The 115,343-nt window shown below is 65.0% G+C and carries 101 protein-coding genes, 1 tRNA gene and 2 riboswitches (1 of these 104 only partly in view); of the genes, 55 read left to right on the forward strand and 47 right to left on the reverse strand.

Annotation, left to right across the window (positions count from 1 at the left end):
• Positions 1–113 precede the first annotated feature (113 nt).
• Positions 114–297: riboswitch (FMN riboswitch) on the forward strand.
• Positions 298–444: 147 nt separating this feature from the next.
• Positions 445–1,164 (forward strand): 3,4-dihydroxy-2-butanone-4-phosphate synthase, encoded by a 720-nt coding sequence (gene ribB, locus OKW45_RS15560; RefSeq protein WP_429469675.1) that lies wholly within the window; start codon positions 445–447, stop codon positions 1,162–1,164.
• Between the two features lie 44 nt (positions 1,165–1,208).
• Here the strand turns inward: ribB and OKW45_RS15565 are convergent, their stop codons facing one another.
• From OKW45_RS15565 to glpD, 3 genes are all read right to left on the reverse strand, one after another.
• Complete coding sequence (locus OKW45_RS15565) at positions 1,209–1,895, reverse strand: HAD family hydrolase (RefSeq protein WP_429469677.1); 687 nt, start codon at positions 1,893–1,895, stop codon at positions 1,209–1,211.
• 121 nt (positions 1,896–2,016) lie between these two features.
• Positions 2,017–3,516, reverse strand: a complete 1,500-nt coding sequence (gene glpK, locus OKW45_RS15570; protein WP_018421757.1) for a glycerol kinase GlpK — start codon at positions 3,514–3,516, stop codon at positions 2,017–2,019.
• 297 nt (positions 3,517–3,813) lie between these two features.
• Positions 3,814–5,343, reverse strand: a complete 1,530-nt coding sequence (gene glpD / locus OKW45_RS15575; RefSeq protein ID WP_429469679.1) for a glycerol-3-phosphate dehydrogenase — start codon at positions 5,341–5,343, stop codon at positions 3,814–3,816.
• A gap of 199 nt (positions 5,344–5,542) precedes the next feature.
• Between glpD and OKW45_RS15580 the strand changes: the two genes are divergently transcribed.
• Entirely contained in the window at positions 5,543–5,917 is a 375-nt protein-coding gene (locus OKW45_RS15580) for a hypothetical protein (RefSeq protein ID WP_429469681.1), read from the forward strand.
• Positions 5,918–5,974: 57 nt separating this feature from the next.
• On the opposite strand, the gene OKW45_RS15585 is transcribed toward OKW45_RS15580, so the two are convergent.
• The 3 genes from OKW45_RS15585 to OKW45_RS15595 form a co-directional block, all read right to left on the reverse strand.
• Complete coding sequence (locus tag OKW45_RS15585; protein WP_429469683.1) at positions 5,975–6,628, reverse strand: TetR/AcrR family transcriptional regulator; 654 nt, start codon at positions 6,626–6,628, stop codon at positions 5,975–5,977.
• A gap of 193 nt (positions 6,629–6,821) precedes the next feature.
• Positions 6,822–7,019, reverse strand: coding sequence for a hypothetical protein (locus OKW45_RS15590; RefSeq protein ID WP_018421753.1), 198 nt, complete (start codon positions 7,017–7,019; stop codon positions 6,822–6,824).
• 308 nt (positions 7,020–7,327) lie between these two features.
• Positions 7,328–8,107: a DeoR/GlpR family DNA-binding transcription regulator gene (locus OKW45_RS15595; RefSeq protein WP_026226032.1), complete on the reverse strand. Its 780-nt coding sequence runs from the start codon at positions 8,105–8,107 to the stop codon at positions 7,328–7,330.
• 327 nt (positions 8,108–8,434) lie between these two features.
• On the opposite strand from OKW45_RS15595, the gene OKW45_RS15600 reads away from it, so the two are divergent.
• The 4 genes from OKW45_RS15600 (at position 8,435) to OKW45_RS15615 (ending at position 13,470) form a co-directional block, all read left to right on the forward strand.
• Positions 8,435–10,075 (forward strand): gamma-glutamyltransferase family protein, encoded by a 1,641-nt coding sequence (locus OKW45_RS15600; protein WP_429469685.1) that lies wholly within the window; start codon positions 8,435–8,437, stop codon positions 10,073–10,075.
• A 185-nt stretch (positions 10,076–10,260) separates the two neighbouring features.
• The gene (locus tag OKW45_RS15605; protein ID WP_429469687.1) at positions 10,261–11,631 is read left to right on the forward strand and encodes an MFS transporter; all 1,371 of its coding nucleotides are present in this window, start codon (positions 10,261–10,263) and stop codon (positions 11,629–11,631) included.
• Positions 11,632–11,970: 339 nt separating this feature from the next.
• A complete protein-coding gene (locus tag OKW45_RS15610) occupies positions 11,971–12,798 on the forward strand; it encodes a ferritin-like domain-containing protein (RefSeq protein WP_429469689.1) in 828 nt (275 codons plus the stop codon).
• A gap of 138 nt (positions 12,799–12,936) precedes the next feature.
• The gene (locus OKW45_RS15615; RefSeq protein WP_184022967.1) at positions 12,937–13,470 is read left to right on the forward strand and encodes a hypothetical protein; all 534 of its coding nucleotides are present in this window, start codon (positions 12,937–12,939) and stop codon (positions 13,468–13,470) included.
• Between the two features lie 59 nt (positions 13,471–13,529).
• Here the strand turns inward: OKW45_RS15615 and OKW45_RS15620 are convergent, their stop codons facing one another.
• The 4 genes from OKW45_RS15620 to OKW45_RS15635 all read right to left on the reverse strand — a co-directional run bounded on the left by OKW45_RS15620 (position 13,530) and on the right by OKW45_RS15635 (position 18,144).
• Complete coding sequence (locus OKW45_RS15620; protein WP_429469691.1) at positions 13,530–15,110, reverse strand: DEAD/DEAH box helicase; 1,581 nt, start codon at positions 15,108–15,110, stop codon at positions 13,530–13,532.
• A 226-nt stretch (positions 15,111–15,336) separates the two neighbouring features.
• A complete protein-coding gene (gene trhA, locus OKW45_RS15625; RefSeq protein WP_035471054.1) occupies positions 15,337–15,957 on the reverse strand; it encodes a PAQR family membrane homeostasis protein TrhA in 621 nt (206 codons plus the stop codon).
• Between the two features lie 132 nt (positions 15,958–16,089).
• Entirely contained in the window at positions 16,090–17,391 is a 1,302-nt protein-coding gene (locus OKW45_RS15630) for a c-type cytochrome (protein ID WP_429469693.1), read from the reverse strand.
• Between the two features lie 21 nt (positions 17,392–17,412).
• A complete protein-coding gene (locus tag OKW45_RS15635; protein WP_035471052.1) occupies positions 17,413–18,144 on the reverse strand; it encodes a c-type cytochrome in 732 nt (243 codons plus the stop codon).
• A 395-nt stretch (positions 18,145–18,539) separates the two neighbouring features.
• Here OKW45_RS15635 and copC point away from each other — a divergent pair, with 395 nt between their 5' ends.
• Together copC and OKW45_RS15645 are read left to right on the forward strand one after the other, a co-directional pair.
• Positions 18,540–18,917, forward strand: a complete 378-nt coding sequence (copC, locus tag OKW45_RS15640) for a copper homeostasis periplasmic binding protein CopC (RefSeq protein ID WP_429469695.1) — start codon at positions 18,540–18,542, stop codon at positions 18,915–18,917.
• A complete protein-coding gene (locus OKW45_RS15645; protein WP_429469697.1) occupies positions 18,914–19,843 on the forward strand; it encodes a CopD family protein in 930 nt (309 codons plus the stop codon). The genes copC and OKW45_RS15645 overlap by 4 nt, the downstream gene beginning before the upstream one ends.
• Before the next feature lie 135 nt (positions 19,844–19,978).
• Here the strand turns inward: OKW45_RS15645 and OKW45_RS15650 are convergent, their stop codons facing one another.
• Complete coding sequence (locus tag OKW45_RS15650; RefSeq protein ID WP_429469699.1) at positions 19,979–20,281, reverse strand: hypothetical protein; 303 nt, start codon at positions 20,279–20,281, stop codon at positions 19,979–19,981.
• A 247-nt stretch (positions 20,282–20,528) separates the two neighbouring features.
• Positions 20,529–21,677, reverse strand: coding sequence for a galactonate dehydratase (gene dgoD, locus OKW45_RS15655; protein ID WP_018421739.1), 1,149 nt, complete (start codon positions 21,675–21,677; stop codon positions 20,529–20,531).
• A gap of 161 nt (positions 21,678–21,838) precedes the next feature.
• On the opposite strand from dgoD, the gene OKW45_RS15660 reads away from it, so the two are divergent.
• Positions 21,839–22,573 carry a FadR/GntR family transcriptional regulator gene (locus OKW45_RS15660; protein WP_429412217.1) on the forward strand — a complete coding sequence of 245 codons (735 nt, stop codon included), beginning with the start codon at positions 21,839–21,841 and terminating at the stop codon, positions 22,571–22,573.
• A gap of 11 nt (positions 22,574–22,584) precedes the next feature.
• Here OKW45_RS15660 and OKW45_RS15665 read toward each other — a convergent pair whose 3' ends face one another.
• Positions 22,585–24,123 (reverse strand): DHA2 family efflux MFS transporter permease subunit, encoded by a 1,539-nt coding sequence (locus tag OKW45_RS15665; protein ID WP_429469701.1) that lies wholly within the window; start codon positions 24,121–24,123, stop codon positions 22,585–22,587.
• Between the two features lie 136 nt (positions 24,124–24,259).
• Here OKW45_RS15665 and OKW45_RS15670 point away from each other — a divergent pair, with 136 nt between their 5' ends.
• A complete protein-coding gene (locus OKW45_RS15670; protein ID WP_429469703.1) occupies positions 24,260–24,703 on the forward strand; it encodes a MarR family winged helix-turn-helix transcriptional regulator in 444 nt (147 codons plus the stop codon).
• 76 nt (positions 24,704–24,779) lie between these two features.
• On the opposite strand, the gene OKW45_RS15675 is transcribed toward OKW45_RS15670, so the two are convergent.
• The 8 genes from OKW45_RS15675 to OKW45_RS15710 form a co-directional block, all read right to left on the reverse strand.
• Positions 24,780–25,118 (reverse strand): hypothetical protein, encoded by a 339-nt coding sequence (locus OKW45_RS15675; protein ID WP_018421734.1) that lies wholly within the window; start codon positions 25,116–25,118, stop codon positions 24,780–24,782.
• 205 nt (positions 25,119–25,323) lie between these two features.
• Positions 25,324–27,156, reverse strand: coding sequence for an allophanate hydrolase (gene atzF / locus OKW45_RS15680; RefSeq protein ID WP_429469705.1), 1,833 nt, complete (start codon positions 27,154–27,156; stop codon positions 25,324–25,326).
• Positions 27,157–27,173: 17 nt separating this feature from the next.
• Complete coding sequence (gene uca / locus OKW45_RS15685) at positions 27,174–30,773, reverse strand: urea carboxylase (protein ID WP_429469707.1); 3,600 nt, start codon at positions 30,771–30,773, stop codon at positions 27,174–27,176.
• 173 nt (positions 30,774–30,946) lie between these two features.
• Complete coding sequence (locus OKW45_RS15690; RefSeq protein ID WP_429469709.1) at positions 30,947–31,588, reverse strand: urea amidolyase associated protein UAAP2; 642 nt, start codon at positions 31,586–31,588, stop codon at positions 30,947–30,949.
• Positions 31,589–31,603: 15 nt separating this feature from the next.
• Positions 31,604–32,320: an urea amidolyase associated protein UAAP1 gene (locus OKW45_RS15695; RefSeq protein WP_429469711.1), complete on the reverse strand. Its 717-nt coding sequence runs from the start codon at positions 32,318–32,320 to the stop codon at positions 31,604–31,606.
• 13 nt (positions 32,321–32,333) lie between these two features.
• Positions 32,334–33,125, reverse strand: coding sequence for an ABC transporter ATP-binding protein (locus OKW45_RS15700; protein WP_018421728.1), 792 nt, complete (start codon positions 33,123–33,125; stop codon positions 32,334–32,336).
• Positions 33,122–33,934: an ABC transporter permease gene (locus OKW45_RS15705; RefSeq protein ID WP_018421727.1), complete on the reverse strand. Its 813-nt coding sequence runs from the start codon at positions 33,932–33,934 to the stop codon at positions 33,122–33,124. The genes OKW45_RS15700 and OKW45_RS15705 overlap by 4 nt, the downstream gene beginning before the upstream one ends.
• A 75-nt stretch (positions 33,935–34,009) precedes the next feature.
• Positions 34,010–35,080, reverse strand: coding sequence for a putative urea ABC transporter substrate-binding protein (locus OKW45_RS15710; protein ID WP_018421726.1), 1,071 nt, complete (start codon positions 35,078–35,080; stop codon positions 34,010–34,012).
• Positions 35,081–35,137: 57 nt separating this feature from the next.
• Positions 35,138–35,237: riboswitch (guanidine-I (ykkC/yxkD leader) on the reverse strand.
• A 298-nt stretch (positions 35,238–35,535) separates the two neighbouring features.
• Between OKW45_RS15710 and OKW45_RS15715 the strand changes: the two genes are divergently transcribed.
• Positions 35,536–36,747 (forward strand): MFS transporter, encoded by a 1,212-nt coding sequence (locus OKW45_RS15715; RefSeq protein ID WP_429469713.1) that lies wholly within the window; start codon positions 35,536–35,538, stop codon positions 36,745–36,747.
• Between the two features lie 90 nt (positions 36,748–36,837).
• Here OKW45_RS15715 and OKW45_RS15720 read toward each other — a convergent pair.
• The 4 genes from OKW45_RS15720 to OKW45_RS15735 form a co-directional block, all read right to left on the reverse strand.
• Positions 36,838–36,914: transfer RNA gene (locus OKW45_RS15720), tRNA-Met, on the reverse strand.
• Between the two features lie 86 nt (positions 36,915–37,000).
• On the reverse strand, positions 37,001–38,659 hold the full coding sequence (locus OKW45_RS15725) for an MFS transporter (protein ID WP_429469715.1): 1,659 nt from the start codon (positions 38,657–38,659) through the stop codon (positions 37,001–37,003).
• Positions 38,660–38,866: 207 nt separating this feature from the next.
• Positions 38,867–40,426 carry a sensor histidine kinase gene (locus tag OKW45_RS15730; RefSeq protein ID WP_018421723.1) on the reverse strand — a complete coding sequence of 520 codons (1,560 nt, stop codon included), beginning with the start codon at positions 40,424–40,426 and terminating at the stop codon, positions 38,867–38,869.
• Between the two features lie 9 nt (positions 40,427–40,435).
• Positions 40,436–41,233, reverse strand: a complete 798-nt coding sequence (locus tag OKW45_RS15735; protein WP_429469717.1) for a response regulator — start codon at positions 41,231–41,233, stop codon at positions 40,436–40,438.
• Between the two features lie 253 nt (positions 41,234–41,486).
• On the opposite strand from OKW45_RS15735, the gene recA reads away from it, so the two are divergent.
• From recA to OKW45_RS15775, 8 genes are all read left to right on the forward strand, one after another.
• Complete coding sequence (gene recA, locus OKW45_RS15740; RefSeq protein WP_018421721.1) at positions 41,487–42,563, forward strand: recombinase RecA; 1,077 nt, start codon at positions 41,487–41,489, stop codon at positions 42,561–42,563.
• Positions 42,564–42,570: 7 nt separating this feature from the next.
• Entirely contained in the window at positions 42,571–43,338 is a 768-nt protein-coding gene (gene recX, locus OKW45_RS15745; protein ID WP_429469719.1) for a recombination regulator RecX, read from the forward strand.
• Between the two features lie 130 nt (positions 43,339–43,468).
• A complete protein-coding gene (locus OKW45_RS15750) occupies positions 43,469–44,143 on the forward strand; it encodes a DUF2889 domain-containing protein (protein WP_429469721.1) in 675 nt (224 codons plus the stop codon).
• A gap of 55 nt (positions 44,144–44,198) precedes the next feature.
• Positions 44,199–45,368 (forward strand): ADP-forming succinate--CoA ligase subunit beta, encoded by a 1,170-nt coding sequence (sucC, locus tag OKW45_RS15755; RefSeq protein ID WP_013090442.1) that lies wholly within the window; start codon positions 44,199–44,201, stop codon positions 45,366–45,368.
• 130 nt (positions 45,369–45,498) lie between these two features.
• On the forward strand, positions 45,499–46,380 hold the full coding sequence (sucD, locus tag OKW45_RS15760) for a succinate--CoA ligase subunit alpha (protein WP_013090441.1): 882 nt from the start codon (positions 45,499–45,501) through the stop codon (positions 46,378–46,380).
• A 166-nt stretch (positions 46,381–46,546) separates the two neighbouring features.
• Entirely contained in the window at positions 46,547–47,251 is a 705-nt protein-coding gene (locus tag OKW45_RS15765; RefSeq protein ID WP_026226026.1) for a TerC family protein, read from the forward strand.
• A gap of 157 nt (positions 47,252–47,408) precedes the next feature.
• On the forward strand, positions 47,409–48,032 hold the full coding sequence (locus OKW45_RS15770; RefSeq protein WP_018421716.1) for a pilin: 624 nt from the start codon (positions 47,409–47,411) through the stop codon (positions 48,030–48,032).
• 162 nt (positions 48,033–48,194) lie between these two features.
• The gene (locus tag OKW45_RS15775; protein WP_429469723.1) at positions 48,195–49,979 is read left to right on the forward strand and encodes a PglL family O-oligosaccharyltransferase; all 1,785 of its coding nucleotides are present in this window, start codon (positions 48,195–48,197) and stop codon (positions 49,977–49,979) included.
• A gap of 54 nt (positions 49,980–50,033) precedes the next feature.
• Here OKW45_RS15775 and OKW45_RS15780 read toward each other — a convergent pair whose 3' ends face one another.
• Both OKW45_RS15780 and moaC read right to left on the reverse strand, forming a co-directional pair.
• The gene (locus tag OKW45_RS15780; RefSeq protein ID WP_429469725.1) at positions 50,034–50,384 is read right to left on the reverse strand and encodes a nucleotide pyrophosphohydrolase; all 351 of its coding nucleotides are present in this window, start codon (positions 50,382–50,384) and stop codon (positions 50,034–50,036) included.
• A 31-nt stretch (positions 50,385–50,415) separates the two neighbouring features.
• Positions 50,416–50,895: a cyclic pyranopterin monophosphate synthase MoaC gene (gene moaC / locus OKW45_RS15785; protein WP_018421713.1), complete on the reverse strand. Its 480-nt coding sequence runs from the start codon at positions 50,893–50,895 to the stop codon at positions 50,416–50,418.
• A 186-nt stretch (positions 50,896–51,081) separates the two neighbouring features.
• Here moaC and OKW45_RS15790 point away from each other — a divergent pair, with 186 nt between their 5' ends.
• Positions 51,082–52,815: a M48 family metalloprotease gene (locus tag OKW45_RS15790; RefSeq protein WP_429469727.1), complete on the forward strand. Its 1,734-nt coding sequence runs from the start codon at positions 51,082–51,084 to the stop codon at positions 52,813–52,815.
• A gap of 30 nt (positions 52,816–52,845) precedes the next feature.
• On the opposite strand, the gene OKW45_RS15795 is transcribed toward OKW45_RS15790, so the two are convergent.
• The 6 genes from OKW45_RS15795 to OKW45_RS15820 form a co-directional block, all read right to left on the reverse strand.
• On the reverse strand, positions 52,846–53,421 hold the full coding sequence (locus OKW45_RS15795) for a DUF2946 family protein (protein WP_429469729.1): 576 nt from the start codon (positions 53,419–53,421) through the stop codon (positions 52,846–52,848).
• Positions 53,414–54,466: a hydrolase gene (locus tag OKW45_RS15800; RefSeq protein ID WP_429469731.1), complete on the reverse strand. Its 1,053-nt coding sequence runs from the start codon at positions 54,464–54,466 to the stop codon at positions 53,414–53,416. Before OKW45_RS15800 ends, OKW45_RS15795 begins: the two co-directional genes overlap by 8 nt.
• A 52-nt stretch (positions 54,467–54,518) precedes the next feature.
• Positions 54,519–54,965 carry a nuclear transport factor 2 family protein gene (locus OKW45_RS15805; RefSeq protein ID WP_018421709.1) on the reverse strand — a complete coding sequence of 149 codons (447 nt, stop codon included), beginning with the start codon at positions 54,963–54,965 and terminating at the stop codon, positions 54,519–54,521.
• A 167-nt stretch (positions 54,966–55,132) separates the two neighbouring features.
• Positions 55,133–56,158, reverse strand: coding sequence for a lipopolysaccharide heptosyltransferase II (gene waaF / locus OKW45_RS15810; protein ID WP_429469733.1), 1,026 nt, complete (start codon positions 56,156–56,158; stop codon positions 55,133–55,135).
• 201 nt (positions 56,159–56,359) lie between these two features.
• Positions 56,360–56,554, reverse strand: a complete 195-nt coding sequence (locus OKW45_RS15815; RefSeq protein WP_008920434.1) for a zinc-finger domain-containing protein — start codon at positions 56,552–56,554, stop codon at positions 56,360–56,362.
• 74 nt (positions 56,555–56,628) lie between these two features.
• The gene (locus OKW45_RS15820; RefSeq protein ID WP_429469735.1) at positions 56,629–57,552 is read right to left on the reverse strand and encodes a branched-chain amino acid transaminase; all 924 of its coding nucleotides are present in this window, start codon (positions 57,550–57,552) and stop codon (positions 56,629–56,631) included.
• A gap of 226 nt (positions 57,553–57,778) precedes the next feature.
• Here OKW45_RS15820 and OKW45_RS15825 point away from each other — a divergent pair, with 226 nt between their 5' ends.
• The 9 genes from OKW45_RS15825 (at position 57,779) to OKW45_RS15865 (ending at position 67,466) form a co-directional block, all read left to right on the forward strand.
• Positions 57,779–58,534, forward strand: coding sequence for an AzlC family ABC transporter permease (locus OKW45_RS15825; protein WP_018421705.1), 756 nt, complete (start codon positions 57,779–57,781; stop codon positions 58,532–58,534).
• Positions 58,531–58,854 (forward strand): AzlD domain-containing protein, encoded by a 324-nt coding sequence (locus OKW45_RS15830; protein WP_018421704.1) that lies wholly within the window; start codon positions 58,531–58,533, stop codon positions 58,852–58,854. Before OKW45_RS15825 ends, OKW45_RS15830 begins: the two co-directional genes overlap by 4 nt.
• A gap of 277 nt (positions 58,855–59,131) precedes the next feature.
• The gene (locus OKW45_RS15835; RefSeq protein WP_429469737.1) at positions 59,132–60,325 is read left to right on the forward strand and encodes a phosphoglycerate kinase; all 1,194 of its coding nucleotides are present in this window, start codon (positions 59,132–59,134) and stop codon (positions 60,323–60,325) included.
• 487 nt (positions 60,326–60,812) lie between these two features.
• Positions 60,813–62,249, forward strand: a complete 1,437-nt coding sequence (pyk, locus tag OKW45_RS15840; RefSeq protein ID WP_018421702.1) for a pyruvate kinase — start codon at positions 60,813–60,815, stop codon at positions 62,247–62,249.
• A gap of 187 nt (positions 62,250–62,436) precedes the next feature.
• Entirely contained in the window at positions 62,437–63,501 is a 1,065-nt protein-coding gene (fba, locus tag OKW45_RS15845) for a class II fructose-bisphosphate aldolase (protein WP_429469739.1), read from the forward strand.
• Between the two features lie 133 nt (positions 63,502–63,634).
• A complete protein-coding gene (locus tag OKW45_RS15850) occupies positions 63,635–64,525 on the forward strand; it encodes a phosphoribosylaminoimidazolesuccinocarboxamide synthase (RefSeq protein ID WP_184006461.1) in 891 nt (296 codons plus the stop codon).
• A gap of 57 nt (positions 64,526–64,582) precedes the next feature.
• The gene (gene purE, locus OKW45_RS15855; protein ID WP_018421699.1) at positions 64,583–65,101 is read left to right on the forward strand and encodes a 5-(carboxyamino)imidazole ribonucleotide mutase; all 519 of its coding nucleotides are present in this window, start codon (positions 64,583–64,585) and stop codon (positions 65,099–65,101) included.
• A 105-nt stretch (positions 65,102–65,206) separates the two neighbouring features.
• Positions 65,207–66,403: a 5-(carboxyamino)imidazole ribonucleotide synthase gene (locus OKW45_RS15860; RefSeq protein ID WP_026226020.1), complete on the forward strand. Its 1,197-nt coding sequence runs from the start codon at positions 65,207–65,209 to the stop codon at positions 66,401–66,403.
• Between the two features lie 10 nt (positions 66,404–66,413).
• On the forward strand, positions 66,414–67,466 hold the full coding sequence (locus OKW45_RS15865; protein WP_429469742.1) for an L-threonylcarbamoyladenylate synthase: 1,053 nt from the start codon (positions 66,414–66,416) through the stop codon (positions 67,464–67,466).
• Positions 67,467–67,627: 161 nt separating this feature from the next.
• Here OKW45_RS15865 and OKW45_RS15870 read toward each other — a convergent pair whose 3' ends face one another.
• The 3 genes from OKW45_RS15870 to dacB form a co-directional block, all read right to left on the reverse strand.
• The gene (locus OKW45_RS15870; RefSeq protein ID WP_429469744.1) at positions 67,628–68,833 is read right to left on the reverse strand and encodes an SGNH/GDSL hydrolase family protein; all 1,206 of its coding nucleotides are present in this window, start codon (positions 68,831–68,833) and stop codon (positions 67,628–67,630) included.
• 95 nt (positions 68,834–68,928) lie between these two features.
• Positions 68,929–69,846 carry a sterol desaturase family protein gene (locus OKW45_RS15875; protein ID WP_429469746.1) on the reverse strand — a complete coding sequence of 306 codons (918 nt, stop codon included), beginning with the start codon at positions 69,844–69,846 and terminating at the stop codon, positions 68,929–68,931.
• Positions 69,847–70,034: 188 nt separating this feature from the next.
• Positions 70,035–71,675, reverse strand: a complete 1,641-nt coding sequence (dacB, locus tag OKW45_RS15880; protein ID WP_429469748.1) for a D-alanyl-D-alanine carboxypeptidase/D-alanyl-D-alanine endopeptidase — start codon at positions 71,673–71,675, stop codon at positions 70,035–70,037.
• A 264-nt stretch (positions 71,676–71,939) separates the two neighbouring features.
• Here dacB and OKW45_RS15885 point away from each other — a divergent pair, with 264 nt between their 5' ends.
• From OKW45_RS15885 to OKW45_RS15910, 6 genes are all read left to right on the forward strand, one after another.
• Complete coding sequence (locus OKW45_RS15885) at positions 71,940–72,602, forward strand: response regulator (protein WP_018421692.1); 663 nt, start codon at positions 71,940–71,942, stop codon at positions 72,600–72,602.
• A 4-nt stretch (positions 72,603–72,606) separates the two neighbouring features.
• Positions 72,607–73,905 carry an ATP-binding protein gene (locus OKW45_RS15890; RefSeq protein WP_429469750.1) on the forward strand — a complete coding sequence of 433 codons (1,299 nt, stop codon included), beginning with the start codon at positions 72,607–72,609 and terminating at the stop codon, positions 73,903–73,905.
• Positions 73,906–74,073: 168 nt separating this feature from the next.
• Positions 74,074–75,591: a DegQ family serine endoprotease gene (locus OKW45_RS15895; protein ID WP_018421690.1), complete on the forward strand. Its 1,518-nt coding sequence runs from the start codon at positions 74,074–74,076 to the stop codon at positions 75,589–75,591.
• A 278-nt stretch (positions 75,592–75,869) separates the two neighbouring features.
• Positions 75,870–76,364, forward strand: a complete 495-nt coding sequence (locus tag OKW45_RS15900) for a carboxypeptidase regulatory-like domain-containing protein (RefSeq protein WP_429469752.1) — start codon at positions 75,870–75,872, stop codon at positions 76,362–76,364.
• Between the two features lie 147 nt (positions 76,365–76,511).
• Positions 76,512–76,892: a DUF427 domain-containing protein gene (locus tag OKW45_RS15905; protein WP_018421688.1), complete on the forward strand. Its 381-nt coding sequence runs from the start codon at positions 76,512–76,514 to the stop codon at positions 76,890–76,892.
• 34 nt (positions 76,893–76,926) lie between these two features.
• The gene (locus tag OKW45_RS15910; RefSeq protein ID WP_429469754.1) at positions 76,927–77,649 is read left to right on the forward strand and encodes an SRPBCC family protein; all 723 of its coding nucleotides are present in this window, start codon (positions 76,927–76,929) and stop codon (positions 77,647–77,649) included.
• 108 nt (positions 77,650–77,757) lie between these two features.
• Here the strand turns inward: OKW45_RS15910 and OKW45_RS15915 are convergent, their stop codons facing one another.
• Positions 77,758–78,753: a helix-turn-helix domain-containing protein gene (locus OKW45_RS15915; protein ID WP_429469756.1), complete on the reverse strand. Its 996-nt coding sequence runs from the start codon at positions 78,751–78,753 to the stop codon at positions 77,758–77,760.
• Between the two features lie 170 nt (positions 78,754–78,923).
• Between OKW45_RS15915 and OKW45_RS15920 the strand changes: the two genes are divergently transcribed.
• Positions 78,924–79,562, forward strand: a complete 639-nt coding sequence (locus OKW45_RS15920) for an isochorismatase family protein (RefSeq protein ID WP_429469758.1) — start codon at positions 78,924–78,926, stop codon at positions 79,560–79,562.
• Positions 79,563–79,654: 92 nt separating this feature from the next.
• Here the strand turns inward: OKW45_RS15920 and OKW45_RS15925 are convergent, their stop codons facing one another.
• Entirely contained in the window at positions 79,655–80,296 is a 642-nt protein-coding gene (locus OKW45_RS15925; RefSeq protein ID WP_018421684.1) for a TetR family transcriptional regulator, read from the reverse strand.
• A 428-nt stretch (positions 80,297–80,724) separates the two neighbouring features.
• Between OKW45_RS15925 and OKW45_RS15930 the strand changes: the two genes are divergently transcribed.
• The 3 genes from OKW45_RS15930 to OKW45_RS15940 are packed head-to-tail and all read left to right on the forward strand — an operon-like array spanning position 80,725 to position 86,713.
• Positions 80,725–81,948, forward strand: a complete 1,224-nt coding sequence (locus tag OKW45_RS15930) for an efflux RND transporter periplasmic adaptor subunit (protein WP_026226019.1) — start codon at positions 80,725–80,727, stop codon at positions 81,946–81,948.
• Between the two features lie 18 nt (positions 81,949–81,966).
• On the forward strand, positions 81,967–85,197 hold the full coding sequence (locus OKW45_RS15935) for an efflux RND transporter permease subunit (RefSeq protein WP_429469760.1): 3,231 nt from the start codon (positions 81,967–81,969) through the stop codon (positions 85,195–85,197).
• A gap of 1 nt (position 85,198) precedes the next feature.
• Entirely contained in the window at positions 85,199–86,713 is a 1,515-nt protein-coding gene (locus OKW45_RS15940; RefSeq protein WP_429469762.1) for an efflux transporter outer membrane subunit, read from the forward strand.
• Between the two features lie 115 nt (positions 86,714–86,828).
• On the opposite strand, the gene OKW45_RS15945 is transcribed toward OKW45_RS15940, so the two are convergent.
• Positions 86,829–88,238 (reverse strand): nucleobase:cation symporter-2 family protein, encoded by a 1,410-nt coding sequence (locus OKW45_RS15945; RefSeq protein WP_429469764.1) that lies wholly within the window; start codon positions 88,236–88,238, stop codon positions 86,829–86,831.
• A 465-nt stretch (positions 88,239–88,703) separates the two neighbouring features.
• Here OKW45_RS15945 and OKW45_RS15950 point away from each other — a divergent pair, with 465 nt between their 5' ends.
• The 3 genes from OKW45_RS15950 to fghA all read left to right on the forward strand — a co-directional run bounded on the left by OKW45_RS15950 (position 88,704) and on the right by fghA (position 92,292).
• Complete coding sequence (locus OKW45_RS15950; RefSeq protein ID WP_429469766.1) at positions 88,704–90,170, forward strand: xylulokinase; 1,467 nt, start codon at positions 88,704–88,706, stop codon at positions 90,168–90,170.
• 148 nt (positions 90,171–90,318) lie between these two features.
• Complete coding sequence (locus OKW45_RS15955) at positions 90,319–91,425, forward strand: S-(hydroxymethyl)glutathione dehydrogenase/class III alcohol dehydrogenase (RefSeq protein ID WP_429469768.1); 1,107 nt, start codon at positions 90,319–90,321, stop codon at positions 91,423–91,425.
• Positions 91,426–91,440: 15 nt separating this feature from the next.
• Positions 91,441–92,292, forward strand: a complete 852-nt coding sequence (gene fghA / locus OKW45_RS15960; RefSeq protein WP_018421676.1) for an S-formylglutathione hydrolase — start codon at positions 91,441–91,443, stop codon at positions 92,290–92,292.
• Positions 92,293–92,373: 81 nt separating this feature from the next.
• Here fghA and OKW45_RS15965 read toward each other — a convergent pair whose 3' ends face one another.
• From OKW45_RS15965 to OKW45_RS15980, 4 genes are all read right to left on the reverse strand, one after another.
• On the reverse strand, positions 92,374–93,156 hold the full coding sequence (locus OKW45_RS15965) for a metal ABC transporter permease (RefSeq protein ID WP_429469770.1): 783 nt from the start codon (positions 93,154–93,156) through the stop codon (positions 92,374–92,376).
• The gene (locus tag OKW45_RS15970; protein WP_018421674.1) at positions 93,149–94,099 is read right to left on the reverse strand and encodes an ABC transporter ATP-binding protein; all 951 of its coding nucleotides are present in this window, start codon (positions 94,097–94,099) and stop codon (positions 93,149–93,151) included. The genes OKW45_RS15965 and OKW45_RS15970 overlap by 8 nt, the downstream gene beginning before the upstream one ends.
• On the reverse strand, positions 94,096–95,082 hold the full coding sequence (locus OKW45_RS15975; protein WP_429469772.1) for a metal ABC transporter solute-binding protein: 987 nt from the start codon (positions 95,080–95,082) through the stop codon (positions 94,096–94,098). Before OKW45_RS15975 ends, OKW45_RS15970 begins: the two co-directional genes overlap by 4 nt.
• Positions 95,083–95,183: 101 nt before the next feature.
• Positions 95,184–95,681 carry a Fur family transcriptional regulator gene (locus OKW45_RS15980; protein WP_429469774.1) on the reverse strand — a complete coding sequence of 166 codons (498 nt, stop codon included), beginning with the start codon at positions 95,679–95,681 and terminating at the stop codon, positions 95,184–95,186.
• Positions 95,682–95,979: 298 nt separating this feature from the next.
• Here OKW45_RS15980 and OKW45_RS15985 point away from each other — a divergent pair, with 298 nt between their 5' ends.
• The 6 genes from OKW45_RS15985 (at position 95,980) to OKW45_RS16010 (ending at position 102,050) form a co-directional block, all read left to right on the forward strand.
• Positions 95,980–96,759, forward strand: a complete 780-nt coding sequence (locus OKW45_RS15985) for an L-iditol 2-dehydrogenase (RefSeq protein WP_035471049.1) — start codon at positions 95,980–95,982, stop codon at positions 96,757–96,759.
• A 97-nt stretch (positions 96,760–96,856) separates the two neighbouring features.
• Positions 96,857–98,179, forward strand: a complete 1,323-nt coding sequence (locus OKW45_RS15990; protein WP_018421670.1) for an ABC transporter substrate-binding protein — start codon at positions 96,857–96,859, stop codon at positions 98,177–98,179.
• Between the two features lie 168 nt (positions 98,180–98,347).
• Positions 98,348–99,283, forward strand: a complete 936-nt coding sequence (locus OKW45_RS15995; protein ID WP_429469776.1) for a carbohydrate ABC transporter permease — start codon at positions 98,348–98,350, stop codon at positions 99,281–99,283.
• Positions 99,280–100,155, forward strand: coding sequence for a carbohydrate ABC transporter permease (locus OKW45_RS16000; RefSeq protein ID WP_018421668.1), 876 nt, complete (start codon positions 99,280–99,282; stop codon positions 100,153–100,155). Before OKW45_RS15995 ends, OKW45_RS16000 begins: the two co-directional genes overlap by 4 nt.
• On the forward strand, positions 100,152–100,853 hold the full coding sequence (locus OKW45_RS16005; protein ID WP_429469778.1) for an HAD family hydrolase: 702 nt from the start codon (positions 100,152–100,154) through the stop codon (positions 100,851–100,853). The genes OKW45_RS16000 and OKW45_RS16005 overlap by 4 nt, the downstream gene beginning before the upstream one ends.
• An 87-nt stretch (positions 100,854–100,940) precedes the next feature.
• Positions 100,941–102,050 carry an ABC transporter ATP-binding protein gene (locus OKW45_RS16010; protein WP_018421666.1) on the forward strand — a complete coding sequence of 370 codons (1,110 nt, stop codon included), beginning with the start codon at positions 100,941–100,943 and terminating at the stop codon, positions 102,048–102,050.
• A 275-nt stretch (positions 102,051–102,325) separates the two neighbouring features.
• Here OKW45_RS16010 and OKW45_RS16015 read toward each other — a convergent pair whose 3' ends face one another.
• The 3 genes from OKW45_RS16015 to dalD form a co-directional block, all read right to left on the reverse strand.
• Positions 102,326–103,273, reverse strand: coding sequence for a sugar-binding transcriptional regulator (locus OKW45_RS16015; protein ID WP_018421665.1), 948 nt, complete (start codon positions 103,271–103,273; stop codon positions 102,326–102,328).
• Positions 103,274–103,350: 77 nt separating this feature from the next.
• Positions 103,351–104,832 carry a xylulokinase gene (xylB, locus tag OKW45_RS16020; protein WP_429469780.1) on the reverse strand — a complete coding sequence of 494 codons (1,482 nt, stop codon included), beginning with the start codon at positions 104,830–104,832 and terminating at the stop codon, positions 103,351–103,353.
• A 67-nt stretch (positions 104,833–104,899) separates the two neighbouring features.
• Positions 104,900–106,321 (reverse strand): D-arabinitol 4-dehydrogenase, encoded by a 1,422-nt coding sequence (gene dalD, locus OKW45_RS16025; RefSeq protein WP_429469782.1) that lies wholly within the window; start codon positions 106,319–106,321, stop codon positions 104,900–104,902.
• Positions 106,322–106,698: 377 nt separating this feature from the next.
• Between dalD and OKW45_RS16030 the strand changes: the two genes are divergently transcribed.
• From OKW45_RS16030 to OKW45_RS16060, 7 genes are all read left to right on the forward strand, one after another.
• Positions 106,699–107,676, forward strand: a complete 978-nt coding sequence (locus OKW45_RS16030) for an AraC family transcriptional regulator (RefSeq protein WP_018421661.1) — start codon at positions 106,699–106,701, stop codon at positions 107,674–107,676.
• A gap of 144 nt (positions 107,677–107,820) precedes the next feature.
• Positions 107,821–108,741 carry a substrate-binding domain-containing protein gene (locus OKW45_RS16035; protein WP_018421660.1) on the forward strand — a complete coding sequence of 307 codons (921 nt, stop codon included), beginning with the start codon at positions 107,821–107,823 and terminating at the stop codon, positions 108,739–108,741.
• A 62-nt stretch (positions 108,742–108,803) separates the two neighbouring features.
• Positions 108,804–110,324, forward strand: coding sequence for a sugar ABC transporter ATP-binding protein (locus OKW45_RS16040; RefSeq protein WP_429469784.1), 1,521 nt, complete (start codon positions 108,804–108,806; stop codon positions 110,322–110,324).
• Positions 110,311–111,318, forward strand: coding sequence for an ABC transporter permease (locus OKW45_RS16045; RefSeq protein ID WP_429469786.1), 1,008 nt, complete (start codon positions 110,311–110,313; stop codon positions 111,316–111,318). Before OKW45_RS16040 ends, OKW45_RS16045 begins: the two co-directional genes overlap by 14 nt.
• A 39-nt stretch (positions 111,319–111,357) precedes the next feature.
• The gene (locus OKW45_RS16050) at positions 111,358–112,443 is read left to right on the forward strand and encodes an alcohol dehydrogenase catalytic domain-containing protein (RefSeq protein WP_429469788.1); all 1,086 of its coding nucleotides are present in this window, start codon (positions 111,358–111,360) and stop codon (positions 112,441–112,443) included.
• A gap of 31 nt (positions 112,444–112,474) precedes the next feature.
• Positions 112,475–114,019, forward strand: a complete 1,545-nt coding sequence (locus OKW45_RS16055) for an FGGY-family carbohydrate kinase (protein ID WP_429469790.1) — start codon at positions 112,475–112,477, stop codon at positions 114,017–114,019.
• Complete coding sequence (locus OKW45_RS16060) at positions 114,016–114,753, forward strand: SDR family oxidoreductase (protein ID WP_429469792.1); 738 nt, start codon at positions 114,016–114,018, stop codon at positions 114,751–114,753. Before OKW45_RS16055 ends, OKW45_RS16060 begins: the two co-directional genes overlap by 4 nt.
• A 144-nt stretch (positions 114,754–114,897) precedes the next feature.
• Here the strand turns inward: OKW45_RS16060 and kynA are convergent, their stop codons facing one another.
• Positions 114,898–115,343: the 3' end of a tryptophan 2,3-dioxygenase gene (gene kynA / locus OKW45_RS16065; RefSeq protein WP_018421654.1), read on the reverse strand. It continues 481 nt past the right edge of the window; the window shows 446 of its 927 coding nt (coding positions 482–927); its start codon lies beyond the right edge, outside the window — the gene reads right to left on this strand; it ends in the stop codon at positions 114,898–114,900.

The following is a 115,343-nucleotide window of genomic DNA, read 5'->3' on the forward strand; positions in this document are numbered from 1 at the left end:
CGCGGGTCAGGGCGTCGATGCAGGTCCAATGCAGTGAGTAGGGTCTTTGTTCGTCGCGCTGCAGCGCTCGCGCGACTGTTGTATGCTTCGCCCGCCGGTCGAACCGGCAATCAGTGCGTCTTCAGGGCGGGGTGAAATTCCCCACCGGCGGTAGGCCGGCAGCGCGACAGCGTGAGCCGGCAAGCCCGCGAGCGCCCGCATCGCTTAGCCTTCGGAATAGCGGAGACAGCGGCGGGGTCAGCAGATCTGGTCAGAAGCCAGAGCCGACGGTCATAGTCCGGATGGAAGAAGATGTGCAGACAGTCATGTGCGTTCCGCGACGCCGCCTGTAGCCGGGTGGCGTATCAGCGTCCGCTTTCGCGCGGCGCCTGGGCGGCGCGTGTCAGTCTGTTTGCAATGCCCTGAAACGTTTCTCGCCCAACTTTTGCGATGAGCGTTTCAACCATGTCCTTTGCTACTTTTCCCGCTCCGTCGACGATTGCAGACGATGCCTTCGCCGATCTCCCGCTGCTGGCCACCGAAGCCGTTCCGCCGCGTATCGCCGCCGCCTTGCAGGCGCTGCGCGAGGGCCGCGCCGTGGTGCTGCAGGACGACCACGACCGCGAGAACGAAGCCGATCTGATCGTCGCGGCCGAGCGCCTGTCGGTCGAAACGATGGCGCTGCTGATCCGGGAATGCAGCGGCATCGTCTGCCTGTGCCTGCCCGACGACAAGATCCGCGCGCTCGAACTGCCGCCGATGGCCGTCGACAACGAAAGCCGTCACGGCACCGCGTTCACGGTATCGATCGAAGCGCGCGAAGGCGTCAGCACCGGCGTGTCCGCGCAGGATCGCGTGACCACGATCCGCGCCGCGATCGCCGATACGGCCAAACCCGCCGACATCGTGCGCCCCGGCCACGTGTTCCCGCTGCGCGCGATGCCGGGCGGCGTGCTGGCGCGGCGCGGCCACACCGAAGGCACCGTCGATCTGGCGATTCTCGCGGGCCTGAAGCCGGCCGGCGTGCTGTGCGAACTGATGAACGCCGACGGCACGATGACGCGCGGCGCGGACGTCGAGCGCTTCGCCGCGCAACATGATCTGCCGATGCTGACGATCGCCGAGCTGGTCGAGTTTCGCGAGTCGCTCGCGCAGGTGCGCGAGGGCGCGACGGCCGAGGCTTGACGGGCCATCCATCGAGCGGCGCGCGACGCCATGACGCAAAACCGCTACGACTGCACGTCGCCGAATTCGCCGCACACGCCCGCCTCGATGAGCGCCGGCAGTTCATCCATATGCCTGGTGATTCGCGTGATACCCATCGCGCGCAGCGCATCCGCGTAGCCGTCCGGAATATGGCTCGCGCCGACGAACGCGATCGTCTTCATGCCGGCCGCGCGCGCCGCGGTCAACCCCGCGATGCTGTCCTCGACGACGAGGCAACGCGCCGGCTCGACGCCAAGCGTCGTGGCCGCGAACAGATAGACGTCCGGATACGGCTTCGGCCGCGCGACCTGCTCGGCGCTGAACACGCGCTCGCCGAAAATCTGCTGCAGACCCGCGCGCCGTAGCGATGCGGCGACGCGCGACATACGGCTGTTCGACACGACCGCTGCCGGCAGCGTCACTCGTTGCAGCGCGTCGCGCACGCCGTGGATCGGACCGAGCGACGCGGCGAGCGCGAGCTCGACATGGTGCTCGATCGTGTCGAGGAAGTTCACAGGCAGCGTGATGTCGAACCGCGTTTCGAGGCCGGCGAGAAAGCGCGAGGTTTGCTGTCCGAACGCGGTTTTGACGACGGGGGCGAAATCGATGCCGGGGAAGGTGGCCGTCAGCGTGTCGAACATCACGCGATCGGCGATGACTTCACTGTCGACGAGCACGCCGTCGCAGTCACAGATGAGGTGGTCGATCATGCCTGAAAAACGGTAAGCGCAAAGCGCGCGGGCGGCGGGTTGCGGGCCCGCGCGCCGGGACGAAAAGCGTCATCATACGTGCTTTCGGACCACGTCCTTTTGGGGTTCTGCGCCCGCGGCCTTACGGCGTATCGGCCCAGGCCTTCGCCGCGCGGATCGCGCGCTGCCAGCCATCGAGGCAGGTCCTGACCTCCGCATGCGGTAGCGCCGGCGTGAAGCGGTGCTCGAGCTTCCACTGGCTTTTCAACTCGTCGATGTCCTTCCAGTAGCCCACCGCAAGACCGGCCAGATAGGCGGCGCCGAGTGCAGTCGTCTCGGACACCTGGGGGCGCACCGTGTCGACGCCGAGGATGTCGGCCTGGAACTGCATCAGCAGATTGTTCGCGCAGGCGCCGCCATCCACGCGCAACTCGCCGATGCGAATGCCCGAGTCGGCTTCCATCGCCTTCAGCACATCGAGCGATTGATAGGCGATCGAATCGAGCGCCGCGCGCGCGATATGCGCGGAGGTCGTGCCGCGCGTGACGCCGAACAGCGTGCCGCGCGCATGCGGATTCCAGTGCGGCGCGCCGAGGCCGGCGAAGGCGGGCACGAGATACACGCCGTCGCAATGCGGCACGCCGCGCGCGAGCGTTTCGATTTCCGCCGCGTTCCTGATGATGCCGAGGCCGTCGCGCAGCCACTGCACCACGGCGCCGCCAATGAAGATGCTGCCTTCGAGCGCGTAGTCGATACGCTCGCCGATCTGCCAGGCGATCGTCGTGACGAGATTGTTCTTCGATTCGATCGGTTTGGCGCCCGTGTTCATCACGAGGAAGCAGCCGGTGCCGTAGGTGTTCTTGACCATGCCGGACTCGGTGCACATCTGGCCGAACAGCGCGGCGTGCTGATCGCCGGCGATGCCCGCGAGTGGAATCTTCGACGCGAACACGGTGGTCACCGTCGGTCCATACACCTCCGACGACGGCCGTACTTCCGGCAGCATGCTGCGCGGAATGTCGAGCGCGGCGAGCAGTTCGTCGTCCCACTTCAGGGTGTGGATGTTGAACAGCATCGTGCGCGATGCATTGGTCACGTCGGTGACGTGCAGCGCGCCCTTCGTGAAATTCCACATCAGCCAGCTGTCGACGGTGCCGAACGCGAGCCGGCCCTGACGCGCTTTTTCGCGCGCGCCTTCGACGTTGTCGAGAATCCAGCGGATTTTGGTCGCCGAGAAATACGAGTCGATCGGCAAGCCGGTCTTCGCGCGCACGCTCGCTTCGAGACCCTGCGCTTTCAGGTCGTCGCAGAAGTCGGCGGTGCGGCGGTCCTGCCAGACGATCGCGTTGTAGATCGGGTGGCCGGTTTCGCGATCCCACACGATCGTGGTTTCGCGCTGGTTCGTGATGCCGATCGCCGCGATCGACGTGCCGTTCATGCCGGCTCGCGTGACCGCTTCGGCGGCGACGCCGGCCTGCGTCGACCAGATTTCCTGCGGATCGTGCTCGACCCAGCCCGGGTGCGGGTAGATCTGCTGGAATTCCTTTTGTGCGGTCGACACGACGTTGCCGCGCCGGTCGAACAGCATCGCGCGCGAGCTGGTGGTGCCTTGGTCAAGCGCGAGAACGTACTGATCCAGCATTGTCTCTTCTCCATGCATGTTACGGATCGCCGGATTGCTGGCCGGCGATGCGAGCGGCGTGTTGTTGTGAGCGGGCCGCCATAGTGTGAGGGCGCGTGCCGGTGTCGTCCAGCCGAAGCTGCGGTGGGGCCGGCCCCGGGACGCGCGGATGGCGTGCGCCGTTTCTACGGGCTCGGGACGCGCGGATGGCGTGCGCCGTTTCTACGGGCTCGCGCCGTTTGGTTCACCCGGCATTGGCGCCGCGTTGTGTTTGCCGCCGCTTTTGTTGGGGAATGCCAGTTTGCCCGGCCGGCCCGCCTACGCGCTCTGCCGGGCCGGTTCGTGCGCGAACCACGCGTCGATATCGCGCGTAACCTCATCGAGCGTGCCCGGCTCGACGTGCAGGCCGAGCTTCGAGCGCCGCCACAGCACGTCCTGCGCGGTGCGCGCCCATTCGGTATCGCGCAGATAAACCAGCTCGGCTTCGTGCAGTCCCGGCGCGAACTCGCGACCGAGCTCGGCGCGCGAGCGCGCGAGGCCGATCACGCGATTCGCGCGCGTGCCATACGCGCGCGCGAGCCGATGCGCGAGCGACGCCGGCAGCCACGCATGCTCGCGCGAGAACTCACCGAGGAAGCGATTGAAGTTCGCCTGTGCGATGTCGCCGCCCGGCAGCGGCGCGTCGACGGTCCACGCGGACCCGCCGTGGCGCAGCGCGTCGGTGAGCGTATCGACGGCCTGCTCGGCGAGCTTGCGAAACGTCGTGATCTTGCCGCCGAACACCGACAGCAGCGGCGCCTGTTCCGCGGGCGCGTCGAGTTCGAGCGAGTAGTCGCGCGTGACCGCCGACGGATTGTCCGCGTTCTCGTCCTCCAGCAGCGGGCGTACGCCCGAATAGCTCCAGCGCACGTCGGCCGGCGAGATCTTCTGCCTGAAGTAGCGGTTGATCGAATCGCACAGATACTGCGTTTCGTTGGCGTCGATCGCGACTTGCGACGGGTCGCCGCGATATTCGAGGTCGGTGGTGCCGATCAGCGTGTAGTCGTGCTCGTAGGGAATCGCGAAGATGATCCGCTTATCGGCGTTCTGGAAGATGTACGCATGGTCGTGCTCGAACAGGCGCCGCGTGACGATGTGGCTCCCCTTGACGAGCCGCACGCTATGCGACGATGGCCGGCCGAGCGCGCCCTTCAGCAATTCGCCGACCCACGGGCCCGCCGCGTTCGCGATCGCGGCGGCGCGCACGTCGAGCGTCGTGCCGTCCGCGCGTTGCAGTTGCGCGCGCCACTCGCCGCCGGCGCGCTCTGCGTTGACCAGCTTCGTGCGCGTGAGGACCGTCGCGCCGCGCTCGTGCGCGTCGAGCGCGTTCAGGACGACGAGGCGCGCGTCGTTGACCCAGCCGTCCGAATAAACGAAGCCGCGCTTGATCGTTTCGACGAGCGGCGCGCCGGCTGGATGCCGGCTCATCACGATGCCGCGCGAGCCCGGCAGCAACTCGCGTTTGGCCAGATGGTCGTACAGGAACAGACCCGCGCGGATCAGCCAGGCGGGGCGCAGATCCGGCATATGCGGCATCACGAAGCGCAGCGGCCAGATGATGTGCGGCGCCGCGCGCAGCAGCGTCTCGCGCTCCTGCAGCGCCTTGCGCACGAGCCCGAACTCGCGGTACTCGAGGTAGCGCAGGCCGCCGTGGATCAGCTTGGTACTCGCCGACGAGGTGTGCGCGGCCAGATCGTCCTGCTCGCACAGCAGCACCGCCAGGCCGCGGCCGGCCGCGTCGCGGGCGATGCCGGCGCCGTTGATCCCGCCACCGACGACGAGCAAATCGTATTTCGTGCCTTGCGTCACCTGCTGAGCCTCTGCATCGAATCTGGGAGTAAGTTGGGAAACGAATTGAATGAATCATGTTCGATTTCGAACTTTAATGAACATATTCGAAAAAGTAAAGTTCGCTTGGACCCGAGCAAGCCTGGGTCGAATGGCACGGGAGTGGCGCAATACGCGACCGCGGACGATACTCTCGGCAGCAGCCATTTCGAGGTGATGTATGCGTGGACTTTTGATGATCGGCGCGGCCGCGCTTCTGGCGGGATGCGTGAGTACGCCAAGTCTGGAAGGGACGAGGGGCGCAACGTCGTTCGAGGCGTTGCAGAAGATGTGCTCGCCGCAAACCGTCGACTACGGCAGCGACGCGCAGATCGTCTATGAGATGTTCTTCGATGCCTATGTGGCGAACCGGCGCGGCCGGCTGTCGAACGACGACTTCTGCGCGTTCCAGGCATCGATCGCGCAGCGCCATGCGAGCGAGGCGACGAGCAGCGATCCGAAAGTGCGCAACCAGTGGGTCGAGTTCTTCAACGAGCAGCGCGCAAGGGCGATCAGCTGGCGTGCGAGTGCCGATCCGACCTTGCGTAACGGGTGAGCGGCAGCGGCTCGACCGGCGAGCGTCACTCTCGCGCCGCCCGCCCGGCGCACCGGTTCACTTGTGCGGCGCCAACGCTCCGCGCCACAGCATGCGCAAAATCTGCGCGAACACGGCTTCACGTGATGGCTGCGGCGCTCCGTCGCCGACGGAATCCGCCTGTTGCGCGGCCGACGGCGGTAGCTGGTTCGCGAGCGCGAGCATCGTGAAGCCGTGCAGGCTCGTCCAGTACGCATAGCCGATCAGGCGCGGATCGCCTTCGAGAACACCCGCCTCGACGAGCCGCTCGAAGTGCGCTTCCAGCAGACGCCACGCGCGCTGCGACGCCGCGGCCAGTTCAGGGTAAGCGCCCTGCTGTTGCGGCGTCTGATCGAACATCAAACGGTAGGCGTGCGGTTCATCGAGCGCGAAGTCGACGTAGGCTCGGCTGACGGCGCTGTGATCGATGGCGGGGGCGTTCGCGGGGATGCCGCGCGCGGCCGCTTCGAGGCGCGCGGCGAAGCGGTTGAACGCGGCGGCGCGGACCATCGCCAGAATTTCTTCCTTGTCGCGGAAATAGCGATACGGTGTCATTGCGCTGCAGCCGAGCTCCTTCGCCAGCTCGCGCATCGTCACGCCTTGCGCGCCGCGGGTTGCAAATGCGTTTTCGGCGACGCGTCGCATGGCTTCGCGAAACTGCTGGATGTCGTCGGCGGAGAGCGTCTTGGGCATGCGCGAGGGCGGGAAGTCCGTCGCGTGAATTTACTGTGTAAATGAGATGCGCACAACAAAGGGCCGCGAATGCAGCTCGCTGTCAGGGGAAATGAACGATACGAGCCCGGCAGTCGCGAGCGAAGCGCGCGGCGCATCCGCCAAGGCGGCGCGGATACGCCGCCAACGGCTCTCGGATCGAACGAAGGGAATCTCAGGAAAAACGTTTGATGGCCCGCAATGCGGTGTCGCCGGTTTCGGTCACGCGCCATTCTTCGTTGCCCGATGCGAGGCGCTCGAGTTGCACCAGTTGGCGTTCGAGCAACGCATCGAGTTCTTCTCGGCCCATTTCGACCTGGTTGGGGGCGTCCTTGACTAGCAACAACGTGGCGAATTCATGCGGACTCAGCATCGTTCTCTCCATGTCAGCAAATTGCGGACAGCCTTGCAGTCGACCGGCAGGCCGGGGCGGGGTCCGCTAAAGGATCAGTGCGGGAGGTACGGCTCACACGACAGATTCACACAACCGACGCGGTGCGAAACTCGCAACGCACGTTGGGGAACTGGAGTGTAGGCGAGCACCGATGAAACGCCAACCCGGTCCCCGTAAATTTTCCATTTGACAATTGGACGTGCGTTAGGCGGTCCGGCCCCGCGGCCAAATTCATGATTTCACGCGAGGTTTTGCGTGCGCCGCAGCATGGCGGAGATCGCCTGTAATTATCCGGCGATATAGATTTGACAATTCGCGGCGTTCAGCGCCTCGGCCATGTCGGCGGGCGGCGCGGCGTCGGTGAACAACGCGTCGATCTGCTCCAGATGTCCCTGGCGGACTAGCGCCGGGCGGCCAAACTTGGAGTGATCGGCGGCGAGGAACACGGTGCGTGCGTGCTGAATGATCGCCTCGGCGACACGCACTTCACGCGTGTCGAAATCGCGCAGCGTACCGTCCGTTTCGATGCTCGACGTGCCGATAATCGCGAAATCGACTTTGAACTGCCGGATGAAGTCGATCGCCAATTCACCGACGATGCCCTTATCCCACGGCCGCACGATGCCCCCCGTCACCAGCACTTCGCAATCCGGGTAGCCGCTCATCATGCTCGCGACGTTCAGATTGTTCGTGATCACGCGCAGTTCACGGTGACGGTTCAGCGCGCGTGCCACTTCCTCGGTGGTCGTGCCGAGGTTGATGAAGAGCGATGCCTGATCGGGAATGTGAGTGGCGACTAGCGCCGCGATGCGTCTTTTCTCTTCATGAAACATGCGCTGGCGCGCGGTGTAGGAGACGTTCTCGGAACTGGTCGGCAGACTGGCGCCGCCGTGATAGCGGCGCAGCAGATTCATATCGGCGAGCCAGTTGACGTCGCGGCGGATCGTCTGCGGGGTGACGTCGAAGTGGCTCGCGAGGTCGTCCACGGTCACGAAGCCGTCGCGTTGCACCCACTCCAGCAATTCCTGTTGCCGGGCGTTGAGAGTCAGGCGGGGGTCTCGTGTCATGTGTCTCGTGTGGTGGCTGTCGTGGCGGCGTGGTCCGTCGCGATCATCGAGCGACTGGCAGGAAGCCCGCCGTCGACGAACGCGATTGCGGCTATTGTAAGACCATCGCGCCCCATGTCCGCCAACTGGCGCCCTCGCCGCGAACGCTCTGAACCTGCTCGAACCTTCATTCAGGCGCAATACGCATTTATTCATTTGATAAATGAATTTGTTTTTTGGCGCGCTTCGCGATGCAATCCGGGGTTCCGCGATTTACCTGCCTTACAACTTTTCCCATGATGTCCGGCGACTTTTTCGTGCCGGCCCGCGCTTTCGAGAGTGTTCGACATGACTGGCTTCAGCAACTGGCAAAACCCTTATCCGACGCAACGTCTGCCCGTATTCGCACGCAATATCGTTTCGACCTCGCATCCGCTCGCGGCGCAGGCCGGGCTGCGCATGTTGTGGAAGGGCGGCAATGCCGTCGACGCGGCCATCGCGGCCGCCGCAGCGATCACAGTGGTCGAGCCGGTGTCGTGCGGCCTGGGCGGCGATGCGTTCGCGCTCGTGTGGGACGGCAGGAAGCTGCATGGTCTGAACGCGTCGGGCGTGTCGCCGGCTGCGTGGAACGTCGATTACTTCAAGCGCAAATACGGCGAGGAAAACGGCTTCGCGAAACAGCCGAAGCGTGGCTGGGACGCCGTCACGGTGCCGGGCGTGATCGCCGGTTGGGAAGCGCTGCACCAGAAGTTCGGCAAGCTGCCATTCGCCGACCTGATGGAGCCGGCCATCGAGATCGCCGAGCGCGGTCACGCGGTGGCGAGCATCGTCGCGTACAAATGGGCGGCCGCGGTGCCGGAACTGAAGGATCAGCCGGGCTTCGCGCAGACCTTCATGCCGCGCGGCCGCGCGCCTGAGGTCAGCGAGCTGGTGCGCTTCCCCGGTCACGCGAAGACGCTGCGCCTGATCGCCGAGCAGGGCCCGCGCGCGTACTACGAAGGCGAGATCGCCGAGCGGATCGCCGCGTTCGCACGCGAAGGCGGCGCCGCGCTGAGCGCCGACGATCTCCGCAACTACCGCGCGGACTGGGTCGAGCCGATCGGCAAGGACTATCGCGGCTACACCGTGCATGAGATTCCGCCGAACGGCCAGGGCATCGCGGCGCTGGTTGCGCTCGGCATCCTCGAGAAGTTCGACGTGGAGTCGCTGAAGGTCGACAGCGTCGAGTCGCAGCATCTGCAGATCGAAGCGATGAAGCTCGCGTTTGCCGACCTGTATCGGTATGTGGCCGATCCGCGGTCGATGGAAGTCACGCCCGAGCAGATGCTAGACGACGCGTACCTGAGCTCGCGCGCCAAGCTGATCGATCCGAAGCGGGCGACGCACTTCGACTTCGGCATGCCGAAGGCGGGCGGCACCATCTACATGTCGGCCGCGGACGAGAGCGGCATGATGGTCAGCTTCATCCAGTCGAACTACATGGGCTTCGGCTCGGGTGTGGTGGTGCCGGACAGCGGCATCGCGCTGCAGAACCGCGGCTGCGGCTTCTCGATGGATCTGAAGTCGCCGAACGTCGTCGAGGGCGGCAAGCGGCCGTTCCACACGATCATCCCGGCGTTCCTCACCCAGCAGGTGAACGGCCAGCAGGAAGCGGTGATGAGCTTCGGCGTGATGGGCGGCGACATGCAGCCGCAAGGCCATCTGCAAACGGTGGTGCGCATGCTCGATTACGGTCAGCAGCCGCAGGCCGCGTGCGACGCGCCGCGCTGGAAGGTCAACCGCGACTTCACGGTCGATATCGAGTCGACGCTCGATCCAAAGACCACCGAGGGCCTGCAGAAGCTCGGCCACACGATCAAGTCGGTCGACGATCCGTACATGGACTTCGGCTCCGGCCAGTTCATCTGGAAACTCGATCGCAACGAGCCGGAGCGCGGCTACGTGGCGGCCAGCGACAGCCGCCGCGACGGTCTCGCCGCCGGCTTCTAGGCCACAACGAGGCAACGCCCGGGGCCGAGGTCCGCACCGGGACTCAGGTCCGGCACCCGGGTAACACGTAACGAACGCGCGGCATGCCGTATGCCGCGCTATTGCGCGCTCGCCAGCCGCCTCGCTGGCCCAGGCGGTGCCGCACCTACGACAGCTATCACGCAGCAGACAGGCAGGAGACCATCATGAACACCCCCGCGTCGCACTCGACGAGCGCTTCCCCCCACGCCGCGCCGCTTTCGAAAGCGATGGTGCGGCGGATCGTTTTCTCGTCGTCGATCGGTAACGCGCTCGAGTGGTTCGACTTCCTGGTCTACGGCTACTTCGCGACGATCATCGCGAAACAGTTCTTCCCGATGCAGGACGAGTGGCTGTCGACGCTGCTCGCGATCGCCACTTTCGGCCTCTCGTTCCTGATGCGCCCGCTCGGCGCGATCGTGCTCGGCGTATACGGCGACCGCAAGGGCCGCAAGGCGGCGCTCACGCTCGCGATCGCGCTGATGATGGTCGGTACTTTCACGATGGCCGTGATGCCGCCGTTTTCGACCATCGGTCTCGCGGCGCCGCTGCTGGTGCTGCTGGCGCGGCTCGTGCAGGGCTTCGCGGTCGGCGGCGAGTTCGGCAGCGCGACCGCGTTCATGGTCGAGCACACCGCGACCCGGCGCGGCTACTACGCGAGCTGGCAGTTCGCGAGCCAGGGTCTCGCGGCGATCACCGCGGCGGCCTTCGGTTCGCTGTTGACCGCGTGGCTGCCGGCCGAGCATCTGAACAGCTGGGGCTGGCGTGTGCCGTTCGTGTTCGGTCTGCTGGTCGGGCCAGTTGGCTACTACATCCGCTCGCATCTCGACGAGACGCCCGAATTCCTCGCATTGCGAGAAGAACGCGCGGTTCGCGAGGCGGCTGGCGAGCACAACGTCGTCAGCGGAACGAAGGACGCGTCGTTCTCGAATCAGTGGGTCAACCTGCTGCTCGCGATCGGCATGGTTGCGCAGTCGACGGTCGGCGTGTACGTGCTGCAGCTCTACATGCCGCTTTACGCGGTCAAGCAGCTGCATATGGCGGCGGCTGCGTCGTTCGGCGTGGTCGTGCTGAACGGCGGCATGCAGTTCATCTTCTCGCCGATCATGGGCGCGCTGTCCGATCGCATCGGCCGAATTCGCATCATGCTGAGCACGTCGATCCTGATGGGCCTGCTGATCTATCCGATGTTCGCATGGCTGCAGACACATCCGACGATTGGCTGGCTGCTCGTGCTGCAAGGCGTCGCCGGTATTTTCAAGGCCTCGTACTCGGGGCCGATGCCCGCGCTGATGTCGGAGATCTTCCCGACCCAGGTGCGCTCGACTGGCCTTTCAATCGGTTACAGCATCGGCGTGACGATCTTCGGCGGTTTCGCGCCGACCATCGTCGAAACCTTCATTCATTTGACCGGCGACAAACTCGCGCCAAGTTATTACGTCCTGCTTGCGGCGGTGCTCTCGGGCGTATCGCTGATCATCGTCGCGCTGCGCATGCGTCGCGTGCGTCCCATCGCGGGCGAAGTCCAGCCTGCCTGAGGAAGAGAGGCCTCGCCTGGAGGGCCCGCCCGTGTCCCCGACCCCGCCGGGTCTGATGTCTGTCCGAAAAGCCAGCCTTTTGGGCGGGCTTTTTTTTTTGCCTTGCGCACATGTTTTAACACGTTGGAAGATTTCGACTATCTTGAAATCGGAACTGCGTCGATGCGGCATGGTCTGTGCTGTGTGATCTGCATGGTCGGATATCTCCGGCTACCATGCAGAGTACAAGGGCCCAACTCTAATTCACGGCGTTGTATCCGACACGCAGAAACATCACGGCGAGCGCGGTGGCAGTTGCAAAGAACTCCACGGGTCGGTACAGCATGGGAGCAAGACACGATGCACACAGAGCTGAACCATGTCATGCCCTGGCGGATCGAAGACATCGATCTGACGCGCATTGACCGTCAGAAGGCCGCGGCCAACGAGGACCTGCTGCTGTTGCTGTGCGCGGCTTCGTTCATCGAAAGCGGCACCGATCTCTACACCAGCAATCTGAGTACATTTTTCAACGACGACCCTGAGGTCTCGGCCTGGCTCAACCACGAGTGGGAGCCCGAGGAAATGCAGCACGGCCGGGCGCTGAAGACCTATATCGCGTATGTATGGCCCGAGTTCGACTGGGACTCCGCGTTCCGCAATTTCATGGGCGAGTATTCGCTCACGTGCTCTGTCGAGGATTTCGAAAAGACCCGCGCGCTGGAGATGGTCGCGCGTTGCGTAGTCGAGACGGGTACCGCGACGCTGTACCGCGCGATCAACGAGTGCTCGGACGAAGCGGTGCTCAAGCAGATCACCGACAACATCCGCACCGACGAAGTCCGTCACTACAAGCACTTTTTCAGGTATTTCAAGAAGTACAACCGGATCGAGGGCAACGGTCGGCTCGCGGTGCTCGGCGCGTTGATGCGTCGCGTGATGGAGATCAAGAACGAAGACTCGGAGATCGCGTTGCGGCACGTGTTCGCGATTCGCTATCCGGAGCGCGTGCACGACTCCGCGTATAACCGCGAGCGCGCGGCGCGCATCAACAAGCTGGTGCGCCGCAATCTGTCCGCCGACATGTGCGTGAAGATGCTGCTCAAGCCACTCGATCTGCCGGCGCGCATTCAGCCGGGCGTGCATTATCCGCTCGCGAAGATCACGCAACACGTATTCTTTCGCTGAGCCATCGATCGTTGCGCGAGGCATCGGCTGAATGCAACTGCAACGACCTGACGAAACGAACCAGAGCCCGCTCATGCGGGCTTTGGTTTTTTCGAGGCATGATGGAGCTTTACCGACTACTTCGACTGGATCGATGGCATGAGCGCTTCCTCCTCCGCATCTACGTCCGCGCGTCCGCTCGAACAGATCGTGTTCGACGAATGGCCGGCCAACGTGCGCGCGTTGTTCGACGGTTCGTCGCTTGCGGACAAGCTGGGCTTCACCGCGTCGCTACTGACCGTCGATGCGAACGGCCACGTGCGCACATCTCTGCTGAGCGTCGGCGAACTCTATGCGCCCGACTCGCGCACCCTGTGCATCGCGCTCTGGCCGCAGGCGCGCGCGACGCGCGCGATCGCGCAAAGCGGGCGCGCGGCGCTGAGCTTCGTCTGCGATGCGGCGTTCTATCAGGTGCAGTTGCGTGTCGCGCCGCTGCCCGGTGTTGCTGGCGACGACAGCGGCCTTGTCTATCTGCTCGGCTCGATCGACACAGCGGAGGCACAAAGCGTCCGTTATGCGCGCCTGACGGGCGGCATCACGTTCGAATTGCAAGGAGAGGGGAGTGTGGTGCTCGAGCGGTGGGAACGGCAGGTCGAGCATTTGAAGCAGGCTGCCGCCGCGAGCAGCCGTTAGTCTTCGAGCAGGAAAGCGCTAACGGCTGATGCGCGGGCAGCCTTTAGGCCGCGCGACGCTTAACGGCCACGGGCGCCGTTGCGCGACGGCTGCGCACCACGCGGCGCATCGTTGCGCTTCGCGCCGCCGCCGAGCAACGCGCCCGGATTGCCGTTGTGCGAACGATTGCCCTGCGGCTTGCGCGGCGCATGATTCGCGGGAGCGCCATCATGCGCGGCGGCACGCGGCCGATCGTCGTGACGCTGCGTATCGCGACGCGGCTGATTGCCATTGCCGGCCGGCTTCGCACCTTGTGGCCGCGGCGTGGGCTGAGCGTTCGACGCACGCTGGCCCGAACGCTGACCCGTGCCTTGTCCCGAACGCTGACCGGAGCCTTGAGCCGGCTTGGCCGGTGCGCCACCACCAGCACCGCCGTCACGACGCACCGCACCTTGTCCCTGGCGCGGCGAGCGCCCGCCGCCGCCCTGCCCGCGTCGCAGGATCGGCTCCGGCTTCGCGGTCGGATCCGGCTCGAAACCGGCGATCACTTCCTGCGGGACCGGACGCTTGATCAGCTTCTCGATGTCCTTCAGCAACTGCAGTTCATCGACGCACACGAGCGACACCGCCTCGCCGGTCGCACCCGCGCGACCCGTGCGGCCGATGCGATGCACGTAGTCTTCCGGCACGTTCGGCAGATCGAAGTTGACCACGTGCGGCAACTGATCGATATCGATGCCGCGTGCGGCGATGTCGGTCGCCACCAGCACCTGCAGCGTACCGTCCTTGAACTCGGCGAGCGCGCGCGTGCGTGCCGACTGGCTCTTGTTGCCGTGAATCGCGAGCGCGCTGATGCCGTCCTTCGCCAGCTGCTCGGCGAGGCGATTTGCGCCGTGCTTGGTGCGCGTGAACACGAGCACCTGGGACCAGCTGTGCTGACGGATCAGATGCGTGAGCAACTCGCGCTTGCGGTCGCGATCGACCGGGTGAATCTTCTGCGCGACCGTTTCGGCCGTCGTGTTGCGGCGCGCGACTTCGATCAGCGCCGGCGAGTCGAGCAGGCTATCGGCGAGTGTCTTGATCTCGTCGGAGAAGGTCGCCGAGAACAGCAGGTTCTGGCGCTTCGGCGGCAGCTTCGCGAGCACGCGCTTGATGTCGTGGATGAAGCCCATGTCGAGCATGCGGTCGGCTTCGTCGAGCACGAGGATCTCGAGATGCGACAGGTCGATGGTCTTCTGCTGCATGTGATCGAGCAGACGGCCCGGCGTCGCGACGACGATATCGATGCCGCGCCTGAGCGCATCGATCTGCGGATTGATGCCGACGCCGCCGAACATCACGGTCGACTTCAGCTTCAGATACTTGCCGTAGGCGCGCACACTTTCTTCGACCTGCGCGGCGAGTTCACGCGTCGGCGTGAGGATCAGCGCGCGGACCACGCGCTTGCCGCCGGCGGCCGGCGGCATCGAATTCAGGCGCTGCAGGATCGGCAGCGTGAAGCCGGCGGTCTTGCCGGTGCCGGTTTGCGCGCCGGCGAGCAGATCGCCGCCGTTGAGCACGGCCGGGATCGCCTGAGTCTGGATCGGAGTCGGGCTGGTGTAGCCGAGTTCATTGACAGCGCGGACCAGCGGTTCGGACAAGCCGAGGGAATCAAAAGACATAAAAGCTCTTTGCAATGCAGTGTCGCGAACGGCCCCGCTGGGTCCAAAGGACCCCAACGCGGAAAAACCAGCGCGGAATCGACACGCCCGCATGGCGTGTTCGAGGGCCGAGGCCCGGTTCCGTTCACGGAGAAATCGGCGGCACGCTCACAAATGTGCCGAATGTTTCAACGCGCTATGCAGACACGTCGACTGGCCTTAAGTTGCAATTCGTCGCCGTGGAATGTCACGCGACATAGCGCGCGACACTGACGAATTGACACAGACTGCCCGCCAGTACGAACAGGTGCCAGATACCATGTCCGTGGCGGATGCGCTCGTCGTTGATGAAGAAATAGATGCCGACGCTATAGATGACGCCGCCGGCCACGAGCCACGCGGTCCCCGCGGCCGGCAACGCCTGCACCAGCGGGTGGACGGCTACGAGCGCGAGCCATCCCATCAACACATACAGCACCATCGACACGCTGCGGGTGCGTCGCCCGAGCGTGAGTTCCTGCACGATGCCGAGGGCAGCGAGCCCCCAGCTCACGCCGAATAACGACCAGCCCCACGGTCCACGCAACGTGACGAGCGTGAACGGCGTGTAGCTGCCGGCGATCAGCAGGTAGATCGCCGAATGATCGCATTTCTGCAGAATCGCCTTCAGACGCGGATGGCTGACGCTGTGATACAGCGTCGAGATCGCGTACAGCACGAACAGCATCGCACCATATACGGCGAAGCTGACGACCTTGTACGCGTCGCCGGCGAGCGCGCCCATCGTGACGAGCGCCGCCAGCCCCACCACCGACAGCACGGCGCCGACGAGATGGGTAATGCTATTCAAACGCTCACCGAAGGGCACAACTCTTTCCTCCTGCACGGTCCCGCGAGGGTGACCACCAACACAAACAGGCCCACATGATACCGGTCCTGAAAAAACGAAGGGCGCGGCCGCGAATTTCGCAGGCCGCGCCCGGGGTGCATCGAACCCTGCTTAGTCGAGCGGCGCCGAACGCAAATCGGCCACCTGCTGCGGCGACACGGCCGTGCCGTGGTTGCCCCAGGACATACGGATGTACGTCACGACCGCTGCCACTTCCTGATTCGACAGAGCTTGCGCGAACGGCGGCATGCCATACGGATGCGGGTTCCCCTCCGTGCTCGGCGGATAACCACCGTTCAGCACCATGCGGATCGGGTTGACCGCCGACGGCATCTGGATCGACTGGTTGTTCGCGAGCGGCGGGAATGCAGGCGGCCGGCCGAGACCGTTTTCCTCATGGCACTTCGCGCAGTTGTCAGCGTAGATCTTCTGACCTTGCTTCAGCAGTTCGCCGCCGAATTTTTCCGAGGTTTCGAGCTGCAGCGGTTCCGGTGCTTCGCTCTTCTGCGGAATCGTCTTCAGGTACGTCGCCATCGCGTTGATGTCTTCGGTCGACAGATACTGCAGGCTGTTGTGAACCACTTCGGCCATCGGACCGAACACCGCACCGCGGCTCGACACGCCGGTCTTGAGCAGGTCGGCGATGTCCTTGAGGTCCCAGTCGCCGAGGCCGGCTTCGCGGTTCGACGTCAGCGACGGCGCATACCAGTTCTGCAGCGGAATCAGGCCGCCCGCGAACGCCGCCGAGTTGACCGGGGCGCCCATCGCGTTGATCGACGTATGGCACATACCGCAGTGGCCGAGACCCTCGACCAGATACGCACCGCGGTTCCATTCGACCGACTTGGTCGGATCCGGCTTGAACTCGCCTTCACGGAAGAACAGCGTGCGCCAGCCGATCAGCATGTTGCGCTGGTTGAACGGGAATTTCAGTTCGTGCGGACGGCTCGGCACGTTGACCGGCGCGACCGAGCGCAGGTACGCGTAGATCGCGTCGGAGTCCGCGCGCGTGACCTTCGTGTAGCTCGTGAACGGGAAGCCCGGATAAAGCAGGCTGCCATCTTTCGAGCGGCCGGTGTGCATCGCGCGATAGAAGTCGTCCTGGGTCCACTTGCCGATGCCGTACTGGTCGTCCGGCGTGATGTTCGGCGTGAACATCGTGCCGAACGGCGTGGCCATGGGCAGGCCGCCCGCGAACGGCAGGCCGCCGCGCACCGTGTGGCAGGCGATACAGTCGCCGGCGCGGGCGAGGTACTCGCCCTTCTTGATCAGGTCGGCCTGGTCCGCGGGCGTTGCCGCCACGGCTGCGCCGCTGCTATGCAGATTGTCGCCGCCCGACCACAGGACGGGAACGAGTGCGGCGGCCGCGACCACAACGACTGCCGAGAGGGCGAACAAAGACTTGCGTTTCATTTGAATGTCTCTCCCGGCGCCTTATTGCGGTTCGCTGCCGCAGGCAAGCGGAGTCTTCAAGGAGCGGGCCGGAGCCGGCACGGGGTTTTGCGGAGCCTGCTGCATGGAAAGCCAGGCCGCGACGGCGTTCACGTCTTCGTCGCTGAGGCGCGTGGCGATGGTGTGCATGCAGTCCGGCGCGATCGCGCGACGCGTGCCCGAGCGCCATGAGCCCAGCTGCGCGCTGATGTAGTCGGCGTGCAGGCCGACGAGACCCGGGATTGCCGGTTCCATACCGGTCAGCGCCTTGCCGTGGCAGGCCGCGCAAGCGGGCACCTGCTTGTTCGCATCGCCGTGCAGCACGATCTGCTCACCGCGCGCGAGCGTGGCGGCCGAGACCGTCGGCTTGGCCGGCGTCGGATACGGCGGGCGCTGTTGCGAGAAGAAAGTGGCGATCTGATGTAGGTAGTCGTCGGAGAGATACGTGACGAGGTAGTTCATCGGCGGGTACCTGCGGCGCCCTTCACGGAAGTTCTGCAACTGATTGAACAGATATCCAGCCGGCTTGCCCGCGAGGCGTGGGAAGTAGTCGTTGTCGGTACCTTGCCCATGCGAGCCGTGGCAGGCCGTGCAGCCTTGCACGCGTGCTTCCATCGTGTCGGGGGCCTTCGGTTGAGTCTGCGCTTTCGCTGCGCTATAGACACCCGCGGTGCCGATCAACAGAAGGGCAAGCAACGGGCGGAAGAGGCGTCTTGAAGACACGCGTAACTCCATCAGAATCGGGGACCTGACCGAACTTCGGGCGGCTCGGTGTGAAGGACAGCCGTCGCTGCGGCGACGCAGCATTCTATCATCGAAGGGTAGTAGTGACTATTTGCCGCACTAGAGACGGTTCCAGGTGTGACCGCCATGCGACAGTGTGTCGCGTTATGCCGGTTTCGGACCTTGGTTGCGTCACGGATCGTGGTCGACGTCTTTGCCTCAAAAAACAATCACGGCGTCGCGGCCGCAAGCGTGAAGCCGCGTGACGCATACGATCAAGCCAGGTTGAACCGATCCCCGCGCGCACCATCGAAGCGTACACTTCCGGGCTCGCCGGCCGTCGTGCAGACGATGCGCCTTGCCGGCCCGGCTATGTTCCGTTCGTTCTCATCCGCTATCGGGCTTATATGAAGCTATTCGATTTCTCCTCGTCGACGCTGCGAGCGTTGATGTCCGGCGCGGTGGCGCTGGCCATGTCGTCCACCGCGTTCGCGCATGCGCATCTGATCTCGAGCGCGCCGGCCGCGAACGCCGACGCCGTCGCGCCTACCGACCTGACGCTCCATTTCACGGAGCCGCTCGAGCCCGCATTCAGCAAGATCACACTCGCCGATGCAAACGGCAAGCCCGCGACGCCGGGCGCGTCGACGGTCGATAGCGCGGATGCCCGCGTGATGCACCTCGCGCTGCCTCAGTTGACGAGCGGCCGCTACGCGGTGCACTGGATCGCGGTGGCCACCGACGGCCATCGTACCCATGGCGACTTCGCGTTCAACGTCAAATGAACTTCGACGGACTGTGGATCGGGCAGGTCGCAATGGCCGCGCTCATGAACGTCTCGTTCGGCTTCGCCGTCGGCTCGGCGCTACTCGGCGCATGGCTCGCGAGGGACGGACTCCAGGGCACTTCACCGGCGCGTCCGGGCTCGATGCGCGCGCAACGCTCGATGCTCGCGGCCACCATCGTGCTGGTGCTCGCGGATCTCGGCTGGCTCCTGTATCAGGCGGCGTCGATGAGCGGTGTCGCGTTGTCCGCGGCGTTCGGCGTGGTGCCGACGGTGCTGACGCAAACGCATGTCGGCTATGGCTGGAGCGTCGCGTTCGGCGGCGCACTGGTGCTGTTCGGCACCGCGCTGAGCCATGGCACGGGCATGCTGCGCAATACGCTGCTGTGGCTCGCGGTGCTCGCGATCGCGGCGGGTAAGGCGTCGCTCGGTCATGCGGTCGATGCCGGCGTCGTGTCGGCCGCGATCGGCATGCAGACGCTGCACGTGCTCGCAACGAGCGTATGGGGCGGACTCGCGATGGCCGCCGGCCTGGCGGTGCTGCCGGCGCTCGGGGCATCCACCGCGCGGGGCATGCTGATCCGCACGGCGACCCAGGTGTCGAACGTGTCGATCGTCGCGGTTGCGTTGGTATTGCTGTCGGGCGTCTTCAATGCGGTGCGCGACTCGGGCAGTTCGTTCGAAGCGATTCAGGCGAGCACGTGGGGTCATGTCCTGACGTTGAAGCTCGTGCTGGTCGCGCTCGCGCTGGTGCTCGGCGCGCTGAACCGCACATCGGCGCTGCCACGCCTGCGTCGCACCGCATCGACGATGGATGCGCACACCTTCGTCAACGTGATGTATCTGGAAGCGCTCGTGATGATCGGCGTGTTCGTCGTCGCGGCCGCGTTGTCACACACCGTGCCGGCGTTCGCTGCGCGCGGTTGAACGCGCGGCGCGGCATAGGCGATTGACCAATCGGCGATGGATGCGCGACGGCCGCGCGCGTCCATCGTGCGTCAGTTCTACGACAGCACCCGCGGATGCGCGCCGCGTAAAAAAGCGCCGCACTGCGAAGCCCGCTTACTCGAAGCCGAGGCGATGACCGAGAATCGGCGCGCAGAACAACGCGATCGCGCAGCCCGCGGCCTTGCCTTCGAGTTCGGCGCCGGCCGCGTGCGAGCCGACCATCTGCGTGAGCAGATCGAAGATCTGCGGCAGGCAGTACAGCACCGCCGCGGCGATAAAGCATTTCCCGACCACCGAGATGTTCCATCCGCGCTCGTACGCGAGCATCGCGCCGATGATGCGCAGCACGCCGAACGCAACCAGCGCGCCGACCGCCGCCTGTTCGCGGATCAGATCGTCGGGAAGGAATTCGCCCATGGTGTTCCTCGCTGCATGCATTGTTGGCATGCATTTCAGCAAGGAGCAGGTCATACGTATGTCCGATACCGAACAAACGTCGCGAAAGCCAGGCGGGATAAGGCTCGGCGGGGAGTGATGCAGGTCGGGGCGGCAGCGCTCGAACGCCGGTTCGAGCCGCCTGGTCCGGGATGTTACGTTACTGCGACGGCCCGAGTGTCACGTGGCCCGCCGGCGGCATTCCGCCTGTTTCGTTCAGGTGTTCAGATCACCATTCGGCGACGCTGCCGTCCTCGTGACGCCACACCGGATTGCGCCAGCGGTGACCGACCTTCGCCATTTCGCGCACCTTCTCTTCGTTGACCTCGATGCCGAGTCCGGGGCCCTGCGGAATCGTCACGAAGCCGTCTTCGTACTTGAAGACTTGCGGATTCTTGATGTAATCGAGCAGGTCATTGCCCTTGTTGTAGTGGATGCCGAGGCTCTGTTCCTGGATGAACGCGTTGTAGCTGACCGCATCGATCTGCAGACAGGTTGCGAGCGCGATCGGGCCGAGCGGGCAATGCAGCGCGAGCGCGACGTCGTAGGCTTCCGCCATCGCGGCGATCTTGCGGCACTCGGTGATGCCGCCCGCGTGCGACGCGTCCGGCTGGATGATGTCGACGTAGCCGCCCGACAGGATGTGCTTGAAGTCCCAGCGCGAATAAAGACGCTCGCCGAGCGCGATCGGCGTGTTGGTCTGATTGACGATGTCGCGCAGCGCCTCGGCGTTTTCCGACAGCACCGGCTCTTCGATGAACAGCAGCTTGTACGGGTCGAGTTCCTTGGCGAGCACTTTCGCCATCGGCTTATGCACGCGGCCGTGGAAGTCCACGCCGATTCCGATGTTCGGCCCGACCGCCTCGCGCACCGCCGCGACGTTGTTGATCACGCCTTGCACCTTGTCGAAGGTGTCGATGATCTGCAGCTCTTCCGAGCCGTTCATCTTGACGGCCTTGAAGCCGCGCTCGACCACCGCGCGTGCGTTGTTCGCGACATCGCTCGGACGGTCGCCGCCGATCCACGAGTACACCTTGATTTTGTCGCGCACCTGGCCGCCGAGCAGCGCATGCACCGGCACGCCGTGATGCTTGCCCTTGATGTCCCACAGCGCCTGATCGACGCCGGCGATCGCGCTCATCGTGATCGGGCCGCCGCGATAGAAGCCCGCGCGGTACATCACCTGCCAGTGATCCTCGATCAACAGCGGGTCCTTGCCGATCAGATAATCGGACAGTTCCTCGACGGCCGCGGCGACCGTATGCGCGCGGCCTTCCACCACCGGCTCGCCCCAACCGACGATGCCCTCGTCGGTCTCGATCTTGAGGAAGCACCAGCGCGGCGGGACGATGAAGGTTTCGAGCTTGGTGATTTTCATGGTATGTGTCTCCGGTGTCGATCGAAGTTGGCGCTTTGGCGCTTACTCCGAACCCATGCAAAGCAGGTCTGCGGGCATGCAAAATTTCGGGGAATTCCATGCTACAACAAAACCGCATTAAAATACTATTAATAGTATTATTTGCCACATAGTGGTGAGATGTGGCCGACTTACCGCGCGCGTTGCGCGACGGGATCATCAACCGCGAGGAGAAAACCATTCCGCACGATCTGCACGGGCGAGTCGCCCAACTGCTGGCGACCGCGATTCTGCGCGGCGACTATGCGCCGGAGTCGATCCTGCCTCGCGAAGCCGAGTTAATGGAGATGTTCGGCGTGAGCCGCACGGTGCTGCGCGAGGCGCTGCGCACGTTGACGTCGAAAGGGCTGATCGAATCGCGGCCGCGCGTGGGTACGCGCGTGCGGGTCAAGTCCGCGTGGAATCTGCTCGATGCCGATCTGCTCGACTGGTATTCGCGCGTCGCCGAGCCGATGGCGTTCGCGCTCAAGCTGCAGGAAATGCGCGAGATGGTCGAGCCTTATGCCGCCGGCCTCGCAGCCGCCGCGCACACCGTCGACACGTTGGGTGCGCTTGCGGCCGCGCATACCGCGATGGTGGCGGCGCGCAACGTCGACGAATGGGTGCGCGCGGATCTGCAGTTCCACCTGTGCGTGCTCACCGCGTGCAGCAACGAACTGCTGATCCCGCTTGGCGCGCTGATCGAGCGCACGCTCGAGGCACAATTGCGGCTCAATGCGAAACGCGCCGATGTGTTCAACGCGTCGCTCGCCGAGCACACGGCGGTGTTCGACGCGATCCGCGCCCGCGATGCCGCCGCGGCGTACGCGGCGATGGCGTCATTGCTCGGCGTGACGCGCGGGCGAATCGAAGGCTGAGGCGGACGGCGTCAATCCATCGCCGCATGCGCGACCGACGCGTCCGGTGCCTTGTGCGACGGCCGGATCAGCAGCAACAGAGGGATGACCAGCAGCGTCGCCACGAACATCAGCTTGAAGTCGTTCAGATACGCGATCATCGTGGCCTGCTGCGTGATCGACGCATTCAGCGCCGCAATGTCATAGTTCGAGCCGCTGTTGAGCATCGACTGGAGCGCCGGATTGAACGCGGTGACGTTCGCAGCGAGGTCCGCGTGCGAGATCTGCGTGTTGCGCGTCATCAGCGTCTGCACGATCGAAATGCCGATACTGCTGCCGATATTGCGCATCAGGCTATAAGTCGCGGTGCCGTCCGCGCGCAACCCCGGCGACAGCGTCGAGAACGTCAGCGTGGACAGCGGCACGAACACGAGGCCGAGTCCGAAGCCCTGGATCACACCAGGCCACACGATGTCCGATGCCGATAGCACGATCGTGTACTGCATCATCTGCCACAGCGCGAACGCCGAAATCAGGAAGCCGCAGAGCAGCAGCAGCCGCGCGTCGACGCGCTTGAGCAGCCGGCCGGCGATCAGCATCGCGACCATCGTGCCGGCGCCGCTAGGCGCGGTGACGAGTCCCGTGGTCGCGACCGGATAGCCCATCAGATTTTGCAGCATCGGCGGCAGCAGCGCGCGGGTCGCGTACATCACCGCGCCGATCACGAAGATGAAGAACGTGCCGGTCGCGAAGTTCGGATCCTTCAATAACTTGTACTTGAAAAACGAGCGCTCGCCGACCGTGGCCGTGTGGACCAGAAAAAACGCGAAGCTGATTGCCGCGACGAGCGCCTCGATCACGATCTCGGTCGACGAAAACCAGTCGAGCTGCTCGCCGCGATCGAGCATCGCCTGCAACGCGCCGATCGCGAGGCCGAGCGTGATGAAGCCGAACGCGTCGAACTTCACGTCGTGTTTCGGCTCGCGAGTCGGCAGAAAGGTCGCGACGCCGAACAGTGCAAACGCGCCGATCGGCACGTTGATGAAGAACACCCAGCGCCAGTTGTAGCTATCGGTGAGCCAGCCGCCGAGCGTCGGACCGAGGATCGGCCCGACCATCACGCCCATGCCCCACACGGCCATCGCCTGGCCCTGCTTTTCACGCGGGTTGATGTCGAGCAGGATCGATTGCGACAGCGGCACCAGCGACGCGCCGAAGATCCCTTGCAACAGACGCGACACGACGATCTGCGGCAGCGTCTCGGAGAGTCCGCACAGCGCGGAAGACACCGTGAAGCCGCCGATCGCGATCAGCAGCAGCCGCTTCACGCTGAGGCGATCCGCCAGCCAGCCGGTGAGCGGCGTGGCGATCGCGGCGGCGACGATATAGGAGGTCAGCACCCACGTGATCTCGTCCTGCGACGCGGACAGCGTGCCTTGCATATGCGGCAGCGCCACGTTGGCGATCGTGCTGTCGAGCGTCTGGATCAGCGTCGCAAGCATGATCGAGATCGTGATCATCGGCCGGTTGAGCAGCTCAGTGGCGCTCGCCGACTTGGAGGCGGAAGACATGAACGGTGGGGAGGGTCGATATAGTAAGCATGCTTAGTATATCGTCAATCCGGGTTGGCGCTATCGGGAGTTGTGCTGAGGATGGAACGCATACGCAGTCGCGCTGTACGCCGAAGCGCTTCCGTATAATTCGCGCATGAAAACCCAATTCGAAGAGCGCTTCGGCTTTCTGATCTCCGACGTCGGCCGGCTGACGGGCAAGCGTTTTGACGATCTCGCGAGGTCGTCGGTCGATCTGACGCGCGCGCAGTGTCGCGTGCTGGCCTATCTCGGCCACTACGGCGATATCAATCAGGCCCGGCTCGCGGATCTGCTCGAGGTCGCGCCGATCTCGGCGGGCCGGCTGCTCGACCGGATGGAGGAGGGCGGCTGGATCGAGCGGACCGCGAATCCGCAGGATCGCCGCGAGCGCCAGGTGCGCATGACGCCGAAGGCTGAGCGCACGCTCGGCAAGGCGCGCAAGGTCGGCGACGAGGTCGCGCTGGAAGCGCTCAATGGTTTCAGCGATGAAGACGCGGCGCAGTTGATTGCCCTGCTGCAGCGGGTGCGCGGCAATCTGAGCCGGCTCGTGGATCGCTGAAGCGTCGCGGTGTTGGCGCGACGCCGAAGTCTTTTGCGCGAGCCGGGGCTACGTTGAGTTCGCGCTTCAAATCACGTTATTTGGATTCCGACGCCGGCGTGGCGCCGCTCGGCGGTACCAGCTCGTAACAGCCCGGCGCCACCGACGTTTTTGCTTTTGCATCCGGCTGCTGCGGATCGATGCATTTGAACGCGCTCTGATCGCGCTGCACGAAGATCGTGTCGGCGGGACCCTTGTTGACCACGGCGACGATCTTGTAGCCGTCCTGCAGCAGCGTCGCGAGCATGGTGGAACTGGCGCGCCATTGACTGTCGGCGGTGCTCGGCGTTTGAGCTTGTGCGATGAGGGCGGCGGTCGTGCCGGCGAGCGTGAGCGCAGTAGTGGTTGCGGCGAGCGCGACGGTGCGGAGCGTCATCAAGGAACCTCTCGAAGTTGCGACGGAATTGCGATTCTGGAAGGAAGCCTGTCAGGTCCTGCATCGTAGGCGCGCGTTAGAACCCCTAGAAGAGAACCTGCCAGGCTTGCTCGTGACGCTATTCTCTCAATAGAGGAGGTGCCAACAAAACCCGCGGCGCTTCACTGCCCATACCCTGCGACGCCGCTGCTCATCGTTCGTTCCATCAGAAACTCGCGCAATGCTCGCTGGCAAGCCATGCTCGCCATCCGCCAAACTCCGAGATATCGGTTCCCGACTGCACGCCATACGGCTCGCAGAGGAAACCGGTAACCCACGAACCGTCGACGAGTTCGACCTTCCCCAGAACCAGCGGAGACGGAACGGTCGAAATAAACGAGCCGAACTCCGCGCTGGGCATTTCCCACACTTCGACAGCAATTTTTGCGCCGCCATCGGTGACGCGCCACAGGCCTGGACGCGTCGTGCCGTCCGCCGACGCAGGCAGCGCCGACAACCGGTATTGCGCGGCAGTCTGAGTGGCCTGCAAGAGCCGCGCGCGTCGGGCAAGCAGATCGCGGTTGAGGGACAAACCTTGCATGTGTGCGCCGCAGACCGCGATCCGCATGCGATCGTGACTCGCCGCGCATCGTTCGCCGCGCGGCTCCGGCTCGACGGTTACGCCTCCGACGCAGTGCACGCCGCTCTTTCGTTGCAGCAGGTCGGCCACACCCAACAGATACTGGTCGATGAACGCGCGGCCAAAGACGGTCACGCCCCAGGGCAGACCATTTTTCATGAAACCGGTCGGCGTAGCGACGGCGGCATAGTCCAGCAGATTCATGAAGTTCGTGTAATAGCCGAGCAGGGAGTTCGGACCAATGGGGTCGCGCTCCAACTCGTCGAGGGTCACGGCACGCGGATACGTCGGCGTCAGAACGAAATCGAGTGAATCGATCGACGCATCGCAGAGGGCCTTCAATTCCTGCAAGCGGTACTGCGCGCGAAACAGTTCGACCGCGCTCGCGCCGGGTGCCTTCGCCAACACATCGCGAATGACGGGCAAAACCGCAGCGGGTTTCTGCGTCATCAACTCGCCCGCCACGCTGTAACGCTCGGCCACCCACGGCCCCTGATAGAGCAGATTGGCGGCCTCGACAAATGGCGTGAAGTCGATTTCGACAGCCTCGCCACCTGCTTCTTCGAGCAACGCGCGCACCTTCGCGAACAGCCCGGGGCTCTCGGAACAGCCGGCGAATTCCAGTTGCGCCGGCACGCCGAACCTGAACGCCGTGGGCTTGCCAAACGCGCGTGCCGTATTCCATTGCGGATTCGCGCGGCTGTAGGCATCGCGAGGGTCGGGATGCGCGCTCAACGCAAGCAACTCGCTCGCTTCTTCCGCCGTCGCCGTGAAGAACGTGACGCAATCGAGCGTGCGGCACGCGGGCACCACACCCGCGGTGGACAGCAGGCCTTTAGTCGGCTTGAGACCGACGAGATTGTTCAGCGCGGCAGGCACGCGACCGGAACCGGCCGTGTCGGTCCCGAGCGCGAAACTGGCGACGCCGAGCGCGACCGCGAGTGACGACCCCGCGCTCGAGCCGCCCGACGGATAGTCGGGATGCACGCTATTGCGACACTTGCCATACGGCGACCGGGTGCCGTTCAGACCGGTCGCAAACTGGTCGAGATTGGCTTTGCCGAGCGGTACTGCGCCGAGCGCGATCAATTGCGCAACGACGCTCGCCGATCGCGACGGCGTGTACGCGAACGCGGGGCACGCGGCGGTCGTCTGAATGCCGGCGAGATCGATGTTGTCCTTGATCACGAACGGAACGCCATAGAGCGGCAGGCTTTCGACCTCCTGCGTGTCGAGCCAGTCGAGGTAGGGCGCGACTTCATCTTCGGTCAGAAGATGGATGAACAGATTGAACGATGGATTGAGCACCGCAGCTTTTTCGAGCAGTTCAGCGACGAGCCTGCGCGGCGTGAGCGTTCCATCACGGTATGCGGCGCGAAGTGTCGGGAGGCGAAGATCGAATGACGAGAATGAAGACATGGTTTGCGTCCAGATAATTAGTGACGTTCGACGACGGCGACGCGTTGCCCCGCGCGCACGGGCGAACCCGGCGCCACGTAGATCTCGCCGACCGTTCCGGCGCACGGCGCACACACCGAGATTTCCATCTTCATCGACTCGATGATGAGCAGCACGTCGCCCGCGTCGACCGCGTCGCCGGTTTTCACCTTGACTTGCCAGAGGCTGCCGGCGATCTCGCTGTCCACGGCGACTTCGCCGTCGTGAAGCGGAGCTAACTGAGTGTCTTCGGTGACCGGCGTCTCGAACGTGACTTCCGAGGTGCCCGCTTCACGCCACCGCTCGCGCTCGGCCTGGAAGGCCGCCTGCTGTCTTGAACGGAACTGCTCGATGCTGGCGGATTCGCTAGCGAGAAACGCCTGATAGTCCGGCAACGAAAGCTCGGACTCTTCGATCCGCAACGGAAAACGCCCAAGCGGAAAGTCCGCGCGGATGCGCAACAGCTCGTCGGCCGATACTTCGTAGAAACGAATCTGGTCGAAGAAGCGCAGCAAATAATGCTGTCCGGCGAAATCCGCGACTTCGCGGTAGCGATTCCACATCTGCAACGTCCGGCCGACGAATTGATAGCCGCCAGGCCCTTCCATGCCATACACGCACAGATACGCGCCGCCGATGCCGACCGAGTTCTCCGCGGTCCACGTACGGGCCGGGTTGTATTTCGTCGTGACCAGCCGGTGACGAGGGTCGAGCGGTGTCGCGACGGGTGCGCCGAGGTACACGTCCCCGAGGCCCATTACCAGATAGCTTGCATCGAAGACGATTTGCCTGACCGCGTCGATGGAGTCGAGGTCGTTGATGCGGCGAATGAATTCGAGGTTGCTCGGGCACCACGGCGCGTTCTTGCGCACGGTGGTCATATATTTTTCGATCGCGAGCTGGCACGCGGGGTCGTCCCATGACAGCGGCAGATGAACGACCCGCGATGGCACGCGCAGATCCTTGTGCAACAAGACCTCGTCCCACGCCCGCGCGACGATGTCGAGCAACCTGGCGAGCGGCAGATCCTCGGGTCGGTAGTGGATCTGCAGCGAACGGATGCCCGGCGTGAGATCGATGACGCCAGTCAGATGCTGCGCTTCGAGGGACTGCATTAGCGCATGTCCGCGAAACCGTGCCACGAGATCGAGCTCCGCTGGACCGATTTCGAGCAGCAGATGTGTGTCGCCGGATACACGTGCGACGAGTCTGTCGCGGTCCGCCCCGGTATCGAGCACGATCGGCGACGTCAGCGATGCTCTTCTTTCGCTCGGCGCACTCGGTGCAATCTCGAGGCTCTCCAGTTCCCGACGACGCTCACGCGCAGCCTCACGCGCTTCTTCGACTTCGACGGGCGCGAAGCGGATCTTGTCGCCTGCTTTCAACTGGCCGATCTGCCAGAGGTCCGCCTCGATGATCGTCACCGGACAGACGAAGCCGCCGAGACTCGGGCCGTCGGGTCCGAGAATCACGGGCATGTCGCCGGTGAAGTCGACGGCGCCGACCGCGTACGGATTATCGTGAATGTTCGACGGATGCAGTCCAGCCTCGCCGCCGTCCTCGCGCGCCCACTCGGGTTTCGGTCCGATCAGGCGCACGCCGGTACGGCTGGAGTTGAAGTGAACCTCCCACTCGGTGTCGAGCAGCTGCGCGATATAGCGGGCGCTGAAGTATTCGGGTGCGCCGTGCGGGCCATAGATCACGCGAACGGTGCGCACGCCGTCGAGCGTCGGCGCGTTGACGAGCGCCGCGCCGGCCTGCGCATCGTCGAGCGGATAAAGATGCAGCACGTCGCCCGCGCGGATCGCGCGGCCGCCATGTCCGCCGAACTGGCCGAGCGTAAAGGTGCTGCGGCTGCCGAGATACAGTGCGACGTCGAAGCCGCCGCGCACGCACAGATAAGCGCGCGCGCCCGCGCCGCGTATCGTGCCGAGCGCGAGCGTCGAACCCGTCGGCACATGGAGGCTCGTGTTCAGCGGCTGAGCGACATCGTCGAGCAGCACCGGAATCTGCGCGCCGGTGATGGCGACCACGGCATCCGTGTTGAAGCGCAGCGTCGGCCCGCTCATCGTGACTTCGAGAGCGGCGGCGTCGGCCGCATTGCCGAGCAGGCGATTGCCGAGCCGCATCGACCGGTCATCCATCGGCCCCGACGGCGGGACGCCGACTGCCCAGTAGCCCAGGCGGCCGGGATAGTCCTGCACCGTCGTCTGCGTGCCGCCGCTGACGACTTCGACCGTGCTGGCCCGATACCTGAGCCCTTCGAGACATCGAGTCCACGGTTCGCCCGACGCAAACGGCCGGTCGCGCAGAATCTGGCGCAGATAGTCGCGATTGGTCTCGACGCCGTAGAGGCGGGTGTTGCGCAGCGCATCGTCGAGCGCATCGCGCGCTTCATCGCGAGTCGGCGACCACGCGATCACTTTCGCGAGCATCGGGTCGAAGTACGGCGGCACCTCGCAACCTGCCTCGATCCATGTATCGATGCGCAATGCGCGCCCGTCAGCGTGCGGAAACGCCACATCGGTCAAGAGGCCCGGACTCGGTTTGAAATCACGCCCCGGATCTTCCGCGTAGAGTCGCGCCTGGATCGCGTGCCCTCGCGGCGTTAGACTCGCCGCCAGCTCCTTCAGCGGCGCGAGCGTGCCGGCCGCCAGTTCGATCATCCAACGCACGAGGTCGACGCCCCACACCTGTTCGGTGACGCCGTGCTCGACCTGCAGACGCGTATTGACTTCGAGGAAGTAGAACTGTTCGGCAGCGCTGTCGTACACGAATTCGACGGTGCCGGCGGAGCGATAGTCGACGGCTTTCGCGAGCTTGACCGCTGCCTCGCCGAGCGCGGCCTGAATGCCGTCCGGCAGGCAAGGGGCGGGCGTTTCCTCGAGCACCTTCTGATTGCGCCGCTGCACCGAACAGTCACGCACGCCAAGCGCGAGCGCGTCGCCTTTGCCATCGCCGAATACCTGCACTTCCAGATGCCGCGCCCGTTCGATGTACTTCTCCAGAAACACGCCGGCATCGCTGAAATTGTTTTCGCCGAGGCGCTTCACGGCATCGAAATGGGCGCGGAGTTCGGCGGCGTTCCAGCACACCCGCATGCCGATGCCGCCGCCGCCCGCGGTGCTCTTCAGCATCACCGGATAGCCGATGCCCTGTGCCGCCGCGAGCGCCGCCGGCAAGTCCGCGAGCAGCCCGGTGCCTTCGAGCATCGGCACCCCTTCGTTGGCCGCGATTTCGCGGGCCGTGTGCTTGAGGCCGAACGCGCGAAGCTGCGCGGGTGTCGGTCCGATGAACGCGATGCCGGCCGCTTCGCAGGCTTCGCCGAACGCCGCGTTCTCCGATAAGAAGCCGTAGCCGGGATGGATCGCCTGCACGCCTTCGCGACGCGCAATCGCGAGGATCTTGGTCACGTCGAGATAAGTCAGCGCGGCCGGACCCTCGCCGAGCGCATGCGCGACAGGCGCTTCGCTGACGTGGCGGCTCGCTCGGTCGGCTTCCGCATAGATGGCGACGCCGGTGACGTCGAGTTCGCGCAACGTCCTGAGAATGCGGCACGCGATAGCGCCGCGATTGGCGATCAGAATCTTCTCGAACATGGAAGGGTGTGTTGATTCGGAGGCGGGCCGTCCCGCCGTGGGAATGGCCGGCCGTGGTCGTCCACGGCCGAAGTCGCGTCAGCGTTGCGTCTGGGTCAGTTCTTCGCGCGTACGGCTGAAGTACCGGCCCGAGCGAACCAGCATGAGGAGAAAAAGCCAGTGGCGGACGCGCTTCAATTCCATATCAGCAGCTCCGCGGGCGTCGGGTTGTAGGCGTTGCACGGATTGTTCAGCTGCGGGCAGTTGGAGATCAGTACGATCACGTCCATCTCCGCGCGCAATTCGACGTATTTGCCCGGCGCGGAAATGCCGTCTTCGAAGCTGAGCCCGCCCGTGGCCGTGACCGGCACGTTCATGAAGAAGTTGACGTTCGCGCCGATGTCCTGCTTCGACAGGCGGCCGTCGTGAGCGCAGGCACGCAGGAAGTTGTCGCGGCAGCTGTGCATGTAGCGCTTCTCCAGTGCGTAGCGGACCGTGTTGCTCTCCTGCGCGCAGGCGCCGCCGAGCGTATCGTGGCGGCCGCACGTGTCGGCGACGATCGTCAGCATCGGGTTGCCGAGGTTCGAGTACAGCACCGAGCCCGTCGTCAGGTAGAGGCTGTTTTGCCGGCGCAACGTGCGTTGAGGGTCGAAGCGCTCGCGCGGATCGGCGAGGCTGTAGAACAGCGTGTCGACCGCCTGGTTGCCTTCGAGATCGACGATGCGCAGCGTTTGCCCGGCCTTCACCTCGTGAAGCCACGGCTCGCCCGCGGCGAGTGTCTCGCGATAGACCGAGGTTTCCGGACGTTTGTCGCTGACGATAAGCGTGCTGGTCATAAGCGTGGCCTTCGCTCAAAGAAAGAAGCGTTCTGTGTTGATGAAACCGCGTGCGTTCTCTTCGCATGCGGTGCGGCAAACTTCGGCGACCTCGGGCCGCGCGTCGCTCAATTCGAGCTTGACCGGCCTCGGCGCGTACTCGGGGTTCGGGTCGAGCGGGTGCTGGATCGCGGTGAGCACGACGAGCGTGTTCATCGGTGAGTAGAGCTCGACGTAGTCGCCGGCTTTTGAGTTTCCTGGCACGAAACTGAGAACGCCGTCGTCGCTGACATCGACACGGCTGAACAGATTGAGCGTCATCAGCAGGTCAGTGATGCCGAGTCCCCACTTGCCCATTTCGACGAGCAGGTTGTCCGTGCCGTTGCGATAGAACGCGTTGCGCAGCTCCTGGTATCGGCCTGCGCCGTATCGTTCGCGGACCTCGCCGGCATTCGACACACCGCCGATGCTGTCGTGCCAGCCACAGGTATCCGCGACGATCGCGGCAAGCACGCGGCCCATGTCGGAGTACAGGCAGTGCCCGACCGTGAGCCTGGCCGTGTGCTGGCACTTCAACGAATCCGGCAGATTGAGCCGTTCGCTCTTTTCCGTCGCATTGACCATCATCACGCTGACGTTCGCGCCGCCGCGCAGGTCGGTAACGCGCAGCGATTGACCGCGCTTGACGATCAGCGATGTATGACCGCCACCTGGAACGGTTTCTTCAAGCAATAAGGTCGTATCTGAGTTCATACCTGAGTTCCCTTCAGTCGGAGACCAGTTCGATATGCGATGCGCCTCGTACGGCAGCCTCGGCGATATGCACGGCGGACATGGAATCGCGGCTATGGTCGAGCGGAATGTTGTAGGTGATGCGCGCGCCATAGGCGCCCGGCGCCTGCGGGTCGACGCGCACCTTGTCGAAAACCAGCACGCGGCTTCCCAACGTGAAGCCCTCTTTCAGGTCATGCGTGACCATGAAAATCGTGAGCTTCGCTTCGCGCCACAGGCCGGAGAGCAGCTCATGCATGTCCTTGCGGATGCCGGGGTCGAGCGCGCCGAACGGTTCGTCGAGCAGCAGCACGCGAGGCTTCATCGTCAGCGCCTGCGCGATCGCGAGGCGTTGCTGCATGCCGCCCGACAGTTGCTGCGGAAACTTGTTCAACGCAGCGCCCAGCCCGACCCGCTCGAGCATGGCCGCTGCCTCGTCTTGCGCCACGCGCCGACGGGCACCGAATAGCCGGCCGGTGAACTTTGCTTGTGGAAGCTCCAGCCCCAGCATCACGTTGCGCAACACGCTCAGATGGTCGAACACCGAGTAGCGTTGAAACACGACGCCGCGATGTCTGTCCGGTTCGGCGGGCAGCGGTTTGCCGTCCAGCAGGATCTCGCCGCGCGTCGCGCGCTCCTGACCCAGCAGCAGTCGCAGAAACGTCGACTTGCCGCAGCCGGACGCGCCGACCATCGAACAGAACTCGCCTTCCTTGACGGTCAGATTCAAACGCTCGAGCACGACCTGGTCGCCGTATTCTTTCCAGACGTTGCGGACTTCGATCATCGCGCGCCTCCGTACCACGGGAAGCACCATTGCGTGATCCGGCGCAGCAGTTCGTCGGTGAGCCATGCGAGCAGCGTGATCCACGCGACGTACGGCAGGATCAGATCCATCGACAGATAGCGGCGCACGAGAAAGATGCGGTAGCCGAGGCCATCGGTCGACGCGATCGCTTCGGCGGCGATCAGAAAGAGCCACGCCGCGCCGAGAGACAGACGCGTCGCCACTAGCAGACGCGGCAGCAGTTGCGGCAGCACCAGACGCAGAATCAGCGTCCAGCTGGTGGCGCCGAGCGTCTGCGCCTTGACCCACAGCTCGACCGGAATCTCGCGGGCGCGAGCATGCAGATCGCGAATGATCACCGGCGTGATGCCGACGACGATCAGCACGACCTTCGACAACTCGTCGAGCCCGAACACGATGAACAGGACCGGCAGCACCGCCAGCGGCGGCACCATCGAGATCACGGTGATGAATGGCGAGAGCGTCGCGCTAACGAGCGGCAACGAACCGGTCGCGATTGCAGCCACCAGTGCGATCACGGCACTGACGACGAGGCCGATGCCGAGCCGCCGCAAGCTCGACAGCGTGTCGGTCCACAACAGATACTCGCCGGTGCGCTTGTCCTCGGTGAAGGCGGCCGACTTCACCGCGTCGCTCATTTGCGCTGCGCTCGGCAGGAGCTTGTCATCGGGATTGAGCGAGAGTCGCATCGAGGACCCGGTGAAGTAGACCGCGAACAGCACGACGAACGGCAGCAGAAGCAGCATCAAGCCGCCGATCCGGCTCGGATGTCGATTGACGAGTCGCATGGTGAGCGCCTGGTTGGAAAGCTGGGATGCGAGCCCGCGATAGCGAGCCCGTGGCGAGTGCCTGGACGGTCCGTGTCAGAGCTTGCCCGCGGCCGCCATCGCGACGTAGGTCGGATCGAAACGCAGCTTGACGTTGTTCTTGTTGCCGACGACGACGCCCTTGTCGAACGCCATGCCGACCGCGTCCGCGCTCTTCGCGTCCTGGCCGAGCAGGCCGTGATCGAAAGAGAACTTCGCGACGCGCGTCATGATCTTCGGCATGTCGGCGCTAGTGACGAAGTCGAGCGCCGCTTGCGGCGAATAGAAGAGGGCGGTCGTCGAAAGTTGGCCCTTGAAGTTGGCGAGGTCGGTGCCCGAGGCCTTCGCCATCGCGGTCAGCGCGGACGTGCTGGCCGCGGAGTCGGTGTGCATCAGCGCGACCATTTCGAACCATGCACCGGTCAGCGCCTTGCCGAGGGCGGGGTTCTGCTGCAACGTCTTCGTGTTGACGACCATCATGTCCATGATTTCGCCGGGGATCTTGCTGGAGTCGAACACTTCGCTGACGTTCGGCTGCGATTTCAGGTCCGCGAGCATCGGATTCCAGGTGACCGCGTTGTGAACCGTGGGGGTCGCGAATGCGCCCGAGATGTCGGCATCCGAGGTATTCACGACCTTGAGGTCGCGCTCGCTCATGTGAGCGCTTTCGAGCGCGCGTGCGAGCAGGTAGTGGGAGACGGAGAACTGCACGAGGTTGATCTGTTGGCCCTTCAGGTCGGCGATCTGCTTGCCCTTGCCCTTCATCAGCACGCCGTCGTTGCCGTTCGAGTAGTCGCTGACGATCAGGGCCGTCGAATCCACGCCGCCGGAGGCGGGAATCGTGAGCGCGTCCATGTTGGTCATCGCGCAGCCGTCGAACTTGCCGGCCGTGTACTGATTGATGGACTCGACGTAGTCGTTCAACTGCACGACGTCGACATTGATGCCGTATTTCCTGGCCCATTTAGACACGATGCCCTGGGTTTTCGCTTCACCCCATGGCATCCAGCCGGCGTAGATGGTCCAGCAGACCTTGAAGTCGTTGCGGCCTGCGGCGAACGTGGGGCTCGAGGCGAAGGTGGCGAGGGAGACGGCGGCAATGCCAAGACAGCGAACGAGCTTGAACATGGGTTGACCTCGGAGGGGACGGTTAGCGACGGCAGGGAGCAGCGCAAACATCGCGTTCTCTCCCGGGCTTTTGTCCCGCCGTGTAACCTCGCCTGAGGTCGACAGCTCTCGGACCAGCACCTGCGCGAAGCAGGCCGGAACCCTAGCCGTCCATTTCCAGATTGTTTGTCGAACCGGAGGTTGCGCCGGCTCCTTGCGCGCTCTTTAAAGCGGGAAGTGTGCCAGGGGCCATACCGCGGGTTGGTCGTCAGCTTGTGCGGCGAAGGGCAAGTTTTTGCCCTGGGGCGGGGAAGGTGTGCACTGATGTGTGTCAGGGGGTGCACTCGATTCGGGCGTGAGAGGACGGGTATCCGACTCAGCGATGCCAAACAAGATCTAACGGTCGTAGCGGGCTGCCTTGGTTCTCGCATGCGGCTGCGCCGTTCGAACGTGTTATTTGATGCCATCCCTATCGAATGCGAAACGAACCGCAAGTCAATGTCGTCCGGCAGATTCCACGCAGCGTGTGGGTTCTAGGATGTGTGAGTCTTTTCATGGACATCTCATCCGAAATGATCCACAGCCTGCTGCCGATGTTTCTGCTGGCAAGCCTTGGCGCCGGCGCCGGCACGATCGGGCTCATCGAGGGCATCGCGGAGGCCACGGCCCAGATGGTCAAGGTGTTTTCGGGAACGCTGAGTGACTACCTCGGCAACCGAAAGTGGCTCGCCGTAGCCGGGTATTCGCTCGGCGCAATGAGCAAGCCGCTTTTTGCCATTGCGCCGTCGGTTGGAGTCGTGGTGACGGCGCGTGTCATTGACCGTGTCGGCAAGGGCATTCGCGGTGCGCCTCGCGATGCACTCATCGCGGATGTCACGCCGCAGCACCTGCGTGGCGCGGCCTTCGGCCTGCGCCAGTCGCTCGATACGGTCGGTGCGTTCCTCGGACCGCTGCTGGCCGTTCTCATCATGCTGATATGGGCAGATAATTTTCGGCTTGCCTTCTGGCTTGCCGTCATTCCCGGTGCGCTCGCGGTTGCGCTGTTGACGTTTGGTATCACGGAGCCTGAGCACGAGCCTCGCGCCAAAAGAAGCAATCCTGTGCGGTGGCAGAGTCTCAGGGAGCTTGGTTTGGACTACTGGTGGGTCGTGGGGATAGGCGCTGTTTTCGCGTTGGCGCGATTCAGCGAGGCTTTTCTGGTTCTTCGTGCGATGGGCAGCGGCGTACCGATTGCGCTCGTTCCGCTGGTCATGGTGGCAATGAATGTCGTCTACGCGCTGTCCGCTTATCCGTTCGGGAAGCTCGCGGACACGATGCGGCATACACGGCTGCTGATAGGTGGTCTGATCGTGTTGATTGGCGCCGACCTCGTGCTGGCACACGGCACCCGCTGGAGCGTAGTCGTCGTGGGCGTGGCGCTGTGGGGGCTGCACATGGGGATGACGCAAGGCCTGCTCGCCACGATGGTCGCGCACACGGCACCTGCGCATCTGCGCGGGACCGCGTTCGGTTGCTTCAATCTGCTGAGCGGCATCGTGACGCTGGTTTCGAGCGTTATCGCAGGGCAGTTGTGGGAACGTCTGGGCGCAGCCACGACCTTTTATGCGGGCGCAGCCTTCGGTCTGGTGACCATGGTGCTGCTGCTCTTTCACCCGACACCGGCCGAATCGCGTAACGACCTCAGCTGACGTGGCCTATCCGGGATCGTCAGGCTTCGTGGCAGCGTTTCAAAACAAAAAAGCCGCTGTCCTTGTGGGACAGCGGCTTTTTCTTGAAGCTGGTGGCGAATCAGGGACTCGAACCCCGGACCTGCGGATTATGATTCCGTCGCTCTAACCGACTGAGCTAATTCGCCGAAAGAAGCGAAATTATGCTGGGGCAGCCGGAGGCTGTCAACCCCAGCCTCACAACTTTTTCAGATAGCCTCGGCTGTCGGTCCACTCAATCCTTCGCGTAGATATCCGAGTCCTTGGTTTCGCGCACGAACAGCATGCCGATCACGAAGGTGACCAATGCGACGATGATCGGATACCAGAGCCCCGAGTAGATGTTGCCCTTCGCCGCGACGATCGCGAACGCGGTGGCCGGCAGAAAGCCGCCGAACCAGCCATTGCCGATGTGATACGGCAGCGACATCGACGTATAACGGATGCGCGTCGGGAACATCTCGACCAGCATCGCCGCGATCGGCCCGTAGACCATCGTCACGTAAATCACGAGGATCGTCAGGATCACGATGCTCATCGGCCAGTTGATCTGAGCCGGATCGGCCTTCGGCGGGTAGCCGGCGGCCTTCAGCGTCGCGGCGAGCGTCTTCTCGAACGTCTTGGCTTGCTCCTTCGCGTCGGCGGCGCGGCCGTCGAACGTGTTGACGACCGTATCGCCCACGCGGATCTGCGCGATCGTCCCGGCAGGCGCCGCGACGTTATCGTAGTTCAGGCCGGCTCGCGACAGCGCGCCCTTCGCGATGTCGCATGAGCTCGTGAACTTCGCCGTGCCCACCGGGTTGAACTGGAACGAGCACTCGGCCGGATCGGCGATCACGACGATCGGCGACTTCGCGGTTGCCGCTTCGAGCGCCGGGTTCGCGTAGTGCGTGAGCGCCTTGAACAGCGGGAAGTAGGTGAGTGCGGCGATCAGCAGGCCGGCCATGATGATCGGCTTGCGGCCGATGCGATCCGACAGCGAGCCGAAGAACAGGAAGAACGGCGTGCCGATCAGCAGCGCGAGCGCGATCATGATGTTGGCGCTCGAACCGTCGACCCTCAGCGTCTGCGTGAGGAAGAACAGCGTGTAGAACTGGCCCGTGTACCAGACGACAGCCTGGCCGGCCGTCAGGCCGAGCAGCGCGAGAATCACGACCTTCAGATTCTTCCATTGGCCGAACGCTTCGGAGAGCGGCGCCTTCGAGGTCTTGCCCTCGGCCTTGATGCGCGCGAACACCGGCGACTCATGCAGTTGCAGGCGAATCCACACCGACACCGCGAGCAGCAGGATCGACAGGACGAACGGAATGCGCCAGCCCCAGGCGCCGAACGCGTCTTCGCCCATGAACGTGCGAACGCCGAGAATCACGAGCAGCGACAGAAACAGACCGAGCGTGGCGGTGGTCTGGATCCATGCGGTGTAGAAGCCGCGGCGGTTCGCCGGCGCGTGTTCGGCCACGTAGGTCGCGGCGCCGCCGTACTCGCCGCCGAGCGCGAGACCCTGCAGCAGGCGCATCGCGATGAAGAGCACCGGCGAGGCGATGCCGATCGCCGCGTAGCCCGGCAGGAAGCCGACGAGAAACGTCGACAAGCCCATGATGACGATCGTGATCAGGAACGTGTACTTGCGCCCGACCATGTCGCCGAGCCGCCCGAATACGATCGCGCCGAACGGCCGCACCGCGAAGCCCGCCGCGAAGCTGAGCAGCGTGAAGATGAACGCCGCGGTCGGATTGACGCCGGAGAAGAAGCTCTTGCTGATGAAGGCCGCAAGCGAGCCGGCCAGATAAAAGTCATACCACTCGAAAACCGTACCCAGCGACGATGCGAAGATCACCCGCTTCTCATCGCGCGTCATCGGCACGCGCGAGAATTGCCCGCCAACGGTAGCCATATGTCGTCTCCAATATTGATATACACGCGGATCGCCGGCGCAGGCGTTCCCGTGCAACCGATTATTGGAGTGGAAACTTACGGCGTTCTGACTCGGCGCCTGAACTTGGGGTAGTCCGGTAAGCCGACGAATAGGCGTTCAATTTCCGCTAATGTGCTGGTATGTTCGCGCAAGCCGCGCTGAAGTATCTTAAAAATACGCTGACCGTCAAGCTGACGATAGAGGCGCGTTAGGGTAAGTCCCGCCCCGTTCGAGCACGTGCAAGCTGACGCGCACCAGTGTGCCGGCGAGCGGCGGCGACTCCTGGTAGACGTTGTCGTCGATGGCGAGCTCGCCGCCGTGCATTGCCGCAATCTCGCGCACGATCGCGAGGCCGAGGCCGCTGCCGTCGCCCTCGCGGCCCAGAATCCGGTAAAAGCGCTCGACCACGCGCGAGCGCTCGCTGGCCGGAATGCCAAGCCCGGTGTCCTCGACTTCCAGATGCACGAGCCGCGCGGGGGCGTCGTGCCGCACGCGCACGGTGATGCGGCCGCCCGCCGGCGTATAGCGGATCGCGTTGTCGATCAGGTTCGACAGCATTTCACGCAACATCACCGGATTGCCGGCGACTTCGACGGGCTCGTCGGGCGCTTCGTAGCCGATGTCCATCTGCTTCGCGAGCGCGGCCGGCACCCATTCGCGCACCGCGCTGCGCGCGAGTTCGCCGAGTTCGACCGGCGTGAAGATCTGCCCCGAGCGACGGTTCTCCGCGCGCGCCAGCGCGAGCAATTGCGTGACGAGCCGCGCGGCCTGCTCGGAGCTCGTCGCGATCTGTTCGAGCGAGCGACGAACCTCGGCCGACGCGTTCTGGCGCAGCGCGAGCTCGGCCTGGGTGCGCAGGCCGGCCAGTGGCGTTTTCATCTGATGCGCGGCGTCGGCGATGAAGCGCTTCTGCAGCTCCATGTTCTGTTCGAGGCGCGTGAGCAGATCGTTGAACGACGTGACGAGCGGCTCGATTTCCGGCGGCGCGCGGCGCGCTTCGAGCGGCGACAGATCGTCCGGCCGGCGCGCGCGGATATGCGCCTGCAGCGCATGCAGCGGCTCGAGCCCGCGCGACAGCCCGAACCACACGAGCAGGATCGCGAGCGGCAGGATCACGAACTGCGGCAGGATCACGCCCTTGATGATGTCATTGGCGAGCTGGCTGCGCTTGTCGAGCGTTTCGGCGACCTGCACGAGCACGGCCTGCGCGCCCGGCGTCTGCGGAAACTCGACGGTCGTGTAGGCGACGCGGATGTCGTTGCCGCGCAGCACGTCGTCGCGGAATTCGACGAGGCCCGGTGGCGGGCGGTCCTCCTCGTGCGGCAGCGGCATGTCGCGCTCGCCGGCCACGAGCTCGCCGCGCGTGCCGAGCACCTGAAAGAAAACGCTGTCGACGTTGTCGGCACGCAGGAAATCGCGCGTCGATTCGGGCAGCGACAGCTCCGCGACGCCGTTGACCGGATGGATCTGGCGCGCGAGGACGTACGCATCGGTTTCGAGCGCGCGGTCGAACGGCCCGTTCGCGATCGACTTCGCGACCAGATAGGTGACCGCCAGGCTCATCGGCCACAGCAGCAGCAGCGGCGCGAGCATCCAGTCGAGAATTTCGCCGAACAGCGAGCGCGGACGCGCTTCGGCGGCGGCTTCGGTTTCGTCGGGCGGGGCGAACGGATTGGCGTAGCGCGCGTCGCGCGCCTCGTCGAGGTCCGCCGCGTGCGCCGTGGCGCGATCAGCGCGTGCGGACATCGCTGGCCTCTATTTGTAGTGGTGGCTCGCCGGCATCGCGGCGGACGACGGCGCGGTTGACGCTTGTGCCGCTTGTGCCGCTTGTGCCGCTTGCGGCTCGGAACCGGCCGGGGTGGCGGGCGCGCTCGCATTTGCCGGCGGCGCCGCTTTTTCGAGACAGTAGCCGAGCCCGCGCACGGTGATGATGCGCACGCCGCTCGGTTCGATCTTCTTGCGCAGTCGGTGCACGTAGACTTCGATCGCGTTGTTGCTGACTTCCTCGCCCCATTCGCACAGATGGTCGACGAGCTGCTCTTTCGAGACCAGCCGGCCGATCCGTTGCAGCAGCACTTCGAGCAGCCCGAGCTCGCGCGCGGACAGATCGATCGCCTGGTCGTTGACGTAGGCGATGCGGCCCACCTGATCGAACGACAGCGAGCCATGCCGCACGACGGTCGGGCCGCCGCCCGCGCCGCGCCGTGTCAGCGCGCGCGCGCGCGCTTCGAGTTCGTTCAGCGCGAAGGGTTTGGCCATGTAATCGTCGGCGCCGAGGTCGAGGCCCTTGACGCGTTCGTCGACACTATCGGCGGCGGTCAGGATCAGTACGGGCAGGTTCGAATTGCGCGCGCGCAGGCGGCGCAGCACCTCGAGCCCGGACATGCGCGGCAGGCCCAGATCGAGGATCAATAGGTCGAACGTCTGCATTGACAACGCGGTATCGGCGTCCACGCCGCTTTTGACGTGATCGACCGCATAGGCCGATTGGCGGAGTGATCGAACCAGACCGTCCGCGAGTATGCTGTCATCTTCGGCAATCAGAATTCGCATGATGCGCCAGCCTGGCTTTGCCGACGCCGTGGGGTTGCCCCGGCGCGCGGCGGTCTCCGAACATTATTGTGGGTAGTTGGGGCGACGTGACAGTAAAAATGCGTGTTCGCATCACAATCGCGCTTGCCAAAACTACTGTTTTTTTATACAGTGTCTGCGTTTCGTGTGATGTCCCTGAGACTCCGCTCAATTCGAGTGGAACCACGGGTGCACACCTGCCTCAGACGCCGTTCATCATAGCAAAGGACGATTCATGGAAGAAAGCAAGAAAGGCTCGGCTGGACTGACTGCTGAAAAGAGCAAGGCTCTCGCCGCCGCGCTCGCGCAGATCGAAAAGCAGTTCGGCAAAGGGTCGGTCATGCGGCTCGGCGCAGGTGAGGCAGTCGAAGACATCCAGGTGGTCTCCACCGGATCGCTCGGCCTCGACATCGCACTGGGCGTCGGCGGTTTGCCGCGCGGCCGCGTGGTCGAAATCTACGGTCCGGAATCGTCCGGTAAAACCACGCTGACGCTGCAGGTCGTCGCCGAAATGCAGAAGCTGGGCGGCACCGCGGCGTTCATCGACGCGGAACACGCGCTGGACATTCAATACGCGGGCAAGCTCGGCGTGAACGTCGCCGACCTGCTGGTGTCGCAGCCGGACACTGGGGAACAGGCGCTCGAAATCGCCGACGCGCTGGTGCGCTCGGGCTCGATCGACATGATCGTGATCGACTCGGTCGCGGCGCTGGTGCCGAAGGCGGAAATCGAAGGCGAAATGGGCGACTCGCTGCCGGGTCTGCAGGCGCGTCTGATGTCGCAGGCGCTGCGCAAGCTGACCGGCACGATCAAGCGCACGAACTGCCTCGTGATCTTCATCAACCAGATCCGCATGAAGATCGGCGTGATGTTCGGCAACCCGGAAACCACCACGGGCGGCAATGCGCTGAAGTTCTACGCGTCGGTGCGTCTGGACATTCGCCGCATCGGTTCGATCAAGAAGAACGACGAAGTGATCGGCAACGAAACGCGCGTGAAGGTCGTCAAGAACAAGGTGGCGCCGCCGTTCCGCGAAGCGATTTTCGACATCCTGTACGGCGAAGGCATCTCGCGTCAGGGCGAAATCATCGACCTCGGCGTGCAGGCGAAGATCGTCGACAAGGCCGGCGCATGGTACAGCTACAGCGGCGAGCGCATCGGTCAGGGCAAGGACAACGCGCGTGAATTCCTGCGCGAAAATCCGGACATCGCTCGGGAAATCGAAAACCGTATCCGCGAATCGCTGGGCGTCACCGCGATGGCGAACGCCGTGACCGGCGCGGACGCTGAAGTCGCGGGCGAAGAAGAGTAAACAACACGTGATACGCAAAGGCCGGCCGCTGTCCGGTTCCGACTCCGGACGCTATCCGGACGGCCCGCGCGACCCGGCGGATGGATCGCCTGAGTCCGGCGATCCATTCGATCCGTTCGAATCGTTCGACGCACACGACCGCGCCGCGGCCCGCGGCCCGCAGCGTACGCGGCCTGCACCCGCTGCAGCGTCGTCCAGCCGGGATTCCTCCGGACTCGATTCCCCAATCCCCTCCGAAGTCACCTACACCCGCTCGCGCCGCCAATCCGGCGAAGAGACGCCGGGCCGGTCCGACGAAGACGACAGCAGAAAATCCCAACGCCCCGCCCGTTCGCTGAAAGCGCGCGCGCTCGGCTATCTGTCGCGCCGCGAATATAGCCGCGCCGAACTCGCCCGCAAGCTGAAGCCCTACGTCGAGGAAACCGATTCGCTCGACACGGTGCTCGATGCGCTGCAGGCCGAAAACTGGCTATCCGACTCGCGCTTCGCGGAAAGTCTGATCCATCGGCGCGCATCGCGGCTCGGCGCGAGCCGCATTCTCAGCGAACTGAAGCAACACGCGCTCAACCCGGCGCTCGTCGAAGAGGCGAGCGCGCAATTGCGCGAAACCGAGCTCGCGCGCGCCCAGGCGGTCTGGCGCAAGAAGTTCGGCCAGTTGCCGCAAACGCCAGCCGAGCGCGCGAAGCAGGCGCGCTTTCTCGCGTCGCGCGGCTTCTCCGGCGCGACGATCGGCAAGATCCTGAAGGGTATCGACGACATCGGGGACGGCGACTAACACGCCAGTCTCGACGGGTAGGGCAATTGCCGCGCTGTAACCTGGCGCCAGGCCGTGCGCAATCGGGGCTGTCCCAAATACCCGTTATGGTAAAATCCAACGGTTTTCCAATCCGGCCTTTCCTTCCCGCATGTCGCTCTCCCCGCCAGTGTCTCGTCAGTTGCGCCATCGTCGCGCAATCAGAGCGGAAGCTTACGAGCGAGTCGATGGCCTGTGGGATGTGGAAGCATGCCTGACCGACGAAAAGCCACGCGATGTGGCGCTTGCGTCGGGTGTCCGGCCCAATGGTCAGCCGATCCATGAACTCTGGCTTCGCATCACCATCGATCGCAAGCTCAATGTCGTCAACGCCGAGGCGTCGTCCGACTGGGTGCCCTATCCAGGGTTGTGCCAGGCCAGCAATCCCGCCTACCGTGCCCTCATCGGGCTCAATCTGTTCCACAACTTCCGTCGCGATGCTGCCCGTTTGCTGGCCGGCACGGCCGGTTGCACGCATCTCACGGAGTTGTGCGCGATCCTGCCGACCGCCGCGATCCAGGCGTTCGCCGGCGACGTGTGGAACACCGATCACGGCACGCCGGGCGCGAACGCGGGTTCGGGAGACGAATCGTCTACCGGCACAGGCGAGCATTCCAACGACAAACCGCCATTCCAGCTGGGACGCTGCCACGCGCTGCGTTTCGACGGCGAGGCGGTGAAACAGTTTTATCCGCGCTGGTATGGCCACGCACCGCGTCCGGCGCAACGCGCGGCCTCGTCGGACGGCGCGGCGGCCAGCGAACGAAGCGGCGACGCGTCGGCCTGAACGGCGGCAACGGAATCGAAGTTCTATCCAACTCTCAGACTGAAGGGAATCACGCATGAAGATTCACGAGTACCAGGGTAAGGAAATCCTGCGGAAATTCGGCGTCGCGGTACCGCGCGGCAAGCCGGTCTTCTCGGTGGACGATGCGGTCAAGGCCGCGGAAGAGCTGGGCGGCCCGGTGTGGGTCGTCAAGGCTCAGATTCACGCGGGTGGCCGTGGCAAGGGCGGCGGCGTCAAGGTCGCCAAGTCGCTGGAACAGGTTCGCGAGTACTCGAACCAGATCCTCGGCATGCAGCTCGTCACGCACCAGACCGGTCCGGAAGGCCAGAAGGTGAACCGCCTGCTGATCGAAGAAGGCGCTGACATCAAGAAGGAACTGTATGTCGGTCTCGTGATCGATCGCGTTTCGCAGAAGATCGTCGTGATGGCGTCGAGCGAAGGCGGCATGGACGTCGAAGAAGTCGCGGAAAAGACGCCTGAGCTGATCCACAAGGTTGCCGTCGATCCGTCGACCGGCCTGAAGGACTCGGAAGCAGACGACCTCGCGAAGAAGATCGGCGTGCCCGACGCTTCGATCCCGCAAGCTCGCGCGATCCTGCAAGGCCTGTACAAGGCATTCTGGGAAACCGACGCATCGCTCGCCGAAATCAACCCGCTGATCCTGACCGGCGACGGCAAGGTCATCGCACTCGACGCGAAGTTCAACTTCGACTCGAACGCGCTGTTCCGTCACCCGGAAATCGTCGCGTACCGCGATCTGGACGAAGAAGATCCCGCTGAAATCGAAGCGTCGAAGTTCGACCTCGCGTACATCTCGCTCGACGGCAACATCGGCTGTCTGGTGAACGGCGCCGGCCTCGCAATGGCAACGATGGACACCATCAAGCTGTTCGGCGGCGAACCGGCGAACTTCCTCGACGTCGGCGGAGGAGCTACGACCGAGAAGGTCACCGAAGCGTTCAAGATCATGCTGAAGAACCCGAACCTGACCGCGATTCTGGTCAACATCTTCGGTGGCATCATGCGCTGCGACGTGATCGCGGAAGGCGTGATCGCGGCGTCGAAGGCCGTGTCGCTGAAGGTGCCGCTCGTGGTCCGCATGAAGGGCACGAACGAAGACCTGGGCAAGAAGATGCTCGCCGAATCCGGCCTGCCGATCATCTCGGCGGACAGCATGGAAGAGGCGGCTCAGAAGGTCGTCGCGGCTGCTTCGGGCAAGGCGTAAGCCAGCTGTCCACGGCGCATTTACCAGCTCATTTGCCAGGTTTACGAGTGGCGGCGCGCGAGCGACACAGGCGTGAAGCATCGCGCCGAGTGGCGCTATCGCGCGACGCCAAACGAACAGAGGTCAATACATGTCGATTCTGATCAACAAAGACACCAAGGTCATCACGCAGGGCATCACCGGCAAGACCGGTCAGTTCCACACGCGTGCTTGCCGTGAATACGCAAACGGCCGCGAAGCGTACGTCGCGGGCGTGAACCCGAAGCGCGCCGGCGAAGATTTCGAAGGCATCCCCATCTACGCGAGCGTCGCTGAAGCCAAGGCTGAGACGGGCGCGACCGTGTCGGTGATTTACGTTCCGCCGGCAGGCGCTGCCGCCGCAATCTGGGAAGCAGTCGAAGCCGATCTGGATCTCGCAATCTGTATCACGGAAGGCATTCCCGTCCGCGACATGATCGAGATCAAGGACCGTATGCGTCGCGAAAACCGCAAGACGCTGCTGCTCGGACCGAACTGCCCGGGCACGATCACGCCGGACGAGCTGAAGATCGGCATCATGCCGGGTCACATCCATCGCAAGGGCCGCATCGGCGTCGTGTCGCGTTCGGGCACGCTGACGTATGAAGCAGTCGGCCAACTGACCGCGATCGGCCTTGGCCAGTCGTCGGCAGTCGGTATCGGCGGCGACCCTATCAACGGTCTGAAGCATATCGACGTGATGAAGATGTTCAACGACGATCCGGATACGGACGCCGTCATCATGATCGGCGAAATCGGCGGTCCGGACGAGGCGAACGCCGCGCACTGGATCAAGGACAACATGAAGAAGCCGGTGGTCGGCTTCATCGCTGGCGTCACGGCGCCTCCGGGCAAGCGCATGGGCCACGCCGGCGCGCTGATCTCGGGCGGTGCGGATACCGCCGAAGCGAAGCTGGAAATCATGGACGCGTGCGGTATCAAGGTCACGAAGAACCCGTCGGAGATGGCGCGTCTTCTGAAAGCGATGCTGTAAATCGAATTCGCGTGCCGTTGGCGCGCGATTTTGATACGCTTACGAACTCCTTTCGTGAGCGGGCGGTCCCGAAAAGCGGGGGAGTGCAGACTCCTCCGCTTTTTTTTTCGTCCGCGCTTGCGCCGCGGTTCTGCCCGCGCGGTCGATTTTTCTTATGCTTCTTTCCATGCTCGAATTTTTCACGACCCTCCATTGGGGCTCGGTCTTTCAGATCATCGTCATCGACGTTCTGCTCGGCGGCGATAACGCGGTCGTCATTGCGCTCGCCTGCCGCAACCTGCCGCAGTCGCAGCGCATGCGTGGCATCGTGTGGGGGACCGCCGGCGCGATCGCGCTGCGCGTCGTGCTGATCGCGTTCGCGGTCGTGCTGCTCGACGTGCCGTTCCTGAAGTTCGCGGGAGGCTTGCTGCTGCTGTGGATCGGCGTGCGCCTGCTCGCGCCGGCGCACGACGCTCACGACAACGTGAAGCCGGCCGACAAGCTGATCTCGGCGGTGAAGACGATCATCATCGCGGATGCGGTGATGAGCGTCGACAACGTGATCGCGATTGCGGGCGCGGCCGAAGCCGCGGAGCACGAGCACCGGTTGGCTTTGGTGATCTTTGGCCTCGTCGTGAGCATTCCGCTGATCGTGTGGGGCAGCCAGCTGATTCTGAAGCTGCTCGATCGCTTTCCGGGCATCGTACTGTTCGGCGCGGGCCTGCTCGGCTGGATCGCGGGTGGTCTGATGGTCAACGACCCGGCCGGCGACCGCTGGCCCATCCTCGACACGCCAGTCGCCGAATACGGGATGAGCATCGCGGGCGCGCTGTTCGTCGTGATCGTCGGTTATCTGTTGAAGCGCCGTAACGCGAAACGCGCGGCGGTGTGAGCATGGCGTTGACGCTGCATCGCAGCCTGCTTCGTGATGCCGTCCGAATGCAAGCCTGGCCATCCGGCTGACTGTGACGCGCGAGCTTCGCTCGCTACGATTGAAACGCCTGTTCCCGATCCACGGGCCAGGCGTTTCTCGTATCAGGAGTCTGCCGATGATCGTTACCCTGCCATATTCCCCATACTCTCAATCGACGCAATTCCCGCGTAGGTCGCGCCGCGCACGCTGGCGCGCGAGCTGGTTCCCGCGCATCTGCCGCCGCTGCGGCGTCGGCTTCACGCTGATCGAGTTGATGATCGTGCTCGCGATCGTCGGCGTGATCGCGGCCTACGCGATTCCCGCGTATCAGGACTATCTGGCGCGCAGCCGGGTCGGCGAGGGTTTGTCGCTCGCGGCGTCGGCGCGGCTCGCGGTGGCCGAAAACGCCGCGAGCGGCAACGCGTTCAGCGGCGGTTATGCGTCGCCCCCCGCCACGCGCAACGTCGAGTCCATCCAGATCGACGACGACACTGGTCAGATCACGATCACGTACTCGACGCGTGTCGCGCAGGCCGGCGCAAACACCATGACGCTGGTGCCGTCGGTCCCGGACAACGTCGATGCGCCGAGCGCGCGCGTCGCGTTGAGCAAGGACGCGGTGCAGACCGGCGCGCTGACGTGGGAATGCTTTGCGAGCGGCAAGAGCGCGTCGTCGTTGCCGGCGCCGGGTTCGGGGCCGATGCCAAGCGAAGCGCCGACGCTCGCCGCGAATCTGGCGCCGCCCGAATGCCGTTCATAAGGGGCAAATGAGTAAGTGAACGAGACAGCAGCCGAGCGCTGACTGGATGAGTCGAAGCCACAACGTAAAGGGCTGATTTTCAGCCTATTTCGGCCGGACCGGCGCACAGTGCAACGAAATTTTTGTATAGTGCGCCGGTTGCTGACGCCCACCGTTGATTCGATGCCCACCCCTTTCGCACGCTACCTGTCTCTCGTACTGCTGGCTCTTGCGTTGATCCTGCCCTACGCGGTTGCCAACCATACGTATCCGATCCCAACCTTCTACGCCGAATTCACCTCGCTCGCGCTGTTTCTGCTGACCGGGGCGGCCATCGTGCTGCTGGTCGCGACCACCCGGCCGCGCGTGAGCTTCGCGTCGCCCACGGTCGCGCTCGTGCCTTTGCTGTTCGGCCTCGTGCTGGTCGTGCAGACGCTGGTTCTGCCGGTCGCGGAGCCATCGATGAACTGGCTCGGCGCGGGCTTCCTGCTCGCTGCGTGGATGGCCGTGCATGTGGGCTACGGCTTCACGCGCGTGAAGCTCGACGAGACCGCGTTGCGCTGGGCGGCGGGGGCCTTGATCGTCGGCGGTCTGTTCGCGGTGTTCAGTCAGGTGATCCAGCTGTTTCACCTCGAGACGCGCGTGGCTCCGCTCGTCGTCGCGTACAACATGACCGTCGAGCGCCGGCCGTTCGGCAACATGGCGCAGGCGAACCACCTCGCGACGTATATCGCGTTCGCGATGGCGGGCGCGCTGTACCTCGTGCAGACGCGCCGCATCGCGGTGCCGATCTGGCTGCTCGTGTCGACGATTTTCTCGGTCGGCCTCGCGCTGACCGTGTCGCGGGGTCCGTGGCTGCAGATGGGCGTGATCGTCGTGGCCGGCTTCTGGATGGCCTTCGCGCAGACGCGCAACGAACCGAAACTGCGCCGCAGCAACCGTGAATGGCTGGTCCCGATCGCGCTCGCGGTGCTGTTCTTCGTGGTCAATGCGCTGATCCGCTGGGCCAACGTGCGCTTTCACCTCGAACTCGGGCAGTCGGCGGCCGAGCGCTTCCAGGATGCCGGCCAGATCGCGCCGCGCCTCGCGCTGTTGAAATACGGCTGGACGATGTTCAAGCAGCATCCGCTGCTCGGCGTCGGCTGGGGCGAATTTCCGAGCCATCAGTTCGAGCTCGTCAAGCAGCTGGGCGGCGTCGAAATCGCCAACAACTCGCACGACATTTTCGTCGACCTGCTCGCGAAAACCGGTCTGATCGGTCTCGCGATCGTGCTCGTGGGTCTCGTCGCGTGGCTCGTGCGCGTCGTGCGTGCGCCGCAAAGCGCCGCGCGCGTGTTCGGCATCGCGCTGATCGGCGTGCTGACGATGCATGCGCTCGTCGAGTATCCGCAGCAGTACATGTTCTTCCTGTTGCCCGCGATGTTCGTGTTCGGCCTGCTCGAAACGCGGCCGTTGCGCGCGGTGCCGGCGAATCTGTCGCTCGGCGCCTTCGCGGTGGTGGTGTTCGGCGGACTCGCCGCGCTGTATCCGGTGTATCGCGACTATGCGCGTGCCGAGGTGCTCTACTACGGCGCGCGTCCGGCCGAGCAGTACGCCGCCGATCCGTCGTTCATGTTCGGCGCGTGGGGCGAATACGGTCTCGCGACGCTGCAACCGATGAATCCGCTGAACCTGCAGCGCAAGCTCGCGATGCACAAGCAGGCGATCGCGCTGTTGCCGGGCGAGACGGTGCTGCGTCGCTACGCGGTGCTGCAGGCGCTGACCGGCGATACCGCGGCGGCGCTCGATACGGTCGAACGCTTGCGGATCTTCGCCGAGGAATTGAAAGACTGGCCGGCGCAGCTCGGCTATCTCTACCAGCTCGTCGACGAGCAGAAGTCGCTCGCGGGCTTCAAGGAGCAGTTGGTGAAGCGCTACGGCAGACCGGCGGCCGATGCGACGCCGGATGACGACAGCGACGAAGATTGATCATGCCGCGCAGGCTCGCGCATGTTCGCGTCAAGGTGCTTGTGCGCGTCAACTTCAAAGCTCGGAATACTTCGCGGCCGTGCCTTTCGACTTGTCGATGGGGTAGCGCGCTTCGTTCAGCTTCAATTTTTCCGCTGCCGCGTCGACGAGGTCGAAGCCTGCGGTATGGGCAACCAGCAGCAGGTACATGAACACGTCGGCGCACTCGTGCCTGAGGTTCGTCGATTGCGCGGGATCACCGAGCAGCGCGTCGATCTGCGCATCGGTCTTCCACTGAATCGTCTCCAACAGCTCGCCGGCTTCGATGCCGGTGGAGACGATCAGATTGCGCAGCGTGTGAAACTGCCGCCAGTCGCGCGCGTCGCGAAACGTCAGTAGCTGCTCGAGCAGTTCGTCGATGGTCATGTCGCTATCCGGATAGTTGTCGAACCGCGCGTCAAGCTTGCGCCACCCAATCCCCCGATTTGCCGCCATGCTTTTCCATCACCTTCACATCGGTGATCGTCATCCCGCGGTCCACCGCCTTGCACATGTCGTACACGGTCAGCAGCCCGATCTGCACGGCGGTAAGCGCCTCCATTTCGACGCCCGTGCGTCCAAACGTCTCGACCTGGACCGTGCAATGCACGCCGGGCATCTGCTCGTCGAGTTCGAAATCGGCCTTCACGCGTGTCAGCGCGAGCGGATGACACAGCGGAATCAGATCGGCGGTGCGCTTCGAGGCCTGGATCGCCGCGATCCGGGCGATGCCGATCACGTCGCCCTTTTTGGCGTTGCCGTCGCGGATCAGCGCGAACGTGTCGGGCAGCATGCGGATCGAGCCCCGCGCGATCGCGATGCGCCTGGTCTCCTGCTTGCCGCCGACGTCCACCATATGCGCGTCGCCGGCCGCATCGAAATGAGTGAGTTCAGGCATGGTTGACTCCTTCAGAGGGCGCCTATCATAGCAGTGCGGCGCGGCCTCGAATCGTCGCGGCGACTGATTCCGCTTGCGCTGTGTCGTGCTCTGAGTTTTGCCTCGTACGCGTCCTGCGACGCCCTTGCCCGTTATCTTAGTCCGGGCTACGCGCGGCGTTTTCGACTTCGTCAGACCGGCTTCGCGATGCATTCAAAACGATTCCTCGCTGCGTTGCTGTCCGTCGCGCTCGCGATGCCGCCGGGCGCGTTCGCGCAATCGACGGGCGGGGCGGCCATCGTGCCGGCAACTTCATCGTCCGAGGCGCCGCTAGTGAGCGGCTCGAGCGACGCGCATGCCGATCCGATCCTGCCGCCCGACATCGCGCGCGGCGTGTTCGGCACCTACGGCGGCGCGCAAAGCCGCTTTTTCAATGGCGGCGGTAGCGGTGGCACTGGCGGGAAAACCGGCAGCAACGACTGGCGCGCGCCGATCGTCGCGCAGCAGTTGCCCGATCTCGGCAGCGGCGGCGCCGGCTCGCTGACTCCACAGGCCGAACGCAAGCTCGGCGAGCGCGTGATGCGTGAGATACGCCGCGACCCCGACTATCTCGACGACTGGCTCGTGCGCGACTATCTTAGTTCGGTCGCCGCCAAGCTCGCGGCAGCGGCCCGCGCGCTGTACATCGGTGGCTATCGTCCGGATTTCGAGCTGTTCGCGGTGCGCGACGCGCAGATCAACGCCTTTTCGCTGCCGGGCGGTTTCATCGGCGTGAACACGGGGCTGATCGTGACGACGCAGACGGAGTCCGAGCTCGCGTCGGTGCTCGGTCACGAGATGGGGCACGTGCTGCAGCGGCATATCTCGCGGATGATCTCGAACGGCGAGCGCGGCGGCTACGCGGCGCTCGTCGGTGTGCTGTTCGGCGTGCTGGCAGGCGTACTCGCGCATAGCGGCGACCTCGGCAGCGCGATCGCGCTCGGCAGCGAGGCGTATGCGGTCGACAGTCAACTGCGCTTCTCGCGATCGGCCGAGCAGGAGGCGGACCGCGTCGGTTTTCTGCTGCTCGCCGGCGCCGGTTACGATCCCTACGCGATGCCCACGTTCTTCCACCGGCTCGACCGCGCGGCGATGAACGAAAACGGCGTTCCGGCCTACGCGCGTACGCATCCGCTGACCGGCGAGCGAATCGCCGACATGGAGGACCGCGCGCGCGGCGCGCCATATCGGCAACCGCATCAGGACCCCGAGTACGGCTTCGTGCGGGCGCGTTCGCGTCTGTTGCAGGACCATTCGCGCAACGAATACGCGGACGAGATTTCGCGGCTGCGCTCGGAAATCGAGGACCGCACCGCGCTGAACGTCGCGGCGAACTGGTACGGCATCGCTTACGGGCAGATGCTGCTCGAGCGCTACGACGACGCGGCGGCCTCGCTCGCGAACGCGCGCGCGACGTTCGTCTCGGGCGCGCGCGCGCAAGGCGAGCCCGAGCGCGATTCGCCGAGCCTCGACGTACTCGCGACCGACATCGCACGGAGTGCCGGTCACGCCGACGAAGCCGCGCGTCTCGCCGAGCTCGCGCAGAAGCGCTGGCCGCAATCGAACGCGGCGATCGACATGCATATCCGCACGCTGTTGACGCTGCATCGCTTCACCGACGCGCAGGCGCTCGCGAAGCAGGAGACCCGTGCGCATCCCGATCAACCCGCGTGGTGGCTCTATCTCGCGCAGGCGAGCGCGGGCAGTGGCGATGCATTGACACAGCATCGCGCGATGGCGGAGAAGTTCGCGCTGGAGGGCGCGTGGCCATCGGCGATCCGGCAACTGAAGGACGCGCGCGACCTGAAGACGATCGGCTATTACGACCTCGCGACCGTCGACGCGCGCCTGCACGAGATGGAGAGCCGCTACAAGGAGGAGCGGCTCGACGAGAAAGGGTAGGGTGGACGTGAGCGCGCGCCGCTGTGCGCGTCAGACCTGCGCCGCCGGGCTCGCAACGAAGCCAAAGCGCGCGGCCACCTGATCGCGTCGCACGCTTTGCAGCGGCAAGGTGCGCTGAACACTCCAGTGGAACGCACCGCTCAATGAGCCATCGTCGGCGAGCGTCGCGTGATCGGAGAAGATCTCGAGGTCGTGATCGTGCAGCACCGCGATACGTGCTGGCTGCGAGCGATCGGCAAACAGAATGCCGCCGTCTTCATCCACGAACACCGCCGCCGGCTCGAATGCGCCGCCGCCCTGGTCGTGCAGCGCGAGCGTTCCATCCGCGTGCGCGGACAATCGGACCACCCACGGCGTATAAGCCAGCTCGACATACACGCGCTGTGGTCCGTTTTGAAAAAACCACTGCCCGCGCTCATCGGCCTCGTAGTTCCGGTTGATGAAGCCAAGCAGCGCCTCATGCCGGATCGGCACGCCGGGCGCGCCGCTCGCCTGGGCCGCTTCGTCACGCATGCGCCAATTGCCGCGCCGGTCGAGCATCAGCCAGCCGGTGCAACTCGGCACGTTCGGCCATTTGGCGAGCGCCTGTTTGACGATGTCATCCATGATCGACGTGTCGCTCCAGATAGCCGAACACGCGCCGCGACAGCCAGTCGATGCGGCCCGGGAACGGCCCGGTCATGAAGCCCGCGTGGCCGCCGTGCTCAGGCTGATAAAGCTCGACCGCCGCCGACACCTCGTGCCGTGACGGCAGCGCTTCGGCCGGCAGGAACGGGTCGTTGCGCGCGTTGAGCACGAGCGTCGGCACCTGAATGTGCGGCAGCAGCGGGCGGGTGGTTGCGATGCTCCAGTAGTCGTCGGTATCGCGAAAGCCGTGCAGCGGCGCGGTCACGACGTTGTCGAACTCGTACATCGTGCGGCTCGCGAGCATCGCGTCGCGATCGAACAGGCCCGGGAACTGCTCGAGCTTCTGGCTGGCCTTGCGCTTCAGCGTCTTCAGGAAGCTGCGCGTGTAGACGAGGCCGAAGCCCTGCGACAGCGCACGGCCGCCCGCATGGACGTCGATCGGTGTCGAAATCGCGGCAGTGGCGGCTACCACCCGCGCCGCATCGGCTTGCCGCTCACCGAGCCAGCGCAGCAGCACGTTGCCGCCGAGCGACACGCCCGCCGCGACCACCGGCCCGCGATGCGCGGCGCGCAGGCGGCGCAGGATCCAGTCGACCTCGTTGCTGTCGGCGAGATGGTAGAAGCGCGGCAGCCGGTTCAGCGGGCCGCTGCAACTGCGAAAGTGCGGCACCACGCCGTGCCAGCCGTATTCGCGCGCGGCGGCCATCAGCGCGACCGCGTAGTGCGACGACGAACTGCCTTCGAGGCCGTGAAACAGCACGAAGAGCGGCGCGGTGTCGGTGAGCGGAGTATCGTGCGCGACCCAGTCGAGATCGATGAAATCGCCGTCAGGGGTGTCCCAGCGCTCACGGCGAAACGATACCGCGGGGCGGCGCGCGAACAGCGACGGGACGATCGTCTGCACATGCCGGTTCGGCAGCCACAGCGGCGCGCGGTACAGCAGTTCGACGGTCGCCTCGACGGCGGCCGCCACCTTGATGGGGGCCGTACCGGAGGAAGCGGGTTTATGTGGCGTCGAACTCATACCGGCGGAAAAGCGAGAAAACGTGATTCTGAATCTGTCGTGGTGCCGCGCGTCAGTGCAGCGGGCCCTGGCCATGCCGCATCTTCGTCGCGAACTGGCTGGCGGTCTCGTTCGGCATCGGGCTTGCGTGAATATGCGCGATGCGCCACTCGCCGCGTTCATGGACCATCACGTAGGTGGTGAAGACCATCGCGGGCGTGGCGGTCGGGTCGGCCGGACGATGCGCCTCGGCAATCGCATAGACGACGGTGCCGAGGCTGTCGTAGACGCGGATGTCGAGCGGCTCGATCGACACCGGCAGCGCTTCGAGCTGGACCTGCAAGCCATTGCGGATGCTCTCGAGGCCGTGCAGATGCGAGCCGTCCGCGCAGATGCAGCTGACGAACTCCTCGTCGATCCACAAGCCCATCAAGCTGTCGATATTGACCTCGGCGACGGCCTGATAGTAGGCGTTCAGGGTATCGGCGGCGGCTTCGAAGATGTGGGCAAAACGTGGCATGGCTCGTCAGTCTCTTGTGCGCGGCGCGCGGTTGCGGGTCAGCGGTAGCGGGACGGTCCAGAGCGCCGGACCATCGCCCCCGGCGTCAGCTTGCCCGTGCCGCAAGGCGCGAACATGACGCGACGCGCTCAGGGGGCGTGCGGTGTTGCGTGCAAGTACCAGTCGGCTCAGCGCTGCGCGAGCAGCATGCCGCGCAAATCGCCGAAAACCTGCTCGGCGCTCAGCTGCTTCAGACAGTTCAGATGACCGAGCGGGCACTCGCGCTCAAAACAGGGGCTGCATTCGAGATGAAGCCATTGTACCTTCGCGAGCTCGGACAAGGGCGGGGTGTGGCGCGGATCGGTCGAACCGTAGACGGCCACGAGCGGGCGGCGCAGCGCGGCGGCGACGTGCATCAGTCCGGAGTCGTTGGTGACGACCGCGTTGGCCCGCGAGATCAGCGCGCAGGCCTCGCCGAGTGCGGTCTGGCCGCACAGGTTGCGCACGTTCGGCGCTTTCTCGGCGATCGCTTGCGCGAGCGGCGCGTCTTTCGGCGAGCCGAGCGCGACGATTTGCGTGTACGGGAACGACTGGCCGACCATCTGCGCGAGCGACGCGAAGTGCTCGGGCGGCCAGCGCTTCGCGGGACCGTATTCTGCGCCGGGGCAGAACACCAGCAGCGGCACGCGCGTATCGAGATTGAAGCGCGCCGACACACGCGAGGCCTCGTTCAGGTCCGTGTCGAGGCGCGGCATCGGCAGATCTTCGGGGACCTTGGCGCCTGGCGCATAGGCGAGGGCGGCGTAGTGGCCGACCATCGGCGGGCGGGCGTCCTTGCGCGGATTCGCGTGACGCACGTTCAGCACGCCGTAGCGACTCTCGCCGGTGTAGCCGATGCGCAGCGGAATGCCCGCCAGCCACGGAATCAGCGCCGACTTGAAGGAATTCGGCAGCACGTAGGCCGCGTCGTAGCCGACGTCGCGCAGATCGCTCGACAGCTGCCAGCGGCGCAGCATCTGCAGCTTGCCGTGGGCGAGATCGGTCGCGTAGACGTCGCGGATTTCCGGCATGCGTTCGAGCGCGGGTGCGACCCAGCTGGGCGCGACCGCGTCGATGACGATGCGCGGATGCAATTTCACGAGGCGCGCAAACAGCGGCTGCGCCATCAATGCGTCACCGATCCAGTTCGGTGCGATAACCAACGCGCGACGCATCAGAGTGAGTGTCCGGTGTCGATAACAAGCGCCGCGCGCGCGATGCGCGCGGCACTCGGATAGGTAAATGGGGAAAGCGGAAAGCCGCACGGCGCGATGCCGTTTGCCCAGACGCGCCGCGATGGCGGCGCGGCGAGCGCGTGATTCAAAACGCGCGCCTCGTGCCGCGCAAGCTGGCTCAGAACCGCTCGATGCGTCGGATCAATGGCCCTTGATCACTTCGCCGTCGCGCAGCTTGTAACGCGTGCTGCAATACGGGCAACGCGCTTCGCCGTGCGACACGTCGATGAAGACGCGCGGATGCGCGCTCCAGCGCGGCATAGCCGGGTTCGGACAATACGCCGGCAGATCTTTTGCCGACAGTTCGACCAGCGGCATTTCCTTGATTTCGCTCATGAGACTTTCTCGTTGTATGCGGGGTGCTTGCGGTGGGCCGCCGTTGGGCGGCGCGGGGCATCTCGAAACGTCGCTCAGATCTTCGTGAGCCAGTGCGCGTATTTCGCGCTCCTGCCGTTCACGACGTCGAAGAAAGCCGACTGCAGCTTTTCGGTGATCGGGCCGCGCGAACCAGCGCCGATCGTGCGGTTGTCGAGCTCGCGGATCGGCGTGACTTCGGCCGCCGTGCCGGTGAAGAACGCTTCGTCGCAGGTATAGACTTCGTCGCGCGTGATGCGCTTTTCGATCACCTGCAGGTCCATGTCGCGCGCGAGCGTGATGACGGTGTCGCGCGTGATGCCGTCGAGGCACGACGACAGATCAGGCGTGTACAGCTTGCCGTTGTTGACGAGGAAGAAGTTCTCGCCCGAGCCTTCCGACACGTAGCCGTCGACGTCGAGCAGCAGCGCTTCGTCGTAGCCGTCGGCGATCGCTTCCTGGTTCGCGAGGATCGAGTTCACGTACCAGCCCGACGCCTTCGCGCGCACCATCGACACGTTCACGTGATGGCGCGTGAACGACGAGGTCTTCACGCGGATGCCCCTGGTGATGCCGTCTTCGCCGAGGTACGCGCCCCACGGCCACGCGGCGATCGCGACGTGGATCGTGTTGCCCTTGGCCGACACGCCGAGCTTTTCCGAGCCGACCCAGATGATCGGGCGCAGATAGCATGTCTCGAGCTTGTTCTCGCGGACCACTTCTCGCTGCGCGGCGGCGAGCGTTTCATGGTCGAACGGCACGTTCATCTGGAAGATCTTCGCCGAGTTCAGCAGGCGCCTGGTGTGCTCCTGCAGGCGGAAAATCGCGGTGGCGCCGTCGGCGGTCTTGTAAGCGCGCACGCCCTCGAACACGCCCATGCCGTAGTGCAGCGTATGGGTGAGCACGTGGATTTTGGCATCACGCCACTCGATGAGCTCGCCATCCATCCAGATCTTGCCGTCGCGGTCGGCCATTGACATACGGTTCTCCAGCAGGTGCGTTATGAGGTGCGGCCATGAGCGCAGGACATGGCCGGGAGCGCTATTTTAGCGTCTTTTGCACACACGACGGGCATTTGGGCGCACCCCGGACGCTATAATCCAGCGCACGCATAAATCAAATCCGGATGCGCCAGCGGGTGGTCTCGCAAGCTGGTGCCGACCTGGCCTTCTTGACGGCGTTTCCTGCGCCCGCACCCTTCGCCCGATGCTCGCTCGACTGTCCGACACCGATCGCCGCGCTTTTCGTGAAGGCGCGCGCGCCTATGCCCCCACGCTGATGGCGATTTTTTCCTGGGGCCTCGTGACCGGCATCGCGATGAGCAAGTCCGTGCTGACGCTGCCCCAGGCGCTCACGATGTCGCTGCTGTGCTACGCCGGTTCGTCGCAGCTGGCGGTGTTGCCGCTCCTCGCGGCGAAGCTGCCGGTGTGGACGGTGCTGCTGACCGCGGCGATGGTCAACACCCGCTTCGTGATCTTCAGCGTCGGCCTCGCGCCGCACTTCTCGTATCTGTCGATGTGGCGGCGGATCGTGCTGGGCTATTTCAACGGCGACGTGATCTATCTGCTATTCGTCAAGAAGAGCTTTCCGACCGGCTACGTGCCGGGCAAGGAGGCGTACTTCTGGGGCATGGCGGTATCGAGCTGGCTGTCGTGGCAGGTGTCGTCGATCATCGGCATCCTGCTCGCGAGCCTGATTCCGGACAACTGGGGGCTTGCGCTGGCCGGCACGCTCGCGCTGCTGCCGGTGATGGTGTCGGCGATCGCCACCCGCTCGACGCTGGTCGCGGTCAGCGTGGCCGGCATCGTGTCGCTGCTCGCGCTCGACCTGCCGTACCGGCTGGCGTTGCCGCTCGCGGTGATCGCGGCGATCGCGGCCGGCAGTGCGGCCGACCTGATGATCGAGCGCGCCGACCTGCGCCGCATCCGTGGCGTGAACGATCGCGCCGGAGACTCCCGATGACCTCCACGCAAATCTGGCTCGCCATTTTCGGCATGACCTTCGTCACCGCGCTCACGCGCGCGATGTTCCTGATCGGCGGCGAGCGCACGGTACTGCCGGCGCGCGTGCAGAAGATGCTGCGCTACGCGCCGGCCGCCGCGCTCGCCGCGGTGGTGGTGCCCGACGTGCTGACGACGCCCGACGGGCTGTCGTTCGCGCCTTCCAACCATGAGCTTTACGCGACGCTCGCCGGCCTCGGCTGGTTTTTGTGGCGACGCACCATGCTCGGCACGATCGTGACCGGAATGGTCGTATTCACGCTGATGCGCGTCTTCCTGTGAGGGCCGGGCCCGGGATGCGGCGATGAATGCTACGCCGCGGCATCTGCGGCCTTGCGATCAAATGCGCGACATTCGCCGTGTCGCGGATCTGAAGGCCGTTTGGATCAGTTAAAATGCTTTTTTCGGGTTGAGCGCGCCGCAGCCAGGCGCTTGTGTCGCGGCCGGCCGCCGGCGCCCGATCCCGCGGAGCCGTTGGGCCGAAGCGCTGGAGTCCGCTGCGCTTTGTCCCCGCGCGCTGTCCACCACCGCCTTCTCATCAACTCGCATACTCAAGCCCATGAACAAGGTATTGCGTCTCTCCGACCTGATCGCCGAAGGCAAGCTGTCCGGCAAACGCGTGTTCATCCGCGCCGATCTGAACGTGCCGCAGGACGATCAAGGCAACATCACCGAAGACACCCGCATCCGCGCTTCCGTGCCGGCCATCAAGGCCGCGCTCGACGCCGGCGCCGCGGTGATGGTCACCTCGCACCTTGGCCGTCCGACCGAAGGCGACTTCAAGCCGGAAGATTCGCTCGCGCCGGTGGCGAAGCGTCTCGCGGAGCTGCTCGGCCGCGACATGCCGCTCGTCGCGAACTGGGTCGAAAACGGCGTGAACGTCGCGCCGGGCTCGGTCGTGCTGCTCGAAAACTGCCGCGTCAACAAGGGCGAAAAGAAAGATTCCGACGAGCTCGCGCAGAAAATGGCCAAGCTCTGCGATATCTACGTGAACGACGCGTTCGGCACCGCCCACCGCGCCGAAGCGACTACGCACGGCATCGCGAAGTACGCGCCGGTTGCCTGCGCGGGTCCGCTGCTCGCCGCTGAGCTCGAAGCGCTCGGCAAGGCGCTAGGCGCGCCGAAGCGTCCGCTCGTGGCGATCGTCGCGGGCTCGAAGGTGTCGACCAAGCTGACCATCCTGAAGTCGCTCGCGGAGAAGGTCGACCAGCTGATCGTCGGTGGCGGCATCGCCAATACGTTCATGCTCGCGGCCGGCCTGAAGATCGGCAAGTCGCTCGCCGAAGCCGATCTCGTCGACGAAGCGAAGGCGATCATCGACGCGGCCAAGGCCCGCGGCGCCTCGGTGCCGATCCCGACCGACGTCGTCACGGCCAAGGAGTTCTCGCCGACCGCGAAGGCAGAAGTAAAGGCCGTCGCGGATGTGCAGGACGACGAGATGATCCTCGACATCGGCCCGGAAACGGCCAAGATGCTCGCCGCGCAACTCGAGAAGGCCGGCACGATCGTGTGGAACGGCCCGGTCGGCGTGTTCGAGTTCGACCAGTTCGGCAACGGCACGAAGACGCTCGCGGACGCGATCGCGCGCTCGGCTGCGTTCTCGATCGCAGGCGGCGGCGATACGCTCGCGGCAATCGCCAAGTACGGCATCCACGACAAGGTCAGCTACATTTCGACGGGCGGTGGCGCATTCCTCGAGTTCCTCGAGGGCAAGAAGCTGCCGGCGGTAGAAGTTCTGGAATCGCGGGCTTAACGTGGCGACGCGCTCCCCAGCGGCGAAGTCGACCAAGGCGCGTGGCGTGAAAGTGCCGCGCGGCAACGCGGCAACGCCGGCAGGGGAGCGCGCGACACGCGCGGCCGCTGCTTCGGTAGCGGCCGGACAGGACGTGGCGGCCGAAGCGCTGGTAGCGCCCGCGGCCGCCGAACCGGCGCTAGCCGCCGGAGCGCCCGCGGAACCGGTTGCAGCGCATGCTCCGACCGGCGATGCGGAGCAGCCCCCGACGGCACAGGTCGAATCGGCTCAACACGATTCGGCCCAGCCGGAACAGCCTTCCGGCGAGCAGGACAGCAAATCCCCGGTGTCCAAGGCACCGGTCTCGAATACCGCATCACCCGCATCACTCCACAAAGCGACCCCGGCCCCAGCCGGCGCGCGCCCCCAGGCAGCATCTTTCGATGCGCAGACTCCGCAGCAGCCCCCCAGCGCTCTTTCCAGCGATCCTATCCAGACGAGGAGACTCATGCATCGCGCCACCAAGATTGTCGCTACTATCGGTCCGGCTTCCAGCACACCGGAAATCCTGCTGCAAATGATTCAGGCGGGCCTGGACGTGGTGCGGCTCAATTTCTCTCACGGCACCGCGGACGACCATCGCCAGCGTGCCGAATTCGTGCGCGAGGCGGCCCGCCAGGCCGGCCGCGAAGTCGCCATCATGGCTGACCTGCAAGGCCCGAAGATCCGCGTCGGCAAATTCGAGAACGGCCGCACGACGCTCGTCACCGGCAATCCGTTCGTCCTCGATGCCGACTGCGAGCTCGGCAACGACGAGCGCGTCGGCCTCGACTACAAGGATCTGCCGCGCGACCTGAAGCCGGGCGACGTACTGCTGCTCAACGACGGCCTGATCGTGCTGAACGTGCAGCGCCTGATCGGCAACGAGATCCACACGGTCGTGAAGATCGGCGGCGAGCTGTCGAACAACAAGGGCATCAACCGCCAGGGCGGCGGTCTGTCGGCGCCCGCGCTGACCGCGAAAGACATGGAGGATATCCGTACGGCGATGTCGCTCGGCGTCGATTTCGTCGCGGTGTCGTTCCCGAAGAACGCGACCGACATGGAAATGGCCCGCCAGCTCGCGAATATCGCCGGCGCGCCATACGGCATCAAGCCGAAGATGATCGCGAAGATCGAGCGCGCGGAAGCGATTCCGGCGCTGCAAGGCATCCTCGACGCGTCGGACGGCATCATGGTCGCGCGTGGCGATCTGGCTGTGGAAGTGGGCAATGCCGCGGTGCCGGCACTGCAAAAGCGCATGATCCGGATGGCGCGCGAATCGAACAAGTTCGTGATCACCGCGACGCAGATGATGGAGTCGATGATCCACGCGCCGGTACCGACTCGCGCTGAAGTGTCGGACGTCGCCAACGCGGTGCTCGACGGCACGGACGCGGTGATGCTGTCGGCGGAATCGGCGGCGGGCAAGTACCCGGTGCAGACCATCGAGACGATGGCCGCGATTTGCGTCGAAGCGGAAAAGTCCGAGCAGTCGGAGCTCGACAAGGACTTCCTCGACCGCACGTTCACGCGGATCGATCAGTCGATCGCGATGGGCGCGCTGTTCACCGCCTATCACCTGGGCGCCAAGGCCATCGTCGCGCTGACCGAATCGGGCTCGACCGCGCTGTGGATGTCGCGTCACTGGACCCACGTGCCGATCTTCGCGCTGACGCCGCGCGTCGGCAGCGAACGGGCGATGGCGCTGTACCGCAACGTGACGTCGCTGCATCTGGACACCAACACCGACCGCGACACGGCGCTGCAGCAAGCGCTCGAAACGGTGGTCGGCAAGGGCTACGCGTCGCACGGCGACATGGTCGTGCTGACGGTCGGCGAGCCGATGGGTCAGGCGGGCGGCACCAACACGTTGAAGATCGTGCGGGTTGGCGAACCGTACTGATCAGGCAAGACCGCTCGATCGGCACGGGCCCGATTGAGCGAAGCAGGGCGGCGAAACCCGCACGGTCCATGTGCGACGGCGCACCAAAGCGCCGGTGTCATCGCGGGAACGCCGCCTGCTTCGCGATAAAATCGCCGCAAAAGATGCCGACGGCAAAAGAATTCGTTTCAATCTAAGGAGTTTCAGCATGCCTCTCGTATCAATGCGTCAACTGCTGGACCATGCTGCGGAAAACGGCTATGGCCTTCCGGCATTCAACGTGAACAACCTGGAGCAGGTGCAGGCGATCATGGCCGCGGCCGACAAGATCAACGCTCCGGTCATCATGCAGGCGTCGGCCGGTGCGCGTAAGTACGCGGGCGAGCCGTTCCTGCGTCATCTGATCGAAGCGGCGGTCGAGTCGTATCCGCACATTCCGGTCGTGATGCATCAGGACCACGGTCAGTCGCCGGCGGTGTGCATGGCGGCGATTCGCAGCGGCTTCACGAGCGTGATGATGGACGGTTCGCTCGAAGCCGACGGCAAGACGGTCGCATCGTACGAGTACAACGTCGAAGTGTCGCGCAAGGTCGTCGAGGCGGCGCACTCGATCGGCGTCACCGTGGAAGCGGAGCTGGGCGTGCTCGGTTCGCTCGAAACGATGAAGGGCGACAAGGAGGACGGCCACGGCGCCGAAGGCACGATGACGCGTGAACAACTGCTGACCGATCCGGAGCAGGCCGCCGACTTCGTCAAGCTGACCCAGTGCGACGCGCTGGCCATCGCGATCGGCACCTCGCACGGCGCCTACAAGTTCAGCAAGAAGCCGACGGGAGATATTCTCTCGATCCAGCGCATCAAGGAAATCCATCAGCGCATTCCGAACACGCACCTCGTGATGCACGGCTCGTCGTCGGTGCCGCAGGAGCTGCTCGCGGAAATCCGCGAATTCGGCGGCGACATGAAGGAAACCTACGGCGTGCCGGTCGAAGAAATCCAGGAAGGCATCCGTCACGGCGTGCGCAAGGTCAACATCGATACCGACCTGCGTCTGGCGATCACGGCCGCGATCCGTCGCTACATGGCGACCAACCCGGGCAAGTTCGATCCGCGCGATTACCTGAAGCCGGCGCGCGAAGCGGCGATGAAGATCTGTATCGACCGTTACACACAATTCGGCTGCGAAGGCCAGGCTGGCAAGATCAAGCCGGTTTCGCTTGATAAAATTGCGGAGAAGTACAAGTCGGGCGAGCTCGCGCAAGTCGTCCGTTAAGCTGTAGTTTTGGCTCCGCGCCAGGCCGTTTGGCCAGGTTGTCGTCCGATCGCCGTTCCCGCATCATCGGGGGAACGGCGTTTCCCTTTTGTTCCGGTGACATTTTTTGCACCACTTTTAGCGAACCACGACGATGTCTACCCTCTACGAATCCACGCTCCGCTCGCTGCCGCTGCTCGGCCGCGGCAAAGTCCGCGACAACTATGCCGTGGGCAACGACCAGTTGCTGATCGTCACGACCGACCGTCTGTCGGCGTTCGACGTCATCATGGGCGAGCCGATTCCGAACAAGGGCCGCGTGCTCAACGCGATGGCGAACTTCTGGTTCGAGAAACTGAAGCACGTGGTGCCGAACCACCTGACGGGCGTCGCGCCGGAGTCGGTGGTCGCGCCGGACGAAGTCGAGCAGGTCAAGGGGCGCGCGGTGGTCGTCAAGCGACTCGAGCCGATCCTCGTCGAAGCGGTGGTGCGCGGCTATCTGGCCGGCAGCGGCTGGAAGGATTACCAGGCCACCGGCTCGGTCTGCGGCGTGCAACTGCCGCCAGGCCTGCAGAACGCGCAGAAGCTGCCCGAGCCGATCTTCACGCCGGCCGCCAAGGCCGAGATGGGCCACCACGACGAAAACATCACTTACGACGAGATGGAGCGCCGCATCGGTACCGAGCTGTCGGCCACGATCCGCGACATTTCGATCCGTCTGTATAAGGAAGCCGCTGATTACGCGGCCACGCGCGGCATCATCATCGCGGACACGAAGTTCGAATTCGGTCTGGACAACCACGGCAAGCTGTACCTGATGGACGAGGCGCTGACCGCCGATTCGTCGCGCTTCTGGCCGGCGGACCAGTACCAGGTCGGTACGAACCCGCCGTCGTTCGACAAGCAGTTCGTGCGCGACTGGCTCGAAACCCAGCCGTGGAAGAAAGAGCCGCCGGCGCCGAAACTGCCGGACGACGTGGTCGCGAAAACGGGCGAAAAGTATCAGGAAGCGCTCGAGCGCCTGACCGGCCACAAGCTCGACTGATCTGATCGCGCGCGCCGTGTCAGGCGCGCATTGCCGGGAAACAAGGAAGCCGTAAAGATGAGTGAAGCACAAACCGCCCATACGCATGATGCGCCGGTCGTCGGCGTATTGATGGGCTCCAGTTCCGACTGGGAAGTGATGAAAAACGCCGTCGCGATTCTGCAGGAATTCGGCGTACCGTACGAAGCGAAGGTCGTGTCCGCGCACCGCATGCCCGACGAAATGTTCGCCTATGCTGAAAGCGCGCGCGAGCGCGGCATTCGCGCGATCATCGCGGGCGCGGGCGGCGCGGCACATCTGCCCGGCATGCTGGCCGCGAAGACCACGGTGCCGGTGCTCGGCGTGCCGGTCGCGAGCAAGTATCTGAAGGGCGTCGATTCGCTGCATTCGATCGTGCAGATGCCCAAGGGTGTGCCGGTCGCGACGTTTGCGATCGGCGAGGCGGGTGCCGCGAACGCGGCGCTGTTCGCGGTGTCCCTGCTCTCCGGCACCAGCGCCGAATACGCGGACAAGCTCGCTGCATTCCGTGTGCGCCAGAACGAAGCGGCTCACGCGATGGTATTGCCGGCGCTGTAAGCGCGCTGGTTGTTTAATAAGACGTCTCCTGTCCGACCCCCCGGCCGGATGCCCGCCGCTCGTTGCATGAGCGCGACGCGTATCCGGCCGCGACCGACCACCAAGATGAACCCTGACAACACACCGGTTTCACCGATTCTGCCCGGCGCATGGCTTGGCATGGTCGGTGGCGGCCAGCTCGGCCGCATGTTCTGCTTTGCCGCCCAGGCGATGGGCTATCGCGTCGCCGTGCTCGATCCGGACGAAACCAGCCCGGCCGGCGCGGTCGCCGATCGCCACCTGCGCGCGGCCTACGACGACGAAGCGGCGCTCACCGAACTCGCGCGGTTGTGCGCGGCGGTGTCGACCGAATTCGAGAACGTGCCGTCCGCGAGCCTCGACTTTCTCGGCAAGACCACCTTCGTGAGCCCGGCGGGGCGTTGCGTCGCCGTCGCGCAGGACCGGATCGCCGAGAAGCGCTTTATCGCGTCGTCGGGTGTGACGGTTGCACCGCACGTCGTGTTCGAGTCGTCGGATGCGCTTGCGGCGCTGGGCGATGCCGAGCTCGAAGCGGTGCTGCCCGGCATCCTGAAAACGGCGCGCATGGGTTACGACGGCAAAGGCCAGATTCGCGTGCGCAACGCCGAGGAAGTGCGTGAGGCGCATGCGTCGCTCGGCGGCGTGCCGTGTGTGCTCGAGAAGCGCCTGCCGCTGAAGTTCGAGGTGTCGGCGCTGATCGCGCGCGCGGCGAGCGGGGCGTCGGTCGTCTATCCGCTCGCGCAGAACACGCATCGCGACGGGGTGCTATCGCACACCATCGTCCCCGCGCCAGACGCGTCGCCGGCGCTCGCGCAGCAGGCTCAACAGGCCGCGCTGCAGATCGCCGAGAAGCTCGGCTACGTCGGCGTGCTGTGCGTCGAATTCTTCATTCTCGAAGACGGCTCGCTGGTCGCCAACGAAATGGCGCCGCGCCCGCACAACTCCGGCCACTACACGGTCGACGCCTGCGCGACGAGCCAGTTCGAGCAGCAGGTGCGCGCGATGACCAGCATGCCGCTGGGCGACACGCGCCAGCATTCGCCGGCGGTGATGCTGAACATCCTCGGCGACGTGTGGTTTCCGGACGGTCCGAAGCGCGCGGCGGTCACGCCGCCGTGGCAGGAAGTCGCCGCGATGCCGTCAGCGCGCCTGCATCTGTACGGCAAGGAGGAGGCGCGTTGCGGCCGCAAGATGGGCCACGTGAACTTCACCGCGCCGACCCTCGAAGAAGCTCGCACCGCGGCGCGCGATTGCGCGCGGCTGCTGCACATCGCTACCAGCTGACGCGCGCGCCATGCCGGATCAACAGAAACCCGCCGAGGACGCTACCAACGCATTGCCGGTCAGCGCCGCGCAGATCGAGCACGCGGCGGCCTTGCTCGACGCGGGGGGGCTGGTCGCATTTCCGACGGAAACCGTGTACGGCCTCGGCGGCGATGCCGAGAACCCGGACGCGGTCGCGCGCATTTACGCGGCGAAGGGGCGGCCGGCCAATCATCCGGTGATCGTGCATCTCGCGCCGCATGGCGATCCGAACTATTGGGTCGAGCATTTGCCGGCGGATGCTCAGCGCCTGATCGACGCATTCTGGCCGGGACCGCTCACGCTGATCCTCAAGCGCGCTGCGCGCATTCCCGCGGCGGTCAGCGGCGGGCAGGACTCGGTGGGACTGCGCTGTCCGTCGCATCCGGTTGCGCAGGCGTTGCTTGAAGCGTTCGGCGCGTTGCGCGGCGGGCATGGCGGCGTCGCCGCGCCGTCGGCGAACCGCTTCGGACATGTGAGCCCGACCACCGCGCAGCATGTGCGCGACGAGTTCGGTAGCGCGATTCATGTGCTCGATGGCGGCGCGTCGGATGTCGGCATCGAGTCGACGATTCTGGATCTGTCGCGCGGCTTTCCGGCGCTGCTGAGGCCCGGTCGCGTGACGCCGCAGGATATCGCCGACGTGCTCGGCGAGGCGCCGCGTCTGCCCGACGGGTCGGACGCGACCGCGCCGCGCGCGTCGGGCACGTTGAAAGCGCATTACGCGCCGCGCACGCCGCTCCTGCTGCTGCCGTTCGGTGAGCTCGAGCCGTTGCTCGCGGGGCGCGAGCCGGGCGAGCGCGTCGCGCTGGTCGCGCGCGCATCGCGTGCGGGACGGTGGGCCGATGCCGACGGCGTGCATTTCGTCGCCGCGCCGGAAGATCCGCACGTCTATGCACGCGAGCTCTATGGCTTGCTGCGCGCGCTCGATCGCGCGAACGTCATGCGGATTCTGATCGAGAAGCTGCCCGATACGATCGAATGGATTGCGGTCAACGATCGGCTCGGGCGCGCGGCGGCAGCATTCGAAGCGCACGAGTCCTGAAGGCGCTACGTTTTCGCCTCTGATACTTCGCGCGCCAAGCAAAAGCGAACACGCAAAAGCAGAAAGCCCGACTCGAATGAGGCGGGCTTTTTTCGTATCGAACTAAAGTTCGAGAAGACGTTAGCGGGAGACAACGCTCCCGCCGGACGCCGGATGTGCGCTTACTTGCCCAGACCCGTCGCCGCGATCTGCTGTTCGACGAAAGTTGCGAACGCAGCGTTTGCGTGCGTCGTCGGATGGAGCGTGTCGGCGAAGACATACGACTGGTCGGCGCCCGCTACCGTGAGGGTCTGCGGCGAGCAGAACAGCGACGAGCCGAATTGCTGGCCGTACTGCTGCGCCGTCATGCCGCCTTGCAGCACCGACGGATTGGCCGTCGCATAAGCGGTCGCGTTCTGCTCCATCTGTTGGAGCGCGCAGGCCGTGCCCGTTGCATTGGAAAATCCCTGCGACTGGTAGCTGGCGAGCAACTGATGCTGCCAGGCGAACGAGCTGACCGGAATCACTTTCGTGTCAATCCCGGCTGTCTTGAGTCCATTCGCGACCAGCGTGTTGTATGCGGTCACGATGGCAGTAATCAGCGTCGGCAGTTGCGGCGCATTGCTTGCTGCCGCTTGGGCAGCCGCGAGCGGCGCCTGGCCGATGTCCGGCACGTCCATGACGACGACATGTGTCGCACCTTTCGAGAGGGCGGTGCCGACGACGCCCACAAAGCTCTGGATAGTCGTCTGAAGCTGCGTTCCAACCGCCGTCCCAATGATCAACTGCTGTTGCTGCAAGGAGGTGGCCGTCGCGAGCTGGGTCTGGAGGTCGGTCATGAACTGCGTGTTCTGCAACAGTTGCAGGACGTCGTTGGCGCCGCCGCTCACCAGCACGAGCTGATTCGAATTGAAGCTGCCGTGGTCCGTCAGGTACTGCGCGATCTGCGACGTGACAGGTACGGTCGTGGCCGCCATGCTATTGGGTGCGAAGCCAATGCCGATGGGGTTCGCCACATCGGAGCCGCCTTGCGCATAGCCCAAGCCGCCGTTGGCCTTCAGTGGCACTCCGAAGCCGCCCACAAAAGCTGGCGTCAGCGTATCCCCATAGTACTCAGCGACTTTCTGCGTCCAGACTTCGCCAGGATTCGTCGTGAAACGACCGCCGCCGAAACTGGCCTGGATCACCGGCGAATACGTGCCGACGTCCGACAGGCTGTCGCCGAACGACACGACCTGCAACTTGACGCCACCTGACGGCGTGCTGCTGCTCGAACTATTGTTGTCGCTGCCACCGCCGCATGCCGCGAGCGCGGCGAACGCTGCGCTCGCCACTGCGATCTGCGTGACGCGCAACCATTGCTGTTTCTTCGAAGCGGTTTGATTCATGTTGACTGCATCTCCTCGTATGTGTGGCCCTTGATGCCATGTGTTGCAGGCGGCGTCCACCGCGTTGGCGGCGTGACGACAGCTTACAGAATCTTCTACGGCCTGCGCGATGTCCGAAGCGCGACCGTATGGTTTGAGTTCAAGCCGGCTCCCTTCGCGCGCTGCGCATGATAAGCGGCGGCCCAGGCGGGCGGCGCGAACAGCGCACGCCATTTGTTGCGCCAGCCGCGCACGCTAGCGAAGTCTGCGGCCATCGATGCCCATTCGTGAAACGTCGCCTTCAGCGGGTTGTACGTGTGCAGTGGCTCGACGATGCCGTACTGCGGCGCCTCGTGCGGATCTTCTTCGACGTAGCTGCCGAACAGGCGATCCCACATCACCAGTACACCTGCGTAATTGCGATCGATGTAGCGATCGTTGCGCGCATGATGCACGCGATGGATCAACGGCGTATTGAACACGTATTCGAGCCAGCCGAGCTTGCGGATCACCTGCGTATGCACGAAGAACTGGAAGCCGAGATTGATCAGCACGATCGCGACGATCTGCTTCGGGGGAAAGCCGAGGATCGCGAGCGGACTCCAGAACACCCACATGCCGGCGACCGGGTACATCAGGCTCTGGCGGAACGCGGTCGACAAATTCATCCACTCCGACGAGTGATGCACGACGTGCGCGGCCCACAGCCAGCGCACGCGATGACTGCAGCGATGAAAGACGTAATAGAGCAGGTCCTGCGCGACGAACAGCACGACGAACGACAGCCACGTCGCCGGCCATGTATGAATGCGGTAATGCTCGTAGAAAAACGCGTAGACAGGGATGAGCGCGAGCCACGCGAGCTTGTCGGCGGCCTGCTGCAGCAGCGCGAGCGCGGCGTTGCACAGCGTGTCGCGCCAGCTATAGAGGCGCTCGGCCGGGCGCGTGCGGCTCACGTGCCACGCCTCCCAGCCGATGCAGGCGAGAAAGACGGGCGCCATGGCGAGCAGCAGCAATTCGGCATCGAATTGCATCTTGTCTCCCTTCCTGGTCCCTGACCGCCGCGCGGTATGCGGCGGGTGGTGTCGTTATCGTTCGCGAGGTCGCGCGGTCTGCGCGAGCGGCGCCCTGCGCAGCAAACCCGTGATGTCGCGCGCCGCATGCTGCCCGACAGCGTACACGGTTAGCAGCTTGCCGCGCGCGGCATCGCTAGAAGGAATACTCAGTGGCTGCCGCGCTTGCGCGGGTTTTTCCTGGGCTTCTCGCGCGCTTCCCCGATGGGCGCGGAGACCTTCGTGAAGCCCTGCGACGGGCCTTCGTACACCCATTCGAGCAGCGCGTCGTGCGCGGCGCGCGCCGCTTCCGAATGCGCATCGTTGATCAGGCTGACGACGACATAACTGTTGCCGTCGGCCGACGCGACGTAGCCGGCGATCGCGCGTACGTCGCGCAGCGTGCCGGTCTTGATGTGCGCGTTGCCGTCCGCGCCCTGGCTGGTCAGGCGGTTGCGCATCGTGCCGTCGACACCGGCGATCGGCAGCGAGTCGACGAACACCTGCGCGACTGGGCTCGCGTTCGCGCGTTGCAGGACATCGGCGAGCGCGAGCGCGGTGATGTGTTCGTCGCGCGACAGGCCCGAGCCGTTATCGAGCGACAGGTATTCGGTGTTCAGGCTGTCGCGCGTCAGGAAAGCTTCGACCGCGTGCGCGGCTTTCGCGGGCGTGGCGGGCGGCCTTTCCTCGGCGGCGCCGATCGTCAGGAACAGGTTGCGCGCCATCGTGTTGTTGCTGAACTTGTTGATGTCGCGAACGATGTCCGACAGCATCGGCCCCTCGTGCGTGGCGACGAGCTTCGCGCCGGCGGGCACTGCGCCTTCGCGGGTCGCGCCCGTGAAGGTGCCGCCGGTTTGCTGCCACAGCGCGAGGAAGCCGCGCGCGAAGAACGTCGAGTGATCGAGCACGGCGACGTTGATCGTGCGCGCGTCGCAGCGCACCGGAAAGTCGCCGATGAACGACGCGACGAGCGTGCCGTCAGGCTCCGGCGTGACGGTCGGCGTCGGCAGCTCGCCCCGGCATGGGCCGCTCGTCGCACGCAACTGGTTGTCGATGCGCAGTTGCGCGAGCGCGGGCAGCACGTCGATCGCCACAGTGCCGTCCGGCGATGGCGTCAGCGTGAACGACAGCGATTTGAACGCGTACAGCAGCGGATCGGGGCCGACGTTGTACGGCGCGTTCACGTCGTCGTCGAACGCGGGCAGGTCGCGAGTCGACCGATCGAAGTAGCGCTTGTCGAGCACCAGCGCGCCGTCGATACCGTTGATGCCCGCCTTGTGAATCTTCTGCACGAGGTCGATCAGTTCTTCGGGCACGAGCTTCGGGTCGCCGGTGCCCTGGATGTACAGATTGCCGTGCAGCACGCCGCTCGCGTCGAGCGGGCCGTCCGCGTACGCGCTGGTGCGCCAGCGGTAACCGGGCCCGAGGATCGACAGGCCCGCATAGGTGGTGACGAGCTTCATCGTCGAGGCGGGCATCATCGGCTTGCCGGCGTTCAGCGCGAGGATCGGCGTGCGATCGCCGACCTTTTCGACGACCACGCTGATCGACGACAACGGCACGTGCGCGCGCTGCAGACCGACCATCACCGGCTGCGGCAGTACCGTCGTGATGTTGACGCTCGGATGCGTGGCCTTGACGCGGGCCTCCCCGGTCAGCGGCAGCAGCGTGCCTGCGCCGAGCGCGGCGGCGCAGAGCCAGACGGCCGCGCGCGGCATGACGCGGTTGGGCATGAAGGCCGCGCGATCGAACATACGGCGCGAGCGCAGCGCCATACGGCGTGCGACGGAAGACAGAAAAGCGTGCGTCATGAACGGGTGAACGGGCAAACGGACGGGCAGGATTTCAAGGTGTACGGCGAGCGGCGTGCGGCGTGCGCGGGACAATGGAACGGCAAGCTGGGCGCCTTGACGGCGCGGTGGCGCGCCGCAGTCTACCCGACGGCCGTCGCGCGACGCAAAGCGCCCATTGTAGTGACATCCCGCGAGGCTGCGGTGAAAAAAACGCCACACGCCGCGCGGGCCGGAAGCGGGCGCTAGAATGCGGCATCATCGAATGTTTTGGGACGGACAACCATGCGCATCCTGCTAGTCGAAGATGACCGGATGATCGCCGAGGGCGTGCGCAAGGCGCTGCGCGGCGAAGGCTTCGCCGTCGATTGGGTCGAGGACGGCGAAGCGGCGCTGCGCGCGGCGGCGGCCCAGCCTTACGACCTCGCGTTGCTGGACCTCGGTCTGCCCAAGCGCGACGGTCTCGAGGTGCTGCGCGCACTGCGCGCGCGCGGCCATGCGCTGCCGGTGCTGATCGTTACCGCGCGCGACGCGGTCGCCGATCGTGTCAAGGGCCTCGACGCCGGCGCTGACGATTACCTTGTCAAGCCTTTCGATCTCGACGAACTCGGTGCGCGGATGCGCGCGCTGATCCGGCGCCAGTCCGGCCGCAGCGATTCAACGATTCGCCACGCCAATTTGACCCTCGATCCCGCGTCGCACCAGGTGACGCTCGATGGCGCCCTGGTCGCGCTATCCGCGCGCGAATTCGCGCTGCTCGAGGCGCTGCTCGCGCGACCCGGCGCGGTGCTGTCCAAGAGCCAGCTAGAGGAAAAGATGTATGGCTGGGGCGAGGAGATCGGCAGCAATACCGTCGAGGTCTATATCCACGCGCTGCGCAAGAAGCTCGGCGCCGATCTGATCCGCAACGTTCGCGGGCTTGGCTACATGATCGCGAAGGACGCCTGAGCCGATGCGCTCGATTCGCCGACAACTGTTGTTCTGGCTGCTCGCGCTCGTGCTGCTCGGCGTCGGCATCGCGGGCTGGCTGATCTACCGGCAGGCGCTCGCCGAAGCGAACGAGCTGTTCGACTACCAGCTCGAGCAGATCGCCGCGGCGCTGCCGGCGGAACCGTTCTCGCAGGTGCTCGGCCGCGATACCGGCGACGAGGGCATCGTGCTGCAGATCTGGAACCGCAACGGGATGCTGATGTATTACTCGCGGCCGCGTGCGCCGCTCGCGCCGCGCGCCGAGCTCGGTTTTTCGACCGAGCGCACCGACCGCGGCGAATGGCGCGTATATGGCGCGATCGTCGGCGATAACGTCGTGCAGCTCGCGCAGCCGCTGTCGGTGCGCAATCGGCTCGCCGCCGATGTCGCGCTGCGCACGCTGTGGCCGCTGATCGTGCTGCTGCCGCTGCTCGGACTGGCGGTATGGGTGATCGTCGGCCGCGGGCTGCAGCCGCTGCGGCGCGTGACGAGCGCGCTCGACACCCGTCATCCCGAAGCGCTGGATCCATTGCCTGATCAGCGCCTGCCGCTCGAAGTGCGGCCGCTCGTGCGTGCGCTGAACGGGCTGCTGCAGCGGCTCGCGACCGCGCTCGATATCCAGAAGGCGTTCGTCGCCGATGCCGCGCACGAATTGCGCACGCCGCTTGCCGCGGTACAGATTCAGGCGCAACTGGTCGCGCGCGCGAAGGACGACATAGCCCGCAGCGAGGCGCTTGCCGATCTGCAGGCGGGTGTCACGCGCGCGACGCGCCTCGCCGAGCAACTGCTCGCGCTCGCGCGCGCCGAGCCGGACGGCGCCGCCGGCGCAGTGATGCTCGATCTGCGTGAGCTACTGCGGGAGTGCGTCGCGACCTACGCGCCGCTCGCGATGAATCGCGGCGTCGACCTCGGCATCGAGGCGAGCGAGGCTGCCAGCGTGACGGGCGACGCCGAAGCGCTGCGTGTGATGTTCAACAACCTCGTCGACAACGCGACTAAGTACACGCCGCGTGGCGGCCGCGTCGACGTCAGCCTGCGGGTCGAGGACGGCCATCCGGTCGTGCGGATCGCCGATAGCGGCCCCGGTATCGATCCCGCCGATCGCGAGCGCGTGTTCGACCGGTTCTATCGCGCGGAAGCGGGCGCGAATCGCGCGCGCACCGACGTGGCGGGCAGCGGCCTCGGTCTCGCGATCGTGCGTCGGATCGCCACCCAACATCATGCGCAAGTGTCGCTCGATGACTCGCCGGCCGGTGGTTTGCAGGTCACCGTACGCTTCTGATCATGGTGATTTACTGTTCGGCCAAAGCCGGCGTTCATGCTGGCGGGGCGATCCGTAGCGGCCGGTCCGATAAGGTTCCCATGATCTGGCGCTGCTTAAGACTCTTTTAAGTGATGCCCCTTACGCTCCTCGACATCCAAAGTCACTTTCTCCAGTCAGGAGCTCATGATGAACGCGAAAACCTTGTCCCGCGGCGCCGTTGCGGTAGCTGTGGCCGCTGCGCTTTCAGCCGGCTATGTGGCGGGCCATCGCGATGTGCCCGCACCGCAGATCATCTCGCCGGCGCAAGCCGCTGCGATGATGCCAGCCGAAGCTGCCGCCAAAACCGGTATCCCCGATTTCTCCGGGCTCGTCGAGACCTACGGTCCAGCCGTCGTCAACATCAGCGCGAAGCATGTGGTCAAGCAAACCGCGATGCGTGGTAATGGCGGCAACTTCAACGGCAACCAGCTGCCGATCGATCCGAACGATCCGTTCTATCAGTTCTACAAGCGGTTCTTCGGCGGCGTGCCCGGCATGCAGGGCGGCGATGGCGGAGACGCGCCCGACCAGCCGAGCGCGAGCCTCGGCTCGGGCTTCATCATCAGCAATGACGGCTACATTCTGACGAACGCGCACGTGGTCGATGGCGCAAACGTCGTCACCGTGAAGCTCACCGACAAGCGCGAGTTCAAGGCGAAGGTGGTCGGCGCCGACAAGCAGTCCGACGTCGCCGTGCTGAAGATCAACGCGAGCGATCTGCCGACGGTGAAGATTGGCGACCCGCGCCAAAGCAAGGTGGGTCAGTGGGTCGTCGCGATCGGCTCACCGTACGGCTTCGACAACACCGTGACCTCGGGCATCATCAGCGCGAAGTCGCGTTCGCTGCCCAACGAGAACTACACGCCGTTCATCCAGACCGATGTGCCGGTGAACCCTGGCAACTCGGGGGGTCCGCTCTTTAATCTGCAAGGCGAAGTGATCGGCATCAACTCGATGATCTACTCGCAGACGGGCGGCTTCCAGGGCCTGTCGTTCGCGATCCCGATCAGCGAGGCGATCAAGGTCAAAGACGATCTCGTCAAGACCGGCCACGTGAGCCGCGGCCGCCTCGGCGTCGCAGTACAGGGCTTGAACCAGACGCTCGCCGACTCGTTCGGCATGCAGAAGCCGCAAGGCGCGCTGGTCAGCTCGGTCGACGCCAACGGGCCGGCGGCCAAGGCTGGCTTGCAGCCGGGCGACGTGATCCTGTCGGTGAATGGCGACGAAGTCAGCGATTCGGCGGATCTGCCGTCGAAGATCGCAGGTCTCGCGCCGGGCAGCGCGGCGACGCTGAAAGTGTGGCGCGATAAGGCCAGCAAGGACGTCAAGGTGACGATCGGCTCGTTCTCGGACGCGAAAGTTGCGTCGGCGAGCAAGACCGATCAGCAGACCCAGTTGCAAGGCCGTCTCGGCGTCGCGGTGCGGCCGCTGACGCCGGAAGAGAAGAGCAGCGCGTCGGTGTCGCACGGTCTGCTCGTGCAGCAGGCAGGCGGCGCGGCGGCGAGCGCCGGCATCCAGGCGGGCGACGTGATTCTCGCGGTCAATGGCCGTCCGGTCACGAACATCGATCAGTTGAAGCAGATGATTTCGGGTGCAGGCAACAGCATTGCGCTGCTGATCCAGCGGGACAACGCGCAGATTTTCGTGCCCGTAGATCTCGGCTGATCCAGTATCCAGGCGGTTCGAACGGATCGCCCACCCCAGTTTGAGCTGTAGTAGCGATTGCCGGTCCTTTGCATTTACTGCAAGGACCGGTTTTTTTTCGCCTGTCCCCACCGTGCTGCGGCGAGCAGCGCGGACAGGACGAAGCGCGCCAAGCGACTTGGTGCCACGGTCGCGCAGGTCCAGTTGACGCGACCGGATGCTGGGCACGCAGGTTGCTTCGATCTTGATTTTGGCCTGTTCGGAGATTGGGCAAGGACTGCAACAAGGAGAGCGAATCGATGAAAACCCAACGCAATCAGCAAAGGATCGTAGCCGTCGCGCTGTGCGCGACGCTCGCGCTCGGACTGGCGGGCGGTGCGTACGCGCAGCAGGCAGGCGTGACCGGTGGCTCGACGACCGACAACACAAGCGCGGGCAACACCAACGGCGGCGGTCTGCCGCAAGTCCAGCAGCAGGGCGACGTGTCGTATGTGTCGGGCGGCGTCGGCCTCGACGAATCGCGGGCGTTGCGACAAGCGCAAAGCCAGTGGCCACTGACGCTGCGCTTCACCGGGCCCAACGCCGAGTTTCTCGCGGATGTGCACGTGCGTATCGTCGACGCCCATAACGGCGAAGTGCTGAATACGACGTCGCGCGGACCGTTCATGCTGGTGCGCTTGAGCCCTGGCCGCTATACGGTGCACGCGAAATACAACGACAGCGAGCAAACCCGCTCGGTTAGCGTGCCGGCGCACGGCAACGTCAAATCCGCGTTCATCTGGAACGCGAAGTAACGGGTCGATCCGTCTGCCGCCGCGCAGCAAGCTAGCGCAATCGGCCGAAGTTTGGCCGATAATGAAGCCACGGGCAGCTCCCGTGGCTTTGCCGTTCCCGCGGCAATAGCCGGCAGTGCAGCACCCACCCCATCACGGAGCCTGGACATGACCGATGCGTCGACATCTGCGGGACGGCTGGACGGCCATACCATCGTGATCCGCGACAACGGTCACCGCGTGCGCGTGATTCACGGCGGCGTGACGATGGCCGACACCCAGGCCGCGCTGACGCTATCGGAGACCGGCCTCGCCGACGTGTTCTATTTCCCGCGCGAGCACGTGAACATGGCCCGGCTCGAACGCTCGACGCACACGTCGCATTGTCCGTTCAAGGGCGACGCGTCGTACTTCCATCTGCGCACCGAAGATGGCGTGATCGAGAACGCGGTGTGGTGCTACGAGGCCCCGTTCGAGCAGGTCAGTCGCATCAAGGGCTATCTCGCTTTTTACGCATCGCGCGTCGACCGCATCGATCAGACGTCCTGATCCCGCAGTCGGCGCGTTCATCGGGGAGGTTGTCATGGAACTGAACGACGCGTTACGGATTCCGCTGGCGCCGTCCGAGGTCTGGGACGCGTTGCAGGACCTCGCGCTGTTGCGTGCCAGCCTCGACAACTGCGAGTCGTTCGTGCGTCTCGCCCACGGCGAATACGCGCTGACGATGACCGTCCCGCTCGGCCCGTTGCGCGCGCATTATCAGGCGCGCGCGCACGTCGCCGGCCAGGATTCCGGCCCGGCGGACGCGCAGCGCCGCACCATCAACTTCAAGGCCTTGGCCGAGGGCATCGGCGCGTTGCGCGGTCAGATCGAAGTGCGTTTGCGCGCGGACGAGGGGCGGGAGCGCGGCACGCGCATCGACTACACATTGTGGGCGACGTCGTCGGGACCGCTCGCCGAGCTGCCGACGCGCCAGCTCGAGAACGCCTTGCGTCAGATCGCCGACGATTTTTTCGCCGAGTTCGACGCCGTCGTGCGCGCCAAGCACGGCAAAGGGCCGAACCGCGCGCGTGGCACGGCGCCGCGGCGCCAGTACGTGTTTTTGCGGCCGATCACGCTCGGCGGCATCGCGCGGCGAGCGCGCATCGAGCACAGCCATACGCTGTCGGGGCGCGCGGCGAGCGCGTCGCATAGCTGGTCGCATCACGAGCCCGGTCAGCATGTCGTGCCGTACTGGGCGTGGGCCGGGATGATCTTTCTGGTCGCACTATTGTTGTATGTCGCGCGCTGGTTCAGCGAGCATTGAGGCCGCGAGCCGCGCGCAGCCCCTGATGGAACGCGCGACAGACATCCCCGCGCGACTACGAAATCCCGGTGACGCACTACGAAATAGCGGTGCTCCCGCGGCCTTCATCTAAACCCCACGAAACTCCCGCCGCCACGCGCTCGGCGACGTGCGAAACGCGTCCGCGAAATGCTGCCGCAGCGATGCGGCCGAGCCGAATCCGGCGCTCGCCGCGATCGCTTCGACCGACCCGTCGGTGCTTTCCAGTAGCTGTTGCGCACGCGCGAGCCGCTGCGCGAGCAGCCATGCGCCGACGGTGGTGCCGGTCGCGAGCCGGAAGCGCCGCGTGAAGGTGCGGCGGCTCATCAACGCGCGCGCGGCGAGCGTGTCGAGCGTATGCGGCGTGGCCAGGTTGCCGCTCACCCAGTCGAGCAGGCCGGACAGGCGATCGCCGCGCGGCTTCGGCGGCATCGGCTGCTGCACGTATTGCGCCTGGCCACCCTGGCGATGCGGCGACACTACCAGCCGGCGCGCGACGTGGTTCGCCACCCGCGCGCCGCAGATCTTGCGCAGCACATGCAGGCAGCAGTCGAGGCCGGCGGCGGTGCCGGCCGAGGTCAGCACGTTGCCGTCGTCGACGTACAGCACGTCGGCGTCGAGCCGCACGCGCGGGTAGCGGCGCGCGAAGTCGTCGGCCCAGGCCCAGTGCGTCGAAGCGGGCCGTCGATCGAGGATGCCCGCGGCGGCCAGCACGAAAGCGCCGAGGCACAGGCCGACGAGCAGCGCGCCGCGCGCATGCGCGGCCCTCAGCGCGTCGAGCAGCGCGGCGGGCGGGGTTTCGGCGGGATCGCGCCAGCTCGGCACGATGATCGTCTGCGCGTCGGCAAGAGCTTCGAGTCCGTGTATGACCTCGATCGAGAAGCCCGCGGTCGTCGCCAGCGCGCCTGTCTCCGCGGCGCAGACGCGGAAGTCGAAGTCGGGAACACCGCCGCCGCGACGGTCCTCGCCGAACACGACGCACGGCACCGACAGATGGAACGGGCTGATGCGGTCGAACGCGACGACGGCGACGACGTGGCGCGGCGCCTGATCGGAGATGTCGTCGGAAGATGCGAAGGTGGTCATGCCGGGCGCCTCATGAAAGCCATAAGTATGGCCCGATCCTAGCGAATGTTGTCATTCGGGCCGCTGTCGACAGGCGGGCAGCGGAGCAACAATGCCGTCATTGCCGTTGTGCCGCGGCCACCGCGCTGGGCGCGGGCCATCGACCGCTTTTTCTGACAAGGAGCCTTGCCATGAGCACACCCGCGCCGCGCCGTGCGCTGATCGTCATCGACGTGCAGAACGAATACGTGAGCGGCGACCTGCCGATCGAATTTCCGGACGTGCGCACGTCGCTCGCCAACATCGGTCGCGCGATCGATGCAGCGCGCGCCGCCAGCGTGCCGGTCGTGGTCGTGCAGAACGTCGCGCCCGCCACCTCGCCGCTGTTCGCGCGCGGCGGCACGGGCGCGGAACTGCACACGGTCGTCAGCTCGCGCGTTCATGATCATTTCGTCGAGAAGTCGCTGCCGAGCGCATTCGCTGGGACCGATCTGGCCGACTGGCTCGCCGCCCGGCAGATCGATACGCTGAGCGTCACCGGCTACATGACCCACAATTGCGATGCCTCGACGATCAACCACGCGGTGCATGCTGGCCTCGCCGTCGAGTTCCTGCACGACGCAACCGGCTCGGTGCCGTATGAAAACAGCGCGGGCTTCGCGAGCGCGGAGGAGATTCATCGCGTGTTCAGCGTGGTGCTGCAGTCGCGCTTCGCGGCGGTCGCGAGCACCGATCGATGGATCGCGGCGCTAAAGAGCGGCGCGCCGCTCGAGCGCGGCAACATCTATGCGTCGAATCAGGCGGCGCGAGCACGCCGGGCGGTTGCCTGAACCCGGCGCAGGGGCGGTCGTCCGGTCCAAAAACAGAAACGGGCGGTTCACCGAGCCGCCCGCTTTTCCAATCCGTCACCCTCGCGCGCCTTCTACGCCGCCTTCCTGCGCAACGCCGGACTCAGGCGCAAGGCGTCGAACATCGCTTCCACCATCTGCTGCGCATGCGCGCCGAAGTCGGTCGCGTCGGGCAAAAACAGCATGTCGCGCAACGAGCCGCCGACGAATGCGTGGACCATCGCCGCGGCAAGCTTCGTGTCGAGGTCGGCGGGCATCTGGCCTTTGGAGATCGCATTGCGCAGACCGCCCTCGATCTTCGCGAGCCCCTCGCGCATATTGGTCTGATACCGTTCCATCACCGGCCCCATGTCTTCGACCAGCTCGCACTTCAGAAACAGGATGTCGAACACGCGGCGGCGGCGCGGATCGTTGGCGGTGTCGCGCAGGCAGACGATGCAGACTTCCATCAGTCGCCCGAGCGGATCGGCTTCGTTCGGATCGAGCGATGCCGCCTTCAGTTCGTCGAGCGGCAGCAGCACGCGGTCGAACATTTCGGTGAACAGCTCGCTCTTATGCGCGAAATGCCAATAAATGGCGCCGCGCGTGACGCCCGCGGCCTGGGCGATATCGGCCAGCGACGTGCGCGATACACCCTTCTCGAAGAAGACCTGTTCGGCCGCGTCGAGAATCCGGTTGCGCGTCTCCAGCGCCTCTTCTTTGGTTCTTCTGACCATATTGGTGTAGCCTGCGCTGATCCTGGGGTTTATGCGGACAGTTTTAAGTCAGTCTGATGACGCTTTGACTACTTCTGAAGCGAATTGCGACGCGAATCTGCGGTACCCCAGCCTCGGAAGATATGAATGCACTTTTACATGCATTCATGAATGTATATATAATAGCACCCCACGATCGGATAGCCCAAGCCGTGACGAGCGGTTAATATCCGTCACTGTTGCCTTTCGAAAGCGCTTTCGCGGCCGCCAAACGGCGGCGCTGCGCGGCATTCCCCGGTATGGCGCATTCGTGGCAGGGTGCCCTGCAGGCGCAGGTTTGCATCCATGGGCTTCCGGTCGAGCGTCGCGAGACGCTTGTGTGCGCTGTCGTCCCCGGGGTAGGGATGCGCGCACTTTTTCATTACTCAGTCTTTGACAGAGGTCGCTCCATGCGCGTCGAACGGGTTCCATTCCGCTTAATTAGTGCCGCGACGGCTGCCATCTTGCTGGCGGCGTGCGGACCAAAACAATCTGCCCCGCCGCCACAGACGCCCGAAGTCGGCGTCGTCACCCTCCAGCCGACGACCGTGCCTGTCGTCACCGAACTTCCCGGCCGTACCAGTGCCTTCCTCGTCGCGCAGGTGCGTGCACGGGTCGACGGCATCGTGCTGCGCCGCGAGTTCACCGAGGGTAGTGAGGTCAAGGCCGGCCAGCGTCTCTACAAGATCGATCCGGCGCCGTACATTGCGTCGTTGAACAACGCGAAGGCATCGCTCGCGAAGGCGCAGGCGAACCTGGTGACGACCACCGCGCAGGCCAATCGCTACAAGGTGCTGGTTGCGGCGAACGCGGTCAGCAAGCAGGACTACGACAACGCGGTCGCCGCCGAAGGCCAGGCCGCCGCCGACGTCGCCGCGGGCAAGGCCGCGGTCGATACCGCGCAGATCAACCTCGGTTATACCGACGTGACCTCGCCCGTGACCGGCCAGATCGGCGTGTCGCAGGTCACGCCGGGCGCCTTCGTGCAGCAGAGCGCGGCCACGCTGATGTCCACGGTCCAGCAACTCGATCCGGTCTACGTCGACCTCACGCAATCGAGCCTCGACGGTCTGAAGCTGCGCCGCGAGGTCCAGGAAGGGCGTCTGAAGACGACCGGCCCGGGCGCCGCGCAGGTCACGCTGGTGCTGGAAGACGGCCGCATCTATTCCGAGAAGGGCAAGCTGCAGTTCACCGACGTGACCGTCGACCAAGGCACCGGTTCAGTCACCGTGCGCGCGATCTTCAAGAACCCGAACCACGTGCTGCTGCCGGGCATGTTCGTGCGCGCGAAGATCGACGAGGGCGTCAACCAGAACGCGCTCATCGTGCCGCAAGTCGGCGTCACGCACGACCAGAAGGGTCAGCCCACCGCGCTCGTCGTCGGCAACGACAACAAGGTCGAGCTGCGTCAGCTCGTCACTTCGGGCACCTTCGGCTCGTACTGGGTGGTCTCGGACGGCCTGAAGCCGGGTGACCGCGTGGTCGTCCAGGGCACCGACAAGGCGCGTCCCGGCCAGCAGGTCAAGCCCGTGCCGGCGCAACTGCCCGGCACCCCGGCTTCCGACGCGGCCGCGAACGGCGCGCAGACGGGTCAACCGGCGGCTCAACCTGCCTCCGCCGCCTCGGGCGCGTAATAACAGGGAGCCCGCCTCATGGCAAAGTTCTTTATTGATCGCCCGATTTTTGCATGGGTGATCGCCATCATCCTGATGCTCGCGGGTCTCGCGTCGGTGTTCACGCTGCCGATCGCGCAATACCCGACCATCGCGCCGCCGTCCATCCAGATCAGCGCAACCTATCCGGGTGCTTCGGCGAAGACGGTGGAAAACACCGTTACGCAGGTGATCGAGCAGCAGATGAGTGGTCTGGATCACCTGCTGTACCTCGCATCGACCTCGGACGACTCGGGCACGGCCACCATCACGCTGACGTTCGCGGCCGGCACCAACCCTGACATCGCGCAGGTGCAGGTGCAGAACAAGCTGCAGCTCGCCACGCCGCTGCTGCCGCAAGCGGTGCAGCAACTCGGCACCAAGGTCACGAAGTCGAGCAGCAGCTTCCTGCTGGTGATGGCGTTCGTGTCGACCGACGGCAGCATGAACAAGTACGACCTCGCGAACTATGTCGCGTCGAACATTCAGGATCCGATCAGCCGTATCGACGGCGTGGGCACGGTGACGCTGTTCGGCTCGCAGTACGCGATGCGGATCTGGCTCGACGCGAACAAGCTGAATAACTTCGGTCTGACGCCGCTCGATGTCGAAACCGCGCTGCAGGCGCAGAACGTGCAGGTCGCGGGCGGCTCGCTCGGCGGCACGCCGTCGGTGCCGGGCCAGGTGCTGCAGGCCACGATCACGCAGGCGACGCTGCTCAATACCCCCGAGCAGTTCGGCAACATCCTGCTGAAGGTGAATCAGGACGGCTCGCAGGTGCGTCTGCGCGACGTGTCGCGCGTCGAGCTCGGCGGCGAAAACTACAACTTCGACACCAAGTACAACGGTCAGCCGACGGCAGGCTTCGGTATCCAGCTCGCCACGGGCGCGAACGCGCTCTCCACCGCGAAAGCGGTGCGCACGAAGATCGCCGAACTGTCGAAGTACTTCCCGCACGGTCTCGTCGTGCAGTACCCGTACGACACGACGCCGTTCGTGCGCCTGTCGATCGAAGAAGTGGTCAAGACACTGCTCGAAGGTATCGTGCTGGTGTTCCTCGTCATGTACCTGTTCCTGCAGAACCTGCGCGCCACGCTGATCCCGACGATCGCGGTGCCGGTGGTGCTGCTCGGTACGTTCGCGATCATGAGCGTGGTCGGTTTCTCGATCAACGTGCTGTCGATGTTCGGTCTCGTGCTCGCAATCGGCCTGCTGGTGGACGACGCGATCGTGGTGGTGGAAAACGTCGAGCGGGTGATGCAGGAGGAGGGCTTGTCGCCTCGCGATGCAACCCGCAAGGCGATGGACCAGATCACCGGCGCGCTGGTCGGCGTGGCGCTCGTGCTGTCGGCGGTGTTCGTGCCGGTGGCGTTCTCGGGCGGCTCGGTCGGCGCTATTTACCGGCAGTTCTCGCTGACGATCGTCGCGGCGATGGTGCTGTCCGTGCTCGTCGCGTTGATTCTGACGCCGGCGCTGTGCGCGACGATCCTGAAGCCGATTCCGAAGGGGCATCACGAAAAAGCCACCGGCTTCTTCGGCTGGTTCAACCGTACCTTCAACACGAGCCGCGACAAGTATCACTCGGGCGTGCACCACGTGATCAAGCGCTCGGGCCGCTGGCTCATCATCTACATGGTGGTGATCTTCGCGGTGGGGCTGCTGTTCGTGCGTCTGCCGAAGTCGTTCCTGCCTGACGAAGACCAGGGCACGATGTTCGTGCTGGTGCAAACGCCGTCGGGCTCCACGCAGGAAACCACCGCGCGCGCGCTGAAAGACGTGTCGGACTACCTGCTGAACGACGAGAAGGCGATCGTCGAATCGACGTTCACGGTGAACGGCTTCAGCTTCGCGGGTCGCGGCCAGAACGCGGGTCTCGTGTTCGTGCGGATGAGGGACTACGCGCAGCGTCAGCACGCGGATCAGAAAGTGCAGGCACTCGTTGGACGTCTGTTCATGCACTTCAGCAGCTACAAGAACGCGCTCGTGTATCCGGTCAATCCGCCGTCGATTCCTGAACTCGGCACCGCGGCGGGTTTCGACTTCCAGCTGCAGGACCGCGCGGGTATCGGTCACGCGAAACTGATGGAAGCGCGCAACATGCTGCTCGGTTTGGCGGCGAAAGATCCGACGCTCGCGCAGGTCCGTCCGAACGGCCTGAACGATACGCCGCAGTTCAAGGTGAACATCGACCGCGAGAAAGCTTCGGCGCTCGGCGTGTCGCTCGCCACGATCGACCAGACGTTCTCGATCGCGTGGGCCTCGGCGTACGTGAACAACTTCCTCGACACCGACGGCCGGATCAAGAAGGTCTACCTGCAGGGCGACGCGCCGTTCCGGATGAAACCGGAAGACGTGAACGCCTGGTTCGTGCGCAACAGCGCGGGCGCGATGGTGCCGTTCTCGGCCTTCGCGAACACCGAGTGGACGTTCGGTTCGCCGAAGCTCGAGCGCTACAACGGTATTTCGTCGGTGGAAATCCAGGGTGCGGCCGGGCCGGGCAAGTCGACCGGTCAGGCGATGGCGGCGATGGAACAGATCGTCACCAAGCTGCCGGCGGGAGTCGGCTACGAGTGGACGGGTCTCTCGCTGCAAGAGCGTCAGTCGGGTTCGCAGGCGCCGATCCTGTACGGCATCTCGATTCTCGTCGTGTTCCTGTGTCTCGCGGCGCTGTATGAAAGCTGGTCGATCCCGTTCTCGGTGATCATGGTGGTGCCGCTCGGCGTGATCGGCGCACTGCTGGCCGCGACGCTGCGCGGGCTCGAGAACGACGTGTTCTTCCAGGTGGGTCTGCTGACCACCGTGGGTCTGTCGGCGAAGAACGCGATTCTGATCGTGGAATTCGCGCGAGAACTGCAGCAGAGTGGAGGCATGGGACCGATCGAAGCCGCGCTCGAAGCGGCGCGTCTGCGGTTGCGTCCAATCCTGATGACCTCGCTCGCGTTCATTCTCGGCGTGCTGCCGCTCGCGATCAGTAACGGCGCGGGGTCGGCCAGCCAGCACGCGATCGGTACCGGCGTGATCGGCGGCATGTTGACGGCGACCTTCCTCGCGATCTTCATGATCCCGATGTTCTTCGTCGTGATTCGCGCGAAGTTCGGCGGTGAGAAGGAAGACCCGGATGAGGCGCTGCGCCACTACGAACAGCACCATCCGCGCGATCCGCAAGGCGGCGCGGCGGGTGGCACGACCGACGGCTCGGATGGCAATGGCTCGGGCAAGGATGGGCATTGAGATGCAAAAACACTCTTTGATTGCAGTAGCGGTCGCGCTGCTCGCCACGGGTTGCACGCTGGCCCCGCACTACCAGCGGCCCGCGGCGCCCGTGACGGCGACCTTCCCGACCGGCGGCGTGTACGACCAGCAGCCGGGCGCGCAGGGCGCGCGCAGCGCGAACGGCCAGGCCGCCGCGGACATCGGCTGGCGCGACTTCTTCGTCGATCCGCGTCTGCAGCAGCTGATCGGAATCGCGCTGAAGAACAACCGTGATCTGCGTGTGTCGGTGCTGAACATGCAGGCGTCGGCGGCGCAGTACCGTATCGTGCGCGCGGGCCTGTTCCCGACACTCGACGCCGCGGCTTCGCAAAGCAAGTCGCGCACGCCGAAGGACCTGACTTTCACCGGCGTGACGATCTCCAACACGTATTCGGTGGGCTTGAACGCGTCGTGGGAAATCGACTTCTTCGGGCGCGTGCAGAGCCTGAAGGATCAGGCGTTGGCCACGTACCTCGGCACCGCGCAGGCGCGCAAGGCGGCGGAAATCGCGCTGGTGTCGCAGGTGGCGAACCAGTACATGACGGTGCTCGAACTGGACGATCTGCTGAAGGTCACGCAGAACACGTTGAAGACGGCGCAGGAGTCATATCGGATCACCAAGCTGCAGTTCGATAACGGCACCGGTTCGGAACTCGATCTGCGCCAGGCGGAAACGGTCGTCGAGACCGCGAGCGCGGACCTGCAGACGCAGACGCGTTTGCGGGCCCAGGCTGACAACGCGCTGGTGCTGCTGATTGGCGAGCCGTTGCCGGCTGATCTGCCGGGCGGCCTGCCGATGAACGACCAGAGCCTGCTCACGGATATTCCGGCGGGCCTGCCGTCCGATCTGCTGACGCGTCGTCCCGACATCATCGAGGCCGAGGAGAATCTGCTCGCGGCCAACGCGAACATCGGCGCGGCGCGCGCGGCGTTCTTCCCGAAGGTCACGCTGACCGGCAGCGCCGGCACGCTGAGCCCGACGCTCGGCGGGCTGTTCAAGCCGGGTTCGGCGGCGTGGAGCTTCGCGCCGTCGATCACGCTGCCGATCTTCGAGGGCGGTCAGAACATGGCCAACCTCGATCTCGCCAATATCGAGAAGAACGTGCAGATCGCTACGTATGAAAAGGCGATCCAGACGGCCTTCCGCGAAGTGGCGGACGGACTGGCCGCGCGCGGCACGTACGACGAGCAGATCGCGGCGCTCGAGCGGGATGTCGCGGCCGAGCAGCGCCGGCTGGATCTGTCGACCCTCCGTTATACGAACGGTGTCGACAGCTATCTTTCGGTGCTGACCGCGCAGACCTCGTTGTACGTGGCTCAGCAGGCGCTGGTCACCGCGCGCATGGAACGTCTGCAGAACCTGGTCACGCTGTACCAGGCGCTCGGCGGAGGCTGGATCGAGCACAACGGCGACCAGCCGCGTCCCGCCGACGCGCCGGTCGACTACGGTGCGGCGAGCGCACCGGTCGCGGCTTCGGCGGCGACGGCAGGGTAAGCGCTTCGGCTCGACGAACCGCTGAAGTAAAGCAAAAACGCCACGGCATGCCGTGGCGTTTTTGTTGATTCGCGGCGTTCGGTGCCGCTCGCCGCATTATCGACGCATCAAAAGCTCAATGCAGATCCGCCGCCCGCAGCATCTCGGTGCTCTGCGGTTCGCCGCCCGCGCTGGCGTCGAGATCGTGCCCGGCGCGGCGAAGCTCGCTCTTCGCCTTCTTCTCGCTCTTCACGCCGTTGAAGATCAGATTCAGCGCGACCGCCGACACCGACGCGAGCAGAATCCCGCTATGTAGCAGCGGCGACAACGCCGGCGGCAGTTGCGAGAAGAAGTGCGGCGAGACGACCGGCACGAGGCCGAGCCCGATGCTGACAGCGACGATGAAGAGGTTGTGCTGATTCCTCACGAAGTCGACGCGCGACAGAACCTTGATACCGTTCGCCGCGACCATGCCGAACATCACGATGCCCGCGCCGCCGAGCACGAACGCCGGCACGGACGCGACCACCTGCGCCATCTTCGGGAAGAGGCCGAGCAGCACGAGGATCACGCCGCCCATCGCGCACACGAAGCGGCTCTTCACGCCGGTCACGCCGATCAACCCGACGTTCTGCGAGAACGACGTATGCGGGAACGAGTTGAAGATACCGCCGATCAGCGTGCCGAGACCGTCGACGCGCAAGCCACGCACCAGCGTTTTCTGATCGACCGGACGATCGACCATGTCGCCGACCGCGAGAAACATGCCGGTCGATTCGATGAACGTGACGAACATCACGGTGACCATCGTCGCGATCGACAGCGGATCGAAGTGCGGCAGTCCGAAGTGGAACGGCATCACGAAGCCGACCCACGGCGCGTGTGTGACGCCGTCCATGTTGACGCGGCCGAGCATCAGCGCGATTGCGAAGCCCGCGACGATGCCGAGCAGCACCGAGATGTTGGCGACGAACCCCCTGGCAAACTTGTTGATCAGCAGGATCAGCGCCAGCACGAGCAGCGACAGGCCGAGATATACCGGATTGCCGTAGTCGGGATTGCCGACACCGCCGGCCGCCCAGTTGATGCCGACCTCCATCAGCGACAGGCCGATCACCGAAATCACGACGCCGATCACGACCGGCGGGAAGAAGCGCAACAGCTTGCCGACCGCGGGCGCGAGCAGAATACCGATCACGCCGGCCGCGATCGTCGAACCGAAGATATCGAGGATGCCGAGCGAAGGATTGGTGCCGATGGCGACCATCGGGCCGACGGCCGCGAACGTGCAGCCCATGATGACGGGCAGACGGATGCCGAAGATCCACAGTCCCAGCGTCTGGATCAGCGTGGCGATGCCGCACGAAAACAGATCGGCGCTGATCAGGAAGGCGATCTGGTCTTTCGGCAGTTTCAGCGCGGCGCCGACGATCAGCGGCACCGCGACCGCGCCAGCGTACATGACCAGCACGTGCTGGATGCCGAGAGTGAGCAACTGGCCCGCCGGTAGGCGCTCGTCGCACGGGTGAACCGTGTTCGCTTGCATATCGTCTGTCTCCACCATCGCGTTTTGGGATGACTCCAAGGTATCGGGGACGAAAAGTCGCAACAAGACCATACGGGGCTATTCCGGCATTCCCGGCGACGATATGTAGAGACCTGTTTTGAAAGGCAAATTAAGGCCACGAATGGGACGGATCGGCCGTCGGACGCCAGAGAGCCCCATGCAGTGGGGGCTGCGGGCGGTGCATGGCGTGCGCGGCGCGGGTTCGTCGCGCGAGGGGATATGTGTGAGAATCAATGACGTGTATCACGCTTCACGCATAGTCCTGTTTTGATGACGCTCGCAGCACGGCTGGGTTAACCCGCGAATGGTTTTTTTCGCGTGTTTTCCGAGCCGTTTGTTCAACGTTCGCGGCGTCTGTGCAGCTTCGCCTTTGAGCTTCGCTTTCCCACTTCGTCGCCAGTCTCGCTGGCTTTTTCTTCACCTCATTTCAACGTCCCTGCGCTCATGAGTTTTCTCGGCATCGACCTCGGCACCGGCTCCCTGAAAGCGGCAATCGTCGACGAACATGGACGCGAGCAGGCGGTATCGAGCGTCGCTTATGCGCTCGTTACGCCGCACGCGGGTTGGGCCGAAATCGACGTCGAGACCTGGTGGAACGCGCTCGTCCATGCGATGGCGGGCCTGCCGCGCGAACTGCGTGACGGCGTGCGCGCGATTGGCTTCTCTGGCCAGATGCACGGCGTCGTGCTGCTCGATGCAAACGGCGCAGCCGTGCGGCGCGCAATGCTGTGGCCCGACTCGCGCGCGCTCGCCATGCTCGACGCGTGGCCCGAGCCGCAACCGAATCCGGTCGCGCCCGGCATGGCCGGACCGCTGCTGCGCTGGCTCGTGCTGCAAGAACCGGAAGCCGCGCGCCGCACGCGCTGGGCGCTGCAGCCGAAGGACTGGCTGCGCGTCGCGCTCGGCGGCGCGTGCGTGACCGACGCGTCCGACGCGTGCGCGACCGCGCTCGCCGATCCCGCCGGCGCGTGGGACACGGCGCTGCTGCAACGCCTCGAGATTCCGCCTGAATGGTTCGCGCCTGTGGCGCCGTCGTATACGGCGGCGGGCGCGCTGTCGCCGCAGGCCGCGCAGGCACTTGGCTTACGGGCCGGTATCGTGCTCGCAACCGGCGCCGCGGATACGCCGTGCGCGGCGCTCGGCAGCGGACTCGTGCGTGACGGCGACGCGCTGCTGACGACCGGCACCGGCGGACAGATCGTCGTGCTCGCGAACGACGAGCCTGCGCCGCTGAAGGGCTTGCATCGCTATCGCGCGGCGAGCGATCACTGGTATCGGATGGCCGCGATGCAGAACGTCGGCATCGCGCTGGAGCGGGTGCGCGGGTGGCTGTCGCTTGGGTGGGCGGAGGCTTACCGAGAGGCATTTGACGATGCGGCTGATGCAGGCGCTCATGCCGCCGCTGATGCGGCGTCGACGCTGAGCTTCCTGCCGTACCTGACGGGCGAGCGTACGCCGTGGCTGAACCCGCAGGCACGCGGCGGCTGGCTCGGTTTGTCGCTCGAGCATACGCGCGGCGCGATGATGCGTGCCGCGTTCGAGGGCGTCGCGTTCTCGTTGCGCGCGGGGCTCGACGCGATTCGCGCGAGCGGCGCACCGGTGACGGCGCTCAAGCTCGCGGGCGGCGGCTCCGTCGATGCGCGCTGGCGACAACTGCTCGCCGATGCGCTCGACGTCGACCTGCATGCGGTCGATTGCCCGAACGCGGCGCCGCGCGGCGCGGCGATCCTCGGCGGTCTCGCGTGCGGCCACTGGCAGACGCGCGATCTCGCCGCGCTTGCGCCGGGCGCGACGCGCGTCGCGGGTCCACGAGGCGATGCGGCGCTGGCTGAACGCTATGCGCGCTTCGTCGATCTGTATGGCCGGGTCGAGCCGTGGTTTGGTGGTAGCGCGCCGGGCGAAGCGAAGTGACAGCGACGGCGTTGAACACGGTGCCGAGCGCAGCCATCGGCGACGCAGCCTTTACGCACTATGCAATACCATGACGCTTTTCGCGTGCCACGTAGTCGCCCGGCACGCGATGCCATTTCGCATTCACGGACTCACAGGAGCATTGACGATGAAGACCAAAGCAGCAATCGCATGGAAAGCCGGCGCCCCGTTGACGATCGAGGAAGTCGATCTCGAAGGTCCGCGCGCCGGTGAAGTCCTGATCGAAGTGAAGGCGACGGGCATCTGCCACACCGACTACTACACGCTGTCGGGCGCCGATCCCGAAGGTATCTTCCCGGCGATTCTCGGCCACGAAGGCGCGGGCGTGATCGTCGATGTCGGGCCGGGCGTCGGCACGCTGAAGAAGGGCGATCACGTGATTCCGCTCTACACGCCCGAATGCCGTCAGTGCAAGTTCTGCCTGTCGCGCAAAACGAACCTCTGCCAGGCGATCCGCGCGACGCAGGGCAAAGGCCTGATGCCCGACGCGACCTCGCGTTTCTCGCTGGACGGCAAACCGCTGTTTCACTACATGGGTACGTCGACGTTCTCGAACTACATCGTCGTGCCGGAGATCGCGGTCGCGAAGGTGCGTGAAGACGCGCCGTTCGACAAGATCTGCTACATCGGCTGCGGCGTGACGACCGGCGTCGGCGCGGTCGTGTATTCGGCGAAGGTCGAGGCGGGGGCCAACGTGGTCGTGTTCGGGCTCGGCGGTATCGGGCTGAACGTGATTCAAGGCGCGAAGATGGTCGGCGCGGACAAGATCATCGGTGTCGATCTCAACCCGGGCCGCGTCGAACTCGCGAAGAAGTTCGGCATGACGCACTTCATCAACCCGAACGAAGTCGAGAACGTCGTCGATCACATCGTGCAGCTGACCGACGGCGGCGCCGACTACTCGTTCGAATGCATCGGCAACGTGAAGGTGATGCGCCAGGCGCTCGAATGCACGCATAAGGGTTGGGGGCAGTCGTTCATCATCGGCGTCGCGGCGGCGGGCGAGGAGATCAGCACGCGGCCGTTCCAGCTGGTGACGGGCCGCGAGTGGAAGGGCTCGGCGTTCGGCGGCGCGCGAGGCCGCACCGACGTGCCGAAGATCGTCGACTGGTACATGGAAGGCAAGATCAATATCGACGATCTGATCACGCACCGTCTGCCGCTCGAGCGCATCAACGAGGGCTTCGATCTGATGAAGAAGGGCGAGTCGATCCGCTCGGTCGTGCTCTACTAAGCGAGGAGCGTCGCGATGCTCGAACTACTATCGTCGCACGCCTGCCACGGCGGCGAGCAGCGCTTTTACCGACACGAGTCGCGCACCATCGGTCTGCCGATGCGCTTCTCGGTCTATCTGCCGCCGCAGGCGTTGCAGGGCAATGCGAAGGTGCCCGCGCTGTTCTATCTCGCGGGGTTGACCTGCACCGAAGAGACCTTCGCGATCAAGGCCGGCGCGCAGCGCTTCGCGGCCCGGCACGGTATCGCGCTGATCGCGCCGGATACGAGCCCTCGCGGCGCGGGCGTGCCAGGCGAGAGCAATGCGTGGGACTTCGGCGTTGGCGCGGGCTTTTATGTCGACGCGACCGAGGAGCCGTGGGCGCGGAACTACCGCATGTACTCGTACGTGCGCGACGAGCTGCGCGAAACGGCGCTTGCGAACCTGCCGATCGATGGCGTGCGTCTCGGCATCTTCGGTCATTCGATGGGCGGGCACGGCGCGCTGATGCTCGCGTTGCGCAATCCGGACATTTATCGGTCGGTGTCGGCATTCGCGCCGATCGCGGCGCCGATGCGTTGTCCGTGGGGCGAGAAGGCGTTTAGCGGTTATCTCGGCGAGAACCGTGAAGCGTGGAAGCAGTACGACGCGAGCGAGCTGGTTTCGCACGCGACGCACAAGTTCGCGGAAGGGATTCTCGTCGATCAGGGGCTCGCGGATCAGTTCCTGCCCACGCAGCTCAATCCCGACGTGTTCGAAGCGGCGTGCAAGGCCGCGGGTCAGCCACTGACGTTGCGCCGGCATGCGGGTTACGACCACGGCTACTACTTCATCTCGACGTTCGTGGAGGATCATCTCGCGCATCACGCGAAGGTGTTGCTCGGCTGAAAACGTCGGGTAGCGCGGCATGAAATAAAAAACGGCGGCACGTGTGCCGCCGTTTTTCCGTGCGATCGGCGTACGCGCCGCTCAATGCCGCTTCAACAGACTCCCGCCATACACCAGCGCCGACAGCGCGGTGATCCAGAAGCTCGTCGGCCAATCGGTATGGAACGCGAGCGTCAGCCCGAGCCACGCCTGCGCGAGCGCGAACACGGCCGCGAGCACGAGACCCGTCGACAGCCGCGTGCTCAGGTTCTGCGCGGCGGCGGCCGGCCCCACCATCAGCGTGAACACGAGCAGCACGCCGACGATCTGCGTGCAAGCGGCGACGGCCAGCGCGGCGATCGCGAGAAACAGCACCGACACGCTGCGCAGCGACACGCCCTTCGCTTCGGCCAGCTCCGGTTGCAGTGACGCGAACAGCAGCGGCCGCATGATGGCCGCGAGCGCGACCAGACTGACGACGCCCAACGCCGCGAGCACACCGAGCGTCGCTGCATTGACGCCGAGCACGTTGCCGAACAGCAGCGCCGTCACCTGCGTCGCGTAGGCGGTGAAGAAATGCAGAAACAGCAGCCCAAAGCCGAGCGACAAGGAAAGGATTACGCCGATCGCGACGTCGCGGCCGGCGAGCCGTTCGCCGAGCGCGCCCATGCCGACACCGGCCGCGAGCGTGAAGCCGATCATCCCCCAGATAGGCGGGATGCCGATCAGCACCGCGCCGGTCGCGCCGGTGAAGCCGACGTGCGACAGCGCGTGGCCCGCGAAAGTCTGTCCGCGCATCACGAGAAAATAGCCGACCACGCCGGCCAGCACCGCGACGATCCCCGAGGCCGCGAATGCGTTCACCATGAAATCGTATTCAAACATCGTGCGTGTGTCCGTCGCGTAAGTCGTGCGGGTTTGGGTGACTGTGCGAGTGGCCGTGCGAATGCGTATGTCCGCCGTGCTCGTCGTATTCGTGCTCGTGATCGTGCTTCTCGACTTCGACGCCGCCTGACATCACGAAGATGCGGCCGTTCACGCGCATCACGTCGATCGGCGAGCCGTACAGACGCGACAGCACCGGCCGCGTGATCACTTCGTCGACGGTGCCGAGCGCCGCGACGCCGCTGCCGAGATACAGCACGCGATCGATCGAGTTCAGCAGCGGATTGAGTTCGTGCGCGGAGAACAGCACCGCGATGCCGAGCTCCTGCTGCACGCGCCGCACCAGTTCGACGACGCCCTTCTGGTGATGCGGATCGAGACTGATCAACGGTTCATCGAGCAGCAGCAGTTTCGGATTGCCGAGCAGGCATTGCGCGAGCAGGAGCCGCTGCCGTTCGCCGCCCGACAACTCCGACAGTGGCCGCTTCGACAGATTCGTCCCGCCGACGAGCTCGAGCACCCGATCGACGTCCGCGCGCGTTTTTGCATCCGCATGCGGCAAGCCCCAGCGATGACCATCGGCTGCCATCGCGACCAGATCGCGGCCGCGCACGCGACGGCCGGCGAGCGCGCTGCGCGTCTGCGGCATATAGCCGATCGACGCGTTGCCGCGCTCGACCGTCTGCCCGAGCACGCGGATCGCGCCGCCCACGGCCGGTACGAGGCCGAGCACCGCGCGCATCAGCGTCGTCTTGCCCGCGCCGTTGGGCCCGAGCACGCCGATGAACTCGCCCTGGTTCACGACGAAGCTGGTGTCGCGCAGGATCGTGCGGCCGCCCAGATCGAGCGTCACGTTGGCGAGTTCGAGCACGGGCCTGTCGCCGCGCGCGGTGGGTGCGCCTGATTGCGCACCTGCTGGCGTTTGATGGCCAGTCGGAATCATGGAGCCTTTCCTTGCGCGTTCGCGCTGGTCGCGCCAATCGCGCCGTTCGTGTCACTCGCCGCGAGCGCTTTCTGCAACGCATCGAGCTGCGTCAGCATCCACGTCTGATAGGTCTTGCCGGGCGGCAGGGTTTCGGTGACGCTCATCGTCGGTACCTTCGATTGTTGCGCGAGCTTCAGCATCCGTTGGGTCAGCGCTTCGGTGGCCTGGCTGTTATAGATCAGCACGCGCACGCGCCGCTCACGCAGATCGCGTTCGAACGCGGCGATATCGGCCGCGCTCGCTTCGGTGTCGTTCATCGTGGCGAGCTGGAAGCGCTGATTGCGCATGGCGAGGCCAATCGCGTCAGACATATAGCCGAACACCGGCTCCGTCGCCGTGACCGGCAAGCCCGCATAGTGGCCGTGCAGCTCGGCGACCTTCGCGTCGATCGGCTTCAGCGAATCGAGAAACTTCGCGAGGTTCGCATCGTACGCCGACTTGTGCGCCGGGTCAGCAGCGCTGAGCGCGTCGCTGACCGCGCGCGCGACTTTCGGCATCGTCGCCGGGTCGTACCACAGGTGCGGATTGTCGCCGCCTTTTTTGCCGACGAGGTCGGCCGCGACGATCATGGTGCGATGCGCGCCTTTCGACGCGGCCAGCAGCTTCACCATCCACGGATCGTAGTCGGCGCCGTTGTAGACGACGATGCTCGCATGCTGCAACGCGCGCGCGGTGGCCGGGCTCGCTTCGAACAGATGCGGATCCTGGTCCGGGTTGCTGAGGATGCTGATCACGTCGACGCGATCGCCGCCGAGTTGCCGGACCACGTCGCCATAAAAGTTCTCCGCGGCGACGACCGGAATTTTCGCGTCGGCGGCGAACGCGTTGTGGCCGAAGCCGAGCGCCGCGATCGCGAGCAGAAAGGTGTACAGGGTGTGCACAGACGTCGAACGCTTCAGCGCGCGGTGCGCTCTGGACAACATCGAGCCGATTGTTTTCATCGTTGTTTCCTGCTGGGTGAGAGTTGAATCAGCCACTCGAGGTGGCAAGGCCAAAAACGGGGTGGCACGGGGTGGCGCTTAGCGCGGCGCCGTGCATCTGATCACGACGAATTGCCTGCTGCGCCGCCGGCGCCGCCAGGCTTCGCCGCTCGCGCACATGGCCCGCACAGTCCACTTAGCTCGATCACCTGACGATGCACCTCGAAGCCATGCGCGGGCGCGCTGTGCGACAGGCGGTCGGCGAGTTCGTCGCCGGGAATCTCGACGGTCGCGCCGCAGCCGTCGCACATCAGGAACTGGCTGCGATGCGGCACGCCGATTTCGCAGCAGGCGATGAACGCGTTCTTCGATTCGATCCGGTGCACGAAGCCGTGCGCGACGAGGAAGTCGAGCGCGCGATAGACGGTGGTCGGCGGCATGCGACCGCGCTCGGGCGCGAGCGCGTCGAGCAACTCGTACGCGCCGACCGGCCGCTCGCTCGCGACGATCGCCGCGTACACCTGGCGGCGCAGCGGCGTCAGCGCGAGCCCCTGCGCCGCGGCGTGCGCGTCCGCATGCGCGAGCCGCATGGCGTGCTGTTCGGCGAGCGAGGTAGTCATCGGCGTGAATCTCCTGGCATGGCGGCCCCCGAGCGGGCTGCAAGGTCGAAATGATATAACGTATCGCCATTTTTTGTCAGCGGTGCGAATCTTCGCACGGCGGCACGCAGCGAACGCGTCGTGGCGACCCCTGGCGCAATGGGCTTGCTCCTGCCGCGCTGCACCATCGAAATTCGTCCCCGTGCCTTGACATGATCCAGTCCGTATCCGATCATTCGATCACTAACCGAGCAATTGATCGCGCGATGAGCGTTCGCTCACTGCGCGCCAAAATGTAAAAACGAACCGGAGACAGGCAGTGGCACGATTGCAGGACAAAGTCGCCATTCTGACGGGCGCGGCCAGTGGTATCGGTGAAGCGGTAGCCCTGCGCTATCTCGACGAGGGTGCGCGCTGCGTGCTGGTCGACGTGAAGCCGACCGACAGCATCGGCGGCGCGCTGCGCGGCACCTACAGCGAGCGCGTGTTGAGCGTCAGCGCCGACGTCCGGCGCCGCGAGGACATCGAGCGCATCGTCACGAGCACGCTCGGCCGCTTCGGCCAGATCGACATCCTGTTCAACAATGCGGCGCTGTTCGACATGCGCCCGCTCCTCGACGAATCCTGGGACGTGTTCGACCGCCTGTTCGCGGTCAACGTGAAGGGCATGTTCTTCCTGATGCAGGCGGTCGCGCGGCAGATGGTCGAGCAGGGCCGCGGCGGCAAGATCATCAATATGTCGTCGCAGGCCGGGCGGCGCGGCGAGGCGCTCGTGTCGCACTACTGCGCGACCAAGGCGGCGGTGTTGAGCTATACGCAGTCCGCGGCGCTCGCGCTCGCGCCGCATAAGATCAATGTGAACGGCATCGCGCCGGGCGTCGTCGACACGCCGATGTGGAACGAGGTCGACGCGCTGTTCGCGCGCTACGAGAACCGGCCGCTCGGTGAGAAGAAGCGCCTCGTCGGCGAGGCCGTGCCGCTCGGCCGCATGGGCGTGCCCGACGACCTGACCGGCGCCGCGCTGTTCCTCGCGTCGGCCGATGCCGACTACATCACCGCGCAGACGCTGAACGTCGACGGCGGCAACTGGATGAGCTGAATAAAGAGCAGGGAGCGGGCACGTTGACTGCTCTGAGCGGCGCGTCATTCCGTCAAACGAACGCAGCATCATATAACGTACGAAAAAGGAGACAACGATGAAACCAGCTTTCAAATTCGCGCTGAAGGCGGCCGGTGCCGGCGCGGCCACCTGCTTCGCGCTGAGCGCATCGGCGGCGACGGTGACGATCGCGACGCTGAACAATCCGGACATGATCGAGTTGAAGAAGCTGTCGCCCGCGTTCGAAAAGGCGAATCCGGACATCAAGCTGAACTGGGTGATCCTCGAGGAAAACGTGCTGCGTCAGCGCGCGACGACCGACATCACGACCGGCAGCGGCCAATTCGACGTAATGACGATCGGCGCGTATGAAACGCCCCAATGGGGCAAGCGCGGCTGGCTCGCGCCGATCACCAACCTGCCGGCGAGCTATGACCTCAACGATGTCGTGAAGACGGCCCGCGACGGCCTGTCCGCGAACGGCCAGCTGTACGCGCTGCCGTTCTACGTCGAAAGCTCGATGACCTATTACCGCAAGGATCTGTTCGACAAGGCCGGTCTGAAAATGCCCGACCAGCCGACCTACGACCAGATCGCCCAATTCGCCGACAAGCTCACCGACAAGTCCAAGGAGCAATACGGCATCTGCCTGCGCGGCAAGGCGGGCTGGGGCGAGAATATGGCGTACGCCACGACGGTCGTGAACACCTTCGGCGGCCGCTGGTTCGACGAGAAGTGGAACGCGCAGCTGACGTCGCCGGAATGGAAAAAGGCGATCACGTTCTACGTCGACCTGCTGAAGAAGGACGGCCCTCCGGGAGCAAGCTCGAACGGCTTCAACGAAAACCTGACGCTGATGTCGTCGGGCAAGTGCGCGATGTGGATCGATGCGACGGTCGCGGCCGGCATGCTCTACAACAAGCAGCAGTCGCAGATCGCCGACAAGGTCGGCTTCGCGGCCGCGCCGATCGAGGTCACGCCGAAGGGCTCGCACTGGCTGTGGGCGTGGGCGCTCGCGATTCCGAAGTCGTCGAAGCAGCAAGATGCGGCGAAGAAGTTCATCGAGTGGGCGACCTCGAAGGAGTACATTGAAATGGTCGCGAAGGACGAAGGCTGGGCCTCGGTGCCGCCGGGCACGCGCGAATCCACCTACGCGCGCCCCGAGTACAAGCAGGCCGCGCCGTTCGGCGACTTCGTGCTAAAGGCGATCCAGACCGCCGACCCGGATCATCCGACCTTGAAGCCGGTCCCGTACACGGGTGTGCAGTTCGTCGGAATTCCCGAATTCCAGTCGTTCGGCACGGTGGTCGGGCAGAGCATCTCCGGCGCGATCGCTGGTCAGATGACGGTCGACCAGGCACTCGCGGCCGGCAACGCGGCCGCGAATCGCGCGGTCAAGCAGGCGGGTTATCAGAAGTAACCCGGCAGGCCCGCCGCATCGACCGATGCGGCTCATGCAGCAGGGCGGCCGTTGGTCTGCGCCGTATGCGATGCGGCGCGTGCCGTGCGCCATTCAGGCACGGCACGCCGCGTCGCACATACGCGGCTCAGGCGAACGCTCCGCGCATTACCGAACAGGTGGTCCATCATGCGTCCTTTGCGCCTACCTCTGATGCAAACCCATCCCCAGACAGAAAAAGAACGCGAGGAGCGTAAGGCCAGTTCGGCCCGCTGGCTCGTGGCGCCGTCGGTCGGCGTGCTCGTGCTGTGGATGGTCATTCCGCTCGCGATGACGATCTGGTTCTCGTTCTCGCACTACAACCTGCTGAATCCCGATCTGCGCGGCTTCGCCGGCTTCGACAACTACCGCTATCTCGCGACCGATCCGTCGTTCGGCCCGTCGATCGCACATACGATCGAGCTGATCGTATGGGTGCTCGTGATCACCGTGGGCGGCGGCGTGCTGATGGCGATCCTGTTCGACCGCAAGTTCTACGGGCAGGGCGTGGCACGCCTGCTCGCGATCGGCCCGTTCTTCGTGATGCCGACGGTCAGCGCGCTGATCTGGAAGAACATGATCCTGCACCCGGTGTACGGCCTTGTCGCGCAGGGCATGCGGGCGCTCGGCATGCAGCCGATCGACTGGTTCGCCGACTATCCGCTCACCGCGGTCATCATGATCGTCGCGTGGCAGTGGCTGCCGTTCGCGTTCCTGATCCTGTTCACGTCGATCCAGTCGCTCGACCAGGAGCAGAAGGAAGCCGCGAAGATCGACGGCGCCGGTCCGTTCTCGATGTTCTTCTACATCACGCTGCCGCACCTGCGACGTGCGATCGCGGTCGTCGTGATGATGGAGACGATTTTCCTGCTGTCGATCTTCGCCGAGATCTATACGACCACGGGCGGCGGTCCGGGCAACGCGACCACGACCCTGTCGTACCTGATCTTCGCGCTGGGCCTGCAACAGTTCGACGTCGGTCTCGCCTCGGCGGGCGGTATTCTCGCGGTCGTGCTGGCCAATATCGTGTCGATCTTCCTCGTGCGGATGCTCGCGAAGAACCTGAAAGGGGAGTACGAAAAATGAGCCACGTTGCCTCCACTACGGCATCGACGACGCAGCCGGTCGCGGTGCCGACCAAATCGCCGTTCGACACGATTCGTCGCGGCATTCCCGGCGTGATCGCGTGGCTCGTCGCGCTGCTGCTGTTCTTCCCGATCTTCTGGATGACGATCACCGCGTTCAAGACCGAGCAGCAGGCCTATGCGTCGTCGCTGTTTTTCGTGCCGACGCTCGACAGCTTCCGCGAGGTGTTCGCGCGCAGCAACTACTTCGCGTTCGCGTGGAATTCGATACTGATCTCGGTCGGCGTCACACTGCTGTGCCTGATCCTCGCGGTGCCGTGCGCGTACGCGATGGCGTTCTTCCCGACGCGCCGCACGCAGAAAGTGCTGCTGTGGATGCTGTCGACGAAGATGATGCCGTCGGTCGGCGTGCTGGTGCCGATCTATCTGCTGTGGAAAAACACCGGCCTTCTGGATACCGTGTCGGGCCTGGTCATCGTCTACACGCTGATCAATCTGCCGATCGCGGTCTGGATGGCGTTCACGTACTTCGCCGAGATTCCGCGCGACATTCTCGAAGCCGGGCGCATCGACGGCGCGGCGACGTGGCAGGAGATCGTCTATCTGCTGATGCCGATGGCGCTGCCCGGGCTCGCGTCGACCGCGCTGTTGCTCGTGATCCTGTCGTGGAACGAGGCGTTCTGGAGCATCAACCTGTCGAGCTCGAACGCGGCGCCGCTGACCGTGTTCATCGCGTCGTATTCGAGTCCTGAAGGTTTGTTCTGGGCCAAGTTGTCGGCCGCTTCGTTGCTGGCGGTCGCGCCGATCCTGATCGTCGGCTGGCTGTCGCAGAAGCAGTTGGTGCGCGGGCTCACGTTCGGGGCCGTCAAATGACGGCTGGCCCGGGCATCGTGCGCTATGCGTTGATCTGCGATTGCGACGGCGTGCTGATCGACAGCGAAGCGGTGGCCGCGCGCATGCTGGTGCGTGAACTCGAGGCGCGCTGGCCCGGCATCGACGTCGAGCCGGTCGTGCTGCCGCTGCTCGGGCTGCGCATCGAGCGCGTGTTGCAGGACACCGCGACTCAGCTCGGCAAACAGCTCGGCGCCGACGATATCGATGCGATCCGCCGCGTGGTCGAAGCGGCGGCGATCGAGGCGCCCGCGGTCGACGGCATCGAGATGGCACTGACCCAGGTGCCGCTCGTCAAAGGCTGCGCGAGCAATAGCTTCCGGCCGTATGTCGAGACGGTGCTGGCGCGCACGGGCCTGAAGCGTTTCTTCGGCGAGCGGCTGTTCTGCGCCGACGCGGTGCCGAATCCGAAGCCCGCGCCGGACGTATATCTGGCGGCGGCGCAAGGCTTCGGGCTCGCGCCGGGGGCGTGCCTCGTCGTCGAGGACAGCGTGACCGGCGTCACGGCGGCGGCCACGGCGGGCATGGCGGTGCTGGGGTTTATCGGCGGCGGTCATGCGAGCGATGCGCAGATCGATCGTCTGCATGCGGCGGGCGCGCGCCATGTGTTCGACGACATGCGGCAGTTGCCCGACCTCGTCGCGCAATGGACACTGTCCGCAACGGCCGCGGCGCCATGAGCGCGCGAATGCACGCGACACGACACGGCATCAGGTAGCAGCACGAAGTAACGAGCAGCATCGAACAGCATTACACGGAGACACATCATGGCAAGCGTAACCTTGCGCAACATCAGAAAGGCCTACGACGACACTGAGGTGATGCGCGACATCAATCTCGACATCGCCGATGGCGAGTTCGTCGTGTTCGTCGGGCCGAGCGGTTGCGGCAAATCGACCCTGATGCGGATGATCGCGGGCCTCGAGGACATCACGGGCGGCGATCTGAACATCGACGCCGTGCGCATGAACGACGTGCCGCCGGCCAAGCGCGGCATCGCGATGGTGTTCCAGTCGTACGCGCTGTATCCGCACATGACGCTGTACGACAACATGGCGTTCGGCCTGAAGCTCGCCGGCGCGAAGAAGCCGGAGATCGACTCAGCCGTGCGCAACGCGGCGAAGATCCTGCACATCGACCATCTGCTCGATCGCAAGCCGAAGCAACTGTCGGGCGGCCAGCGTCAGCGCGTCGCGATCGGCCGCGCGATCACGCGCAAGCCGAAGGTGTTTCTGTTCGACGAGCCGCTGTCGAATCTCGACGCCGCGCTGCGCGTGAAGATGCGTCTCGAGTTCGCGCGCCTGCACGACGAGTTGAAGACGACGATGATCTACGTGACGCACGACCAGGTCGAGGCGATGACTTTGGCCGACAAGATCGTCGTGTTGTCGGCGGGCAACCTGGAGCAGGTCGGCAGTCCGACGATGCTGTATCACGCGCCGGCGAACCGCTTCGTGGCCGGCTTCATCGGCTCGCCGAAGATGAACTTCATGGAAGGCGTCGTGCAGTCGGTGTCGCACGACGGCGTCACGGTGCGTTACGAGACCGGCGAGACGCAGCGCGTATCGGTCGAGCCGGGCGCGGCCAAGCAGGGCGACAAGGTAACGGTCGGCATCCGCCCCGAGCATCTGCACGTCAGCACGACCGAGGACGGGATCGAGGCACGCACGATGACGGTCGAATCGCTCGGCGATGCCGCGTATCTGTACGCAGAGTCGAGCGTGGCGCCCGACGGATTGATCGCGCGGATTCCGCCGCTCGAACGGCATGCGAAGGGCAACGTGCAGAAGCTCGGCGGGACGCCCGAGCATTGCCATCTGTTCGACAGCGAAGGCAAGGCGTTCCAGCGCAAGATTGTGGAGGTGCTGGCGGCTTGATCGCGCGATGACGCATTGCAATGACGCATTGCAGGAGCAGGCGGCCCACGCAAGGCGCTGTCCCTGGAGCGTGGTCATTTCTTCGGAGCCTACCTCGATCAGGACAAGGCATTTGAGGAGGCTTACGGCCAAGATTGTTCGCCAGACCTGGAGGGTCACACGACCGCCTCGCTTCTTATGGAGTTGAAGCAGATCCTGAGCGAGTAAGACTCTCGGCTACGCCAACTTACGGCGCGTCTACACCAATCGCGCCCGCTTCTTCTGCGGGCACCGTTTCACGCCTCCAACGCCGCCCGCGCACACAACTCATCGGTAACGAGCCCCGACAACCACCCCCCCTTGAGCACCGCGATCAGCGCCTCGCGCTTGCGCAGCCCGCCCGCGAAGCCGATGGTCGGCCGCCGCGGCGGCGTGTCGAGCGCGATGCTCGTCACACGTCGGCCGGTCGGCGATTCGACGTGCGCGCCGGCCGCATCGATTGGCAGGCCGAGCATTTCGGCGACCGCGCCGTTGTGCATCAGTTCGTTCACCTCGCCTTCCGTGATGAAGCCGTCCTCGTGCAACGGACAGGTCATGCCGATGTTGCCGATGCCGACGAACGCGACATCGGCCTGCGCGGACAGCGACTCGACGATCCGGTACAGACGGTGATTGCACCACTGCGCGCGCTCGGCCTCGCTGTCGGCAAGCAGCGGCGCGGGCAGCAGAAAATGCTTGCCGCCGGTCTTTTCGGAAATGTGCAGCGCGACGTCGTAACGGTTCGAGGAGCCGTCCTGCGCGATCGCGCCGACCATCGATACCAGCCGATGCTGCGGACGGTCTAGCTGCGCGATCTGATCGACCGCGGCCTTCAGCGTGCGGCCGCTGCTGACCGCGACGACCATCGGCTTTTCCTCGCTCAGATAGCGCTCCATCACCTGCGCGCCGGCCACCGCGAGCTTACGGTCGACTTCCTCGGAGGTATCGTCGTCGATCGGCACGATCTCGCACATGCTGAGGCCATAGCGCTTCGACAGCTGATCGGCGAGCGACAGGCAATCAGCGAGCTTGTGATCGACCCGCACGCGGATCAGGTTCTTTTCGACCGCGAACGCGACGAGCCGTTGCGCGACCGGCCGCGATACCTGCAGCTTCTCGGCGATTTCGTTCTGGGTATTGCCCGCGACGTAATAAAGCCACGCGGCGCGCGTGGCGAGATCGAGTTTTTCTGTGGACCTGGGCACGATGAGTTTTCGGTTGAAGTGCGCCGATGATAGCGGCCGGCGGCGCGTCTGTCGCGCGGGCCGGCCGCGGTTGACGCTCAGGCGAGCGGTGCGCGCGCGGGATCGAACAGCGGCCGTACGTGGCGATACAGCGCGCGATATGCTTCGAGCCGGGTGCGCAATTGCGCGTGGCGGCGCGGATTCGGCGTGAACTTCTTTTCGACGGGCGGCTTGGTCAGCACGATGACCGGCTCGCCACCGGCGGCGAGCCAGCCGAGACGCGCCGCGCCGAGCGCCGCGCCGGTTTCGCCGCCGCCGTGCTTGACGGTGACAGTGTCGAGCGCATCGGCGAGCAACTGGGCCCAGTAGTCGCTGCGTGCGCCGCCGCCGAGCAGCGACAACACCTTCGCCTCGGTGCCGGCCGCGCGCAGCGCGTCGAGGCCGTCGGTCAGCGCGAGCGTCACGCCTTCGAGCACCGCGTAGCCGAGCAGCGCGCGGTCGGTTGCGTGAGTCATGCCGAAGAATACGCCTTGCGCATAGGGGTCGTTGTGCGGCGTGCGCTCGCCCGACAGATACGGCAAAAAGAGCGGCGCGGTGGTCAACGCCTCGGCGGGCAGCGCCTCGATTTCGGCGAGCAGCGTCGGCTCGTCGGTCGACGTCAGCTTGCAGACCCAGCGCAAACAGCTCGCCGCCGACAGCACCACGCTCATCTGATGCCAGCGGTCCGGGATCGCATGACAGAACGCGTGCACGGCGGAGGCCGGGTTCGGGCGGAAGCTGTCGCCGACCACGCACAGCACGCCCGAGGTGCCCAACGACACGAAGCCGTCGCCCGGTTGCGTCGCGCCGATGCCGATCGCGCTGGTCGCGTTGTCGCCACCGCCGGCCGCGACGATCACGTCGTCGCGCAGGCCGAATTCGCGCGCGAGTTCCGGCAGCAGCGTGCCGGCCGGCGCGCTGCCTTCGCGCAGCGCCGGCATCTGCGCGCGCGTCATGTTGCAGGCAGCGAGCAGCGAATCGGACCAATCGCGTTTCGCGACGTCGAGCCACAGTGTGCCGGCCGCGTCCGATGGATCGGACACCTTGCCGCCGGTCAGTTGCAGGCGCAGATAGTCTTTCGGCAGCAGCACGCAGGCAGTCCTCGCGAAAATCTCCGGCTCGTGACGCGCGACCCACAGCAACTTCGGCGCCGTGAAACCGGGCATCGCCAGATTGCCGGCGACGCTGTGCAGATCCGGCGCGCGCTCGGTCAGCTCCGCGCACTCCTTGTCGCTCCGCATGTCGTTCCAAAGGATCGCAGGCCGCAGCACGCGGTTTTCCGCGTCGAGCAGCACCGCGCCGTGCATCTGCCCCGACAGGCCGATGCCGCGAATCTGCGCGAACTCGTCGGGATGGCGCGCGCGCAACGCGGCGAGCGCCGTGCGCGTGCCGGCCCACCAGTCTTCGGGATTCTGCTCGGCCCAGCGCTGGTGCGGACGCGAAACGGTAAACGGCGAGCCTGCGGTGCCGATCACGCGGCCGTCGGAGGCGAGCAGCAGAACTTTCACTTCGGACGTGCCGAGGTCGATGCCTAGGTACATGGGAGCGAAACCTTCGTCGTTGGGGATGCGCTACTTTAGCGGTTCATCGCGCGCGTTGTCATGCGCATTAAGCCTGGCTCGTCGCGCCGCGTTTGGCGAGCCATGCGTCGACCCGCGCGAGCGCGCCTGCGAGCGCCGCTTCGAGCTCGGGCGTCTGCGCCATGCCGCCCCACAGCAGCCGGTCGGCCGCGAATGCGCGCAGCGGATCGGGCGCCGTGAAAAAGGCGTGCGCGACGCGCTCGTCCATCACGCCGTCCTGATACGCGTAGGGCAGCTTGCCCGTGTGCCAGCGTTCCAGAAAGCGGAAGAACAACGCGGGCAGCATAGAGGTCGCCGCCGGCGTGACGCCGCGCTCGAAGCATTCGGCGAGTGTCGGCGCGATGAAGCCGGGTAACTTCGAGAACCCATCGGCGGCGACGCGCTGGTTCGTGTCGAGGATATGCGGGTTGCTGAAGCGCTCGAGCACGACGTCGCGATAGCGTTCGAGATCGAGCGGACTCGGTGTCAGACACGGGATCACGTCCTCGGTCACGTAGTCGTACGCGAACTGGCGGATGTCGGCGTCGAGCGTGCCTTCGTGAATGTAGTTCAGGCCGACCAGCGTGCCCGCCCACGCGATGCAGCTATGCGTCGCGTTGAGAATGCGGATCTTCGCTTCCTCGTACGGCAGCACCGAATCGACGAGTTCCGCGCCGACCTTCTCCCAGGCCGGCCGTCCCGCGATGAAGCGGTCTTCGATCACCCACTGGATGAACGCCTCGCCCATCACCGGACTCGCATCGTCGACGCCGGTCGCGGCCTTCACGCGCTCGCGCACGTCAGGCGTCGGACGCGGCGTGATGCGATCGACCATCGAACACGGGCATGACGTGTTGTCGTCGAACCATTGCGCGAGTTCGTTCGCGCCGCGTCGTTCGAGAAACTCGCTCATGCCCGCATGAAAGCGCTCGCCGTTGCTGCGCAGGTTGTCGCAGGTCTGCAGCGTGACGGGTCCCGCGCCGCGCTTCGCGCGCGCGTCGAGAATCGCCGCGAGCGCGCCGTAGATCGTCGTGTGCCCGCCGGCGAGGTCGGCGGCGAGATCGGGATTCGCGGTGTCGAGCCGGTCGTGTTCGTCGAGGTAATAGCCGCCTTCGGTCACCGTGAACGCGATGATCTTGCAAGCCGGATCGGCGCCCGCTTCGATCAGTCCGTCGAGGCTTTCGCTCCAGGGCAGCACGCGCTCGATCGAGCGAATCGTCTCGTAGGCGCGCTCGCCTTGCGGCGTGACGGTTTCGAGCGTGTAGACGCCGTTCTGCGCGGCGAGCGCTTCGAGCACCGGGTTCATGTCGCCGCGAATGTTGCCGACGGTGAGCGACCAGCGCGGCTCGCCGTCCGCCCTCGCTTCGTTCAGCCGGTGCAGATACCACGCCTGATGCGCGCGATGAAACGATCCCGCGCCGATGTGCAGGATCACGTGTGCGGCCGCGCCGCTGCCTTGCCCGCTGTTCATGTTGTGTCTCCAAAAACTTGTCCGCGGCGCTCGCGGCGCGCGTTCTGTGCGTGCAGAGCATTTGCTCTGTATGTGAGCGAATGATCGTACCCGGAGAAACGAAAGTCAAGGCAAGGGGCGGGCTTTTGATGGCGCAGCGCGGCATGGGCGATGCGCCGGCGGCAGCGACGAGCGTTCGAGGCGACCAAACAAATCGCGGTACTCATATTGCATTGCATCAAATTTGACCGCGCACGCGTCGGGGCTAACCCGAATACAAAAAAGTATCGGTCCGCGGTTTCTTTTAAAGTGGTTGCCAACGCGTTTGGCGGTTACCTTTCGCTTTACAAGATCAAGATCGGCGGCGCCTCCCGCACGCCGCTTCATGGAGGCAGACAGTGCAACCTGATCTCGAAATCGTGGCCGTACGCCACGACGAATCGTTCAAAGTGTGGTCGCATGGCTATCCGTATCGCACGGTGCGCTGGCACTTTCATCCGGAGTACGAAATCCATCTGATCGTCGCGACGACCGGCAAGATGTTCGTCGGCGATCACATCGGCAGCTTCGCGCCCGGCAACCTCGTGTTGATGGGGCCGAACCTGCCGCACAACTGGGTCAGCGACGTGCCCGAAGGCGAAAGCGTCGCGCAGCGCAATCTGGTCGTGCAATTCGGCCAGGAGTTCGTATCGAACTGTCTCGAGAGTTTTCCGGAATGGCGTCAGGTCGAGGCGCTGCTCGCCGATGCGCGTCGCGGCCTGTCGTTCGGTCTGGAGACATCCGCGCAGATCAAGCCGCTCTTTCTCGAACTGCTCGCGGCGCGCGGGCTGCGCCGGCTCGTGCTGTTCATGTCGATGCTCGAAATCCTGATCAACGCGCCGGATCGCGACACGCTCGCGAGTCCCGCTTATCAGGCCGATCCGACCAGCTTCGCGGCGACCCGCATCAATCACGTGCTCGCGTATATCGGCAAGAACCTCGCGAACGAGTTGCGCGAGTCGGAGCTTGCGCAACTCGCCGGCCAGAGCGTCAGCGCGTTTTCGCGTTATTTCCGCCGCCATACCGGGCTGCCGTTCGTGCAGTACGTAAACCGCATGCGCATCAATCTCGCGTGCCAGTTGCTGACCGATGGCGAACTGAGCGTGACCGACATCTGCTTCAAGGCGGGCTTCAACAACCTGTCGAATTTCAACCGGCAATTTCTTGCGATGAAGGGCATGGCGCCGTCGACGTTTCGCCGTTATCAGCAACTGAACGATGCGAGCCGCGATGCCTCCGAGCAAGCGGCCGCGCATGGCAGGGGCATCGACAACGCGCCGGCGATCGTGCTCGCGCCGGGCTTGCCGCGTAGCGGCGTCGCGTACCCGGTCACATAGTGGCCGCCCGGTAGTTCACAGCTTTATTCCACTCGCGTTTCAACACGCATCGATCGCGCTGTGCGCCCACAGCGCGAGGGGGCGTGCTCACTTCAAAAAATGGAGACAACCATGAAGCCGTTTACTCTTTCGCTTAACCCTTCGATGATGTTCGCGCGCCGTGTCGCCTCGCTCGCGTTCGGTTTGTCACTCGTCGCCATGTCGGCCGCGCAGACTGCGCAGGCCGCGCCGCTCAAAATCGGCATGACGTTCCAGGAACTGAACAACCCATACTTCGTGACGATGCAGAAAGCGCTGAACGACGCGGCCGCGTCGACCGGCGCGACGGTCGTCGTCACTGACGCGCATCACGACGTCAGCAAGCAGGTCAGCGACGTCGAAGACATGCTGCAAAAGAAGATCGACATCCTGCTCGTCAATCCGACCGACTCGACCGGCATCCAGTCGGCGGTCACGTCGGCGAAGAAGGCGGGCGTCGTCGTGGTCGCGGTCGATGCGAACGCGAACGGTCCGGTCGATTCGTTCGTCGGCTCGAAGAACTACGACGCGGGCGTGATGGCGTGCGACTACCTCGCGAAGTCGATCGGCGGCAGCGGCGAAGTGGCGATTCTCGACGGCATTCCGGTCGTGCCGATTCTCGAACGCGTGCGCGGCTGCAAGGCGGCGCTCGCGAAGTCGCCGGGCGTGAAGCTCGTCGATACGCAGAACGGCAAGCAGGAACGCGCGACCGCGTTGTCCGTCACCGAGAACATGATTCAGGCGCACCCGAACCTGAAGGGCGTGTTCAGCGTGAACGACGGCGGCTCGATGGGCGCGCTGTCGGCGATCGAATCGTCGGGCAAGGACATCAAGCTGACGAGCGTCGACGGCGCACCGGAAGCGATCGCCGCGATCCAGAAGCCGAATTCGAAATTCGTCGAGACGTCCGCGCAATTCCCGGCCGACCAGGTGCGCATCGCGCTCGGCATCGCGCTAGCGAAGAAGTGGGGCGCCAATGTGCCGAAAGCGATTCCGGTCGACGTGAAGATGATCGACAAGAGCAACGCTAAGGGCTTCAGCTGGTAACGCAAGCGCAGGCTGCCGCGCGTGCGGATCATGCGCGGCGGCGCGCGGCACAGGAACATGCGATGGACACGATTCTGAAGCTCGACAACATCAGCAAGAGATTTCCCGGTGTGAAGGCGCTGCAAGGCATTCACCTCGAGATCGCGCGCGGCGAGATTCACGCGCTGCTCGGCGAGAACGGCGCGGGCAAGTCGACGCTGATGAAGATTCTATGCGGTATCTACCAGCCGGACGAAGGCACGATCACGCTCGACAGCGAGCAACGCCACTTCGCGAACTATCACGACGCGGTGGCCGCGGGCGTCGGTATCGTGTTTCAGGAGTTCAGCCTGATTCCGTATCTGAACGCGGTGGAGAACATGTTTCTCGGCCGTGAATTGCGCAACCGCTTCGGTCTGCTCGAACGCGGCAGCATGCGGCGCGCGGCGGCGCGGATTTTTGAGCGGCTTGGCGTAGCGATCGATCTGTCGGTGCCGATCCGGGAACTGTCGGTAGCGCAGCAGCAGTTCGTCGAAATCGGCAAGGCGTTGTCGCTCGATGCGCGCGTGCTGATTCTCGACGAACCGACCGCGACGCTGACGCCAGCCGAGGCCGCGCATCTGTTCACGATCATGCGCGAGCTGAAGCAGCAGGGCGTTGCGATGATCTTCATCTCGCACCACCTCGAAGAGATTTTCGAGGTGTGCGACCGCATCACGGTGCTGCGCGACGGCCAGTACGTCGGCATGACCGAGGTCGCGCAATCCGACGTGGGCCGGCTCGTGCAGATGATGGTGGGACGCCGCATCGAAAGCAGCTTTCCGCCGAAACCGACCCCGCGCGCCGATGCGAAGGTCGTGTTCGACGTCGTGCGCTTGCAGCTGTTCAAAGACAGCCCCGAGTTGAGCTTCACGCTGCGCGAGGGCGAGATTCTCGGCTTCGCGGGACTCGTCGGTTCGGGGCGCACCGAGACCGCGCTCGCGGTGATCGGCGCGGACCGTGCGTACGCGAAGGAAATTCGCGTGAACGGCGCGGCCGCGAAGCTCGCCGATCCGGCCGATGCGCTGCGCGCGGGAGTCGGCATTCTGCCCGAGAGCCGCAAGACCGAAGGGCTCATTACCGAGTTCTCGATCAAGCAGAACATCTCGATCAACAACCTCGGCAAGTACCGGTCGCTACGTTTCTTCATCGACCAACGTAGCGAAGCGCGCGCGACCGCCGACATCATGAAGCGCGTCGGCGTGAAGGCCCCAACGATGCACACCGAAGTCGCGACGCTGTCGGGCGGCAATCAGCAGAAGGTCGTGATCGCGCGCTGGCTCAATCACCACACCAACATCCTGATCTTCGACGAACCGACACGCGGCATCGACGTCGGCGCGAAGGCCGAAATCTATCTGCTGATGCGCGAACTGACCGCGCGCGGCTACTCGATCATCATGATCTCGTCCGAGTTGCCGGAGATCGTCGGCATGTGCGACCGCGTCGCCGTATTCCGGCAGGGCCGCATCGAAGCGCTGCTCGAAGGCGACGCGATCGAATCGAACGCCGTGATGACCTATGCGACCGCCGGTTCGCTCGGAGCCTCTCATGAACATGCCTAATCCTTCCTCTTCGCCGAAAACATCGAGCGTCGGCAGCGACACGCCGGGCGCGCCGGTGCGCTTCACGTGGGCCGCGCTGAAACGCTCGACACTGTTCTATCCGTTCATCGGCCTGCTGGTCGTCTGCGTCGTGATGGTGTTCGCGAGCGACAGCTTTCTGTCGGCCGCGAACATCGAGAACGTGCTGCGTCAGGTGTCGATCAACGCGATCATCGCGGTCGGCATGACCTGCGTGATCCTGACGGGCGGCATCGATCTGTCGGTCGGCTCGGTGATGGCGCTCGCGGGCACGCTGTCGGCCGGGCTGATGGTCGCCGGCATGAATGCGGTGGCGGCCCTTGCGGTCGGCCTCGCGATCGGTCTCGGCTTCGGCGCGGCCAACGGCTTTTTCGTCGCGTTCGCCGGCATGCCGCCGATCATCGTCACGCTCGCGACAATGGGTATCGCGCGCGGTCTCGCGCTGATCTACACGGGCGGCTATCCGATCGACGGTCTGCCCGATTGGGTCAGCTTCTTCGGCAGCGGCAAGATTCTCGGCGTCCAGGCACCGGTCGTGATCATGGCGGTGATCTATCTGATCGCATGGGTGCTGCTCGAACGGATGCCGTTTGGCCGCTATGTGTATGCGATCGGCGGTAACGAGCAGGCGACGCGATTGTCCGGCGTGCGTGTCGCGCGCGTGAAGCTGATCGTCTACACGATCGCCGGCTTGACGTCAGCGTTTGCCGCGATCGTGCTGACCGCGCGCCTGATGAGCGGCCAGCCGAACGCGGGCGTCGGTTTCGAACTCGACGCGATCGCCGCCGTCGTGATGGGCGGCACTTCGATCTCCGGTGGGCGCGGCTCGATCATCGGCACGCTGATCGGCGCGCTGTTACTCGGCGTCCTGAATAACGGCCTGAACATGGTCGGCGTGAATCCGTACGTACAGAACGTGATCAAGGGCGGAATCATTCTGCTCGCGATCTATATCAGTCGCGACCGCAGAAAGTAACGCTGTCTTCCCCACATCCTCTTTTCGCAGGACCATGCAATGACTCAATCCGAAAAGCAGAGCATGACGGCTATCGTCTGTCATGCACCGAAAGACTATCGCGTCGAACAGGTACAAAAGCCGCGCGCCCGCGCGCGTGAACTCGTGATTCGCATCGCCGCGTGCGGTATCTGCGCGAGCGACTGCAAATGCCATTCGGGCGCGAAGATGTTCTGGGGCGGCCCAAGCCCGTGGGTCAAGGCGCCGGTGATTCCGGGCCACGAGTTCTTCGGCTATGTCGAGGAACTGGGCGAGGGCGCGGCCGAGCATTTCGGCGTGCAGAAGGGCGAGCGCGTGATCGCCGAGCAGATCGTACCGTGCGGCAAGTGCCGCTATTGCAAATCCGGTCAGTACTGGATGTGCGAAGTGCACAACATTTTCGGCTTTCAGCGCGAAGTCGCGGACGGTGGCATGGCCGAGTACATGCGCATTCCGCCGACCGCGATCGTCCACAAGATCCCGGACGGCATCTCGCTCGAAGACGCCGCGATCATCGAGCCGCTCGCGTGCGCGATTCATACGGTCAATCGCGGCGACCTGCAACTCGACGATGTCGTCGTGATCGCGGGCGCGGGGCCGCTCGGTCTGATGATGGCGCAGGTCGCGCATCTGAAGACGCCGAAGCAGCTCGTCGTGATCGATCTCGTCGAGGAACGGCTCGCACTCGCGCGCGAATATGGCGCGGACGTGACGATCAATCCTCAGAAGGACGACGCGCTCGCGATCATCCATTCACTGACGGACGGCTACGGCTGCGACGTCTATATTGAAACGACGGGTGCGCCGATTGGCGTGAACCAGGGGATGGACCTGATCCGCAAGCTCGGGCGCTTTGTCGAATTCTCGGTGTTCGGCGCGGATACGACGCTCGACTGGTCGGTGATCGGCGATCGCAAGGAACTCGACGTGCGCGGCGCGCATCTTGGGCCCTATTGCTATCCGATCGCGATCGATTTGCTCGCGCGCGGACTCGTTACGTCGAAGGGCATCGTCACGCACGGCTTTTCGTTGGAAGAATGGGACGAAGCGATCAGGATCGCGAACTCGCTCGATTCGATCAAGGTGCTGATGAAGCCGCGCGCATGAATCTGGTGCGCGGCGTTTCAACGGAGACTCTATGAACTACGTCATCGGCGTCGATATCGGCACGCAGAGCACGAAGGCGCTGCTGGTCGACGAGCACGGCGCGATCGTCGCGCAGCATGCGTCGAGCTATCAGCCCGAAACGCCGAAGCCATTGTGGGCCGAGCAGTGGCCCGCGGTGTGGCTGAAGGCCGTGGTCGAATGCGTGGCCGGGTGCGTCAGCGAGGCGAAGGCGGCCGGCATCGCGCCGGGCGCGATCAAGGCGCTGTGCGTGAGTAGCCTGTACGGCGGCTCGGGCATCCCGGTCGACAACGACATGCGGCCGCTCGCGCCCTGCCTGATCTGGATGGACCGGCGCGCGACCGCGCAGGTCGACTGGGTGCGCGAGAACATCGATCTCGAACGGCTCTATACGATCACCGGCAACGGCGTCGATAGCTACTACGGTTACACGAAGATGCTGTGGCTGCGCGAGAACAAGCCGGACGTGTGGGCGCATACCCGCTATTTTTTGCCGCCGAACGCGTACGTGATCTACATGCTGACCGGCGAGGTCGCCGTCGATCACAGCTCGGCCGGCAATATCGGCGGCGTCTACGATATCGCGCGGCGCGACTGGTCGGACGAAGCGCTCGACATGCTCGGCATTCCCGCGACGATGATGCCGGAGCGGCTCGTCGAATCGTCGGAGGTGGTGGGCGGGCTGTTGTCGCAATGGATCGCGCAGCTCGGGCTCGACGCGGGCACCGCGATCGTCGCGGGTGGCGTCGATGCGGCGATGGCGACGTTCGCGGCCGGCGTCACGCGCGCGGGGCAGCACGTCGCGATGATCGGCACCAGCATGTGCTGGGGTTACATCAATCAGCGTGTCGACGCACGGCACGGTTTGATCAGCATGCCGCACGTTTTCAACGGGCAGCACGACATCTACGTATTCGGCGGCGCGATTACCGCGGGCGCGTCGGTCACGTGGTATCTCGAGCAGTTCTGTCACGCGGAGATCGAGGCCGCGCGCGCGACACCGCATGGCGATCCGCATCGGCTACTCGAAGAGAGCGCCGCGCAAGTGCCGGCCGGCGCCGACGGCGTGCTGTTCCTGCCGTATCTGATGGGCGAGCGCAGCCCGGTGTGGGATGCGAAAGCGAGCGGCGCATTCGTCGGGCTGTCGCTGTTTCATACGCGCGCGCATCTGTATCGCGCCGTGCTCGAAGGCGTGTCGTTCGCGCTGAAGCACAACATCGAGGCGGGGCGCAAAGGCGCGCAATCGCTCGACGACAAGCTGATCGTGGTCGGCGGCGCCACGCATTCGGACCTGTGGATGCAGATCATCGCCGACGTCACCGGCTATCCGGTCTACACGATCGAGCAGGACGTCGAAGCCGCGATGGGCGCCGCGCTGCTCGCCGCGCTCGGCGTCGGCCTCGTGTCGCGCGAAGCGGCGCAAGGCGGCTGGGTCACGCTGATCGAGCGCGCGCAGCCCGAGGCACGGCGCATGGCGCTATACAAAGAGCGCTTCGGCGTGTACACGGACCTCTATCCGGCGTTGAAGCCGGTCATGCATCGCTTGCAATCGTCATGAACGCTACTTTCGATTTTGCCGGCCGCTCGATTCTGGTGACGGGCGCCTCCAGCGGCATCGGCCGCGCGACGGTCGAGGCGCTGTGCGCGAGCGGCGCGTCGGTCGTCGCGGCCGCGCGCAACGTGAACGAGCTCGCGCGGCTCGCCGAGGAAACCGGCTGCGAGCCGTTGAGGCTCGACATCAGCGACGAAGCCGCGATCGACGAAGCAATGGCCTCGCTCGAACCGTTCGACGGTCTGGTGAATTGCGCGGGAATCGCGTTGCTCGAACGCGCGGTGGAAACGACGGCCGCAAGCTTCGATCGCGTGATGGCGGTGAATGCGCGCGGGGCGGTGCTGGTCGCGAAGCACGTCGCGCGTGGCATGCTCGACGCGGGGCGCGCGGGCAGCATCATCAACGTGTCGAGCCAGGCCGCGCTCGTCGCGCTCGACGATCATCTGAGCTATTCGGCGTCGAAGGCCGCGCTCGATGCAGCCACGCGCGCGTTGTGCATCGAGCTGGGGCCGCACGGAATTCGCGTGAACAGCGTGAACCCGACGGTGACGCTGACGCCGATGGCGGTGCTGGCGTGGAGCGATCCTGTCAAACGCGATCCCGCTTTGCAGGCGATTCCGCTCAGGCGCTTTGCCGAATCGGCGGAAGTTGCCGCGCCGATTCTGTTTCTGTTGAGCGACGCGGCGTCGATGATTAGCGGGGTGTGTTTGCCGATCGATGGTGGTTACACGGCGCGCTAGCGGGTGTCAGGCACTGCCGGTTGCCGGGTGAAATGAAAGTACGTGGAAGCCCTACCAGACGGTGGGGCCGTCCGGTGGGCGGAAGCGCAGGTTACTCACTCAGAAGAAGACGCTTGCCGGGAAGTGCCTTACACGCGCTAGCCGCTACAGCATCGTCCGCACGTGCCACAGCTCGGGAAACAGCACCACGTCGAGCATCTTGCGCAGATACGGCGCGCCGCTGGTACCGCCGGTGCCCTGCTTGAAGCCGATGATGCGCTCGACCGTCGTCACGTGGCGGAAGCGCCACTGACGAAACGCATCCTCCAGATCGACGAGTTCCTCGGCCATCTCGTACAGCTCCCAATGCTCGGACGGATTGCGATACACCTCGAGCCACGCCGCTTCGACCGATGCATCATGTTCGGTCGGCTTCGTCCAGTCGCGTTCGAGCCGCGCGGGCGAAATCCTGAAGCCGCGGCGCGCCAGCAGCCTCACCACTTCGTCGTAGAACGACGGCGCTTCGAGCGATGCCTTCACTTGCGCGTACACGTCGGCGCGATGCGCGTGCGGCTTCAGCATCTGCTCGTTCTTGTTGCCGAGCAGGAATT

Origin of the sequence: Paraburkholderia lebeckiae (assembly GCF_050436225.1) — a bacterium.
GTDB classification, from domain to species: domain Bacteria; phylum Pseudomonadota; class Gammaproteobacteria; order Burkholderiales; family Burkholderiaceae; genus Paraburkholderia; species Paraburkholderia tuberum.

Coding starts and splice junctions, on each gene's coding strand:
- OKW45_RS15585 (WP_429469683.1), bottom strand. CDS start 6,628: ATGCCCAAGACGCTCTCCGCCGACGACATCCAGCAGTTTCGCGAAGCC.
- OKW45_RS16035 (WP_018421660.1), top strand. CDS start 107,821: ATGATGTTCGCGCGCCGTGTCGCCTCGCTCGCGTTCGGTTTGTCACTC.
- OKW45_RS15590 (WP_018421753.1), bottom strand. CDS start 7,019: ATGCTGAGTCCGCATGAATTCGCCACGTTGTTGCTAGTCAAGGACGCC.
- uca (WP_429469707.1), bottom strand. CDS start 30,773: ATGTTCGAGAAGATTCTGATCGCCAATCGCGGCGCTATCGCGTGCCGC.
- OKW45_RS15790 (WP_429469727.1), top strand. CDS start 51,082: ATGCATTCAAAACGATTCCTCGCTGCGTTGCTGTCCGTCGCGCTCGCG.
- fba (WP_429469739.1), top strand. CDS start 62,437: ATGCCTCTCGTATCAATGCGTCAACTGCTGGACCATGCTGCGGAAAAC.
- OKW45_RS15890 (WP_429469750.1), top strand. CDS start 72,607: ATGCGCTCGATTCGCCGACAACTGTTGTTCTGGCTGCTCGCGCTCGTG.
- atzF (WP_429469705.1), bottom strand. CDS start 27,156: ATGTCTTCATTCTCGTCATTCGATCTTCGCCTCCCGACACTTCGCGCC.
- OKW45_RS15770 (WP_018421716.1), top strand. CDS start 47,409: ATGATCGTTACCCTGCCATATTCCCCATACTCTCAATCGACGCAATTC.
- OKW45_RS15695 (WP_429469711.1), bottom strand. CDS start 32,320: ATGAACTCAGATACGACCTTATTGCTTGAAGAAACCGTTCCAGGTGGC.
- OKW45_RS15580 (WP_429469681.1), top strand. CDS start 5,543: ATGCGTGGACTTTTGATGATCGGCGCGGCCGCGCTTCTGGCGGGATGC.
- OKW45_RS15815 (WP_008920434.1), bottom strand. CDS start 56,554: ATGAGCGAAATCAAGGAAATGCCGCTGGTCGAACTGTCGGCAAAAGAT.
- OKW45_RS15935 (WP_429469760.1), top strand. CDS start 81,967: ATGGCAAAGTTCTTTATTGATCGCCCGATTTTTGCATGGGTGATCGCC.
- dgoD (WP_018421739.1), bottom strand. CDS start 21,677: ATGAAAATCACCAAGCTCGAAACCTTCATCGTCCCGCCGCGCTGGTGC.
- OKW45_RS15670 (WP_429469703.1), top strand. CDS start 24,260: ATGAAAACCCAATTCGAAGAGCGCTTCGGCTTTCTGATCTCCGACGTC.
- OKW45_RS15730 (WP_018421723.1), bottom strand. CDS start 40,426: ATGTCCGCACGCGCTGATCGCGCCACGGCGCACGCGGCGGACCTCGAC.
- purE (WP_018421699.1), top strand. CDS start 64,583: ATGAGTGAAGCACAAACCGCCCATACGCATGATGCGCCGGTCGTCGGC.
- OKW45_RS15825 (WP_018421705.1), top strand. CDS start 57,779: ATGCTCGCTCGACTGTCCGACACCGATCGCCGCGCTTTTCGTGAAGGC.
- OKW45_RS15975 (WP_429469772.1), bottom strand. CDS start 95,082: ATGAAAACAATCGGCTCGATGTTGTCCAGAGCGCACCGCGCGCTGAAG.
- OKW45_RS15805 (WP_018421709.1), bottom strand. CDS start 54,965: ATGCCACGTTTTGCCCACATCTTCGAAGCCGCCGCCGATACCCTGAAC.
- sucD (WP_013090441.1), top strand. CDS start 45,499: ATGTCGATTCTGATCAACAAAGACACCAAGGTCATCACGCAGGGCATC.
- dacB (WP_429469748.1), bottom strand. CDS start 71,675: ATGACGCACGCTTTTCTGTCTTCCGTCGCACGCCGTATGGCGCTGCGC.
- OKW45_RS15750 (WP_429469721.1), top strand. CDS start 43,469: ATGTCGCTCTCCCCGCCAGTGTCTCGTCAGTTGCGCCATCGTCGCGCA.
- OKW45_RS15665 (WP_429469701.1), bottom strand. CDS start 24,123: ATGTCTTCCGCCTCCAAGTCGGCGAGCGCCACTGAGCTGCTCAACCGG.
- copC (WP_429469695.1), top strand. CDS start 18,540: ATGAAGCTATTCGATTTCTCCTCGTCGACGCTGCGAGCGTTGATGTCC.
- waaF (WP_429469733.1), bottom strand. CDS start 56,158: ATGCGTCGCGCGTTGGTTATCGCACCGAACTGGATCGGTGACGCATTG.
- OKW45_RS15930 (WP_026226019.1), top strand. CDS start 80,725: ATGCGCGTCGAACGGGTTCCATTCCGCTTAATTAGTGCCGCGACGGCT.
- OKW45_RS16055 (WP_429469790.1), top strand. CDS start 112,475: ATGAACTACGTCATCGGCGTCGATATCGGCACGCAGAGCACGAAGGCG.
- sucC (WP_013090442.1), top strand. CDS start 44,199: ATGAAGATTCACGAGTACCAGGGTAAGGAAATCCTGCGGAAATTCGGC.
- OKW45_RS15650 (WP_429469699.1), bottom strand. CDS start 20,281: ATGGGCGAATTCCTTCCCGACGATCTGATCCGCGAACAGGCGGCGGTC.
- OKW45_RS15605 (WP_429469687.1), top strand. CDS start 10,261: ATGAACACCCCCGCGTCGCACTCGACGAGCGCTTCCCCCCACGCCGCG.
- OKW45_RS16040 (WP_429469784.1), top strand. CDS start 108,804: ATGGACACGATTCTGAAGCTCGACAACATCAGCAAGAGATTTCCCGGT.
- OKW45_RS15700 (WP_018421728.1), bottom strand. CDS start 33,125: ATGATCGAAGTCCGCAACGTCTGGAAAGAATACGGCGACCAGGTCGTG.
- OKW45_RS15830 (WP_018421704.1), top strand. CDS start 58,531: ATGACCTCCACGCAAATCTGGCTCGCCATTTTCGGCATGACCTTCGTC.
- OKW45_RS15920 (WP_429469758.1), top strand. CDS start 78,924: ATGAGCACACCCGCGCCGCGCCGTGCGCTGATCGTCATCGACGTGCAG.
- OKW45_RS15870 (WP_429469744.1), bottom strand. CDS start 68,833: ATGAATCAAACCGCTTCGAAGAAACAGCAATGGTTGCGCGTCACGCAG.
- OKW45_RS15945 (WP_429469764.1), bottom strand. CDS start 88,238: ATGCAAGCGAACACGGTTCACCCGTGCGACGAGCGCCTACCGGCGGGC.
- glpK (WP_018421757.1), bottom strand. CDS start 3,516: ATGCTGGATCAGTACGTTCTCGCGCTTGACCAAGGCACCACCAGCTCG.
- OKW45_RS15900 (WP_429469752.1), top strand. CDS start 75,870: ATGAAAACCCAACGCAATCAGCAAAGGATCGTAGCCGTCGCGCTGTGC.
- OKW45_RS15715 (WP_429469713.1), top strand. CDS start 35,536: ATGCGAAACGAACCGCAAGTCAATGTCGTCCGGCAGATTCCACGCAGC.
- OKW45_RS15915 (WP_429469756.1), bottom strand. CDS start 78,753: ATGACCACCTTCGCATCTTCCGACGACATCTCCGATCAGGCGCCGCGC.
- OKW45_RS15725 (WP_429469715.1), bottom strand. CDS start 38,659: ATGGCTACCGTTGGCGGGCAATTCTCGCGCGTGCCGATGACGCGCGAT.
- OKW45_RS15690 (WP_429469709.1), bottom strand. CDS start 31,588: ATGACCAGCACGCTTATCGTCAGCGACAAACGTCCGGAAACCTCGGTC.
- OKW45_RS15865 (WP_429469742.1), top strand. CDS start 66,414: ATGCCGGATCAACAGAAACCCGCCGAGGACGCTACCAACGCATTGCCG.
- OKW45_RS16005 (WP_429469778.1), top strand. CDS start 100,152: ATGACGGCTGGCCCGGGCATCGTGCGCTATGCGTTGATCTGCGATTGC.
- ribB (WP_429469675.1), top strand. CDS start 445: ATGTCCTTTGCTACTTTTCCCGCTCCGTCGACGATTGCAGACGATGCC.
- OKW45_RS15630 (WP_429469693.1), bottom strand. CDS start 17,391: ATGAAACGCAAGTCTTTGTTCGCCCTCTCGGCAGTCGTTGTGGTCGCG.
- OKW45_RS15875 (WP_429469746.1), bottom strand. CDS start 69,846: ATGCAATTCGATGCCGAATTGCTGCTGCTCGCCATGGCGCCCGTCTTT.
- OKW45_RS16060 (WP_429469792.1), top strand. CDS start 114,016: ATGAACGCTACTTTCGATTTTGCCGGCCGCTCGATTCTGGTGACGGGC.
- OKW45_RS15835 (WP_429469737.1), top strand. CDS start 59,132: ATGAACAAGGTATTGCGTCTCTCCGACCTGATCGCCGAAGGCAAGCTG.
- OKW45_RS15565 (WP_429469677.1), bottom strand. CDS start 1,895: ATGATCGACCACCTCATCTGTGACTGCGACGGCGTGCTCGTCGACAGT.
- OKW45_RS16010 (WP_018421666.1), top strand. CDS start 100,941: ATGGCAAGCGTAACCTTGCGCAACATCAGAAAGGCCTACGACGACACT.
- OKW45_RS15675 (WP_018421734.1), bottom strand. CDS start 25,118: ATGACGCTCCGCACCGTCGCGCTCGCCGCAACCACTACTGCGCTCACG.
- OKW45_RS15645 (WP_429469697.1), top strand. CDS start 18,914: ATGAACTTCGACGGACTGTGGATCGGGCAGGTCGCAATGGCCGCGCTC.
- recA (WP_018421721.1), top strand. CDS start 41,487: ATGGAAGAAAGCAAGAAAGGCTCGGCTGGACTGACTGCTGAAAAGAGC.
- OKW45_RS15735 (WP_429469717.1), bottom strand. CDS start 41,233: ATGCGAATTCTGATTGCCGAAGATGACAGCATACTCGCGGACGGTCTG.
- OKW45_RS15600 (WP_429469685.1), top strand. CDS start 8,435: ATGACTGGCTTCAGCAACTGGCAAAACCCTTATCCGACGCAACGTCTG.
- OKW45_RS15780 (WP_429469725.1), bottom strand. CDS start 50,384: ATGACCATCGACGAACTGCTCGAGCAGCTACTGACGTTTCGCGACGCG.
- OKW45_RS15970 (WP_018421674.1), bottom strand. CDS start 94,099: ATGATTCCGACTGGCCATCAAACGCCAGCAGGTGCGCAATCAGGCGCA.
- OKW45_RS15615 (WP_184022967.1), top strand. CDS start 12,937: ATGAGCGCTTCCTCCTCCGCATCTACGTCCGCGCGTCCGCTCGAACAG.
- pyk (WP_018421702.1), top strand. CDS start 60,813: ATGCATCGCGCCACCAAGATTGTCGCTACTATCGGTCCGGCTTCCAGC.
- OKW45_RS15995 (WP_429469776.1), top strand. CDS start 98,348: ATGCGTCCTTTGCGCCTACCTCTGATGCAAACCCATCCCCAGACAGAA.
- OKW45_RS15955 (WP_429469768.1), top strand. CDS start 90,319: ATGAAGACCAAAGCAGCAATCGCATGGAAAGCCGGCGCCCCGTTGACG.
- OKW45_RS15940 (WP_429469762.1), top strand. CDS start 85,199: ATGCAAAAACACTCTTTGATTGCAGTAGCGGTCGCGCTGCTCGCCACG.
- OKW45_RS15925 (WP_018421684.1), bottom strand. CDS start 80,296: ATGGTCAGAAGAACCAAAGAAGAGGCGCTGGAGACGCGCAACCGGATT.
- OKW45_RS15595 (WP_026226032.1), bottom strand. CDS start 8,107: ATGACACGAGACCCCCGCCTGACTCTCAACGCCCGGCAACAGGAATTG.
- OKW45_RS15820 (WP_429469735.1), bottom strand. CDS start 57,552: ATGTCAATGGCCGACCGCGACGGCAAGATCTGGATGGATGGCGAGCTC.
- OKW45_RS15885 (WP_018421692.1), top strand. CDS start 71,940: ATGCGCATCCTGCTAGTCGAAGATGACCGGATGATCGCCGAGGGCGTG.
- OKW45_RS15950 (WP_429469766.1), top strand. CDS start 88,704: ATGAGTTTTCTCGGCATCGACCTCGGCACCGGCTCCCTGAAAGCGGCA.
- OKW45_RS15800 (WP_429469731.1), bottom strand. CDS start 54,466: ATGAGTTCGACGCCACATAAACCCGCTTCCTCCGGTACGGCCCCCATC.
- OKW45_RS15610 (WP_429469689.1), top strand. CDS start 11,971: ATGCACACAGAGCTGAACCATGTCATGCCCTGGCGGATCGAAGACATC.
- OKW45_RS15910 (WP_429469754.1), top strand. CDS start 76,927: ATGGAACTGAACGACGCGTTACGGATTCCGCTGGCGCCGTCCGAGGTC.
- OKW45_RS16050 (WP_429469788.1), top strand. CDS start 111,358: ATGACTCAATCCGAAAAGCAGAGCATGACGGCTATCGTCTGTCATGCA.
- moaC (WP_018421713.1), bottom strand. CDS start 50,895: ATGCCTGAACTCACTCATTTCGATGCGGCCGGCGACGCGCATATGGTG.
- OKW45_RS15705 (WP_018421727.1), bottom strand. CDS start 33,934: ATGCGACTCGTCAATCGACATCCGAGCCGGATCGGCGGCTTGATGCTG.
- OKW45_RS15775 (WP_429469723.1), top strand. CDS start 48,195: ATGCCCACCCCTTTCGCACGCTACCTGTCTCTCGTACTGCTGGCTCTT.
- OKW45_RS15990 (WP_018421670.1), top strand. CDS start 96,857: ATGAAACCAGCTTTCAAATTCGCGCTGAAGGCGGCCGGTGCCGGCGCG.
- OKW45_RS15620 (WP_429469691.1), bottom strand. CDS start 15,110: ATGTCTTTTGATTCCCTCGGCTTGTCCGAACCGCTGGTCCGCGCTGTC.
- OKW45_RS16045 (WP_429469786.1), top strand. CDS start 110,311: ATGAACATGCCTAATCCTTCCTCTTCGCCGAAAACATCGAGCGTCGGC.
- OKW45_RS15765 (WP_026226026.1), top strand. CDS start 46,547: ATGCTCGAATTTTTCACGACCCTCCATTGGGGCTCGGTCTTTCAGATC.
- dalD (WP_429469782.1), bottom strand. CDS start 106,321: ATGAACAGCGGGCAAGGCAGCGGCGCGGCCGCACACGTGATCCTGCAC.
- OKW45_RS15905 (WP_018421688.1), top strand. CDS start 76,512: ATGACCGATGCGTCGACATCTGCGGGACGGCTGGACGGCCATACCATC.
- OKW45_RS15980 (WP_429469774.1), bottom strand. CDS start 95,681: ATGACTACCTCGCTCGCCGAACAGCACGCCATGCGGCTCGCGCATGCG.
- OKW45_RS16000 (WP_018421668.1), top strand. CDS start 99,280: ATGAGCCACGTTGCCTCCACTACGGCATCGACGACGCAGCCGGTCGCG.
- OKW45_RS15710 (WP_018421726.1), bottom strand. CDS start 35,080: ATGTTCAAGCTCGTTCGCTGTCTTGGCATTGCCGCCGTCTCCCTCGCC.
- fghA (WP_018421676.1), top strand. CDS start 91,441: ATGCTCGAACTACTATCGTCGCACGCCTGCCACGGCGGCGAGCAGCGC.
- OKW45_RS15850 (WP_184006461.1), top strand. CDS start 63,635: ATGTCTACCCTCTACGAATCCACGCTCCGCTCGCTGCCGCTGCTCGGC.
- OKW45_RS15635 (WP_035471052.1), bottom strand. CDS start 18,144: ATGGAGTTACGCGTGTCTTCAAGACGCCTCTTCCGCCCGTTGCTTGCC.
- OKW45_RS15895 (WP_018421690.1), top strand. CDS start 74,074: ATGAACGCGAAAACCTTGTCCCGCGGCGCCGTTGCGGTAGCTGTGGCC.
- xylB (WP_429469780.1), bottom strand. CDS start 104,832: ATGTACCTAGGCATCGACCTCGGCACGTCCGAAGTGAAAGTTCTGCTG.
- OKW45_RS15860 (WP_026226020.1), top strand. CDS start 65,207: ATGAACCCTGACAACACACCGGTTTCACCGATTCTGCCCGGCGCATGG.
- OKW45_RS15795 (WP_429469729.1), bottom strand. CDS start 53,421: ATGGATGACATCGTCAAACAGGCGCTCGCCAAATGGCCGAACGTGCCG.
- OKW45_RS15965 (WP_429469770.1), bottom strand. CDS start 93,156: ATGTTTGAATACGATTTCATGGTGAACGCATTCGCGGCCTCGGGGATC.